Origin of the sequence: Bacillus sp. AFS077874 (assembly GCF_002566505.1) — a bacterium.
Classification (GTDB): Bacteria; Bacillota; Bacilli; order Bacillales; family Bacillaceae_G; genus Gottfriedia.
Genome location: NZ_NUYF01000012.1, coordinates 115343 through 230685 on the forward strand (window position 1 = coordinate 115343; position 115343 = coordinate 230685).

The 115343-nt window shown below is 33.1% G+C and carries 97 protein-coding genes and 3 riboswitches (2 of these 100 running past the window's edge); of the genes, 68 read left to right on the forward strand and 29 right to left on the reverse strand.

Features of this window, described 5'->3' with window-relative positions:
• The 5 genes from COJ46_RS13290 to COJ46_RS13310 form a co-directional block, all read left to right on the forward strand.
• Positions 1 to 56 carry the 3' portion of a TVP38/TMEM64 family protein gene (locus tag COJ46_RS13290; protein ID WP_097975964.1) on the forward strand. It extends 514 nt beyond the left edge of the window, so the window shows 56 of its 570 coding nt (coding positions 515-570); the start codon falls outside the window, past its left edge; it ends in the stop codon at positions 54 to 56.
• A 340-nt stretch (positions 57 to 396) separates the two neighbouring features.
• Positions 397 to 1734, forward strand: a complete 1338-nt coding sequence (locus COJ46_RS13295; RefSeq protein WP_420488145.1) for an NAD(P)-dependent oxidoreductase — start codon at positions 397 to 399, stop codon at positions 1732 to 1734.
• A 16-nt stretch (positions 1735 to 1750) separates the two neighbouring features.
• Positions 1751 to 3058 carry an NAD-dependent dihydropyrimidine dehydrogenase subunit PreA gene (gene preA, locus COJ46_RS13300; RefSeq protein ID WP_097975961.1) on the forward strand — a complete coding sequence of 436 codons (1308 nt, stop codon included), beginning with the start codon at positions 1751 to 1753 and terminating at the stop codon, positions 3056 to 3058.
• Entirely contained in the window at positions 3055 to 4455 is a 1401-nt protein-coding gene (gene hydA / locus COJ46_RS13305) for a dihydropyrimidinase (protein WP_097975959.1), read from the forward strand. The genes preA and hydA overlap by 4 nt, the downstream gene beginning before the upstream one ends.
• A gap of 21 nt (positions 4456 to 4476) precedes the next feature.
• The gene (locus COJ46_RS13310; RefSeq protein ID WP_097975957.1) at positions 4477 to 4698 is read left to right on the forward strand and encodes a hypothetical protein; all 222 of its coding nucleotides are present in this window, start codon (positions 4477 to 4479) and stop codon (positions 4696 to 4698) included.
• Between the two features lie 212 nt (positions 4699 to 4910).
• Here COJ46_RS13310 and COJ46_RS13315 read toward each other — a convergent pair whose 3' ends face one another.
• From COJ46_RS13315 to COJ46_RS13330, 4 genes are all read right to left on the reverse strand, one after another.
• Complete coding sequence (locus COJ46_RS13315) at positions 4911 to 6377, reverse strand: CoA-acylating methylmalonate-semialdehyde dehydrogenase (RefSeq protein ID WP_097975956.1); 1467 nt, start codon at positions 6375 to 6377, stop codon at positions 4911 to 4913.
• An 18-nt stretch (positions 6378 to 6395) separates the two neighbouring features.
• Positions 6396 to 7769, reverse strand: a complete 1374-nt coding sequence (locus tag COJ46_RS13320) for an aspartate aminotransferase family protein (RefSeq protein WP_097975954.1) — start codon at positions 7767 to 7769, stop codon at positions 6396 to 6398.
• A gap of 428 nt (positions 7770 to 8197) precedes the next feature.
• The gene (locus COJ46_RS13325; RefSeq protein ID WP_097975952.1) at positions 8198 to 8620 is read right to left on the reverse strand and encodes a CBS domain-containing protein; all 423 of its coding nucleotides are present in this window, start codon (positions 8618 to 8620) and stop codon (positions 8198 to 8200) included.
• Between the two features lie 42 nt (positions 8621 to 8662).
• Positions 8663 to 9040, reverse strand: a complete 378-nt coding sequence (locus COJ46_RS13330; RefSeq protein WP_097975950.1) for a Na-translocating system protein MpsC family protein — start codon at positions 9038 to 9040, stop codon at positions 8663 to 8665.
• A gap of 116 nt (positions 9041 to 9156) precedes the next feature.
• Positions 9157 to 9302, reverse strand: a riboswitch (cyclic di-AMP (ydaO/yuaA leader).
• 124 nt (positions 9303 to 9426) lie between these two features.
• Positions 9427 to 9568, forward strand: a riboswitch (cyclic di-AMP (ydaO/yuaA leader).
• A 334-nt stretch (positions 9569 to 9902) separates the two neighbouring features.
• Here COJ46_RS13330 and COJ46_RS25015 point away from each other — a divergent pair.
• The 8 genes from COJ46_RS25015 (at position 9903) to COJ46_RS13365 (ending at position 18151) form a co-directional block, all read left to right on the forward strand.
• Positions 9903 to 10031 carry a hypothetical protein gene (locus tag COJ46_RS25015; protein WP_286133538.1) on the forward strand — a complete coding sequence of 43 codons (129 nt, stop codon included), beginning with the start codon at positions 9903 to 9905 and terminating at the stop codon, positions 10029 to 10031.
• 12 nt (positions 10032 to 10043) lie between these two features.
• Positions 10044 to 10121 carry a potassium-transporting ATPase subunit F gene (locus COJ46_RS25245; protein WP_088012318.1) on the forward strand — a complete coding sequence of 26 codons (78 nt, stop codon included), beginning with the start codon at positions 10044 to 10046 and terminating at the stop codon, positions 10119 to 10121.
• 38 nt (positions 10122 to 10159) lie between these two features.
• Positions 10160 to 11833 carry a potassium-transporting ATPase subunit KdpA gene (gene kdpA, locus COJ46_RS13340; protein ID WP_097976194.1) on the forward strand — a complete coding sequence of 558 codons (1674 nt, stop codon included), beginning with the start codon at positions 10160 to 10162 and terminating at the stop codon, positions 11831 to 11833.
• A 32-nt stretch (positions 11834 to 11865) separates the two neighbouring features.
• Positions 11866 to 13905, forward strand: coding sequence for a potassium-transporting ATPase subunit KdpB (gene kdpB, locus COJ46_RS13345; protein ID WP_097975948.1), 2040 nt, complete (start codon positions 11866 to 11868; stop codon positions 13903 to 13905).
• 23 nt (positions 13906 to 13928) lie between these two features.
• The gene (kdpC, locus tag COJ46_RS13350) at positions 13929 to 14489 is read left to right on the forward strand and encodes a potassium-transporting ATPase subunit KdpC (protein WP_097975947.1); all 561 of its coding nucleotides are present in this window, start codon (positions 13929 to 13931) and stop codon (positions 14487 to 14489) included.
• 54 nt (positions 14490 to 14543) lie between these two features.
• Positions 14544 to 16877 carry a universal stress protein gene (locus COJ46_RS13355; RefSeq protein ID WP_097975945.1) on the forward strand — a complete coding sequence of 778 codons (2334 nt, stop codon included), beginning with the start codon at positions 14544 to 14546 and terminating at the stop codon, positions 16875 to 16877.
• A gap of 176 nt (positions 16878 to 17053) precedes the next feature.
• Positions 17054 to 17764, forward strand: coding sequence for an SDR family NAD(P)-dependent oxidoreductase (locus COJ46_RS13360; protein ID WP_098566000.1), 711 nt, complete (start codon positions 17054 to 17056; stop codon positions 17762 to 17764).
• 12 nt (positions 17765 to 17776) lie between these two features.
• Positions 17777 to 18151, forward strand: coding sequence for a MerR family transcriptional regulator (locus COJ46_RS13365; RefSeq protein ID WP_097975943.1), 375 nt, complete (start codon positions 17777 to 17779; stop codon positions 18149 to 18151).
• Between the two features lie 40 nt (positions 18152 to 18191).
• Here COJ46_RS13365 and COJ46_RS13370 read toward each other — a convergent pair whose 3' ends face one another.
• The gene (locus tag COJ46_RS13370) at positions 18192 to 19442 is read right to left on the reverse strand and encodes a cation:proton antiporter (RefSeq protein ID WP_286133536.1); all 1251 of its coding nucleotides are present in this window, start codon (positions 19440 to 19442) and stop codon (positions 18192 to 18194) included.
• A gap of 193 nt (positions 19443 to 19635) precedes the next feature.
• Between COJ46_RS13370 and COJ46_RS13375 the strand changes: the two genes are divergently transcribed.
• From COJ46_RS13375 to COJ46_RS13430, 12 genes are all read left to right on the forward strand, one after another.
• Positions 19636 to 20976: a TrkH family potassium uptake protein gene (locus COJ46_RS13375; RefSeq protein WP_098566001.1), complete on the forward strand. Its 1341-nt coding sequence runs from the start codon at positions 19636 to 19638 to the stop codon at positions 20974 to 20976.
• A gap of 33 nt (positions 20977 to 21009) precedes the next feature.
• Entirely contained in the window at positions 21010 to 21663 is a 654-nt protein-coding gene (locus COJ46_RS13380; RefSeq protein WP_097975939.1) for a potassium channel family protein, read from the forward strand.
• Between the two features lie 375 nt (positions 21664 to 22038).
• Positions 22039 to 22227: a hypothetical protein gene (locus COJ46_RS13385; protein ID WP_097975937.1), complete on the forward strand. Its 189-nt coding sequence runs from the start codon at positions 22039 to 22041 to the stop codon at positions 22225 to 22227.
• A 115-nt stretch (positions 22228 to 22342) separates the two neighbouring features.
• Positions 22343 to 22531 carry a hypothetical protein gene (locus tag COJ46_RS13390; RefSeq protein WP_097975935.1) on the forward strand — a complete coding sequence of 63 codons (189 nt, stop codon included), beginning with the start codon at positions 22343 to 22345 and terminating at the stop codon, positions 22529 to 22531.
• A gap of 109 nt (positions 22532 to 22640) precedes the next feature.
• A complete protein-coding gene (locus COJ46_RS13395; RefSeq protein ID WP_097975933.1) occupies positions 22641 to 22829 on the forward strand; it encodes a hypothetical protein in 189 nt (62 codons plus the stop codon).
• Between the two features lie 130 nt (positions 22830 to 22959).
• A riboswitch (cyclic di-AMP (ydaO/yuaA leader) is annotated at positions 22960 to 23093 on the forward strand.
• Positions 23094 to 23210: 117 nt separating this feature from the next.
• Entirely contained in the window at positions 23211 to 25115 is a 1905-nt protein-coding gene (locus tag COJ46_RS13400; protein WP_098566002.1) for an APC family permease, read from the forward strand.
• Between the two features lie 218 nt (positions 25116 to 25333).
• Positions 25334 to 25759: a MarR family winged helix-turn-helix transcriptional regulator gene (locus COJ46_RS13405; protein ID WP_097975930.1), complete on the forward strand. Its 426-nt coding sequence runs from the start codon at positions 25334 to 25336 to the stop codon at positions 25757 to 25759.
• Positions 25760 to 25978: 219 nt separating this feature from the next.
• Positions 25979 to 26419 (forward strand): ferritin family protein, encoded by a 441-nt coding sequence (locus COJ46_RS13410; RefSeq protein ID WP_176522522.1) that lies wholly within the window; start codon positions 25979 to 25981, stop codon positions 26417 to 26419.
• Positions 26420 to 26522: 103 nt separating this feature from the next.
• The gene (locus COJ46_RS13415) at positions 26523 to 27389 is read left to right on the forward strand and encodes a lipase family protein (RefSeq protein WP_097975926.1); all 867 of its coding nucleotides are present in this window, start codon (positions 26523 to 26525) and stop codon (positions 27387 to 27389) included.
• Between the two features lies 1 nt (position 27390).
• Complete coding sequence (locus tag COJ46_RS13420; protein ID WP_097975925.1) at positions 27391 to 28230, forward strand: lipase family protein; 840 nt, start codon at positions 27391 to 27393, stop codon at positions 28228 to 28230.
• 1001 nt (positions 28231 to 29231) lie between these two features.
• A complete protein-coding gene (locus COJ46_RS13425) occupies positions 29232 to 37709 on the forward strand; it encodes an InlB B-repeat-containing protein (RefSeq protein WP_098566003.1) in 8478 nt (2825 codons plus the stop codon).
• 352 nt (positions 37710 to 38061) lie between these two features.
• A complete protein-coding gene (locus COJ46_RS13430; RefSeq protein ID WP_097975921.1) occupies positions 38062 to 38961 on the forward strand; it encodes a LysR family transcriptional regulator in 900 nt (299 codons plus the stop codon).
• Between the two features lie 49 nt (positions 38962 to 39010).
• On the opposite strand, the gene COJ46_RS13435 is transcribed toward COJ46_RS13430, so the two are convergent.
• The 3 genes from COJ46_RS13435 to COJ46_RS13445 are packed head-to-tail and all read right to left on the reverse strand — an operon-like array spanning position 39011 to position 42590.
• Positions 39011 to 40144: a Ger(x)C family spore germination protein gene (locus tag COJ46_RS13435; RefSeq protein ID WP_097975919.1), complete on the reverse strand. Its 1134-nt coding sequence runs from the start codon at positions 40142 to 40144 to the stop codon at positions 39011 to 39013.
• Positions 40141 to 41211: a GerAB/ArcD/ProY family transporter gene (locus COJ46_RS13440; RefSeq protein WP_097975917.1), complete on the reverse strand. Its 1071-nt coding sequence runs from the start codon at positions 41209 to 41211 to the stop codon at positions 40141 to 40143. The genes COJ46_RS13435 and COJ46_RS13440 overlap by 4 nt, the downstream gene beginning before the upstream one ends.
• Complete coding sequence (locus tag COJ46_RS13445; RefSeq protein WP_097975915.1) at positions 41208 to 42590, reverse strand: spore germination protein; 1383 nt, start codon at positions 42588 to 42590, stop codon at positions 41208 to 41210. Before COJ46_RS13445 ends, COJ46_RS13440 begins: the two co-directional genes overlap by 4 nt.
• A 319-nt stretch (positions 42591 to 42909) precedes the next feature.
• On the opposite strand from COJ46_RS13445, the gene COJ46_RS13450 reads away from it, so the two are divergent.
• The 3 genes from COJ46_RS13450 to COJ46_RS13460 are packed head-to-tail and all read left to right on the forward strand — an operon-like array spanning position 42910 to position 46569.
• A complete protein-coding gene (locus COJ46_RS13450; RefSeq protein WP_097975914.1) occupies positions 42910 to 45228 on the forward strand; it encodes a xanthine dehydrogenase family protein molybdopterin-binding subunit in 2319 nt (772 codons plus the stop codon).
• Between the two features lies 1 nt (position 45229).
• Positions 45230 to 46063: an FAD binding domain-containing protein gene (locus COJ46_RS13455; RefSeq protein WP_097975912.1), complete on the forward strand. Its 834-nt coding sequence runs from the start codon at positions 45230 to 45232 to the stop codon at positions 46061 to 46063.
• Positions 46063 to 46569: a (2Fe-2S)-binding protein gene (locus COJ46_RS13460; protein WP_097975911.1), complete on the forward strand. Its 507-nt coding sequence runs from the start codon at positions 46063 to 46065 to the stop codon at positions 46567 to 46569. The genes COJ46_RS13455 and COJ46_RS13460 overlap by 1 nt, the downstream gene beginning before the upstream one ends.
• 22 nt (positions 46570 to 46591) lie before the next feature.
• On the opposite strand, the gene COJ46_RS25020 is transcribed toward COJ46_RS13460, so the two are convergent.
• Positions 46592 to 46714 carry a hypothetical protein gene (locus tag COJ46_RS25020; protein ID WP_286133535.1) on the reverse strand — a complete coding sequence of 41 codons (123 nt, stop codon included), beginning with the start codon at positions 46712 to 46714 and terminating at the stop codon, positions 46592 to 46594.
• Between the two features lie 13 nt (positions 46715 to 46727).
• Positions 46728 to 47165 carry a hypothetical protein gene (locus COJ46_RS13465; RefSeq protein WP_097975909.1) on the reverse strand — a complete coding sequence of 146 codons (438 nt, stop codon included), beginning with the start codon at positions 47163 to 47165 and terminating at the stop codon, positions 46728 to 46730.
• Positions 47166 to 47512: 347 nt separating this feature from the next.
• Between COJ46_RS13465 and COJ46_RS13470 the strand changes: the two genes are divergently transcribed.
• The 6 genes from COJ46_RS13470 to COJ46_RS13490 all read left to right on the forward strand — a co-directional run bounded on the left by COJ46_RS13470 (position 47513) and on the right by COJ46_RS13490 (position 53756).
• Positions 47513 to 48547 carry an AI-2E family transporter gene (locus COJ46_RS13470; RefSeq protein WP_097975907.1) on the forward strand — a complete coding sequence of 345 codons (1035 nt, stop codon included), beginning with the start codon at positions 47513 to 47515 and terminating at the stop codon, positions 48545 to 48547.
• Positions 48548 to 48702: 155 nt separating this feature from the next.
• Positions 48703 to 48852, forward strand: a complete 150-nt coding sequence (locus tag COJ46_RS24500) for a hypothetical protein (protein ID WP_176522521.1) — start codon at positions 48703 to 48705, stop codon at positions 48850 to 48852.
• A gap of 135 nt (positions 48853 to 48987) precedes the next feature.
• The gene (locus tag COJ46_RS13475) at positions 48988 to 50967 is read left to right on the forward strand and encodes an alkyl/aryl-sulfatase (RefSeq protein ID WP_176527943.1); all 1980 of its coding nucleotides are present in this window, start codon (positions 48988 to 48990) and stop codon (positions 50965 to 50967) included.
• Positions 50968 to 51687: 720 nt separating this feature from the next.
• Positions 51688 to 53175 (forward strand): amino acid permease, encoded by a 1488-nt coding sequence (locus COJ46_RS13480; RefSeq protein ID WP_097975902.1) that lies wholly within the window; start codon positions 51688 to 51690, stop codon positions 53173 to 53175.
• 125 nt (positions 53176 to 53300) lie between these two features.
• Positions 53301 to 53489, forward strand: coding sequence for a hypothetical protein (locus COJ46_RS13485; RefSeq protein ID WP_097975901.1), 189 nt, complete (start codon positions 53301 to 53303; stop codon positions 53487 to 53489).
• Positions 53490 to 53501: 12 nt separating this feature from the next.
• Positions 53502 to 53756 (forward strand): spore coat protein, encoded by a 255-nt coding sequence (locus COJ46_RS13490; protein WP_097975899.1) that lies wholly within the window; start codon positions 53502 to 53504, stop codon positions 53754 to 53756.
• A gap of 40 nt (positions 53757 to 53796) precedes the next feature.
• Here the strand turns inward: COJ46_RS13490 and COJ46_RS13495 are convergent, their stop codons facing one another.
• Both COJ46_RS13495 and speB read right to left on the reverse strand, forming a co-directional pair.
• Positions 53797 to 54378, reverse strand: a complete 582-nt coding sequence (locus COJ46_RS13495; RefSeq protein ID WP_176522519.1) for a TetR/AcrR family transcriptional regulator — start codon at positions 54376 to 54378, stop codon at positions 53797 to 53799.
• 436 nt (positions 54379 to 54814) lie between these two features.
• Positions 54815 to 55759, reverse strand: a complete 945-nt coding sequence (gene speB / locus COJ46_RS13500) for an agmatinase (protein ID WP_097975895.1) — start codon at positions 55757 to 55759, stop codon at positions 54815 to 54817.
• Between the two features lie 271 nt (positions 55760 to 56030).
• On the opposite strand from speB, the gene COJ46_RS24505 reads away from it, so the two are divergent.
• From COJ46_RS24505 to COJ46_RS13510, 3 genes are all read left to right on the forward strand, one after another.
• Positions 56031 to 56180, forward strand: a complete 150-nt coding sequence (locus COJ46_RS24505; RefSeq protein WP_176522518.1) for a hypothetical protein — start codon at positions 56031 to 56033, stop codon at positions 56178 to 56180.
• 812 nt (positions 56181 to 56992) lie between these two features.
• Positions 56993 to 58174: a CaiB/BaiF CoA transferase family protein gene (locus COJ46_RS13505; RefSeq protein WP_097975893.1), complete on the forward strand. Its 1182-nt coding sequence runs from the start codon at positions 56993 to 56995 to the stop codon at positions 58172 to 58174.
• A gap of 30 nt (positions 58175 to 58204) precedes the next feature.
• Positions 58205 to 59737, forward strand: a complete 1533-nt coding sequence (locus COJ46_RS13510; protein WP_097975891.1) for a long-chain-fatty-acid--CoA ligase — start codon at positions 58205 to 58207, stop codon at positions 59735 to 59737.
• Between the two features lie 55 nt (positions 59738 to 59792).
• Here COJ46_RS13510 and COJ46_RS13515 read toward each other — a convergent pair whose 3' ends face one another.
• A complete protein-coding gene (locus tag COJ46_RS13515; RefSeq protein WP_097975889.1) occupies positions 59793 to 60404 on the reverse strand; it encodes a TetR/AcrR family transcriptional regulator in 612 nt (203 codons plus the stop codon).
• A gap of 223 nt (positions 60405 to 60627) precedes the next feature.
• Between COJ46_RS13515 and kynU the strand changes: the two genes are divergently transcribed.
• The 8 genes from kynU (at position 60628) to COJ46_RS13555 (ending at position 70522) form a co-directional block, all read left to right on the forward strand.
• A complete protein-coding gene (kynU, locus tag COJ46_RS13520) occupies positions 60628 to 61914 on the forward strand; it encodes a kynureninase (RefSeq protein ID WP_098566005.1) in 1287 nt (428 codons plus the stop codon).
• A 38-nt stretch (positions 61915 to 61952) separates the two neighbouring features.
• Entirely contained in the window at positions 61953 to 63383 is a 1431-nt protein-coding gene (locus COJ46_RS13525; RefSeq protein WP_097975886.1) for an amino acid permease, read from the forward strand.
• A 200-nt stretch (positions 63384 to 63583) separates the two neighbouring features.
• The gene (locus tag COJ46_RS13530; protein WP_335448535.1) at positions 63584 to 64378 is read left to right on the forward strand and encodes an alpha/beta fold hydrolase; all 795 of its coding nucleotides are present in this window, start codon (positions 63584 to 63586) and stop codon (positions 64376 to 64378) included.
• A 207-nt stretch (positions 64379 to 64585) separates the two neighbouring features.
• Positions 64586 to 65887, forward strand: a complete 1302-nt coding sequence (locus COJ46_RS13535; RefSeq protein WP_097975884.1) for a hypothetical protein — start codon at positions 64586 to 64588, stop codon at positions 65885 to 65887.
• Between the two features lie 170 nt (positions 65888 to 66057).
• Positions 66058 to 67251, forward strand: coding sequence for a M20 family metallopeptidase (locus tag COJ46_RS13540; RefSeq protein WP_098566006.1), 1194 nt, complete (start codon positions 66058 to 66060; stop codon positions 67249 to 67251).
• Positions 67252 to 67269: 18 nt separating this feature from the next.
• Complete coding sequence (locus COJ46_RS13545; protein WP_097975880.1) at positions 67270 to 67470, forward strand: DUF3311 domain-containing protein; 201 nt, start codon at positions 67270 to 67272, stop codon at positions 67468 to 67470.
• Entirely contained in the window at positions 67467 to 68948 is a 1482-nt protein-coding gene (locus tag COJ46_RS13550; RefSeq protein ID WP_097975879.1) for a sodium:solute symporter family protein, read from the forward strand. The genes COJ46_RS13545 and COJ46_RS13550 overlap by 4 nt, the downstream gene beginning before the upstream one ends.
• A gap of 533 nt (positions 68949 to 69481) precedes the next feature.
• Complete coding sequence (locus tag COJ46_RS13555; RefSeq protein WP_176522517.1) at positions 69482 to 70522, forward strand: CotS family spore coat protein; 1041 nt, start codon at positions 69482 to 69484, stop codon at positions 70520 to 70522.
• Between the two features lie 182 nt (positions 70523 to 70704).
• Here COJ46_RS13555 and COJ46_RS13560 read toward each other — a convergent pair whose 3' ends face one another.
• Genes COJ46_RS13560 through COJ46_RS25025 form a run of 4 tightly spaced genes read right to left on the reverse strand, consistent with a single transcriptional unit; the run spans position 70705 to position 74668 of the window.
• The gene (locus tag COJ46_RS13560) at positions 70705 to 71859 is read right to left on the reverse strand and encodes a Ger(x)C family spore germination protein (protein ID WP_097975875.1); all 1155 of its coding nucleotides are present in this window, start codon (positions 71857 to 71859) and stop codon (positions 70705 to 70707) included.
• Complete coding sequence (locus COJ46_RS13565) at positions 71846 to 72949, reverse strand: GerAB/ArcD/ProY family transporter (protein WP_097975874.1); 1104 nt, start codon at positions 72947 to 72949, stop codon at positions 71846 to 71848. Before COJ46_RS13565 ends, COJ46_RS13560 begins: the two co-directional genes overlap by 14 nt.
• A gap of 25 nt (positions 72950 to 72974) precedes the next feature.
• A complete protein-coding gene (locus COJ46_RS13570) occupies positions 72975 to 74537 on the reverse strand; it encodes a spore germination protein (RefSeq protein WP_097975872.1) in 1563 nt (520 codons plus the stop codon).
• 5 nt (positions 74538 to 74542) lie between these two features.
• The gene (locus COJ46_RS25025) at positions 74543 to 74668 is read right to left on the reverse strand and encodes a hypothetical protein (RefSeq protein ID WP_097975869.1); all 126 of its coding nucleotides are present in this window, start codon (positions 74666 to 74668) and stop codon (positions 74543 to 74545) included.
• 302 nt (positions 74669 to 74970) lie between these two features.
• On the opposite strand from COJ46_RS25025, the gene COJ46_RS13580 reads away from it, so the two are divergent.
• A complete protein-coding gene (locus COJ46_RS13580; RefSeq protein ID WP_097975867.1) occupies positions 74971 to 76251 on the forward strand; it encodes a helix-turn-helix domain-containing protein in 1281 nt (426 codons plus the stop codon).
• Positions 76252 to 76347: 96 nt separating this feature from the next.
• On the opposite strand, the gene COJ46_RS13585 is transcribed toward COJ46_RS13580, so the two are convergent.
• Positions 76348 to 77361, reverse strand: a complete 1014-nt coding sequence (locus COJ46_RS13585; RefSeq protein ID WP_286133530.1) for an NAD-dependent epimerase/dehydratase family protein — start codon at positions 77359 to 77361, stop codon at positions 76348 to 76350.
• 251 nt (positions 77362 to 77612) lie between these two features.
• Between COJ46_RS13585 and COJ46_RS13590 the strand changes: the two genes are divergently transcribed.
• The 4 genes from COJ46_RS13590 to COJ46_RS13605 all read left to right on the forward strand — a co-directional run bounded on the left by COJ46_RS13590 (position 77613) and on the right by COJ46_RS13605 (position 83118).
• Positions 77613 to 78710 carry a CotS family spore coat protein gene (locus tag COJ46_RS13590; protein WP_097975864.1) on the forward strand — a complete coding sequence of 366 codons (1098 nt, stop codon included), beginning with the start codon at positions 77613 to 77615 and terminating at the stop codon, positions 78708 to 78710.
• Positions 78707 to 80317, forward strand: a complete 1611-nt coding sequence (locus tag COJ46_RS13595) for a glycosyltransferase family 4 protein (RefSeq protein WP_097975862.1) — start codon at positions 78707 to 78709, stop codon at positions 80315 to 80317. Before COJ46_RS13590 ends, COJ46_RS13595 begins: the two co-directional genes overlap by 4 nt.
• 577 nt (positions 80318 to 80894) lie before the next feature.
• The gene (gene galU / locus COJ46_RS13600) at positions 80895 to 81806 is read left to right on the forward strand and encodes a UTP--glucose-1-phosphate uridylyltransferase GalU (RefSeq protein WP_097975860.1); all 912 of its coding nucleotides are present in this window, start codon (positions 80895 to 80897) and stop codon (positions 81804 to 81806) included.
• A gap of 1 nt (position 81807) precedes the next feature.
• Positions 81808 to 83118, forward strand: coding sequence for a UDP-glucose dehydrogenase family protein (locus COJ46_RS13605; RefSeq protein WP_097975858.1), 1311 nt, complete (start codon positions 81808 to 81810; stop codon positions 83116 to 83118).
• A gap of 47 nt (positions 83119 to 83165) precedes the next feature.
• Here COJ46_RS13605 and COJ46_RS13610 read toward each other — a convergent pair whose 3' ends face one another.
• Positions 83166 to 83948, reverse strand: coding sequence for a HipA family kinase (locus COJ46_RS13610; protein WP_097975857.1), 783 nt, complete (start codon positions 83946 to 83948; stop codon positions 83166 to 83168).
• Positions 83941 to 85050: a glycosyltransferase family 4 protein gene (locus COJ46_RS13615; protein WP_097975855.1), complete on the reverse strand. Its 1110-nt coding sequence runs from the start codon at positions 85048 to 85050 to the stop codon at positions 83941 to 83943. Before COJ46_RS13615 ends, COJ46_RS13610 begins: the two co-directional genes overlap by 8 nt.
• Positions 85051 to 85365: 315 nt before the next feature.
• Between COJ46_RS13615 and COJ46_RS13620 the strand changes: the two genes are divergently transcribed.
• The 4 genes from COJ46_RS13620 to menC are packed head-to-tail and all read left to right on the forward strand — an operon-like array spanning position 85366 to position 89380.
• Positions 85366 to 86220, forward strand: a complete 855-nt coding sequence (locus COJ46_RS13620) for a MurR/RpiR family transcriptional regulator (RefSeq protein ID WP_097975853.1) — start codon at positions 85366 to 85368, stop codon at positions 86218 to 86220.
• 24 nt (positions 86221 to 86244) lie between these two features.
• Complete coding sequence (locus COJ46_RS13625; protein ID WP_097975851.1) at positions 86245 to 87375, forward strand: amidohydrolase; 1131 nt, start codon at positions 86245 to 86247, stop codon at positions 87373 to 87375.
• 19 nt (positions 87376 to 87394) lie between these two features.
• Complete coding sequence (locus COJ46_RS13630) at positions 87395 to 88237, forward strand: GNAT family N-acetyltransferase (protein WP_097975850.1); 843 nt, start codon at positions 87395 to 87397, stop codon at positions 88235 to 88237.
• A gap of 27 nt (positions 88238 to 88264) precedes the next feature.
• On the forward strand, positions 88265 to 89380 hold the full coding sequence (gene menC / locus COJ46_RS13635; protein WP_097975848.1) for an o-succinylbenzoate synthase: 1116 nt from the start codon (positions 88265 to 88267) through the stop codon (positions 89378 to 89380).
• A 431-nt stretch (positions 89381 to 89811) separates the two neighbouring features.
• Here the strand turns inward: menC and COJ46_RS13640 are convergent, their stop codons facing one another.
• Genes COJ46_RS13640 through COJ46_RS13650 form a run of 3 tightly spaced genes read right to left on the reverse strand, consistent with a single transcriptional unit; the run spans position 89812 to position 93167 of the window.
• Positions 89812 to 90999: a hypothetical protein gene (locus tag COJ46_RS13640; RefSeq protein ID WP_097975846.1), complete on the reverse strand. Its 1188-nt coding sequence runs from the start codon at positions 90997 to 90999 to the stop codon at positions 89812 to 89814.
• 17 nt (positions 91000 to 91016) lie between these two features.
• Positions 91017 to 92216: a DUF58 domain-containing protein gene (locus COJ46_RS13645; RefSeq protein ID WP_097975844.1), complete on the reverse strand. Its 1200-nt coding sequence runs from the start codon at positions 92214 to 92216 to the stop codon at positions 91017 to 91019.
• Positions 92217 to 93167 carry an AAA family ATPase gene (locus tag COJ46_RS13650; protein ID WP_097975842.1) on the reverse strand — a complete coding sequence of 317 codons (951 nt, stop codon included), beginning with the start codon at positions 93165 to 93167 and terminating at the stop codon, positions 92217 to 92219.
• A gap of 387 nt (positions 93168 to 93554) precedes the next feature.
• Between COJ46_RS13650 and COJ46_RS13655 the strand changes: the two genes are divergently transcribed.
• The 5 genes from COJ46_RS13655 (at position 93555) to COJ46_RS13675 (ending at position 98128) form a co-directional block, all read left to right on the forward strand.
• Positions 93555 to 94724 (forward strand): CapA family protein, encoded by a 1170-nt coding sequence (locus tag COJ46_RS13655; RefSeq protein ID WP_097975841.1) that lies wholly within the window; start codon positions 93555 to 93557, stop codon positions 94722 to 94724.
• Positions 94725 to 95443: 719 nt separating this feature from the next.
• Positions 95444 to 95992 (forward strand): RNA polymerase sigma factor, encoded by a 549-nt coding sequence (locus tag COJ46_RS13660; protein WP_097975839.1) that lies wholly within the window; start codon positions 95444 to 95446, stop codon positions 95990 to 95992.
• Positions 95989 to 96450 carry a hypothetical protein gene (locus COJ46_RS13665; RefSeq protein ID WP_097975838.1) on the forward strand — a complete coding sequence of 154 codons (462 nt, stop codon included), beginning with the start codon at positions 95989 to 95991 and terminating at the stop codon, positions 96448 to 96450. Before COJ46_RS13660 ends, COJ46_RS13665 begins: the two co-directional genes overlap by 4 nt.
• Positions 96451 to 96464: 14 nt before the next feature.
• Positions 96465 to 96920: a hypothetical protein gene (locus tag COJ46_RS13670; protein ID WP_098566007.1), complete on the forward strand. Its 456-nt coding sequence runs from the start codon at positions 96465 to 96467 to the stop codon at positions 96918 to 96920.
• Positions 96917 to 98128, forward strand: coding sequence for a DUF4097 family beta strand repeat-containing protein (locus COJ46_RS13675; RefSeq protein WP_097975835.1), 1212 nt, complete (start codon positions 96917 to 96919; stop codon positions 98126 to 98128). The genes COJ46_RS13670 and COJ46_RS13675 overlap by 4 nt, the downstream gene beginning before the upstream one ends.
• A gap of 136 nt (positions 98129 to 98264) precedes the next feature.
• Here COJ46_RS13675 and COJ46_RS13680 read toward each other — a convergent pair whose 3' ends face one another.
• From COJ46_RS13680 to COJ46_RS13690, 3 genes are all read right to left on the reverse strand, one after another.
• On the reverse strand, positions 98265 to 98930 hold the full coding sequence (locus COJ46_RS13680) for a DUF2642 domain-containing protein (RefSeq protein ID WP_097975833.1): 666 nt from the start codon (positions 98928 to 98930) through the stop codon (positions 98265 to 98267).
• A 28-nt stretch (positions 98931 to 98958) separates the two neighbouring features.
• Positions 98959 to 100314, reverse strand: a complete 1356-nt coding sequence (locus tag COJ46_RS13685) for an arsenic transporter (RefSeq protein WP_097975831.1) — start codon at positions 100312 to 100314, stop codon at positions 98959 to 98961.
• 247 nt (positions 100315 to 100561) lie between these two features.
• Positions 100562 to 100891 carry a DUF1904 family protein gene (locus tag COJ46_RS13690; protein ID WP_097975830.1) on the reverse strand — a complete coding sequence of 110 codons (330 nt, stop codon included), beginning with the start codon at positions 100889 to 100891 and terminating at the stop codon, positions 100562 to 100564.
• Positions 100892 to 101041: 150 nt separating this feature from the next.
• Here COJ46_RS13690 and COJ46_RS13695 point away from each other — a divergent pair, with 150 nt between their 5' ends.
• The 6 genes from COJ46_RS13695 to katG all read left to right on the forward strand — a co-directional run bounded on the left by COJ46_RS13695 (position 101042) and on the right by katG (position 109058).
• Complete coding sequence (locus COJ46_RS13695) at positions 101042 to 101731, forward strand: alpha/beta hydrolase (protein ID WP_097975829.1); 690 nt, start codon at positions 101042 to 101044, stop codon at positions 101729 to 101731.
• Between the two features lie 668 nt (positions 101732 to 102399).
• Positions 102400 to 103299 (forward strand): cytochrome aa3 quinol oxidase subunit II, encoded by a 900-nt coding sequence (gene qoxA / locus COJ46_RS13700; RefSeq protein WP_097975828.1) that lies wholly within the window; start codon positions 102400 to 102402, stop codon positions 103297 to 103299.
• Positions 103299 to 105263 carry a cytochrome aa3 quinol oxidase subunit I gene (gene qoxB / locus COJ46_RS13705; protein WP_097975826.1) on the forward strand — a complete coding sequence of 655 codons (1965 nt, stop codon included), beginning with the start codon at positions 103299 to 103301 and terminating at the stop codon, positions 105261 to 105263. Before qoxA ends, qoxB begins: the two co-directional genes overlap by 1 nt.
• Positions 105241 to 105831, forward strand: a complete 591-nt coding sequence (locus COJ46_RS13710; protein ID WP_025672298.1) for a cytochrome c oxidase subunit 3 — start codon at positions 105241 to 105243, stop codon at positions 105829 to 105831. Before qoxB ends, COJ46_RS13710 begins: the two co-directional genes overlap by 23 nt.
• Positions 105828 to 106109 (forward strand): cytochrome aa3 quinol oxidase subunit IV, encoded by a 282-nt coding sequence (gene qoxD / locus COJ46_RS13715; RefSeq protein ID WP_097975825.1) that lies wholly within the window; start codon positions 105828 to 105830, stop codon positions 106107 to 106109. The genes COJ46_RS13710 and qoxD overlap by 4 nt, the downstream gene beginning before the upstream one ends.
• A gap of 765 nt (positions 106110 to 106874) precedes the next feature.
• A complete protein-coding gene (katG, locus tag COJ46_RS13720) occupies positions 106875 to 109058 on the forward strand; it encodes a catalase/peroxidase HPI (protein WP_097975823.1) in 2184 nt (727 codons plus the stop codon).
• A 316-nt stretch (positions 109059 to 109374) separates the two neighbouring features.
• Here the strand turns inward: katG and COJ46_RS13725 are convergent, their stop codons facing one another.
• Positions 109375 to 110586 (reverse strand): MFS transporter, encoded by a 1212-nt coding sequence (locus COJ46_RS13725; RefSeq protein WP_097975822.1) that lies wholly within the window; start codon positions 110584 to 110586, stop codon positions 109375 to 109377.
• Positions 110587 to 110778: 192 nt separating this feature from the next.
• On the opposite strand from COJ46_RS13725, the gene COJ46_RS13730 reads away from it, so the two are divergent.
• Both COJ46_RS13730 and COJ46_RS13735 read left to right on the forward strand, forming a co-directional pair.
• Positions 110779 to 111450: a DNA alkylation repair protein gene (locus COJ46_RS13730; RefSeq protein ID WP_097975820.1), complete on the forward strand. Its 672-nt coding sequence runs from the start codon at positions 110779 to 110781 to the stop codon at positions 111448 to 111450.
• Positions 111451 to 111668: 218 nt separating this feature from the next.
• Positions 111669 to 112874: a D-alanyl-D-alanine carboxypeptidase family protein gene (locus COJ46_RS13735; RefSeq protein WP_097975819.1), complete on the forward strand. Its 1206-nt coding sequence runs from the start codon at positions 111669 to 111671 to the stop codon at positions 112872 to 112874.
• 44 nt (positions 112875 to 112918) lie between these two features.
• Here COJ46_RS13735 and COJ46_RS13740 read toward each other — a convergent pair whose 3' ends face one another.
• On the reverse strand, positions 112919 to 113929 hold the full coding sequence (locus COJ46_RS13740; RefSeq protein WP_097975817.1) for an inorganic phosphate transporter: 1011 nt from the start codon (positions 113927 to 113929) through the stop codon (positions 112919 to 112921).
• Between the two features lie 11 nt (positions 113930 to 113940).
• A complete protein-coding gene (locus COJ46_RS13745; RefSeq protein ID WP_097975815.1) occupies positions 113941 to 114561 on the reverse strand; it encodes a DUF47 domain-containing protein in 621 nt (206 codons plus the stop codon).
• A gap of 329 nt (positions 114562 to 114890) precedes the next feature.
• On the opposite strand from COJ46_RS13745, the gene COJ46_RS13750 reads away from it, so the two are divergent.
• Positions 114891 to 115343, forward strand: the beginning of a protein-coding gene (locus tag COJ46_RS13750) for an aldehyde dehydrogenase (protein WP_286133528.1). It continues 936 nt past the right edge of the window; 453 of the gene's 1389 nt are visible here — the first part of the coding sequence; it begins with the start codon at positions 114891 to 114893; the stop codon falls past the right edge of the window.

Below are 115343 nucleotides of genomic sequence, written 5' to 3' on the forward strand. Positions count from 1 at the left end.
TGCTGATCTATTTTTATAGAAAACGATTTAACGTTTTTGTGAAGAATAAAATTTAAGAATAAATTAAAAAGCTCAAACCTAATATAAGGGTTTGAGCTTTTATTTTTTTCAATACAACAACCTAAAAAAGGATTTAATTGAAAAAGTAAATAGCTTTTAATATTCATTAATTAAACACTGACAACCCCTTACATAAACATGTCTAAATTAATTTTTTTAAACATATATTGAAATACCTCAATTTTAGAAAAAGCTTTACCTTTTTAAGAAAGAAATAAGTGATTGTTCTTACATGAAAACGGCTTTACTAATGTAAAAAGGTAGAAGTTATTGAAACAATCGTATAATCAGCTTTCTTAAAAAGTAACTTTGTAGCCTAATAGGAGGGTGTTGTTAGTGAATAGAGTTTCGTTAGAGAATTTATCGAAGAACTTTGAAGAAGTACATCCTGGGTTATCGGAACGAGAAGCATTTGAAGAAGCACATCGATGTCTTTATTGCTATGATGCCCCATGTATTAAGGCATGTCCAACTGGGATTGACATACCAACGTTTATAAAGAAAATAGGTTCGGGAAATTTAAAAGGGTCAGCTAAAACGATTATGTCTTCTAATCCTATTGGAGCAAGCTGTGCTCGTGTTTGTCCTACAGAAGAACTGTGCGAAGGTGCATGTGTACTAAAATCTTCTACAAAACCGATTATGATTGGCAATTTACAACGTTATGCAACTGATTGGGCAATAAAAAATAATCAATCATTATTTAAGGCTGGAAAAAAGAACGGAAAAACAGTTGCGATCGTTGGTAGTGGTCCATCCGGTTTAGCAGCTGCTCGTGAACTTGCCTTATTAGGCTACGAAGTAACGATTTTTGAAGCAGAAAACCATGCTGGAGGATTAAATCGTTATGGAATCGTTTCTTTTAGGTTACCCAAAAGTATATCAAGCTGGGAAGTTCAACAAATTGAAAATTTAGATGTAAAAATTCATACGAATACAAGAGTCGGTTCAGATATTTCTTCAGATGAATTATTAGCAAACTATGACATGGTCGTTCTGGCTATAGGTATGGGTAAGGTTCCAATGCTAGATATAGAGGGAGAGGATTTGGACGGAGTATACGATGCGATTGATTTTGTAAAAGAGACAAAATCAGGAGAGTTATCAAATCGTTTTATCGGTAAAAACATTGCTGTAATAGGTGCGGGTAATACTGCAATTGATGCTGCGACATGTTCTGTTCGTTTAGGCGCAGGTAATGTCAAAATTTTATATCGTAGAACGCAATCAGAAATGAGCGCTTATCAGTTTGAATATGATTTTGCTAAGCAAGACGGGGTGGAATTCAGATGGCTAACATTACCTATACGAATAATTGGTGAAAACGGAAAAGTCATTGCACTTGAGTGTATGCGATTGGAATTAGGTGAAGTTGGAAAAGACGGTCGCCGCAGGCCTGTACTTATTCCCGATTCCAATTTCACGATACCGGTAGATGGGGTCATAAAAGCGATCGGGCAAACTCGCTATACAGAGTTAATTGAACAATTTGATTTAGAACACAAAGATGGCGTTGTAAAAATTAACCAAGAATCATTTCAGACATCTAATCCTAAAGTTTTTGCGTGTGGTGATGTCATTTTTGGAAAAGGGCAAGGAGAAGCAATGGTAGTGACTGCAGCACAACAAGGAAAAGAAGTAGCTTATGCGATTCATAAACAGTTAAACACTTAAAAGGAGGTTTTCTTACATGGCAGATCTACGAATCAATCTTGCGGGCATACAGTCACCTAACCCATTTTGGCTTGCTTCTGCTCCTCCAACAAATTCGGGTTATCAAGTCCAACGTGCGTTTGAAGCTGGTTGGGGTGGGGCTGTTTGGAAAACGTTAGGAGAACCGATTATTAATACCTCCTCACGATTTGCTGCTATTAATTTTAACGGACAAAGAGTTGCAGGATTTAATAATATTGAATTGATATCTGATCGACCTCTTGAAGTAAATTTAAAAGAAATTTATGAAACGAAAAAAAGATTTCCTGACCGAGCGATTATCGCATCACTTATGGTTGAACCGCAACAATATAAATGGCACGAAATTGTGAAAAGGGTAGAGGATGTTGGGGTTGATGGTTTAGAACTGAACTTTGGCTGCCCACATGGTATGGCAGAAAGAGGAATGGGGTCTGCATCTGGTCAAGTTCCTGAATTAGTAGAGCAACAAACTTTTTGGGTAAAAGAAGTTGCGAAAACACCTGTCATTGTAAAACTAACGCCAAACATTACTGATATTACTGTAACGGCGGAAGCGGCAGTTCGTGGTGGAGCTGACGCAGTCAGTATGATTAATACAATTAACAGTTTAATGGGAGTAGATTTAGATTCTTGGAATACGGTTCCCCATGTTGCCGGGAAGGGAGCACATGGTGGATATTGTGGACCTGCAGTAAAACCAATCGCATTAAATATGGTGGCAGATTGTGCACGTAATCCACGTATATCAGTGCCAATTTCCGGGATTGGTGGTGTTTCAAATTGGCAAAATGCAGTAGAGTTTTTATTAATGGGAGCGACTGGCGTTCAAATTTGTACTGCAGCAATGCACCATGGTTTCCGTATTGTTGAAGACATGATTGATGGTTTAAATAATTATTTAGATGAAAAAGGTCTTTCTTCAGTAACGGATCTAGTAGGGAAAGCAGTTCATAAATATTCAGAATGGGGAAATTTAGATTTAAATTATCAAGTGGTTGCTAGGATTGATACTGAGACGTGCATTAACTGTAATAAATGCCATATTGCTTGTGAAGATACATCTCACCAATGTATTGATATGTCAGTAGATGAAAATGGAAAGTCATATTTAAAGGTTCGGGAGGAAGACTGCGTAGGATGTAATTTATGCAAAATCGTCTGTCCGGTGGAAGATGCAATTAACATGGTAGAGATTCCAAGTAAACAGCCTTCGATGACTTGGAATGATCGCCAACAAGCTTTAAAGCTATTAGCACGATCTAACCAATATTCAATTTTAAAGGGGGGAAGGAAAAGAAAATGAAGAAAATCATTCGAAATGGAACGATCGTTACTGCAACCGATACTTACAAGGCTGATATTTTAATAGAGGAAAATAAAATTACTTCAATTGGACTAAATCTAGATTGTACGGACGCTGAAATGATTGATGCAACAAATCATTATATTTTTCCAGGTGGAGTAGATCCGCATACGCATTTAGATATGCCATTTGGTGGGACAGTCACAAAAGATGATTTTGAATCAGGAACGATTGCAGCTGCCTTTGGTGGGACAACAACAATTATTGATTTTTGTTTAACGAATAAAGGAGAGTCACTCCAAAAATCCATTGAAACATGGCATGAAAAATCGAAAAACAAAGCAGTGATTGATTATAGTTTCCATCTTATGATTGGCGAAATAAATGATGAAGTATTACAAGAGTTACCTAGAGTAATAGAAAAAGAGGGAATTACATCATTTAAAGTATTTATGGCTTATAAAAATGTATTTCAAGCTGATGATGCGACATTATACCGTACGTTATTAGCAGCAAAAGAATATGGGGCATTAGTCATGGTGCATGCGGAAAATGGAGATGTTGTAGATTATTTAATTAATCAAGCTTTAGCTGAAGGAAAAGTAGAACCTATTTACCATGCATTGACACGACCTCCAGAAGTAGAGGGTGAAGCGACAGGTAGAGCGGCTACATTAACTGGACTTGCAAATTCACAATTATATGTCGTTCATGTTACTTGTGCGGAGGCTGTTGAAAAAATAACCGAAGCCCGAAATAATGGAATCGATATATGGGGAGAAACATGCCCACAATACTTAGTGCTTGATCAGTCTATGCTAGAAAAGCCTGAATTTGAAGGTGCAAAATACGTTTGGTCTCCACCACTTCGTGAAAAATGGAACCAAGATGTGTTATGGAATGCATTAAAAAATGGAAATCTTCAAACTTTAGGGTCCGATCAATGTTCTTTTGATTTTAAAGGTCAAAAGGATCTAGGCCGAGACGATTTTTCAAAAATTCCAAACGGTGGACCAATGATTGAAGATCGCGTAAGCATCTTGTTCTCTGAAGGCGTTAAAAAAGGCAGAATATCTTTAAATCAATTCGTTGACATTTCTTCTACTAGAAGTGCAAAGCTATTTGGAATATATCCCGGGAAGGGAACAATTGCAGTTGGATCAGATGCGGATTTAGTTATTTTTGATCCGAATAGTAAACGAACAATCTCTTCAGAAACTCACCATATGGCAGTCGACTATAACGCATTCGAAGGGATGGAAGTAACTGGTGAGCCAGTGAGTGTCTTAGTTCGTGGAGAGTTTGTCATAAAAGAGAAGCAATTTGTTGGTAATGCAGGTAGTGGACAGTACTTAAAGAGAAAGAAGTATGGTGAAACTAGTTTAATAGAAGATTAGTAAGAAGGGAATGAGTAGCTAATGTCAACATATAAGGAGTTTTTAATTGAGAGAAATCAAATAGATTCCCTTATAAAAAAAGGCTACAAGATTAAAAATGTTAGAGAAACGCTAGACGGTGCTTATGTTGACTTTGAAAACCAAGATGAAGAGGAGCAGTTTATCACTCTTCATATAATGAATGCTGATACACGGAAGTATTTTGGATCGTTGATTATTCAGCAGTTTGGGATTCATTTGTGAGTGAATCGCAAATAAATTGGTCGGAACGCAATTAAAATTGACGAACGCATCGAGCTAAACAGAACGTCCCGCATTAAATGATTCATAAATCAATAATGAATGAAAAATCGCATCTAATCCGTAACTACTTACGGGATATGCGATTTTTTCTATTTAAAAAGGCTTTCCCATTAGTCCAGTTACCTAAACTAATGGAAAAGCTACAATATTAATTATTCAAATCTACTCGTTATCATTTTTTTCCTTGTATAGAACTCGACACCGTCTGCACCATTTGCATGTAGGTCACCATAGAAAGAGTTTTTCCATCCAGAGAATGGGAAGAAAGCCATTGGTGCTGGCACGCCGATATTTACTCCGAGCATTCCGACTTCAATGTTCTCCCTGAAATATCGAATACTTGATGCACTATCTGTAAAGATACAAGCCCCATTTCCGAAGTCTGATTTGTTAGTGAGTTCAATTGCTTCCTCTAATGATTTAACTCTAACGATCGAAAGCACTGGTGCAAAAATTTCTTCTTTCCAAATTTTCATTGATGGGTTTACATTATCAAAGATTGTTGGTCCAATGAAATAACCTTTTTCTTTTCGAATTAAATCATTTCGACCATCACGCAATAAGGTTGCACCTTCTTGAATTCCACATTCAATATATTTTTCCGTTCGTTCACGATGTTCCTTGCGAATAACTGGACCTAGGAATACATCATCATCTAGTCCATTTCCAATTGTAATGTTATTCGCTTCTGTTTTTAATTTTTCGATTAAGGGATCGGCAATATCGCCAACTGCTACGACTACTGAGCATGCCATACAACGTTCACCAGCTGAACCGTATGCTGCTGTAATGATTTGCTTGACCGATTCATCTAAGTTTGCATCCTGTAAAACGATACTATGATTTTTAGCACCAGCTAATGCTTGAACGCGCTTACCATTTGCAGATGCAGTTTTATAAACATATTCCGCCACAGGCTGAGAGCCTACAAATGAAATGGCAGGAACATCTTTGTTTTGAAGTAATTCGTTTACAATTTCATGTGCTCCATGAACAATATTGAATACACCGTTTGGAAGCCCTGCTTCGGTAAAGATTTCTGCTAAACGATTTGCAAGAAGTGGAGTACGTTCTGAAGGCTTTAAGATAAACGTGTTTCCACATGCAATCGCTAGTGGGAACATCCAACAAGGTACCATCATTGGGAAATTAAAAGGTGTTATGCCTCCAACAACCCCAACAGGGTATCGATACATCGCCGATTCAATATTTGTTGCAATATCAGGTAATTGTTTACCCATCATTAAAGTTGGCGCACCGGCAGCAAATTCTACGCATTCAATTCCACGTTGAACTTCTCCATAAGCCTCATTATAGCTTTTACCATTCTCAATCGTTATTAAATTAGCAAGTTCTTTCCAATGCTTTATTAATAATTGTTGATATGAAAATAGTATTCTTGCTCTTTTTGGAACAGGTGTTTTACTCCATGTTATAAAAGCTTTTTTAGCTGCTTTCACAGCGGTTTCTAAATCTGATTTAGTTGAGAGAGGTACAAATGCTAGTATTTCTTCAGTAGCAGGATTTGGAACTGGAATTGTCTTGGCATTTGATGAAGCTTCGATCCATTCACCATTTATGAAATTCTTTAAAACCTTTATATTAGTTTGTGTAGACATGAATATCACCCCGTATGATTATAGTTTTGAGAATGCATTGTTTAAAGTATCTACGATAAAATCAAGCTCTTCATCAGTTGTTGTAAATGGAGGAGAAAGTGTAAGGATATTATTATAGCCTGGAACCGTATCTCCGTTTCGACCGATTATTAATCCTTGTGCTTTACATTCAGTAATTATTTTTAACACCAACTCTGGACTAGCAGGTTTTTTACTTTTTTTATCTTCAACAAGCTCAATTCCTGCAATAAAACCAAAACTTCGGATGTCTCCAACATTTTTATAAGTTAGTAAACGATCTAATTTTTTACGGAGCTCTTCACCTAAATAAGCAGCACGCTCTATTAAATTTTCTCTTTCAATAATTTCCAAGTTTTTAAGTGCAACTACACATGAAGCTGGATTTCCTCCGAACGTATTAACATGACGAAAATGATTATCTGACCCTGGTTGTTTAAATACTTCATATAAATCGCTACTTACTGCAGTTGCTGAAAGAGGAGAATAAGCGCTTGTCATTCCTTTAGCCATTGTGACGATATCTGGTTTTATACCGAAGTTTTGATGTCCAAACTGTTTTCCAGAGCGGCCAAAACCACATATTACTTCATCAATAATTAACAAAATACCAAATTTATCACAAATTTTTCGAACTTTTGTTAAGTATTCGGCAGGTGGTACAATAACTCCTCCACCTGTAATAACTGGCTCCATTATAATCCCTGCAATCGTTTCAGCACCTTCGTAATTAATAACATCTTCAATTGCAGTTGCACATTGGATACCGCAATCTCCATACGTTTTACCAAAAGGGCATCGATAGCAATAAGGCGGTGCTACATGCTGGAAACCTGAACTAAGAGGTTCATATTTAACTTTTCGGTTGGCTTGACCAGTAGCACTTAAAGCACCCATCGAATTACCATGATATGCGCGATATCTTGAGATAAATTTATAACGCAAAGGTTCACGATTTTGTTGATGGTATTGTCTAGCAATCTTAAAAGCTACTTCATTTGCATCAGATCCAGAGTTAGAATAAAAAATACGATAATCTCCACCTAGCCATTCATTTAACTTTTCAGCCAATAAGATGGAAGGAACATTGCCTTGGGACATTGGAACATAGGGAATTGCTTTAATTTGTTCAGCAGCAGCATTGGCGATTTCTTCGCGACCGTATCCTACATTCACACACCATAAACCAGACATCCCGTCTAAATAATTTTTACCATCAATATCAGTGACTGTACTATTTTTTCCGGATACTAAAACCATTGGATTTGGATTGTGAGGCGACATATGATGCCATACATATTTTTGGTCTAATTCAAGAAGCTCTTCTTTTGAAAGAGAAGTAGAATGAGTTACTTTTACAGTTTTATCATTCACTAATTTGTCACCAACTTTCAATTTTCTAGTATTATTGAAATTTCATTTTTATCTATTTACTAATTAATATTACTAAATAGACCATATTATCCTATTACGATTAGGATCGAAAACAAAAACTGGATATACGCAAATAAAAAAGGAGACTAATCATGTAAAATGCACCTTTAAATTAAATAATGAAAAGCTATTTCTTAATTTTATGTGTAAAATCAATCTAATAATCAATCTTCTACTTTTCATATTGTATTCATCCGGTTGTTGAAAATAATGGATAAATAAGGTCGGTACAATAAAGATGTAAGGTGTATCGTTTATGAAAATGGCAGTTCTCGTCAATCTTGCTTTAATTAACACTAAATATATATTTTGCAAATTAATAGAAAAGAGCAACTACAAAAAAATGTAGTTGCTCTTTTTTTATCGTCTTAGTCTAAAATTTGGCTTTCATTTAACAATTTCTTACTACAATACTCAATAATTTCTCTTCTCTTAACCATACCAATAAAAACTTCATGATCATCAATTACTGGAATGAAGTTCTGATTAATTGCTCTTGTAAATAAATCTTCAATTTGTGCATTGATGGAGACTGGTGCATAAATATTATGCAAGGAAATTTCATTTAGATTTATTTTTCCTGTATTAGAAAAAGATAAACTTTCCGTATTTTTTAATTTCCATAATAAATCACCCTCAGTAAGTGTACCAACATATTTGCCGTTATCATCAACTAAAGGAATTGCTGTAAAACGATGGTGCTCCATTTTTTCAAGAGCTTGACGCATTGTCGAGTTGATATTCATATAAACAAGTTCATTTTTGGGGGTAAAGAAAAACGCGATATTCATTTTTCGTACTCCTTACTTAATTTTAATATTTCTAAATAATAATTAGTTGTATTTAGCATCTAGTAATTTATTAATATTTTGATCCATTATAAAAACTTCAATTCGTTCACCAGTATTTGTACTTGTGTCACTATGACTAGATAGAACCTTACATCCTGTATGTTTTTCAACTATTTCTTCATATTCTTTACTGTACATTTCTCTAAGAACTTGGCGCATTTTTTTTACAAGACTTTTTCCTGTATCATGCGAAACTAAGTGTTTCTCTTCTGTTGTTAAGACGCCTTTAAATCGAAGGATGATCATATCTTCCACTATATATGTTTTAGCTTCTTGCGGACCTCTTCCAATTAGCTCTCTTTGGAATTTTATAAATGCCTCACTTAATTCGATTTCAAGCTTTTTTTTCGATGTTATCATTAATATCTCTCCCATATGGTTAATTAAAACAAAAAAATAGCCACAAGAAGAGCAATCTTCTCGTAGCTATTTACTTCAATGGAAAAATATATTGAAATATTAATAACTCGAATAAGTTTTGCTCTCTTCAAACGCTGGCGAGGTTAGCTGACGGATTCGGGCTTGAAAAGTAGCCCTACCTTTAATGGATTCACCCCGTGTGCAATGCACGAATGGTTCCTGGTTCCCCCGCTCGTAATTTACGATTTAGCGATTACAGCAAATATATTTTATTGATATGATTATCATACAGAGTTAAATAAAATTGTAAAGGGGTAAGATTTTACAAAAGTACTGAAAAAAACTCTTTACATGTAAAAATCATCGCCGTATAATCAAGTCAGCAAAATAAATATCGGCTTAATTACGATTATCGTAAGCGGAGGAACCAATTTTTTGGGGTTAATTTTACATGAATGTAGAAGGGATGAGATACTCTTTCGCCATCCTACCCGACAGCTAACTTCGTAGGCTAAAGCGAGGGAGGTCAATAGACCGCCTAATTTGAGCGGGTTTTTTTATTGCATTTTTTTGCAGTAAAATTACCTGAGCAAATAATAAAGTAGGTCTTTTTATTTTGTTATTAAATGGTAAATTCTGGATATTTTATAGAAAAGATTAGGGAGACAGAACACAAAGAGAGCTTTATGCTAGCTGGGTGTTAGGTAGACCAATGGATACTTTTCTTCCAAATTTCAATTAACTAAAACTTAATTAGGGATAAACATGATTGTTTTTGTTTATAGCCCTTTAAATTTAGTTAATTTGTTGGAGGATTAGTATCCATTGGTCTTTTTTATTGTTCAGAAATAGGCTGGAAAACATGAAACAAATGAAATTAGTAATTGAAGAAAGGGGAATTGCAGTGATGAATGATCTTACAATGGTAGGTTTAATGGTTATCATTTTTGCAATATTTTGGGGATTTACAATTTTTTGCGAAAAAGCATAAGGGGGAAATTAAATGCTTATTCCAGCAATAATAGGGATCGTTCTTATTCTATATTTAGTTTTTGTATTAATTAAACCAGAGAAATTTTAGTATTTAATTTAACATTTGGGAGGAGTTTTTAAATGTCCATGGGGATTTTACAAGTAGTTGTTACACTACTGATTATCGTTTTATTAGTTAAACCAGTAGGTAGCTACCTTGTTAAAGTATATGACAATGAAAAAACAGGGCTAGATCGCTTTTTTGGATCTTTTGAAAGATTAATTTATCGCTTAATAGGTGTACGCGAAGACGAGAAAATGGGTTGGAAAAAATATGTTTTAGCGATGTTGCTAAGCAATTTTGTAATGTTAATCATTTTATACGCAATTTTTAGATTTCAAAAATATTTGCCTTTTAATCCTGATCATATAGGTAATATGCCATCAGCTTTGGCATTCAATACAGCAATTTCTTTTATTACAAATACAAACTGGCAAGCTTATAGTGGTGAAAATTCACTATCATATTTATCGCAAATGATGGCTATTACATTTCCAATGTTTACTTCGGCTGCTACCGGCTTTGCAGTTGCTATTGCATTCATTAGGGGATTAGTAGGACGTAAAGATAATTTAGGGAACTTTTATGTCGATTTAGTTCGTTCAATCACTCGTGTATTTTTACCTTTATCATTTATTGTTGCTTTGTTTTTAGTATTTCAAGGTGTGCCACAAACCTTAAAAGGTGCAGTAGATGCAACAACAATTGAAGGGGTAAAGCAAGTAATCACTAGAGGACCGGTAGCTGCACTTGAATCAATTAAACATGTTGGTACAAATGGTGGAGGATTTTTTGGTACAAATGCGGCTCATCCATTTGAAAACCCAACACCTTTAACAAACTTAGTTCACATAGTATGTATGATGCTTTTACCAACTTCATTAGTTTATGCATTTGGTGTTATGGTTAAAAACAAAAGACAAGGTTGGACAGTATTTGCTGCAATGGGCATTTTGTTTATAGGGCTTCTTACAGCTGTATTTGTTGCAGAGTATAATGGTACTCCAGCATTACAAGCACTTGGTATTCATGGGAATATGGAAGGAAAAGAAGTTCGATTTGGAATTTCTGAATCAGCTTTATTTACAGCCGTTACGACTGCTGCCACTACTGGATCAGTTAACAATATGCATGATTCATTAACGCCTATTGGTGGAATGATACCACTTGCTGAAATGATGTTAAATAATGTGTTCGGTGGTAAAGGTGTAGGATTATTAAATGGCTTATTATATGTAATCTTAACAGTCTTTATATGTGGGTTAATGGTAGGAAGAACACCAGAATTTTTAGGAAAGAAAATTGAAGCAAAAGAGATTAAACTAGCATCCATTGCGATTTTAACACATCCTTTAATTATCTTAGTTCCAACTGCTTTAGCATTGGCTTTAAAAGGACCAGTTTCTTCTATATTAAATCCCGGGTTCCATGGTTTATCTGAAGTGTTATACGCCATTACTTCTGGAGCTGCGAATAATGGATCGGCATTCGGTGGATTAACAGCTAATACTGATTTTTATAATATCGTCATCGGATTAGTTATGTTATTTGGTCGATATATTTCTATTATTGCTATGTTAGCAATTGCTGGATCGTTTTCTACTAAGAAAACTGTTGCAGTAACGTCTGGAACATTCCGAACAGATACACCTTTATTTACTGTTATTTTAATTGCGATTATTTTAATCGTTTGTGCATTAACGTTTTTCCCAGTACTTGCACTAGGACCAATCGCTGAACACTTAGGAATGTTTAAATAGTAGCAATCATAACGAAAGAGGAGATTGATCATATGGCTATAGAAAATAAGCCTATTTCAAAAGAGATAAAAACTCAGGCAATCATCGATTCATTTAAAAAGTTAAATCCACTTGTTATGATAAAAAATCCAGTCATGTTTATAGTTGAAGTGGGTACTTTTATTACTTTAATACTTTCTTTTAAACCGGATATATTTGGAATTAGTACAGTTGGAAGACCATATAATATTGCGGTATTCTTGATTCTATTATTTACTGTCCTTTTCGCAAACTTTGCAGAAGCAATTGCAGAGGGTCGCGGAAAAGCGCAGGCAGATACGTTAAGAAAAACGAAATCAGAAACAAATGCAAAGTTAAAACAAAAAGATGGATCATATATAGAAGTACCGTCAACTTCATTAAGAAAAGGAGATATCGTTCGAGTTGATACAGGCGAAATTATTCCTTCAGATGGAGAAATTATTGAAGGTTTAGCTTCCATCGATGAATCAGCTATTACTGGTGAATCTGCGCCAGTAATTAAAGAAGCAGGTGGAGATTTTTCATCTGTAACTGGTGGTACTCGAGTCGTATCAGATTATATTATTGTTAAAATCTTAACTGATCCTGGTGAATCATTTATTGACCGTATGATTTCATTAGTTGAAGGAGCTGCTCGTCAAAAGACACCGAATGAAGTTGCATTAACTACTCTATTAGCTGTATTAACATTAGTATTTTTAATCGTCATTATGACACTTGTACCAATTGCTAATTATTTAAATGTCTCAATAGATGTAGCAACTTTAATTGCCTTACTCGTTTGTTTGATCCCGACTACAATTGGTGGATTACTTTCTGCAATCGGAATTGCAGGGATGAACCGTGTTACACAATTTAATGTTTTAGCGATGTCTGGTAAAGCTGTTGAAGCTGCTGGAGATATTGATACGATGATTTTAGATAAAACTGGAACAATTACATTTGGTAACCGAATGGCGAGTGAATTCATTCCAGTTGGAAGTATAACAGAAAAAGAGATAACTTTAGCTGCTTTAAAATCTTCTGTAAAAGACGAAACACCAGAAGGACGTTCAGTTGTGGAGCTAGCTCATAAAAATGGGTTAAGCTGGGATGAAAATGAGTATGAGGATGCAGATATTATTGAATTTACAGCTGAAACTAGAATGTCAGGTTTGAATTTAAAAGATGGAACTGAAATTCGAAAAGGTGCAGTAGATTCGGTTAAAAAGTATGTAATTGCTAAAGGGGGCAAAATCCCGAGCGAACTTGAAGAAAAAGCAAATATCGTTGCAAAGGCAGGGGGAACACCACTTGCTGTTGCAATAAATGATAAAATTTACGGTGTTATTTATTTAAAAGATACAGTAAAACCAGGATTAAAAGAGCGATTTGATGAATTAAGAGCAATGGGGATTAAAACAGTTATGTGTACTGGTGATAATCCTTTAACAGCTGCAACAATTTCGAGAGAAGCAGGTGTTGACGAATTTATAGCAGAAGCAAAACCTGAAGATAAAATTGCTGCGATTAAAAAAGAACAAAATGAAGGTAAGCTAGTTGCGATGACCGGTGATGGGACAAATGATGCCCCTGCTCTAGCACAAGCTGATGTTGGTTTAGCGATGAATTCAGGTACGATGGCTGCGAAAGAAGCGGCTAACATGATTGACTTAGACTCAGATCCTACTAAACTTTTATCTGTCATTGCGATCGGTAAGCAGTTATTAATCACTCGTGGTTCATTAACAACATTTTCAATCGCAAACGATATTGCGAAATATTTCGCGATAATTCCAGCTTTATTTATTATGGCAATACCACAATTAGATTATTTAAATATTATGGGATTGAATTCACCAAAGTCTGCAATCCTATCTGCATTAATTTTTAATGCAATCATTATTCCTCTCCTCATTCCTGTTGCAATGAAGGGTGCGAAGTATAAGCCAATGGATGCTAATAAACTACTATCTAAAAACTTATTAATCTACGGACTTGGTGGCGTTATTGCACCGTTCATTGGAATTAAAATTATAGATATGCTTGTATCTACATTGCATTTTGTTTAATTCATTTGGAAGGAGGAGTTAATGTGAAATCAGTTATGATTGCGATTAGAGCATCAATCGTATTATTGTTAATTTGCGGTTTAGGTTATCCTTTAGCTACAACTGGGGTTGCACAAGTTATTTTCCCGAAACAAGCAGATGGTAGTTTAATAGAAACAAATGGGAAGGTCACAGGCTCTAAATTATTAGCTCAAGAATTTAAAGGGCCTGAATGGTTCCATTCCAGATCATCTGCTGCAAACTACAATCCTACTGCTTCAGCTGCAACGAACGCGGCAGTTGCTTCAAAAGAATATGTCAAAGCAACGAAAGATAAAATAAATGAATTAAAAAATGAAAATAGAAATCTGGGTAATAAAATACCTGCAGATTTAGTAACGACATCTGGCTCTGGATTTGACCCAGATTTATCTCCGGAAGCAGTGAAAGCCCAGGTATCTAGGGTAGCTAAGGCAACAGGTATATCAAAGGAGAAATTAGTAGCGTTAATTCATCGTCATACAATTGGTCGTCAATTAGGAATATTTGGGGAGCCACGTGTGAATATATTAGAATTAAACCTAGAATTACAGAAGTTAAGATAAAAGGGGAGGATTGTCTCCCCTTTTTCCTTATGTATAGAGAATGGAGGGAAAATCTTGAGCGACACACAGTTTCGTAGGAAAACACCTGAGGAATTATTAGAATCCATTCAGAAAATCAAAAAAGGCAGATTAAAAATTATTATCGGTGCTGCAAGTGGTGCTGGAAAAACGTATCATATGCTCCAAGAAGGTAATGTTTTAAAAGAACGTGGAATTGATGTTGTAATTGGGCTAATCAGTGAAACAAATCGTCAGAAAACGATTGAACAAATTGGTTCTTTAGAGAAAATTCCTTCAATTACTTGGGAAGAAAGTGGCTCTTTAAAACAAGACATTGATTTAAATTCCATCATAGCTAGAAATCCAGAAGTAGTACTTGTTGATTCTTTAGCTCATCAAAACAGACATGATGCTACGTTTCCTACTCGGTTAGAAGATATTAAATATTTAATATCAAAAAATATAAGCGTCATTACAACAATGAATATTTATGAGATAAAAGAAGTTTATGATGAAGCTGACAAATTGACTGGTGGCAAAGTTAAGGGCAATCTATTTGTTCCGGAAGAAACTTTAGCAATGGCAGATGAAGTAAAGTTATTAGATGTTACACCTGAAGTTATTTTAGAAAGATCAAAAAAGGATTTATATAATGAGGAAGAAAATAAAAATCGTTATCAATTATTACATAAAAGCAATTTAGCAGTTCTTCGTGAACTAGCACTTCGTTTCATAGCTAGCGAAGTGAATGATGAACTTGACGAATACCGGGAAAAACACGGGATAGTTGGTCCTTCTGGAGCTTCAGAGGAAATTTTAGTCACAGTGCAATATCATTGGAATGGTTCTATTTTAGTTAGAAGAGGACAGCAAATTTCAAAAAGATTGGGTGGAGATTTACATGTAGTATGTTTTCAACCACCTAAAAAAAATTTCACTAGAGATGAGTTAACATTTAAACGCTCCATTATAAAGCTTGTTGAAAAAGTAGGAGGGAATTTTGAAGAATTACCACTTATGAGCAATTCAATTGCGAGTGAAATTGTTGAATATTCAATCCGTCATAATATAACGAGTATTGTATTAGGTCAATCAAAGAGGACACGTTGGGAAGAGATTGTAAATGGTTCGATCGTTAATAAAATTTTAAGAAAGACAAAAAACATCGATGTATTTATTGTTGCAGATCGAGCGGAAATACATGGAGAAAGAGTCATTCCTACAATGCAAGTAAATAAAGAAGTAGTAGACCCATACCGTCGTTTAAGTCCGCAAGAGCTTGCCCAGGAAATTCATAAAATAAAACGTGGTACTTTAAAAGTATATATTGGAGCTGCTCCAGGTGTTGGAAAAACATATACGATGTTAAGAGAGGGGAATGAGTTAAAGAAAATAGGTATTGATATTGTAATTGGTTTACTTGAAACTCACGGTAGGGTAGAAACATTGGAAAAAGTAGGAGACTTAGACATTATTCCGAGAAAAGTCATTCCTTACAAAGAAACCACTCTAGAAGAAATGGATACTGAGGCAATTATTCAAAGAAGCCCAGAGGTAGTGTTAATTGATGAATTAGCACATACGAATGTACCTGGTAGTAAATTTAATAAAAGATATATGGATGTTGAAGAAATCTTAGAAGCTGGAATTTCAGTCATTTCTACATTGAATATACAACATGTTGAAACTCTAAATGATAGTGTCGAACAAATAACTGGGGTTAGAGTTAGAGAAACAGTACCAGATAATATTCTTAGAGATGCAAATGAAATTGAATTAATTGATATATCTCCAAAAGCACTAAGGGAAAGAATGCGAGAAGGAAGAATTTACGCTCCAATAAAGATAGAACAATCACTAAACAATTTTTTTAAAACGGGTAATTTAATTGCATTAAGGGAATTAGCACTCAGAGAAGTAGCTGATGATGTAGATGAACGCCTTGAAGCATGGGAAAGAGATTTAACCCTTAGAGGTCCCTGGAGACAAGAGGAAGTCATTTTTGTTTGTATAAATTTAAAACCTAATAGTGAAAGACTTATACGGAGAGGTTTTCGAATTGCATATCGCTTAAAAGCTAAATTATATGTAGCTTATGTTAAAGAACATGGTAAATTTTCTGAAGATGAAGAGCAATCGTTAAAAAAAATAAAAGAGTTAACAAAACGATTAGGTGGTTCATTTGAATTATATGAGACAACTGATCGCCGGCATGTTTTTATCGAATTAGTAAAAAACATCCGTGAAAAAAATACAACTCATGTCATTATGGGACAGTCAGCTCGTACTAGATGGGAAGAAATCAAAACGGGTTCGATTGTTCAAAAACTGTTAAGGGAGTTGCGACATTTAGATGTTTTAGTAGTAGCTGATCAGAGTTTAAAATGATGGTTTTATTATATTTTTAGCATGAAATGATTTAATTTCATGCTTTTTATTTATTTCTTAAAAAGAATGTCACCATTATAATAAAAATATATGATTAAAACCCTTGACCTAAACTAAGGTTTAGGCTGTAATCTCTGATTTGTAAGCAACAAAATAATAAATCGGAGGAAATGAATATGACAAAATTTGCTTTTGTAACAGGTGCCAATAAAGGGATTGGATTAGAAGTAGTTCGTCAGTTGGCGGAAGAAAATTATCATGTATTTTTAGGTGCTCGAAATGAAGAGCTCGGGATTAAAGCAGTGCAGAATTTAGGTTTATCTAATGTTACATTTATTCAGGTTGATGTTTCTAGGACACAATCTATTCAAAATGCTTTAAATAAAATTTCGAAAGTAACTGACCACATAGATCTCTTAATCAATAATGCAGGAATTGCCCCAGATTTTCATATATTGCCAAGTGAAATCAAACTTGAAACTTTACGCCAAGCATTTGAAGTGAATTTCTTTGGAACATTCCAAATGATTCAAACTTTTTTACCACTGGTAAAAAAGTCTGAACGTGGAAAAATTATTAATGTTACGACAGATATGGCATCACAAACATTATTTGATCGTGGAGAAACTGCATCAATCAATATACTTGGTTATAATTCTTCTAAAACTGCTAATAATTCACTAACACTCACATTTGGGAAAGAATTCGGAAGTAATGGACCTGAAATTTTTGGTGTTACACCAGGTTTTACAACGACTGATCTAAATGGAAATACACCTGGAGGAAATACAACTGCAGAAGGTGCTAAAATTATTACAGACTATGCACTAAGTGATTTGAACTACAATGGAAAAATTCTAAATTCAAAAGGAATTATGCCTTGGTAAGGATGAAGGTTTATGGATTATACAATTGGACAAGTAGCAAAGTTGAATAGCTTATCAATTTCTCAATTAAGATACTATGATAGACAAGGTTTGTTACCTTTTCTAAAAAGAACTGATAGTGGAGATAGACTTTTTGATGAGGACGCACTTAAATTTATCGAGATGATTTTATGCTTAAAAAACACAGGTATGCCGATTAAGAAAATAAAGCAATTTGTTGATTGGTCAATGGAAGGGGAAGATACATTACATCAACGTCTAAAATTGATGATGCAACAAGAGAAAAATGTTTTAGATCAAATAATGGAAACGGAAGAAAATTTAAAGAAAATACAAAGGAAAATTGCGAAATATAAACTTGAGATTAATGAAAGTAATAAAAAATAAAAAGACAACGATTTAGTTGTCTTTTTTAATTGGATTATTATTAGCTATTTGCATTTGACTTTTCAACTGTAATGCCTAATTTTTTTGCAACAAAACCTGTTGTACTAGCTTGTATAAGAATGGTCATTAATATTGCTATGAAAGTGACAGTTGTAATTTCGTCTGCATAATTCACTCCCGCAGCAACAATCATCCCGGAAAGTGCTGCAGGAATAACGCCTGTTTCACGTACCCAGAACATAAAAATAATTTCATTCCATTTCCATTTTGCAATACGATCTGGCCATGTACAAATGAGAACAGTAAGTGGTCGTGCAATAAACATGAAAATTAGAACAATCAATATTCCTTGTAACCAAAATTTACTTAAAATATGAAAATTTACTTGGGAACCAAGCAGCATAAAAATAAGTGTTCTCATAATTAATGTCGTTGAATCTGAAAAATGAGCGTCGGTTGATTTCGTTTTATCTGATATTTGAAAATGAAATAATTGAGGATTACCTAATATAAGTCCAGCTGTAAAAGTTGCCATAAATCCACTTGAATGGATGTATCCAGCTAAAAGATATGAACTAATTGCAGCGACAAAACTGACAATTGTACTAAATCTCTTAAGCAATTCCCATCTATGCTCTGAAGTTAGAAATACAGCTAGGAAACCTACAACTACTCCTACTATAATTCCACCACCTGCTTCGCGAACAAAACTCCATATGCTAGATGTAATAGATAATTGTGTTTGTCCTAAAATAACACCGAGAATCGTAAATGCTAATATGGAACCTGTCGCATCATTAAAAGCAGATTCGCTTTCTACTGTTTGTTTAACTTTTTCTCGAATTGTAACTTGTTTAAAGACAGGAATCAAAGTAGCTGGATCTGTTGATGCAATAACTGAGGCAAGCAACAGTGCATATAAAATAGGCAGTTTTAGTAAATAAAATGCAGTAAAGGCTACGACTGCAGCTGTAATGATCACACCAAGAATCGATAAAAGGGAAATCGTAATCCATACTTCTTTTAGAACTGAGAATTGAATACCCCTACCTCCTTCAAACAAAATTAGTACCGATCCAAGGACAATGATAAATTGATAAGCAGGCGATTCATTCGATATTGATATTAAGTTTAGTCCAGGCTGACCCAATATAATACCAAATATCATAAACAAAGCAACATCAGGTATTTTAATTTTTTCAGCTAATTTCATAGCTAACAGTCCAAAAATTAAGACAATAATGATGATATATAAATGATGTTCTACGACATTCATTACCTTTGATTCCAATTAAATTGCCCCTCTCAACACTTTTTAACTACTCATAGATTGACCTTGATGGACTAGAAATATTTATTAGCTTTTTTGTTTATGGATAAAGTAATTATAATTTTTCTTCATTGGGAACTATAATGTTGAAAGTTTGAATGGGGGAAGTAGATTTCCTATTTAAAAATAGGCAAAAAAGAGAGGTAGTACTACTATGAAAAAAAAGTTGGAATCTTCGTTAGATCCTTCTAAAGTTTTAGTGATTGGATTTGCCTTCATTATTTTAATTGGTAGTATTCTTCTAACTCTTCCAATTGCAACAAGGGATGGTGAAGGTCTTAAGTTTTTAGATGCGTTATTTACTTCTACCTCAGCCACTTGTGTAACGGGACTTGTTGTTGTGGATACTGGAACAACATTCACTTTATTCGGGCAATTAGTTATTTTATCACTCATACAAGTTGGTGGATTAGGCTTTATGACTTTTGCAACTTTTTTTGCTGTTATTTTAGGGAAAAGAATTTCCTTAAGAGAACGGTTACTACTGCAAGAGGCTTTAAATAATTTATCGATTGCAGGGATTGTTCGTTTAGTAAAGAGAATCTTAATTTTTACTTTTATTATTGAGTTAGTTGGTGGGATTTTGTTAGCAATTCGTTTTGCTTTTGATATGCCATTACAAAAAGCTATTTATTTTGGAATATTTCATTCTATTTCAAACTTTAATAATGCGGGGTTTGATTTAATGGGTGACTTTAAAAGTCTAACTGGTTATGTAGCTGATCCCCTTGTTACGATTGTTGTCTGTTTATTGATTACACTTGGTGGAATTGGTTTTATTGTAATGAACGAACTGTATGAATTCAAACATACTAAAATGCTCTCTTTACATACAAAAGTTGTTCTTCGTACAAGCATTATTTTATTGGTAGTAGGAACTGTCTTAATATTCTTATTGGAATTGCATAATCCAAAAACATTGCAACCATTATCGTGGTCAGGAAAAATACTTGGTTCTTTATATCAATCCGTGACACCTAGAACAGCAGGGTCAAATACATTGAATATTCCTGATTTAACGCAAACCACTCTTTTCATTACGATTATTCTTATGTTTATTGGAGCATCCCCAGGTTCTACTGGTGGTGGGATTAAAACTACTACATTTGCTATTTTATTGGGAGCGGTTAGGTCTCAGGTTAAAGGGAAAGAAGATGTAGTTTTATTTAATAGAACGGTAATGTACGATACGATCTATAAGGCGCTTACTGTAACAATAAGTGGTCTTCTAATTGTCATGGTTGTTACTTTGATTTTAACGATAACAGAACATGGTAAAGACTTCTTGATGATATTTTTCGAAGCAACGTCCGCATTCGGCACCGTTGGATTATCTATGGGCTTGACACCGGATTTAACGCCGATTGGAAGAATCCTAATTATATTAACAATGTTTGCTGGTAGGGTTGGTCCATTAACGATTGCTTTTGCGGTTACTTTAAAAAGAAAATCGGATCCATTTAAACGTCCGAAAGGAAAAATTATGATAGGGTAAGTAGACCATAATGATTTTATAGGAGCATGTTATATGAAAAAACAATATGCAGTCATTGGACTTGGAAGATTTGGTTCGGGTATTGTAAATACTTTATTGGATCATGGAAATGAAGTTTTGGTTATTGATAATAATGAAGAACGTATAAATGAAATTGCAGATCGAGCGACTCATGCGGTAATAGCAGATTCAACAAATGAGGAGTCATTAAAAGCAATAGGAATCGGTAATTTCGACACAGTCATAGTAGCGATTGGAAATGATATGCAAGCCAGTATTTTGACAACATTAGTGTTAAATGATCTAAGTATTAATAAGATCGTCGTAAAGGCATTAAATAAACAGCATGGTGAAGTATTGAAAAGAGTTGGAGCGGATTGGGTGATTTATCCAGAAAGAAATATGGGAGAACGTGTAGCACACCAGCTTATGTCACCAAATGTTTTAAACTTTATAGAACTTGCTAAAAATTACAGTATAGAAGAAATTAAGTTACCTTCTAATATGGTGGGGAAAAGTTTAAAGGAATTAAATATAAGAGTAGAGTTTAATTTAACGGTAATCGCTATTAAAACCCAAGGAGTCGTTAATATTTCACCCTCTCCTGATGAGGTGATCCATGAGGGAGATGTATTGGTAATGATTGGGGAAAATAGGGATTTACATCGTTTTGCAAACCTTGACTAAATGAAAAGCAGTTTTACTGTGAATTACCTTTTTGTGGGAATTTTGGATAGTATTAAAGTTAATTTTAAAGAATTAGAATCACTACGCTAGTTTACCCGCCATTGATGAAGGTTTTTTTTAATAAGTAGAATAGCCTTAAATCATATAAAAAAACTTCTTTTAAATCTTTATATAAATGTAAACGATTACCAAAAATAAAGCCTTAAAAATCATTTCTTTCAAGTAATCGTTTACATTACTAATTCCAAAAATCACCATTTGACGAGTGGTTTTTATCATGATAAAGTTGGTCTTACGTTTAAAAACGAACGTCAAACCACGGCCATTTGGTCATGGTTTTTTTATATGAAAAAAATAGCGAAAGGAGAAAACAAAATGAAAAAAGTAATCTTATCTTTAGTAGTTGGATGTGGATTTTCTATTTTACTGACAGGGTACGAAACGAATAAGTCAGAAGTTAATAAAGAGATCTCTATGTTTAACCAAACTGAGGTGCAAAACGTGTTAACAAACACTTCAGCAGTTGATAATTCACAAGAGATTGTTTGGAATCAAGCGCGATAATTAGTCGCGAACCTTCCGAAATTGGTCTTACGTTTAAAAACAAACGTCAAACCACGACCTTTGGTCATGGTTTTTTTATATTTTAAAAATAAAAATCAAGAAAGGAGAAAGCAAAATGAAAAAAGCAATTTTATCTTTAGTAGTCGGATGTGGATTCTCTATTTTACTGACAGGGTACGAAACGAATAAGTCAGAAGTTAATAAAAAGATCTCAACGTTTAATCAAACTGAAGTACAAAACGTGTTAACAAACATTGTAACAGTTGATCAATCAAAAGAGATCTTTTGGAATCAAGCACGCTAATTAGTCGTGAAGATTCTAACGAGCTGGTCTTACGTTTAAAAACAAACGTCAAACCACGGCCAAAGGTCATGGTTTTTTTTTATGAAAAAAATCGAGAGGAGAAAACAAAATGAAAAAAGTAATTTTATCTTTAGTAGTTGGATGTGGATTTTCTATTTTGCTGACAGGGTACGAAACGAATATGTCAGATGCTAATAAAAAGATCTCAACGTTTAATCAAATAGAAGTTCAGAACGTATTAACGAACACTTTAGCTACAAATAAGTCTCAACAAATCGTTTGGAATCAAGTGCGCTAATAAATAGAGGAAATGTGTTTACTCTTATTTTGAGATTCAAAAAATTCGATTGTAAAATTTAGTAAAAGTCTATTTACAAATTTATTCTAAAGTTATATATTTACATTTAAATTCTATATTTTTCTATTCAAAACCATAGTTGCTTAATCTTAAAAAGAGCGGGGGAACCATTTCTTTATTGGGGTGAATCCTTTTTGTAAAGGTAGGGGTATTCTTTAATCCCGAATCCGACAGCTAACCTCGTAAGCATTTAAAGAAGGGGGTTTATTTAGTATTGTTTTTTAAACACTAAGTAAAGCTTAGTGTTTTTTTGTATGCAAAAAAGTGGGGAATTGGCTGTAAAACACCAATATTATTTGTTTTCTTAAAGGGGAGAGAATCATGCATCATCCGTCCGAATATATAGAAATTGGACTATTTATTTTAGCGATATTTGGGATTTATTACTCGGTTGCAAATTTTAACAGTGTAAAACGAGTTTTTATTGGTAGACCTATGAGAACTGCAGAAATACATGCCCAGCATAATAAGTTGATTTGGTTTATCGCCTTACCAATTCTTGCAGCTGATTTGTATTCATCTGTATCGTATGGACCAGAGGCGGGAATGACCGAGTTGATCGGTCTAGGGGAAAAAGCACACTGGTATATCATACCGATTACGATCGCAACTGTTCTTTTATTAGGAATTCTTATTCTTTCATATATTATGGGGATTTTAGCTTATCCAAGTGGTGGCGGGGCATATGCGATTGCCAAAGACAATTTCAAACCTCGATGGGTTTCACTCGTAGCATCAAGCTCTCTATTAGTTGATTATATTTTAACAGTTGCGGTTTCAGTTTCTGCTGCACTTGAAGCTGTGTCATCTGCTTACCCAGCCGTTGCACCTTATGAAACAGTATTAGCAATATTTTGTGTATTTTTATTACTAGTTGTCAATCTTCGTGGGGTTGCAGAATCAGCTAAAATATTTGCGTGGCCAACATTTGGCTTTATGATTTGTATGTTACTTTTGATTTTTACCGGATTTTTTGACGAATTCCAAAATGGTTTTGTACAGCACCATACGCCTACATTTGGTACAGTACCACAAGGTTTAAGTATTTTACTTGTTTTAAAAGCATTTAGTTCGGCATGTTCTGCTTTAACAGGTATTGAAACAATTTCAAATGCAGTGCCAGTTTTTAGAGAACCTCGTCAAAAAAATGCGATTAAAACATATATCGCATTAGGCGTAATTACTTCTATTACACTTTTAGGCTTTGCTTATCATTTATATGTAAACGGAATTTCACCTAACCCAAATGATACGATGTTATCACAATTAATAAAGGTGTATTTCGGACACGGAATTTTATATCAAGTTATCATTTGGTTTACATTTATTATTTTAATTTTAGCAGCTAATTCAACATTTACAGGATTTTCTCAGTTAGCAGCAATTGTAGCAGCAGACGGCTTCCTACCTAGAGGATTTACAAACAGAGGCGATCGTTTAGGTTACTCAAATGGTATTATTGCTCTTGCTGCCGCAGCGAGTATTTTAATTATTGCATTCCAAGCTCATACGAATGCACTTATACCACTGTACGCAATAGGTGTATTTTTATCATTTACAATTGCTCAATTAGGGTTAACAAGAAGATGGAAGCGAGTAAAAGGGCCTAAATGGCAAGTTAAATTAGCTATAAATGTAATAGGATTAATTGTGACTTCAGTTGTTACTGTAATCTTTGCCGTTACAAAATTTGTAGATGGTGCTTGGGTGGTTTTAGTCGTAATTCCGACGATTATATTCTTCTCTTTAGCAATCTATAAACATTATCAAAATGTAGCAAGTGAATTACGAATTGATTTAAGTACTTTTAAACCAGAAGCAAATAAAGTTATAACGGTTGTATTAGTTTCAGGGACTCATCGAGTTGTTCATAATACATTGTCATTTGCAAAAGGTATTGCAACCGAACCGATCGCTGTTTATGTAGGCTTTGATGATGAATCAATCGAAAGAATGGAAGAGAAATGGGAAGAATGGGGTAATCCTTGTCGCTTAGTCGTTCTAAAAAGTCCGTATCGTTCAGTACTTGCGCCACTTTCAAGATTCATTAAGTTAATAGAAGGAAATGAACCTGATAGTCATGTTCAAATTGTGATTCCACAATTTATTCCTAAGAGATGGTGGCATAATCTTCTTCACAATCAAACGGCACTTTTACTTCGACTTTGGTTAATAAGTCAAAAGGATGTAGTCGTTACGACGGTTCCTTATCATTTGAGAAAATAATAAAAAAAGCATGAAATGTTTATTTCATGCTTTTTTATTTTGGCTTATAAAGTCCTAGTGAAAAACCTTGAAAGTTAGCTTCTTATATTACAAATCCGAATTTAAGTGGAAATCGCTAAAACGAAATCTGTTAACATTTGTTCTACCAACTTATTGACAAAGCAATGTTTTATTTTATAAGTTGTATATACTAGCAAGATAAATCAGGAGCTGAGCAAATGGAACAATATTTTAGTAATTGTTTATACTTTACTGCCAATCATTTGGCTAGATTAATGAATAAGATGGCAGAAGAGGAATTTGCTCCACTTGGCATTTCCCCTACTTATGCATTTTTATTAATGGCTGTTTATGAACAACCCAATATTACCCAAACAGAATTAAGTAATATTTTGCATATTGCCCCATCAACTACAACAAGATTTGTAGAAAAATTAGAGGTCAAAAAACTAGTTGAGCGGAAAAGTGAGGGTAAATTAACATTAGTGAGTTTAACTGATAAAGGAATTAAAATTCAAGAAGACATTAAAGTATGCTGGAAAAACCTATATAAACGGTATGCTGAAATACTTGGTGATGATGTTGCAAAAAATATAACAAATCAAACTTTTCAAGCTGCGTTTGAGATCGAATCAAAAAAATAATATAAAAAATGTGAAAAGAGTCTATTATAGACTCTTTTTTCCTTTTTTGTTCAATATTTTGTAAGTTTAATATTGCTTGTAAACGTATTTAAACAAGTTTCTTCTTTCATATTAGCATCAATAAATTAATCTTAATATTGATGAAAGGAACATACAATGTATGAGGTATTAAATAAAAAATAACAAGATTTGTATAAAATGAAACTTAGAGGTGAAGTTGTGTATTATCAATACTATGGGAATTTGTATGAGAGGGATCATAAATTAATTAGTGAATTAGAAAAGGCTATTAATGGTGAATATTCAGCTATTAAATGCTATACAAAATTAGCTGGTTTGGCAAAGAATGAGGAAGAACGTAAAACAATTTTAGAAATAAAAGAAGATGAAATAAAGCATTACAACCTTTTCGGATCAATTTATATTAATTTAACAGGGACACAACCACAACCGAAAGTATCAGAAGACTGTCCTAATGCATATGTAGAAGGTCTTGAGTTTGCTTTAAAAGATGAACAAGAAACAGTCGATTTTTATTTAAGTGTTTCAGATGGCACGTCAAACCAATTTATTAAAAATGCCTTTAGTAGAGCGGCAAAAGATGAGCAAAATCATGCAGTATGGTTTCTTTATTTTTATACAAGAAATAAATTAGGCTAGTGATAAGAGAGTATCATAAGAATGGAAAATCAAACTTCAAAAAATCCATCTCCAAAATCAAAATAGTTAAAGCTTACAGGAAAAAAAGAGAGGACGAAAAAATATGAGACTCTCCGAAAAGAGAAATGTTTTGAATAGCAAAGAAGCTATTCTTTTAGCTGCATTCAGCTATCAAACATATGTACTTTTTCGTAAAGGAACGATTACTTTACCAAAAGGCTACGTCCTGAAGTATATTATCCATGCTGATGTAAATATAGAAAATCCTACTAATGAGGTATTTGGTTTTATTGCCGAATCAAAAGAAAATATTATTATCGCATTTAGAGGGTATGCCGCCTATCCAGCAGATCTTATTGCAGCGTATGACATCCTTCAAGTTCCTTATCCCTATGTTGAAAATAGCGGTAAAACTTCCCGAGGCTTTACATGTATTTACCAATCTACAAGAAAAAAATTATTTAAAGAATTAAACAAGTTTCCAAAGAATAAAAAACTATTTATTACTGGGTACAACTATGGTGGAGCATTAGCAACGTTAGCCACTTTAGATATAATAACGAACTCAAAATTTAAACATGCATCCGTTTATACTTATGGGAGTCCACGTGTGGGTGATCCAGACTTTGTTTATCAATTTAATCAAGTCGTGAAAAGTAGTCAAAGGATCGTTAATATTCATGATTCATTTACAACTTTTCCAGAAAAATTTTATCCTCCGCCATTTACTGAGGACGGGATCTATTATCAACATGTAAATACAAAATATCCAATTTCCTTCCAGTTGAATAATACGCCTCGAAATGATGGGATAGGCTGTTATTTTAAAAACTTAAGTAATTTAAATCCAGATTATGCGATCAAATTATGTAATGAAAGCCCTAATTTTTGTCCTAATTCGGAAATGTGTTTTCCATTTCAGCGAACTTGTAACTGTCCAAAACCTTGTATTAAAGCAGGTGAAGGTTAATATGAATTACTATCGAAATGACAATGTATTTAATAGTAATGATGCAATATTACTTGCTGCAATGTGCCATCAATCAAATCAGCTTATAGAAAATGGAAGTCTAATTTTACCGAAAGGATTTGAACTACGCCATTTGATTTATGCTTTTGCCGGAGTTGAAGAGCCAGAAGCTGAAGTTTTTGGATTTATGGCAGAATCAAAAGATGAAATTATTATAGCTTTTAGAGGTACAGATTCATATAAAGATAATGAGTCAGATCAAGACTTGTATCAAATAGAATATCCTTTTGCTGAAAATGTTGGAAAAACACATAGAGGATTTACTTGTATTTATCAATCTGCAAGAAATGAACTATTTACAGAATTGATGAAGTTATCACCTAATAAAAGACTATTGATAACAGGATACAGTTTGGGTGGTGCTTTAGCTGTTTTAGCTGCTTTTGACATTTCAGTGAATTCTGATTTCGACAATCTATCAGTCTATACTTTCGGTAGTCCGCGTGTAGCAGATCCAGAATTTGCTTATCGATACAATCAAATTGTAAAGAGTAGTTTTCGTATTTTTAATATACATGACATTATTCCTACCTTACCTGCAGAAGCTTATCCTCCGCCGTTTACATCTAAAGGCTTATATTATAGGCATGTAAACAATAATTTTCCAGTCTCGTTTCAATTAAATAGCATAGCTCGTAATCATTATATTGGCTGTTATTTTAATTCGGTTAGCAGATTAGATCCTGAATTTACTTCTGCATTATGTACAAAAAATCCTGGGTTTTGTCCATCTATAAAAATATGTGTTCCTTTTAACGGAAACTGTATTGAAAAAAATTAAGAATTAAGTTGAGTTACTTCTCAAATCCATGATATTCAGGGGTTTGATTTTTTATTTTTAGAGCTCAATTAGGTTGGAAATCATAGTAAGTAAGAGGTTTACGCACTAATATATTAATATTCTTTGTGCGTTTTTTATCGGTAATAAAAATGGAATGCAAAAAAGTCTTAGCAAGTAGCAAATAAGGAGTCCCTCTGCGCAAATAAACAGTGTACTGCAAATAAAATCTGAAAATCGCAAATAAAATTCCCACAATCGCAAATAAAAATTGAGAATAGCAAATAAAATTAGCAAACCTGCAATTAAAACACCAAGAATCACAAATAAGATAAAAAATTACCCAAACTGGTTAGGGTATTTTAATCTAATAATTGTACAATGATAGAAACTTTTAATTGGAAAACTAACAATCTTGCTTAATTATTTGTAAAACGAATGAAAAACAGATCAAAATTTGTTAATAATCTATAGATTTAACAATAAAGTCTATTACACATGAAAACAGCCGCCTAGATACTTATAAAGGTGTAACGTTAGATTATGTTTTAACTCAATTAGGTCTAAATTAACTAAATAGATTAATCTTACATTAGAAAGCTATCATTCTTTTTTAATTAAAAGTTTGATAGCTTTTTTTGTTAAAAATAGGAATTTTCTAACTTTTTAATTTTTTTAACAAAAACCTCAAATTCCCCCAAATTCCCCCAAATTCCCCCGATTTTAAAATCGTCAAAAATCTCTTGTTTTACTTGAAGTTTCGATATTTTTAATAGGTTTTTTAACTAAAATTCTACAACTTATGTCATATAATAACAATTTATCGCGTTATTTATGTAAAAAAATGAAGTATAAATCGCTAAATTTCCCCAATACAAGACAAGCGAAACATGGAGTAATATTTAATTAAATTTAAGTGTTTAGAAAAATTTTAATACTTGAATTTTCGGAATTTGGGCAAATAATCGAATTTTTCATTATTTGTTTATACTGGGGGGGAAAACATGAAAGAGAGAAAATCGTCTCACAAAAGTAAGAGGCCAACAAAAAAAATACTTTCGATCTTTGCATTAAGTTCGATGTTTTTAAATGTTGTGATTCCTCATAGTTATGCAAGTGGAAATACTGCTGAAGCAAATCTTAATCAGCAAAATTTATCTAGTAATACCTTTGATGCAAAAGAAGTAAAACGTATTCTTGACGGGCTTACACCAGAACAAAAAGCAAATATTAATAAGCTTACTGGTGCAGATAATACTGAAAAAATCCGTGTAGACAAAAAGGATTTAATCGGTTCAAAAAAGATTAATGTTATTGTTCAATTTAAACAAGATCCAGCTAAAATACAAATCATTAAGCAATCTTTAGCTAAAGGTGGAGCAACTGCAAATAGTCAAGCTTTTGATAGCGAATATTCAGATGCTAAAATAAAAGTTAAAGATTCACATGCAAATTTTAAGAGCTTTTTAAATACTCAACCTAAAACTTCTATTGTTGGCGGGAAAACTGTTAAAACAGAAATTAGTATTACGCGAGAATTTACAGATGCATTTAATGGAGTTGCATTAACGTTACCCGCAAATTTAGTTCAAAAGCTTGCAGAAAGTCCAGATGTTGCGTCTGTTTGGTCTCAAGTAGAATATTCTTTACCTGATGAAGGAAATTCTCAAAAATCAGCGACAGCTACATCAGCTGGCAAGCCAACTTCAGCACTTTCCCATTTAGGGATTGATAAGCTTCAAGCTGAAGGAAATACAGGTATTATTAAAACAGGTCCACGTGCGGGCCAAAAGGTTAAAGTGGGTGTATTGGATACAGGAATCGATTACAACCACCCTGATCTTTATAAAGTAACACATGATGAAAATGGAAAATTATATGGTGGTCATGACTTTGTAAATAATGACGGAATTGATGCAACAGGAAACATTAAGTATGTGGATGACCATGATCCAATGGAAACAACTTATGATGATTGGGTAGCTGATAAGGCGAGTTCAAATCCAGTTTGGGGAACACCACCTTCAGATTATAAGCCATATATTACTTCACACGGAACACACGTTTCTGGTACGATTGCAGCAAATACGACGAATAATAACGATGTTTATTCGGCAAATGGGGTAGCACCTGATGTGGCTCTTTATGGTTATCGTGTATTAGGACCAGGAGGACATGGAACAACGGAATCCGTACTAAGTGGTATCGATCAAGCTGCAAAAGATCATATGGATGTAATTAATCTATCTCTTGGTGCAAATGTTAATGATCCATTTTACCCAACAAGCATTGCAATTAACAATGCTACTTTAGCTGGAGTTGTGTGTGATGTTGCTGCAGGTAATAGTGGACCTGGGCAAGCTACAGTAGGTTCACCAGGAACTTCGGCACTGGCAATTACTGTTGGTGCAAGTACAATCCCTGAAGAAATTGCAACAATGACTGTTAAGAATGGTTCAGTTTCATATAAATCACGTTTATTTGGTAAAAACTTTTCACAAGCAGACGATGTTTATAAAGGTCAAACACTTCCAATCGTTGATGTTGGCTTAGGAAGTGAAGCAGATTATAGTGGAATTGATGTGAAAGGTAAACTTGTTCTAGTAAAGCGTGGCGTAGACTATTTACAAACAAAAATGACAAATGCTAAAAATGCTGGAGCAGCTGGAATGATTATCTGGGATAATACAGCTGATACTGATTCTCAAGGTTATATTCCTAATTTCTTAGGAGTAAGCATGGATAATGTTTATTCTATTTCATTAACTCAAGAACAAGGACAAGCTCTTTCTGATGCGATTAAAAAGGACCCAAAATCAGCTAATATTACGTTCCCTTCTACACTCGATGCACCTATTACTAAGAGCGGGGATGAATTAGCAAGCTTTAGCTCAACAGGCCCAGTTAAAGATTGGACAATTAAGCCAGATGTAGTTGCACCTGGGGTTGATATTTCTTCAACAGCTCCATACGATATTTGGGAGCCAAATGCAGCACATGATTATAAAATTGGTTATCAGATTATGTCTGGTACATCAATGGCAACTCCTCACGTTGCTGGGATCTCAGCTTTAATTTTAGCTGCACATCCAGATTATACACCGGCTGATGTCAAAACAGCATTAATGAATACTGCTAAAGATATTAACACAGATTCAAAGACTTATAGTGTTTATCAAGTAGGAGCAGGACGTGTTGATCCATCACGTGCTATTAAAGAAAATGTAAAAATTCAAGTTGTAGATAAAACAGTTACAATTGATAATCTAGCAGATAGCTCAACAGCACATGAAGTAGATAACATTACAGGTAGCATGTTCTTTGGTTTTAAAGGTAGAGGAGAAGGTGCAACGAACGGTTCTGATGATGTAGTTTCTTCAAAAGATTTTAACGTTTCTAACCAAGGAAGTAGTACTAAAACATTTAATGTAAGTACGGAATTTATTTCCTCAAAATTTGCTGGGTCGAATAAAGTCGGACCAGGAACAGGAAATGATGTTAAAATTGATTTTTCGGTTGATGGAAATAACGTGAAATCGATTAATGTCGGCGGAGGAAGTACAGTCAAAGCTACGGCAAAAATAACAGTTCCGTCAAATTCACTTGAGGGTACTTACGAGGGGTATATTCACTTAATAAATGCAGCGGACTCATCGGAAACTTATCGAATTCCATTTACAATTACAGTTGCGGAAAAAGGAATTAATACGTTCAATGTTGTGCTAAAAGCTGTGGCAGAAGGAAATATTTCAGCTTATAATGTTTCTGTTAACAATGAAATGGAAAACTTATATATTGTTGTGAAGGATAAAGATGGGAAATATATAGGTGTAACAAACACATTATCAAGCGGTAGAAATTTTATCCCAGGTGTCCAATATGGTCCACTATTAACTCTTTTTAATGGATGGTATCTTCCATTTACAAAGACATATGATGGAACATATGACGAATCTGGCATTGCAGATAAGGTTGAAGTACTAAAAGAAGGTAGTTACTCTCTCGAGATGATTGCTACAGGTAAAGATGGAAAACGTTACACAGCGGAAGATACGGTCTATGTTGATGGTACTCCGCCGACTATGACGATGGATTCTGACTCCAAACCGGGAATCTATGAAATCGATACGACAGGGTACCTACCTGGACAAGAAATTAAAGGATTTCATGGTACGGTTTATGACTCGAACGTAGACGTGATGAAAAATAATGGAGAAACATCAGTACCTAGTCCTACGACTGGCAAACCTGTTCCTGTTGATCAAGGATTGAATATGGTCACTGGTTATCAAGACAGTTATTACCCAACAGTTTATTTCAATACAAATGAGAAAGGTCGTTTCCACTTTGGTGTGACGAAAGAGGACGTAGCAAATAAACTAGGTAGTGATTTTATAATTGACCCTACAGATTATTCGGGAGAAAATGATTATGAGATCAATAAACAAACTTATTACTTTATTAAAAAAGGAAATCCTTACGTTACCCTAACTTCATCTAATGGAGTAGATGCAGGACCAGGTACCGAAGATAAAGTAGTTGTCGATCCGAATAAACCATTCAAAACAACAATCGCAACAAAATATGGTGTCGGAATGACTGGCGGTAAATTTTTACTGAATGACCATGGTGTGTACAAATTCTCTAATATCCGACTAACAGATGAGTATAAAAACTATCTGATTAGTAAAGGAATCGATCCAACTACCGTTCTTACTGTAGGTCAACCATACACGCATCAAAATTATCAAATTGGAAAAACAACAGATATCACAATTTCAAATATAGGTTCAGCAGGTGCTCTTGATCATGATATGCCGATTATTGAGGCAGATGTAACTTATACAAACCCTGAACCTGTAGTAGGAGAATTTCCATATAACTTGTTGCAAGTGAATTTAACATTGTCAGGTGCAGATACAAGGGTTGCGTGGTTCCCGGTTGATATACCTTATGTAAGACAGTTCACTTCTTTGATTAGAGGACGTGTAGCAGCGGAATCTTTCTCGAGAAACAACATTAATAACAACTATCCACAATTCACTGTTGATTCAGGTGCGAAGGTAACGGCTACAGATACAAATGGTAAAAAATTTACAACAGATCAACCGACAACAGCTAATAATACAATGGCTTATGCGTTTATCAACCCATATTATGCTTTGACAGCCGATGTAAGTGACAAGCCATATTCTTTGGAAGCAAGTGTACCAGGACATTTTAAAGGATATGCAAAAACACCTGTGATTGGTCAAAACAAATTCGGTTATCAATCAGGTACAGTAAAGGATCTTCCAGGTCTTTTCCCAATCCTTTTAGGTGGAGATGTAAATGGTGACAACGTCATCGACATGAAGGATTTGACGGATGAAATCAATGTGTATTATCAATACAAAAACCTAACTGATCGTGACAATCCAAACAATAAATTAGCGAACAAGACGGAATTCTTAAATACCAATAGAAATGAGGATATTTATTGGATTAAGCCAAGTGGGTTCGGTTATGGAATTGATTATAATGATTTCTATTATATCTTCAAAAACTTTGGTATACAGAATCAAAGTGCAATTGATGCTGGATTAACCGTTCCAACTGCTCAAATGACAGTCGACAAAGACATGACGATTACGAATCAGTATGGTGGTGCAACCATCACGTTAAATGCTGGTGATACGCTACAGCAAGTTATGCAAAAACTTAATTTTGCAGGTCCAGCTCAAGCAGTCTCATCAACACCTAAGTTACAAGACTTGCAAAATGGAGCAACGATTTCACTTTCTCCATCAAGCACAGTGTTCGTTGATGATGTAGTGTGGAGAAAAGCCATTACAAAAGTTATGCTAGGATCAACTGATGTAACTGATAAAGTAACAATGAGTCCGGCTTACACGTATTATGATGCAAATGGTGTAAGTCAAACAATGCCTTCAAAAATTACGTTACCGGGTTCTTTATTCCCGACGGCAACGAATTATACAATTACAGTGAAGGCAACAGGTTACCAAGATGTAACGAAAACGTTAACAGTATCAACGGTGCCAATTCCGACGCCTGCGATTCCAATTATCACAGACCCAACAGTAGCGCATATTGGGAATGATTTAACGTTATCTTTCCAAGAAGATGCGAACTGGCGAAATGGTATCAATAAAGTAATTATGACGACTAATAGCGGTAAAACTGTGGATATCACGAATTTAATCAATCCAGATACAAATCAAAAATATTACGACATTAGCAAACCAGGAAAAATCACGTTTAATGCAAAAACATTTATGACGGATTCTACTCTTGATCCAAATAATACTTCAACATATAATCAAGCGACAATCAATCCTGGTGGTAAAAATTATTTACCTCAGCTTTACAAATTTACAATTGGCTCGACAGGTACAGATGGAACAGTTTATCCAGATACTATAGCAGGTTTTGACCCAATTTACACTGCGCAACAGCCTGTTGGTTATAGTATTACATTTGACAGTCAGGATGGCTCAGCCCCTAAGTCGATGGCAGTAGGATACAGACCGAGCGCAAGTCGTTCGAATGGTCCGAATAGTGATTTAGTAAGTTTTTATAGTCCTGCACCAACAAGACCGGGATATAAATTTCTTGGTTGGTATAATGAACCATCTTTAAAAACAGTATGGGATGCAGGTCCAATAACTGCAGACAAGACTGTTTATGCGAAATGGCAAATGAATACGACTCAAAGCTACTCACCAGTTGATAAAGCGAATCCGGATGGATTAAAATTCGACGGAAGTAACGGAGGGGTTTCTGGCGTTGGTTGGATATTAGGAGAAGGCGATTTAAAAATCAATATTCCTGACTATTTAACAAATGTTTCTTGGTTAACATCTAAGGACAAGATTGCCAATATCGAGGCAACATTCTTTCAAATGAAAAGCGATGGTTCAACGGAAACAACACCAACGGTTTATACGTTAGATCCAAGTACCTATGACTTGACGTCAAATGGTAATAATGGAATCCTTTCCTTTAAAACAGCAACTCATGATCAAGCTGTTCAAGCAGGTCAAACGAAATTAGGTGAGAAATTTGCCTTCAGTGAGATGCCAACGTTATCAAATGCAGGGGCGATTAAAGGATATAATATCAAACTAACGTCATCAACAGGGGAAGTAGTTACGATCCCTAATATTCAACTAGGATACAGACGTCATATTGACTTGAACGGTGGATCCTTAAAGAATGCAAAAGACTTATTCTTTGCCGATACACTTGTCAATGGTTTGGCGACAGCACCGAATATGATCACAGGTCCTTCTCATGTAGTAAATGGAAATCTGACGATTAGTTCAAATCTGTATCTAGATGCAGCTAACTCAATTGATAAGATGTCTGATATTTCAATGGATAACGGTAAATTTATAACGGATAATGTAACTTATTATCTATGTTGGAATAAAGTACCACCAACGGTTAATAAAGATGTTGCTGGAAACATTGTAGGAAGCGACATTACGTTAACATTTAATGATGACGGAACTTGGAAGAATAATATCAAAGCAGTGAACATAGGTGCTAAAACTTTAGAACTAAATAAGGATTACACGATTTCGAATAATAGTATGACCCTTAAGGCTGCTATTTTCACGAATGCACAAAAGTTCAATGTGACGATTGTTTCAGAAGGGTATAAAGATGTAATTGTAGTTGACCAAGTTGTCGGATATACGGTTACGTTTAATTCAAATGGCGGAGATCCAGTTCCAGCTCAAATCGTAGACAGAAGTGCGACGAAACCATTCGATCCATCAAAAGCTGGATACAAGTTCTATGGTTGGTATAGCGATCAAGATTTAACAATACCATATGATTTTGATAATATTGTGACAAAACCAATTACACTTTATGCGAAATATGCTTTAGCAGGATCTTTTGTAACAGCAGATACAACGGATAATGCAATCGGGAACAATATTGTATTAGAGTATATTGATAAAGATTGGGCAAATGCGATTACTGGCATCACACTTAACGGTCTTGCAATAGACGGATCGAAATATACTGTCGATAAAGAGAATCGTACAATTACACTAGATAAGAGTCTATTCTCAAGAGCGAGAGATTATCAGATTTCGATTAAGGCTACTGATTACGCTGATGTATCATTAGTTCAAAAATTAGTAAATGGATATAATGTACATTTCGTAGTACCAGGTGATGCACCAGCTGAAGTAAAAGAAGCAACGAAAGATCAAATTGTAGCACGAAGAATCACAGCACCAACTGTTCATGGTTATGAATTAACTTGGTTTGCAGATCAAGATTGCACAATCCCTTGGGATTTCACAAATTCAATTTACTCAGCAAAAACGCTTTACGGAAAATGGAAACCAGCAAAATACACTGTCATCTATGATACACAAGATGCTGGACTAGTTGTTTCGGCAAAAGCTGAATACAACACATTACTAGACGAAACAAAACCAACAAGAACGGGTTACACATTCCTTGGTTGGTATAAAGATGCAGAAGGTAAAACACCATGGAACTTTGCAACAGACAAAGTATCTGGAGATATGGTTTTATATGCAAAGTGGAGTATTAACTCTTACACAATTCACTTTAACAGCAATGGCGGCAGTCAAGTGGCTGATAAAACTGCAAATTACAATAGCAACATTTCTTTACCAAAACCAACAAGAACAGGTTACACATTTGTTGGATGGTACACTGATGCAGCATTAAAAACGCCAGTAGGCCCAACTGTAACATTAACAAACAACATTACATTGTATGCGAAGTGGAGTATTAACTCTTATTCGATCCATTTCAATAGTAATGGTGGTAGTCAAATTGCAGACAAAACTGCAAATTACAATAGCAAAATCACTTTACCAAAACCAACAAGAACAGGTTATACATTTGTTGGATGGTACAAAGATTCTGCATTAAAAACGTCTGCAGGTTCATCAGTAACATTAACAAGCAATATCACACTTTATGCAAAATGGAACATAAACAAATATACTGTTAAATTTAATTCTGTTGGAGGCACAATTTCGACTAGAACTGTAAATTACAATTCAACGATTAGCCAACCAGCATCACCAACAAGAAAAGGATATACTTTCCTTGGGTGGTATAAAGATGCATCTGGAAAAGTAGCTTGGAACTTCGCGAAGGATAAAGTGACTACAAACACTACGATTTACGCGAAATGGGTAGCTAATCCAGCAAAACCAACAAATGTAAAATTAACAAAATCAGGTTTATCTTCTGTAAAATTTACATGGTCTAGTGTATCGGGTGCTGCGGGTTATGAGATTGTTAAATCAACTTCAAAAACAGGCACATTTGCTCACTTAACAAATGTAACAAAAACAAATTACACGAACAGTGGATTAACAAGAGGTAAAACTTACTATTACAAAGTTCGTTCTTACAAATTGGTTGGATCGAAAAAAATCTACAGCGATTGGACAAGTGTTATAGCGTTCAAACGATAATAAATAGTAGGACAAGGTTTCTCAGGTAAAAACAAGTCAGAACGGGGTGTTTAGGATATTTTAATAATTGAATAAACACCCTTTCGTAAAAAACGATTGATCATCTTTTTTAAAAACAAACTTTCCCTTAAAAATATAAAAGACAAGAATACGTAAAAATCAGTATTCTTGTCTTATTTTTTTAATTCTTAAATCATGATAATAGTTATAGAATACACTTAAATATAAGACTTATCATTACGCATTTTGATGCAAGATATGTTAATAATAAGAATGAATCGATTTTCTGGAATCATTAATATAAAATTACGAACAAATTATAGTTTTAGTTTTCTTAAGGAGTAGTTGAAGTATGAATTTTGATCAAATGGAACATATTGTAACTGCAGCAAAAGAGATGTCAATCACGAAAGCTGCAGAAAAATTATTTATCTCTCCTTCTGGAATGAGTCAATCCATTACTCAATTAGAAAATGAGCTTGGCATAAAAATTTTTAACAGATCGAAACAAGGAGTTACACCAACTTTTGAAGGGAAAATTGTTATATCAAAAGCGATTATTTTATTAAATACGATTAAAGAGCTTAATAAAGAAATAGAGGATATTAAGAATAGAAGTAACAATCATTTAAAAATACTAACTGCGCCTACTTTTTCGGCAATTCTTCAAGAAACGATGATCAAATACAATGAGAAAAATAGTGAAGTTACATTTGAAGTAGTTGAAGAAAATCCTGCTTATATGATTCAGAATTTCAGTAAACAAGATTATGATATTGCACTGATTCCTAGCACAATCGAAGAATTGAAGAAAGAAAAATTTATTGGTTTTGAACATTTAACAAAGGGGCATATTTGCATTGCGGTCGGTAAGAAATCTCCGTTTTATTCTTATGAATCTGTCACACCAAACGAACTAACGAATGAAAAAATTGTTATGTATAAAAACTCTGACTATAAGACATTGCAAAAAATCTCTAAACTGAATCCCAAAAATGTAGTCCTTCAAACAAATAGAAGTAGCTTGCTTTATGAACTTGTGAAAGAAAGCCAAGCCATTTTATATTTACATAATTTTTCAATAAGAAATCGCCCGATCGTTCTAAATGGTGACATTAAAATTATTCCATTAAAGGAAGAAACGTTTTTCGATTTAGATTTTTGGTTGATATACTTACAATCAAAAGGATTATCAACACTTGCGAAAGATTTTATGGATGAATTTAAATTGCAGTTTAAAAATAGTATTTAAAAAAGATAGTGAAGCCAGCATAACAACTGACTGCACTATCTTTTTTAAATTATTCTTCAAGTTGAGACTCTGTTCCAATTGCTCCTGTACTTAATATGGTAACGGTCACTTTCGGTTTGATTTCAATAGTAGGATATTCCTTTTGCCAATTTAGTTTTCGCCATTCTTCTGGCTGATGTTCTTTTAAATATCTTCCAATACCAAGCACATCACTATTTGCAACCTGAATTTCTTTGATTACTTCTTGAGCTCTTTTATTTAAATCTTTCTTAATAATGGAACACATTTCTTTTTCTTTTAACATTTTAATTGATGTAATTCCGTCTATTCTAACAAATGCATCAACTTTTAAATTTACTTTTATTTTATCTTTAGAAGTCGTAATAGAGAAATTATTTCTAGGTCTAATGATTTCATAAGATATTGTATTGTATGGTGCTTCATATTTTTTAGGAAGCTTTGTAATAAAATGGCCGGTATTTCCATATTTCCCCATCAGCATTAAAAGAACAGGAGATTGTTCAGAAGTTATGAAATGACCAGTATAGCTAGCATTATGCATTAGTCCTGCACCAACAACTTCTACTCGTTTATCTGATACATCTACAACTGGGATTGTGAAATCAATTCCATCTTCAGAACTATAAGTAAAAATATTAAATAACTCCATTTTTTGAGCGATGGAGGTTGACTCGGCATTTTCAATTGTATCCCTTAATATAAATGACAATGGTTTTGAACCAACGGTTTTTAATGCCAAAACGTTTTTTGCAGGTTGCTTATTTGTAATAGCGACAGATACATTTAGATTTGAAAATGTTCTACGCCGAAAGGTACTTAAAAGATGAATAAATTTAGTTTTCGAGAAATCTTCACCTAATAATATAACCCTCGTTTTTGATGTCGTTATATCTCCGGGTAAAAATGATTGTATTTCCATCCCAGCATGAGATACTGAATTCTGTATAGATTTAACAGATTCATTTTGGAAATCGAAGACGCCAGCTCCTCTTCCGATAATATCAAGTATTAGTGCATTCACCTCAATTTTTTTATCTTGATCGATATCAATACTAATCCCATTTACTAAGGTTTTTTCTGTAATGGTTCTTGAATCCCAGCAACCAGTAGCTACTAAAAGAAATAAAAATAAACAAATAATGATTATTGACTTGCGAATCAATTGATTAGCCCCCTAACTTTATTAATTAGGAACAATAGGCATGGAATAATAATAATAAATAATGGGTCTAAATAACTACCGAAATTTACAATTGTTTCTCTTCTGATTAGATGGAAGGAAACTAACGGATAAAAAGCAAATACTACTATAATGATGAAAAGTAATATGCTTTTCCTATTTTTTACAATTAATGAAAGTCGTTTATGTACATCTTCACTAACGATATAAATATAGCTAACTACTGTAGCACAAATGACAATTGTCCATAAGCTTAAAAATATCGTATCTAAACTTTCAATCATTTTCGAGTGATAGGTTTTAAAAATATATAGAATGGGGTCTATGATATAACTATTTTCTTTGTTACTTAATCGAATATAGGAAGTAATAATAATAAAGGTATAAAAAATTGTCGTAAAGAAATTTGCAAAAGATAAAGTAAATAATTTCTTTTTTGTATCTTGAAAGTTTGGCGCTATAAATAAAAAGATTTCAAAACCTAACATTTCAATAAAGGACGAATAAGCACCGGAGCCAATCTTTTTTATTGGATATTGGCCAATAGGTAATATTCTGCCAATATGAACATTATCATAAGCAGATAGTAAAAATAAGATAAAGATTAGAAAGATAAAAGTACAAAGTACATATGTTCTAGCAATTGTTAGAATGTCATTTTTCGCAACAATATACGCTGTTAATAAAAATAAAATGAGTATAAGCCAAGATGGGCTTTTAGGAAAAATCCATATCGTAATAATATCTGAAAATCTCATCGATACTACAAGCACAACATACAAAAAATAGACGTAATAACAAATATTTATACATGTTCCAATGAATGGATTCGTTATTATTTTTGTATAGTCAGTAAAGCTTTTGTCTGGAAATTTTTTATATAAACTATAATAAAGAAGTATTAAAATTTGAACAATCATGCCACCTACTAGAGTTGAAATCCATCCGTCATGGCCAGCAACTTTATACATATTATTAGGAAAGCTAGTTATAGCAACACCGAATTGCGTAAATATAATTAAATAGAATAGGTGTTTATTATTAATCATGACGATTTCCCCTTTCTATTTTTAAAAAGAACAAACTCAGAGAAACCTGGATTTTCAACATATCGAAAACTAAAGGCTTTAATTTTTGATAGGTGAGCAAAAATCATAAAGACGCCTAAGCTAATTCCGATAAATCCAAAAATTGATGCAAGGATTAAGAGTGGTATCCCCATGATTCGTGCTGCAATCGACATTTCCCTTGATGGAAGTGAAAATGATGCAATGGCAGTGACTGCAATCACAACAACCATAGAATTTGAGATTAAATTCGTTTGTACAATAGCCGTCCCAATAACAATTGCTCCGACAGTACCAATTGTTGATCCGATTGGATTTGGGAGTCTTAAAGGTGCTTCCTTCAAAAGCTCTAAAATAATAATCATTGTTAAAGCTTCGATCAATGGTGGAAGAGGGACATTTTCAATTGATAGTTTTAAAGTATAAAAAATAGAAACAGGTAAAATATTCGAATGATAAGTGGTAACTGCGATATAAATTGAAGGTATTAATACTGCGATCCAAAATGCGAAAATTCTTAAAGAATAAAAAAATACTCCAAAAAGCCATCTGAAATTAAAATCTTCTGTACTCCGAAAATAACCATAAATATCATAGGGAAATAATAAAGCGTTAGGGTCATTATCAATTATAATAGCAGGCTTTCCCGTTACTAAATGACGAATTGTACGATCCGGCCTTTCAGTGTACATCACTTGTGGAAATATAGAAGTCGGATACTCTTCTATACTATTTTGAATATGAACAGCCTCAATCATTTTTTTAGGTTCAACTTGTCCACGTAACTCAAGCTTTTTAATTTTTTGCTCAATTGTTTTAATCATTGATTGAGGAGTGATATCGTTCAAATAAATAATGGAAAGCGATATAGGATATTTTTTACCAACTGTTATATTTTTTATGATTAGCTCCTTTGTACGTAGTCTTTTTCGAATTAAAGTTGAATTAATTTTAAGACTCTCAACAAAACTGTCATGAGGACCTAGTGAAACTGTTTCAGTACTTGATTCTGTGATAGAACGATCGCTATTATTACTAGGTGCAGAATAGGATTTGGCTTTATTTTTATTGTTATCATTAAAAACAATGACATTTCCCGAAAGAATGGCTTGTATACATTCATCAAGAGTATATGCATCATCAGAATCTAATATAGTCGTGATGATTCGACCTGAATGATCTTTTGAAACTAATCGTTCTAATATATGTGTTTGAATAACCTCTGAATCGATCATTGTATCTAGATAACATAAATGAAGAGTTACTTCACCAATTGAATATTTTTTATATTTAAAATCTGAACTTGAATGAAATTCGTTTTGTACTTCCTCAAGCATGGAGGTTTTTTCATTTACTTCCATTTAAACCAACTCCTTAAAAACTCCGCAATGAATATAAGTATTATTCCCTTTTGTAAATTGGATATGTATGGAAATTGATCTTGTAATTACTAAAGTCTTTAAATATGAATATTTAAGATCATAATTAGGTTGTAAATTAATTAAACCCTATATTTCATAGTTATGATTAAGATGCCTGATTCTCCTATCTGGGCATTTTTTTAGTATTCAAAACATAAATTTTTAAAGTATCTCATATAAAAGAAAGCTTAAATTAACTATTGCTAAAGTATAAAATACATTGTGAAATGTTTTTTACGAAAGGGGTTGAGAACACATCATGCATATAATTGGTAAAGGAATACCCCGAAAAGAGTCTTTCGAAAAAGTTACTGGCTATGCAAAATATACGGACGATTTTGAGGCAAATGATATGCTTCATGCTCAATTAGTAACAAGTCCATACGCGCATGCGATCATTAAAAATATTGATGCAACTGAAGCTCTAAACGTGCCAGGTGTCAGAAAAATAATATTTGGTGAAAATCTACCTTTAGTTGGAGAAGGAATACTTGATCGTCATCCAATTGCATTTGACCGAGTTCGGTTTTTTGGAGAAGTAGTAGCAATCGTTGTAGCAGATACAAAGTATCAAGCAAATCAGGCTGCTAGTTTAGTGAAAGTACAATATGAATTACTGACTGTTGTAAATTCTCCGTCGGAAGCACTTAAACAAAATGCTCCTCTTTTACATCCTAACCTAGGAGAATATGAAAAAACAGAAGGGGTTTACCCAGAGCCAGGAACTAATATAGCTACAAGAATTAAAATTCGAAAAGGCGATTTTAACAAAGGTTGGAGAGAAAGTGAAGTAATGGTTGATGAGAGTTTTGCTTTTAGACCATCAGATCATGCTGCAATGGAGACAAGATGTTCATTTGCGCAAATACATCATGATGGCACTATTGAGATTACTACTTCTTCACAAAGCCCTTTTATGGTAAAGGATTTGATTGGTGATTATTTTGGAATAAAACCTGGAAAAATCATTGTAAACACGCCTTTTGTTGGTGGGGGATATGGTGGAAAAGGGGCAGTCCAGTTAGAAATTTTAGCTTTTATTGCTTCACGAGCTGTAAATGGCAGATTAGTAAAAATATTAAATAGTCGTGAACATGATATGCTTTCCTCGCCAGTGCATATTGGCCTTGAAGCGAATGTAAAACTAGGATGTACAAAAGAGGGAATGCTCAAGGTTGCAGAGATTCAATTTTTATGGGATGGCGGAGCGTATGCTGATAAATCAATTGATTTAACTCGGGCAGGAGCAGTTGATTGTACAGGACCTTATAATATCGAAAATATTTGGTGTGATTCTTTTTGTATGTATACAAATCATCCGTATCCAGCACCTTTTAGAGGTTTTAGTCATTCAGAAGTACATTTTGCATTCGAAAGAGCGATGGATATTCTTGCTAGGAAATTAAATATGGACCCGATTGAACTAAGAGAAAAAAACGCAATTAAACCAGGTGATCAAACGCCTACTCAAGTTGTATTAAATTCAAGTACAGTTGGAAATCTACCAAAATGTATTGAAAAAATGAAAGAATTAATCAATTGGGAAGAAGGTCAGGTCATTGACTTAGGAAATCATAAAGTAAGGGCAAAAGGAATTAGTTGTTCTTGGAAAACTTCTACAATTACACCAAATGCTAGTTCAGGTGTCATATTAATCTATAATGCTGACGGTAGCATTAATTTACTTTCGGGTGTAGTAGAGCTGGGTCAAGGTACAAAAACAATTCTTGCTCAAATGTTAGCAGAGATTCTAAAAATGGACGTAGACGATATTCATGTTCAAATGAAGATTAACACATTAAATACACCTGAGCATTGGAAAACTGTTGCAAGTAGAGGGACATTCATGGCAGGAAGAGCTTTGCTAGCAGCTGCAGAAGATTTAATTAGACAATTAAAAGATCTAGCTTCATTTGTATTACGTGCTCCTGTTGAGGATTTAGAAGTCGGTTATGGAAAAGTATTTATAAGGAGTGAACCTACTAAAAATATACCAATTAAAGAGATTGCTTATGGATACACATTTCCAAATGGGAATTCGATTGGTGGACAAATAATAGGAAGGGGACATTATATTTTAACTGGACTAACACGTATAAATCGGGAAACCGGTGCTGGAAAACCAGGACCAGAATGGACGGTTTGTGCACATGGTGTAGAAGTAGAAGTTAATCTGAAAACATATGAATATAGGATTCTTAAAGCTGTTACAGCTGTTGATATTGGCAATGTACTAAATAGTAAGACGGCAACTGGTCAAGTTAAAGGTGCAATGAGTATGGGACTATCCTTTGCCGGTAGAGAAACTTTTAAATTTGATTCGCAAGGGAAAGTCCTAAATCCGCAATTACGAACATATCGACCAATACGATTTGGAGAGAATCCTAAATATGAAGTTGCGTTTATTGAAACTCCACAAGTCGATGCTGTATTTGGTGCACGAGGGGTAGGGGAACATGGATTACTAGGAATGCCAGCTGCTCTTGGAAATTGTCTTTCTACTGCAATTTCGGCTGAAATTTACAATTTACCAATTATCCCAGAACTATTATGGAAAGTAAAAGAAGGTGGGAACTAGCTTGTTATCTTCTAATATAGATTACTATAAACCAACGACGATTAAAGAAGCATTGGAGACTTTTTATTTTTTAAAAGCGAAAAACAAGAGGCCAATCTATTATGCAGGTGGTACAGAAATCATAACGCTTGGTCGATTAAATTTGGTTGAAACAGATGCTCTTATTGATATTAAGGAACTAAAAGAGTGTCAATTATTTGAGTTTAATGAGGACTATTTAATCTCTGGAGCCGTCATTTCACTTACTGATATTGAAGAAAAAAACTTATTTCCATTACTTTCTAAAGCGTCTATGGAAATAGCTGACCGGACTGCTAGGAATAAAATAACTTTAGGTGGAAATTTATGCGGCCAAATTTTTTATCGTGAAGCGATTTTACCATTCCTACTATGTGATAGCCAGGTGGTTATTGCAGGGTACAATGGAATAGAGGCTTTTCCAATCGAACAAATCTTCAATCAAAACTTACAACTCCAAGACGGACAACTTTTAATCCAACTTTTAACGGAAAAGAAATATATCAATCTACCATATATGAGCATAAAAAAACGTCAGCAATGGGATACGGGTTATCCATTACTGACGATTGCATCTATTAAATTGGATAATCAATTGCGTTTTGCTTTTAGTGGGCTATGTCCTTTTCCATTTCGTTCAAAGCAAATGGAAGCTGAGCTCAATAATACGAACTCGAGTGTGGAAGAAAGAATACAAAAAGCAATTCAATTTATTCCTGGTGAAGTACTGGACGATGTAGAAGGTTCAAAAGAGTACCGACTATTTGTACTAAAAAACACAATAGAAGAGATCCTGATCGAAATGGAGGGAAGGTAATGGACCAGTCTCCAAGCAAAAAATTAAGTGTTGCTTTAAGTATTAATGATGAAATTCGACAAGTGGAGATTCGTCCAGTTGATACTCTCCTGTATGTGTTACGAACTAAATTAGGTCTAACTGGAGCAAAGCCAGGTTGCTTAAATGGAGATTGTGGGGCTTGTTCAGTTGTAGTAAATGATACAGTATATAAATCGTGTATAATGCTTGCCATCGAGGCAGTTGGGCAAAAAATAACAACAATTGAAGGGCTAAAAGATTCACCTATACAAAAAGCATTTGTTGAAAATTTTGCGTTTCAATGTGGTTATTGTACGCCTGGATTTATTATGAATTGTCATTCTCTTTTATTAAAACAACCACATCCAACTTATAAAACGATGAAGGAGTGGCTATCTTCCAATATTTGTAGATGCACATGCTATGAAGAGATTGAAGAAGCAGTTTCATCAGTTATCGAAAATAGAGAAAAACCAATAAATAATGAGTTCGAAAAAGACGAATAGTGATCTTTTAACTCATCGGTGTTTACGATGTTGAGTCACTAGGTTTTCTTTGTGTAAAGAAGAAAATAAACGAAATGACGGAAATTGCCATAAGAAAAACTTGGGTATCAGTAGGTCTTACTGTAGGGATATCTGTTAAAGCCATAATCACCATTCCTTTATTTACTAAAGATTCGCGGATCAATATCAAAATGTTTTGAAACAATTTTTTTACAAAAGTAATATGTTTTTTTTAGAAAAGGAAGTGTCGGTTCGCTAACTGGCGCACCAAAAATGGGCCCACTGACATTGAGTGAGAATCTACCAGGTCCTATAACAGAGCTTACAACACGAACTTCATCAATTAATAATAAAATAGCAATGATTATATCGATTACATCAATGAGAGAATTTGTAAATTGATCTCCATATTTACTTTCTACACGTTCTCTACCTAATAAGGGTCCACTTAGAGAAAGACTAAATTCTCCAGACGTTACAAATACACCTATTATCGTAATTTGGCCAGTTAATAATAAGGCTGCAGCGGCGACATTTAAATCTCTTTGAAGAGTAGCGATAATACGAAGATCTTCTTTAATTTTATAGTCATTCATTGGATCACACCCTCATGCCTATTGTATTCAGCAAGTGCCCAAGTGTGAATGAAAAGGGAAGTGGAACAAATATTGACACAAAAAGTTCAATTAAAAGCTGCGGCTAGACTTAAATTGTCTGCTGCAGCTTTATTTTTGGTATTAGAATTGGTAAAATATAAAGTGGCGCTTTTCAACATTAAGAATTTGTTAAATGAAATTCATAATTGAAGATTTTATTAAATAAAAATGAAAAGAGAAGCAACTGTATGAACCACTTCCTTTGGGATGTGGTTATGTTTTTATTATAAAAATTAAGATTTCCATACTACTCAGGCAAAATAATATCTAGGTAAGGGGGTTGTGGAATGGAGGTCAAAAAATTTTTTCAAAGTAGTACGTTTAGACGACTAGCCATGATGGCTTGTATCATTCTTGTACTAATCTTAACTCGCAAAATAATAAATTTAATTTTACTAATTTTCATTTTTACTTATTTAATGGATCGAGTACATAAATTTATTATTAATAGAGTAAACAAGATTTTACCGGTTAATCGGTTAGTAGTTGTCTATTCTTTGTATATAGTTATTGTGGCAGCTTTAGTCATAGGGATTTATAATTATTTACCTGTTATTACAACTCAAGTTGTCCAACTAATCGTACAAATAAAGACGTTTTATATGAATCCACCAGATGAGAAAATCATCAATTATATTGTTACCGCAATTAAAAAGGTTGAAATATCAGGTTATACTGAGCAAGGATTAGATTTTTTATATAAGTATGCCTCTAATATTAGCCAATGGGGGATTGAAGTATTAATTGCTTTAGTTCTGAGTTTCTTTTTTCTACTTGAAAAACCTAGGATTATTGCATTTACCAAAAAGTTTGAAAATAGTAAAATATCACTTTTTTATTATGAGATGGCTTATTTTGGAGAAAGATTTTCACGTTCTTTTGGTAAAGTGATTGAAGCTCAGTTTTTAATTGCATTGGTGAATTGTATTTTATCGGTGATCGCATTAAGATTTATGGGATTTCCACAGCTAATCGGTTTAGGCTTCTTGATATTCTTGCTTGGACTAATCCCGGTTGCTGGTATGTTTATCTCGTTAATTCCACTTTGTACGATAGCTTATACAATTGGTGGCATGGCGCATATCATGTATGTCATTTTGATGATTTTTGTTTTACATGCACTTGAAACCTATTTTTTAAATCCAAAGCTAATATCAGCTAAGACGAACTTACCAGTTTTTTATACTTTTCTAATTCTTGTTTTTTCTGAACGATTTTTTGGCGTTTGGGGACTTATTATTGGTATACCAGTTTTCATCTTTTTATTAGATGTATTGGGTGTTACAGATCATGAAAATAAAGAGATAGAAACAACGAAATAAAAATGAAAAGATGATATCGTGTAGACGATATCATCTTTTTTTCTATTTAACCTACATATTGATTTCTGAATTGAATTTCCAGTATTGCACTAATCTTGACATAAACTGGTATTTGCTGGACAAACTAAACAAAAATATGTTTAAGGAGTTTATTAGTGAATAATACGGAACAATCTACTTTAGTAGTAAGTTTAGAAAAGAATATTCAATACTTAAAAGAAAAATTTAATCACTCTACTGATTTGAAAATTATTAGCACCATTTATACCATTTCATCCGAAAGAAATGAAAGATGCTCTATTTAGAGGCGATTTAAGGAAGCTTATTAATAGTAAACATACATATCCTCATAAAAAATAAATTGGATCAAGAACTAACTTACTGAAGTACTTATGTTGCTTTTGTTCCAATGCTATCTGTTAATTAGAAGGAGTAAAATCATGTTTAAAGCAAAAGGATTAACATTTTTACTAATAATAACATGTTTGTTTAGTACCACCTTTTCACAAAACGTTTTTTCCCAAGCCATGCCTCCTACTAAATATACAATTAAGTCAAATGCAAAAATTTATAGCGAATTAAATTTCAATGATAAGCAAGATTTTAATGATGCTCATAAAGGATTCATAGCACCATTAATTCATAATCAAATTAAAAATAAAAAAGGTGAAATTATTTGGGATCGTAATCAATATTCAATTATTAATGATGGGCCTGCTCCTTTAACTGTCAATCCATCTTTATGGAGGCAAGCACAATTATTAAATACGCCAGGGCTTTACAAGGTAGTTGATGGGGTATATCAAATTCGTGGACAAGATGTGTCAGTGATGACAATTGTAGAAGGTAAAACGGGTTTAATCATATTAGATACATTATCAACGATTGAAACGGCTAAAGCAGCAATGGAAGTTTATTATGCGAATCGCCCTAAAAAACCAGTTAGTGCAGTAGTTATTAGTCATAGTCATGCTGATCATTTTGGAGGGGTGAAAGGGGTTGTACAGTACGCCACAAATCCAGAAAATGTACCAATTATTGCTCCATTAAACTTTTCGAAGGAAGTAGTAAGTGAAAATATCCTATTAGGTAACATCATGTCACGTAGGGCAGGGTATATGTTCGGATATCTTTTACCCGTAAATAAAAAAGGATACGTAACAAATGGGATAGGTCCTAGAATTAGTACAGGTACAATCAGCTTTTTTCTACCGACAATTGAAATTAAAGATAAAGTACAAACGATGGAAATAGATGGAATTAAATTCAAGTTTTTATTAACGTTAAATACTGAAGCACCTTCAGAAATGCATTATTACATAAATGATTACAAAACGGTAGTAGTGGCTGAAAATACAGGTCATACAATGCATAATTTTTACACTTTAAGAGGAGCAAAAACACGAGATGCGTCAGAGTGGGTAAAAGCTTTGGATCATACAATTAAGTTATTTGGTAATGAAGAAATCGATGCATTAGTTACAGCTCATAGCTGGCCGTTATGGGGGAAAGCTCGTGTAATAGAGCAACTTACAAAGCAACGAGATTTGTATAAATACATTCATGATCAAACAGTTCGTCTAGCGAACCAAGGGTACACTGCAGATGAAATAGCCGAACAAATAAAATTACCTGCTAGCCTTGATAAATATTGGGCGAATCGAGGATATTATGGTAATTTGAAGCAAAATGCTAAAGCAATTTACAATTATTATTTAGGTTATTTTAGTGGGAACCCATCTGATTTAGATCGACTTCCACAAATAGAGACTGGAACTAAATACGTTCAATACATGGGTGGAGAAAAGAAGGTTCTGAAGCTTGCAAAAATGGATTATGACAAAGGTCAATATCGATGGGTAGCACAAGTTTTGAAAAATGTCGTTATGGCAAATCCGAATAACAAAGAGGCAAAGATGTTACTAGCTAAATCTTACGAGCAGTTAGGATACAGTGCCGAATCTGCAGCTTGGAGAAATGTTTATTTGACGGGTGCACAGGAATTGAGAAAAGGTATTAGGAAGACAGATGATTCACAAACATTAAGTACTGTAGACCAACAAGCCATCTTAAATATGAAAGTTAATGACTTTTTTGATTTTATTTCGATTACCCTAAATGGTCCAAAAGCGGAGAATAAGCGTTTTACATTCAATGTGAATTTTACTGATTTGAAAACAAATTATACAATTGATATAAAAGACGCCGTTTTTAATTATAATGATGGAACAACTTCAAATCCTGATGCAACACTTCTTGTAGATAAAGTAACTTTTTATTTAATGATGTATGGGAAACTGGATATAAATCAAGCAATTGCAAATGGAAAGTTAAGCATTACAGGGAATATAGAGAAATTTAAAGAGATGGTTACTTTATTTGATCACTTTAATCTTTGGGTTAATATCGTTACCCCATAATAAAATGATATAATCATTCTTCGAGAGTTATGGAGAATGATTTTTTTTTGTATTTTTCGTTCTAAAAATTTCAGAAATTAATAAACGAGTTTTATTCATTTTTTTGTATATAGTTGATATCAATAAAGAAAAAAATCAGGACATTTTTACTAAAAATAGAGTGAGGATTTTCATATAGACAGATTCTTTATATTAGTATTTCTATCAAGATTAGAGCTGTAATAAATAAGGGAATTCAGTTTTACATGATAACGAAGCGCTTTCATTATATAATATTTTCCAATCTGTAAATTAATAGTTGAACTATCTTGAACTAGGACTTAATATATATTTATTGTTTCAAATAAATATACGGTTTTTGAAAATTTAGCTATTCTTAAATAACTCTAAATTATCTAAACAATGAAAAAACTCCTTCTATTTTTCGTCATATTATGATAATTTTAATTAAGTACATTTCAATGATGAAAGCAAAAAAAATGAAAACGCTATCATCATTGAAGGGACAAGCTTTATTTCTTTGTTAAATTTAGAAGGTAGGATTTTCATCTTTACATCGCTCTCGTTCCAGGATTAGTATTAAAATAGGTAATACGGAATGTGTTTTGTAATTTCTTGGCGAAAGACAAATTGTCAAAGAATAGATTGGAATGCGAGCTTTTAAAGATTTAAACAAACCTTCTTTGGAGAAATTTCATTTTAAAATAAAGAGGTGTATTCATGCAAAATACAAATCGTAAAACTGATTTCACTGTTCAAAGTAACGCGCCTAAAAAAGAGCAATTAGAAAGAAAACTAAAAACAAGACATTTAACAATGATCGCTATGGGTGGTACGATTGGTACTGGTTTATTTTTAGCGAGTGGAGCAACGATCCATGATGCAGGACCAGGTGGAGCTCTGGTTGCTTATTTAATTGCTGGTATCATGGTTTACTTCCTGATGACTAGCTTAGCCGAAATGGCAACTTTAATTCCAATTTCGGGTTCTTTTAGCACATATACTTCAAGATTTGTCGATCCAGCGCTTGGTTTTGCAGTTGGTTGGAATTATTGGTATAACAATGCGATTATCCTTGCTTTAGAATTATCAGCTTCGGCTTTAATTATGAAATATTGGTTCCCGCATACTCCAGGGATCGTATGGAGTTCTATATTCCTTGTTTTAATTTTTGGATTAAATGTATTATCTGTAAAAGGATATGGGGAATCTGAGTTTTGGTTTTCAATTATTAAAGTAGCTACAATTATTATTTTTATTGTAATTGGATTATTAATGATTTTCGGTATTATGAGTGGTCATACAGGTGGATTTGATAACTTCACAAAAGGAGAAGCACCATTCAAAGGTGGTCTCTTATCAATCTTTAGTGTATTTATGATTGTAGGTTTTGCTTTCCAAGGAACTGAAATGGTCGGAGTAACGGCCGGGGAAAGTGAAAATCCTGAAAAGAATATTCCAAAAGCGATCAAGCAAATCTTCTGGCGTATTTTATTATTCTACGTATTAGCGATTTTCGTTATTGGCTGTTTAATCAGCTACACAGATCCAAACTTATTAGGTGGAGACGTTGATAGTATTGCGATCAGTCCATTTACTTTAGTATTTAAACATGCAGGACTTGCTTTTGCAGCTGCTGCAATGAATACAGTTATCTTAACTTCAGTTTTATCAGCTGGGAATTCAAGCTTATACGTTGGTTCTCGTGTACTTTGGGTATTAGCTGAAGAAGGAAAAGCACCAAAGTTCTTAAGAAAAGTAAACAAAGGTGGAGTTCCAGTTAGTGCATTAATTGCGACAACTTTAATTGGTGCGGTTTGCTTCTTAACTTCATTATTTGGTGATGGTACAGTATACTCTTGGTTATTAAATGCAGCAGGCTTAGCTGGTTATATTTCTTGGTTAGGTATCTCAATTACGCATTACCGCTTCCGTAAAGCGTATATTGCTCAAGGAAGAAAATTAAAGGATCTACCTTATTTAGCAAAATGGTTCCCACTAGGTCCAATTTTAGCGACAGTTTTATGTTTAGTTGCAATGCTTGGAACGAACTATGGAGCATTTACTGGAGACAAAATTGACTGGTATGGTATTGCAGTTTCTTATATTGGACTACCATTATTTATTCTTGGATATCTTGGCTATAAAGTAGTGATGAAAACGAAAAAGGTTAAATTAGAAGATGCTGACTTCAGCAGTGAGAGTTAATTAAATTTGACAAACAGTTTAAAGCTCAATCTATTAATTGGATAGATTGAGCTTTTTTTACGTATTTTTTTTTAGAATTTAGGAAAATTAATAAAGTAATTTTATGTTCGAAAGGAGATTTTAATATGGACAATTCATTAACAGAACTTGAATTAGAAAACCTGCGTCATATTATCGGAGGGCATAGTACAATCGCAAATAAATTAGAGGCTTATGCTCAAAATTGCTCTGATCCAGAATTAAAAGCATTACTACAAAGAGATGCTCAATCAGCACAGCAATCAAGACAAGAACTTTTAAATTTTTTAGGATAAGGAGATGGTAAGATGTTTCAAGACAAAGATATGGTAAATGATTATTTAGCAGGGCTTAACGCTAGTTTAGCGGCTTACGCTGGATATATTAATGAATCGAATAATTCAGAATTAAGACAAACTTTAATTCAATTACGTAATCAAGATGAAGCGCGTCAACGCACATTGTACAATTATGCATTACAAAAAGGATTTTACAAACCAGCAGCACCTGCGGATGACAATTTAGTTCAGCAGTTTAAATCAGAATTAACAGCTAATCAGTAATATGAGAAAAAAGCATTCGTTTAATCGAATGCTTTTTTTGCTATTCATTTTGAAAACCGTACCAAAAATTCCTCCATATATTCGATATTCTTGGTTTCATCTTTTCTGCTCCATAATAGGATAGTTCGATAAAGATTCCATCGATCAAACAATAATAAGACATAACGAAATCTTCTACATTTCCTGTTCGAATTTCACCATTTTTAATCCCTTTATCAATCACTGATCTTAAAATAGCTGACATTGCTTCCTCTGATTCCATGAACTGTGTATGTAATTGCTCCTTTAAAGGTTCAGGAGAAAAAAAGACAGCGCGATTCACGAATGTAGATTGCTCCTCGAATTCAATATAATATTCAAATGTTACGTTTAGAATTTGGTAAAGCTGTTCCTTCGCTGAAAGTTCGCTTATTTCACCCATCAGCTCGTCTACTTTTTTCACATGAAGCCATAAAATATTCTCATAAATAGTAAGAAAGATTTCCTCCTTACTTTTAAAATGGTTATATATTGACGGCTTCTGAATGCCAACTGCTTTAGCGATTTCAGTTAAACTAGTACCCTCATAACCATTTTTGGAAAACAGGGAAAGTGCTGCTGCAATAATCTTATCCTTTGTCATCTTCATCCTCCGAAACTAACTCTTGTTAGCTAGATTATAAACTGGAATCTTTGTGAAGTCTAAAAATTGTTTATTTTTATTGTAAAAAAGGTTTATTTGGCGGAGATAGAGCATTGTATTGGTTATGCTGTTTAGAACCTTGGAGTAGTGCATAAGGGTGTCATGAGGAAGTAAAAAGTGAAAAACCTGATTGATATTTCCTCATAAAGGTGTCATGAGGAAGTAAAAAGTGAAAAACCTGAATCATACTTCCTCATAAAGTGTTCATGAGGAAGTAGAAAGTGAAAAACCTGAATCATACTTCCTCATAAAGTGTTTATGAGGAAGTAAAAAGTGAAAAACCTGAACTATACTACCTCATATAGGGGGTATGAGTAAGTAAAAAAGCAAAATACTGAAAATGAGTTACTCGTAAATAGTAACAGAGCTTTCTAAATTACTTTGAGCTTTCTTTTTTAATTTGCAATGTAGCTAAACTAGCAAATTCATGAACTAGCGTTGCAGCTAATAGTGATGTGATTTGAGTTGGGTCATAGGATGGGAGTACTTCAACGACATCAAAACCAATAAAATTGAAATCGGTTAATGAGCGAATCATTTTTAATGTTTCCATACTATTGTATCCACCTACTTCAAGAGTCCCAGTTCCTGGTGCACAAGAAGGGTCGACGAAATCGATATCAAAAGTTAAGAAACATGGTGTATCTCCAATTACTTCTTTCATTTCTTTTAGTATACTTTCAAAACTACGTTCATACATTTCCGGTGTTGTAATTACATTGTAACCAAGTTCATGGCTAGCATCTATATCTCCAGGATGATTCAAAGTGCCTCGAATACCTAGTTGGAATACTTTGTTTGGAATAAGAAGACCTTCTTCGTGAGCTCGGATAAATGGTGAACCATGCCAATATTTTTCATCGTAATATGTATCCCAAGTGTCAGTATGGGAATCAAAGTGAATCATCGCAACAGGGCCATGTTTTTTTGCCGCAGCGCGTAGGTTTGCTAAAGTAATCGAGTGGTCACCACCTAAACCGATAGGGATAATATTAAGATCCATTAATTCAAACATTGCGTCTTCCATTAGTTTATAGCTTCGATGAATATTATGAGGAATAACTGATACATCTCCAATATCGATGGCATTGCTTTCGTCAAATGGATATACCTTATGAATCGGATGATATGGGAATAAAGTCATAGAAGCTTGTCGGATTGCTTGAGGAGCAAATCGTGCACCAACACGAAATGAGGCTGCAGTATCAAAAGGCATGCCAACGATTGCTAATTTCGCGTTTTCTCTTGCAGATGGTAATCTCATAAATGTTCCAGTTGTACAAAACTCAGGTTTTACATCAGGTGAAAGTGGATATTTCACAAAAATCATCTCCTAATTTTTTATTCCGGTTATTAACTACCGGTAGTTAGTTTAATTAGATTATAGTTTGTTAAATCTGAATAGTCAAACTATTAATTTGGAAAAAGATGCTTATTTTGGAATCAAAAAAAGTGATTGCTTATTTAGACAGCCTTTTTAAGCCATTAACGATTGCTCATTCTTTATTTGAAGTTAGTCAATTCCGTGGGATATGAGAAGGGTTTTTGTAAATAATATAATTGTTTAAAACAATTATATTAGGAGGGATTTTATGCCACAGAATCAGCAAGGAAAAGGGAATATGGGTACAAATATGAAATCAGGAACTAATCCTCAAAAAGTAAAACAACAAATTCAAAGTGATGTTAGCCATGGACAAGGAGCAATGACTTCTCGTGAGGCAGGGGCAATGCGTGATTAAAAAATCATTTTTTAGTGGTTTTTTAAGCAATTTATTTCAAAATTGAATAAAGAAAACTAGTAAAAAAAATGCACCGACCATTTAGTGGTCGGTGCATTTTTTTACCTTCAATATGAAATAGTAATCGCATTATCTTTTAATGATTAAACTAATTACTGTATTCTGTTCATCATCGTTTTTTTGGAGGTTTCGTATCCAAAATATCGTTCGGATAGGTGTTTGTGTAGATCATATCGTTAAATCGTTTGTTAAACCATTCTTGTGTGGGGTACATGTTGTGTCTCCTTCAGTAGAACGAAATATATAAGTGCGAATTATATTAAATTTTTTATGAATATTTAATTATGTATATTTATTATAAGCTTTATATAAATATTCAAATAGTGTAATTTTCTCCAATACATGTTGCAAATTTTCGCCTAATACTATTAAGGGGAAATTAACCACAACTAAAACTAATCGTGCAATAAGACTACCAAATGTCATTCAAGGTCTATTGCTTCCTTTACAGAAGATCTAAATTCACAGGTTCATGAGTTAGTAAAAATGCAAAAATATGAAAATACCATACTTATAACAGGTTCATAACACTGGATTCTTAATTGACAAACTCTTTTTTCAACAGTCTGAAAAAACCATTCTTAAAATGAATGGCTTTTTACTTAGAAAAATGAAACCTAAAATGATTAAAAACAGGGTAGAAAAGAAATTAATCTAAAAAAGGAAAGATACAAAGTAATCTAGAATAATTAATGTACACGAGAAACGATAGAGATGGAGGGAGAAATGATATTGAATAGTAGGTTTATTATATGTTAAATAAATTGAAAATTCTGGATTTTACACGTCTTTTACCGGGTCCCTATGCAACTATGATACTTGCGGATTTAGGTGCAGAAGTATTACGAATCGAATCTCCATATCATCCCGACTTATTACAAACTTCACCTCCATTTGATGGAGACCAATCTGCCTCACATCAAGCGATTAATCGTTCTAAGAAATCTATTACCCTTGATTTAAAAAGCGAAGAAGGTACTGAAATAATCTATAAGTTAGTGAAGGAATACGATATTGTCATTGAGCAATTTCGACCAGGAGTGTTGGAAAAGCTTGGCTTAAGCTATGAGCAATTAAAGAAAATAAATTCGAAACTAATTTACTGTTCAATTACAGGTTATGGTCAAACAGGTCCGTATCGAAATCGAGCAGGGCATGATAATAACTATCTTTCATTAACTGGTGTTTTGAGTTATTCAACAAGAAAGAATGAGCGTCCAGTTCCGATGGGAATCCAGATTGCAGACCAAGTAGGTGGATCGTTACACGCGATTATTGGTATTTTAGCGGCTGTCATTCATCGTGAGCAAACTGGTGAAGGACAGTGGGTTGATATTAGCATGACAGATTGTACTTTTGCGTTGCAATCTTTAATGGGTTCTGGTTGGTTAACTCAAAAAATTAATCCAAAGTCTGAAGAACATCTTTTAAATGGAGGCGTGTTTTATGACTATTACGAAACAGCAGATGGGCGATTCTTTTCAGTTGGCAGTCTCGAACCTTCTTTTCGAAAACAGCTTTGTGAGGCATTAGAAATCATGCCATTTCTTCCTTATTCTTTTAGTGAGGAGAAGGATGAGATCGATTTATTTAAAAATGAAGTAAAGCGTGCATTTAGTCAGAAAACGTTTAATGAGCTAAAAGAAATTTTTAGTAAATTTGATGCCTGTGTTGAGCCAGTTTTAACTTTTGAAGAAGCATGTGATCATCCTCAAGTAAAAGAAAGGGGGCTTTTAGTAAACGTCCAAAGGAATGATGGTACAAATCAATTGCAAATTGGAACACCTTTTAAATATTCAGTATTTAAACCTACCTATCAGCATGTTGGAGTAAAACCAGGGACGAATTCAAAAGAGGTTTTATTAAATTTAGGATATGATGATCAAACAATTAATCGATTCATTGAAAAGGGAGTTATTAGGTCAGTTGATTAAATCTAAATTATTTAATACGGGGGTAAGCAAATGAGTTTTGGAAATGTATTATCGTTAAACGCACAAAGGCACCCAGATAAATTAGCATTAGTCTATCAAGACCGTACATACACATACATGGAATTCAATAAAGTGGTTAATCGTTTTGCATGGGGATTACAGAAACTAGGTTTAAAAAAAGGTGAAAAAATTGCTCTGATGATGGCAAACTCTGACTTGTTTGTGATTAGTTATTGTGCTGCTGTAAAAGTAGGTGCTGTTGTCGTTCCAATTAACTTCCGTCTTGTTTCTCGAGAAGTTGAATATATTCTAGAGCAGTCGGATAGCGTGATGGTTGTTTGTGATTCAGAACTAGAAAAAGTCGTTTTAGATGCATCAAAGTCCTCATCGAAAGTAAGAAATATCATAACTGCTCCTCTAGCTTCATCGCCGAATTGTTTAAGCTTCTTTGATGTGTTGTCATCTATTGACGAAGATCCCCAAGTAGAGATTTCAGGAGACGATGATTTTCATTTACTTTATACTTCGGGTACGACTGGACAACCAAAGGGTGCGCTTTTCGACTATAAACGAATTGAAAAGCTCATAAATGGATTGTGTGCGGTAATGGGACAAAGCTGTCAGGATCGGCTTTTACATGTTGCTCCATTATTCCATTGTGCGCAGCTAGTAATCTTTCTATTACCAGGTTTATATTTAGGAATGACAAATATTATTCATCGAGAATTTAATCCGGTAAATGTTTTAAAGGATATCGAAAAATATAACATTACTTTATTTTTTGGTGTTCCTACAATGTATAACTATTTACAACAAGTTCCAAATGCTGATCAATATGACCTTTCTTCAATAAATAGATGTGCATACGGTGCAGCTCCTATGCCTCCTGAAATCTTAATGAAAAGTATGAAATTATTTAATACAAATCAATTTTTCAGCTTATGTGGTTTAACAGAAGGGGGACCTACAGGGGTTTATCTTTCTCCAGAAGATCATGAACACCATTTAGGAAAAACAGGAAAAACACCTTTACTCTATACAGTTATTAAAGTAGTTAATAGACAAAATGAAGAAGTTTTACCTGGTGAAGTTGGTGAATTAATTCTAAAAGGTGAAACAATCATGAAGGAATATTATAAAAAGCCAAAAGAAACAGTAGATACGATAAAAGATGGTTGGTTATATACAGGAGATTTAGCCGTAGTAGATGAGGAAGGATATATCACGTTAGTTGATCGTAGTAAGGATATGTTAATTTCTGGCGGCGAAAATATTTATTCAATTGAAATTGAAAATGTTTTATATGAGCATCCTTCTATTTTGGAAGCAGCAGTGATTGGTACGCCTGATGCTAAATGGGGAGAGGTTGTAACAGCAATTGTCGTATTAAAACCAGGGCGTCGTCTATCTTTTGAGGAGATTGGATCTTTTTGCCGTGAAAGAATGGCAGGTTATAAGATTCCTAGAGTTGTTGAATTTATTGATCAGCTTCCTCGAAATGCATCTGGGAAAGTACAGAAGTTTATATTGCGTGAAATGTATAGTCGTGCTAATTCAAAATAGAATTCAAAAAGAGCTCAAACTTAGAAGTTAAAGTTTGAGCTTTTAAATTTGGTTCTTAATAAAGACCAGTTGTATAAAGTGATGTGATTGTGTTTGCAATTTCTTCAATTGTATAATGCTGTTCATCTCGAACGATTTCCCATAAGTACATCTCATTTGTATAAAACCAAGCACGCGCGACTAGTTCATGATTTAATTCTTTTCTTGCTAATCCAGTTTCTTGTGCATATGAAACATCGAGTGATATGCGATCAATAAACTTTTCACGAATTGATTTCCATTTGTCTGAGATGATTTCAGATACTCCAATAGCTTGTTCAAAAATTTGCATCATGTTTCGCTCATCTTCTGCCATTTTTAGAAAAGAAGTAGCTTGTTTATAAATAATCGATTCAGCGGATTCTTTCGTTACAGGAAAAAAGGAAGTTTCGGCAATTTCATAAAACCTTTCCATTACATTTTCCATTAACACAATTAAAAGCTCTTCTTTCCCTTTAAAGTGTACATAAGCTGTTCCATAACCAATATCGGCTTTTTTTATCATTTGTGTAATAGTCGCCTTTTGAAATCCTTCTTCAAGAAATACTTCTTTAGCAGCTTCTAGTAGTTTTTGTCTTGTCATTAATGAACGTAATTGACGCTTAGATTCTACTTTGTCATTACTCATACTGCGATCCTCCAACATATGTTACTTCTAGCATATAGGTAAATTTATAAAAATGGAAGAAATGACAGAAAAACTATGTAGAATTAACATAAAACCAGCTCTTTATAAGTAAAATTTTTTATTATCAGATTATTTGACATGATGTCATTGACATGGTGTCAGTTATTTTGATATGATTTTTTCACAATAGATTTAAATAGTAGATTGATAGAGGAGGAACAGTATGAATACGAAAGTTACAGAAGCAACATTAGAGTACGCCAAAAAAATGGACAGTCTTGATTCACTTAGGAAGTATAGAGATGAGTTTTACTTAAATCCTGAATCAATCTATATGGATGGTAATTCGTTAGGTCTACTTTCTAAAAGAGCTGAACGTACTTTACTAGAATCATTGGAAGATTGGAAGAACTATGGAATAGATGGATGGACAAATGGAAATTATCCTTGGTTTTTCATGGCTGAAAAATTAGGAGAAAAATTAGCTCCTTTAGTTGGTGCTTCACCTGAGGAAGTAATTGTAACCGGTTCCACGACGGTTAATTTACATCAGTTAGTAGCTACTTTTTTCCAACCGAATGGGAATAGAAAAAAGATATTAGCTGATGAACTTACATTCCCATCAGATATTTATGCCCTTCAAAGTCAACTACGTATTCACGGATTAGATCCTGAGCAAGATCTAATTTGCGTAAAAAGTAAAGATGGACGTTATTTAGATGAGGACGACATTATTAATGCAATGACGGAAGAAATTGCTTTGATTATTTTACCGACAGTTTTATACCGTAGTGGTCAAATTTTAGATATGAAGCGTTTAACTGAAGAAGCTCATAAACGAGGAATTTTAATCGGTTTTGATGGTTGCCATTCAGTTGGATCAATACCACATTCTTTTAGTGAGTGGGATGTTGACTTTGCTTATTGGTGTAATTATAAGCACTTAAATGGTGGACCAGGTGGTGTAGGTGGATTATTTGTTAATCGCAAACATTTTGGTGCAATGCCAGGACTTGCAGGCTGGTTTAGTTCAAGAAAAGATAAGCAATTTGATATGGAGCACACACTAACTCCTGCTGAAACTGCTGGAGCGTATCAAATCGGTACTCCACACGTATTAAGCTGTGCACCATTGATTGGATCTTTGGAGATTTTTACAGAAGCTGGAATTGATGCGATTCGAGAAAAATCACTTCGAATAAATCAATTTTTAATGGATTGTATTGAACAAGAATTAGCAGACATGGGATTTTTCATTGGATCTCCTAGAGAGGATGCACGACGAGGAGGCCATGTAAGTCTAGAGCATGAAGAAGCAGCGCGTATTTGTAAGTCTTTGAAAGAAAACGGTATTATTCCTGACTTTAGGGCACCAAATATTATTCGTCTGGCACCAGTGGCACTTTACACTTCTTACGAGGAAGTTTGGGAAGTTGTCCAAACACTTAAGAAAATAATGACTGAAAAGCAATATGAAAAATTTAAAAATGAACGTGAAGTTGTGGCGTAAGTTTAGTTGGCTATCTAAGGGGACAAGGGGATGAGGTTATGAAGAAATCCACCACTAATTATAAAATTGAAAACGAGCAAGAAAAAGGCTTAAAAAGAGAATTGAAAACTAGTCAACTAACGATGATTGCAATGGGTTGTGCGATTGGAACGGGGTTATTCCTAGGAAGCGGATTAGCAATAAAAACTGCTGGTCCAAGCGTATTACTCAGTTATGCAGTTGGTGCATTTATCGTTTTACTGCTCATGGGGTGTTTAGCTGAGATGACCGTAGCACATCCTACTAGTGGTTCGTTTGGAACAATTGCCGAAAAATATATTCATCCTATGGCGGGATATCTAGTTCGTTATTCATATTGGGTAGCACAAGTTCTTGCTGTTGGAGTAGAGGTAAGTGCAATTGCAGTCTATATGAAATATTGGTTTCCAACTGTACCTGGAATCGTTTGGATCACCTTTTTTGCAGCTGTATTAATCTATATAAATGCTACTAGTGTTAATACATTTGCAACATTTGAGTATTGGTTTTCAATGATTAAAGTAAGTGCAATTGTTGGGTTTATCCTACTTGGCTCATATGTCTTGTTTGGTTCATTTCACCATGCAAATATTGGTGTAGAGAACTTAACAAATGATGGAGGATTTATGCCATTTGGCTGGTGGGGCATGTGGGTAGCCGTCTTTATATCATTATTTAGTTTTCTAGGAACAGAAATGATAGCGGTTACAGCAGGTGAAGCAAAAGAGCCTGATATTGCTGTTCCAAAAGCTCTTAAAGCAACAGTTTTTCGTTTATCAATTTTTTATGTATTAACAATTGCAATCATGCTCATCATCGTACCGTGGAAATCAGCAGGGGTTGATGAAAGTCCGTTCGTAAAGGTAATGGAAATATTAAATATACCTTTTGCATCAGGCCTTATGAACTTTATTATTTTAACGGCAGCCTTGTCAGCGATGAATAGCCAATTATATGCGTCAACTCGTATGGTTTATTCACTCTCAAAAACGAATCATGCGCCAAAAATTTTAGGAAAAGTAGGAAAAAAAGGTGTTCCGGTAAATGCTCTTGCAGTTTCAACCATTGGTATTGTAGTTGCCGGGATCGTAAATGCAGTACTACCAGATTCCTCATATGCATTTATGATGGGAATCTCAATGTTTGGTGCAATGTTTACTTGGATGACAATTTTTATTTCACATTTATTTTTTAGAAGGAAATGGGAGCAGTCAGGTGGGCGAAATTTACCAGTAAAAATGATTGGTTTCCCTTATTTCACAATACTAGGAGCAATTTTATTGTTAGGATTAACAATTACTTCTTGGTTTACTGGCTTTAAAATTATGCTTCAATTCGGAATACCGTGGTTAATTGTATTATCTGTGGCCTACTTATTTATAAATAAAAATAAGGGTCAGAAAATTCAACGTAACAATGCAGTTTTTAAGCAGAAAGTAGATAAATTTTAAGTTCTTTATAGAAATTAGGAGTGTCTTTCATTTTTTAGACACTCCTTTTCTATTTGAAGATTATTTAGAGAAAAGAGAGGAGAAAATAGTTAAGTGCAGAATTTTGTTCATAAGATTCTTTTATGTTAGTTTTTTAATAAAGGTATTTTCTATTTAGTAAATGAAAATAGATTGATATTAATATTCTCGAATGGAGTTGAATGATTATTAATAGTAAAGTAGAACTTGAAAATTTATCAATTGCTTATAAGGATCAAGGAAAAGGAAAGCCAATCGTTTTAATTCATGGCTTTATGGGAAGTCATGAATATTGGGAAAAAGTAGTCCAAAAGCTATCTGAGGATTATCGTGTGATCGCAATTGATTTACCAGGACATGGAGACTCTACAGCTATAAAAGAAGAGCATTCAATTGAAGATTTTGCAGATGTTTTGAAAGATTTCTTAGATCAACTAAACATTAAGCAAATAACGTTATTTGGCCACTCGTTAGGAGGCTATATTACACTTGCATTCGCGGAAAGATATTCTAATTACTTAAATGGATTTTCTTTAATCCACTCTACGGCTTATCCGGATAGTGAAGAAGCAAAAAAAGGTAGGATAGCAACTAGTGATAAAGTGAAAAATGAAGGCGTGAAAAACGTAGTCGATGGGTTAATCCCTAAACTTTTCTCTCCAAAAAATATCCAAACTAATAGTGCAGAAATAGAATTAGCAAAGCAAATCGGGTATAAAACTTCAGTAGATGGCACGGTTAATGCTTTAATTAGCATGAAAAATAGACCCGACCGAAATCATGTACTTAACGATACAAACTTACCTGTACTTTTACTGGCAGGTAAAGACGATCAGATTATACCGCCTGAAAAGACTTTTTCGGTCGATAAAGAAAATATTAAAACTGCTACTTTAAACAGTGCAGGGCATATGAGTATGTATGAGTCACCTGAAGAGTTAATAAATGAAATGAAGGAATTTTTAAGTTCTTTTTAATGACAGTAAATTAGATATAGAGAATACAAAAGATTTAAAAAGGCTTTGATTCAAGAAAAAGATCTTGATGAAAAAGTCTTTTTTTGTTCAATCAAATTTTAATAAACGTGGTAAATTAAGGTGAAGTACTGTTAAGATTAATTATATAAAGTACATAATGAAATAGTAAATAAAACATAATCCGCGCGAGTATTTGGAGGTGTATTGATGTATCGTATTGGACTGGTCGGCCCAGAGTGGTCTTTAGAACGAATTTTAAGTTTTTCTAAAGAATATGAAAAGGAATTTGAATTTTTCCCATTTGCATATGATGAGCCTGTGGAAACAAAAGAGATTGTAAAGAAACATGAACGAGATGTTGATGTCTGGCTTTTTTCAGGGCAATTACCATATAATATTGCAAAAAATATTCTACATTCTAGTGAAAAATTATTGTATATTCCTCATACAGAATCTACAGTTTATAAAAGTCTGCTAAATATTATGTATCTTACTGATAAATTAATTACGCAATTCAGCGTTGATATGCCCATTTATTCTAATCTATTAGAGGATGCTTTAGTGCAGTTGAATAAGCCATTTGATAATATTTATCTAAAAAAGTTTGATGAAGAAGATATTAATTTAGAGGAAATATTACAATATCACCTTGAATTATGGGACGCAAATAAAACTGAAGGTGTTTTGACTAATTTTCCATCTATTTTTCTGGAATTAAAAAAACGTGAAGTTCCAGTCGAATGGATATCAACTAGTCGAGTTGAAATTCAGCAAACATTAAAGCTATTAACGGAGAAAGTAAAAGGCCTTTATTTTAAAGATTCTCAAATAGGAGTAGAGTTGGTTGAAATAGAAAATTTCGAGGGTATTATAAAGAAAGCTAAATCGCCTTATCATTTACAGCATATCGAACTTCGTATTAAGGATGTACTCCTAACACTTTGTGAACAATTAAATGGTTCTTTAATTGAAAAGGGATATGGGAAATATTTAATTTATAGTTCTAGAGGTGCAATTGAACGAGAGATTAATATGTTAGAGAATACGATGGAGCAGTTATCGCTAGAAGCAGATTCTAAGGTTTCTGTTGGTATTGGATATGGTGAGACTGTTTTTTCTGCAGAGAAAAATGCGATTGAATCAATTCAACAGTCAAAAGAGACGAATAATCGTAAAATAATAATTGTCCAAGAGAATGGCGAAATTATCGAATCGGTTGGAAGTAAAGAAGAAATCACATATGCCTATAGAACAGATGACCAAGAACTGTTGCAAAAGCTAAAATTAGGAAATATTAGCGTAAAGACATTTCATAAAATTGAAAACCTTATTAAGAGAATGGATTGGAATGATTTTACAACAAAGAATTTAGCTGAGCAGCTTAATATGACAGAACGAAATGCTAGACGTATTGTAGCAGATTTATGTGAAGTAGAATTATTAGAATGCATTGGTGAGGAATCTTTATCGTTTCGTGGGAGACCTAGTAAAATATATCGTTTCAAATAAACATTTCAAATTGAAGTGTTTATTTTTTTGTGGATTAAACATTATAAATATTTTGAATTTTTAATAAAAAAGTATTGTAGAAACCGCTTTCAAGTAATAAAATCAATATATAAGGAAAATGACCGTAAATATTCCTTAAATATATTTTGATGATTCGTGGAGGTGCGTCAATGAAGTATGATCTTTTATCTGAATTAAACTTAGATGCATTAGTTTGTTCGATTAACAATGAAGTAATTGGATGGAGAAGGTATTTACATGAAAATCCGGAATTGTCCTTCCAAGAAGACAATACTGCTCAATTTGTGTATGACAAACTACAAACATTTGGAGGCTTAGAAATCTCTAGACCAACTAAGACTAGTATTGTTGCTAGATTAATAGGAAATCATCCAGGAAAAGTCCTTGCAATTCGAGCAGATATGGATGCACTTCCAATTCAGGAAGAAACTAAAATTGAATTTAGTTCTAAAAAGGATGGCATAATGCATGCATGTGGTCACGATGGGCACACTGCAATGCTTTTAGGAGCAGCGAAACTTCTTTGTAGTTTTAAAAATCAAATTGAAGGTGAGATCCGATTTATTTTCCAACATGCAGAAGAATTGCCTCCTGGTGGCGCAATTGAGATGGTGAATGCAGGAGTACTTGATGGAGTTGATCTGATTATCGGAGCACATTTAACGAGTAATTTGGAAACCGGAAAAATTGGTTTAAATTATGGACCTATTATGGCTGGTGCAGATATGTTTAAAATTACGATCATTGGTGAAGGTGGTCACGCTTCTCAGCCGAATCAAACAATTGATCCAATTCTAATCGGTACTCAAGTTGTAACGAACTTACAGCATATAGTCTCAAGAAAAATTGATCCAATCGATACTGCCGTCATATCAGTTACACAATTTAATGGAGGTACAGCAGTAAACGTCATTCCAAATTATGTTACAATCGGTGGTTCAGTTCGGAGCTTTAAACCTGAAGTTCGAAATAATATACCTAAGTTGATAGAACAAATTGTAAAAGGTATTACCGATGCTCATGGTTCAAAATATGAGTTTGAATACCATTACGGATACTCACCAGTCATTAATGACAATGAAACAACTAATTTAATTGATAAAACTGTCTGTGAGATATTTGGAGAAGAAAATCGTGTATTCATTAATCCAATAATGGGAAGTGAAGATTTTTCAGCATTTCTTAATGAAGTTCCGGGAGCTTATTTTTTTGTTGGTTCAAGAAATGAGACAGAGGGAATAGTGTATCCACACCACCATCCGAAATTTAATATTGATGAGAGGGCTTTAAAGGATGGAGTAAAGATCTTTGTTAAAGGAGCTTTTACCATATTAAATAACTAAAATTAAGGAGAGTAGAGTATGAAAAAAATCTATTTATTTGGTTTTTTACCGATTATTGGTTTTGTAATAGGTGCTTTGTTTTCAAATAAAGTTACTCCTTATGTACTTGGAATGCCTTTTTTCCATTTCTCAATTGTACTGTGGTCTTTTCTTACTACTGCGATTTTAGGTTTAATCTATTTATTTGATCCTGCTAATAAAGAGGAGGAAATAAAATGAACACTGGCACACTATTTATTTTCTTATTTTTCGTAGTTTCAATCGTGATTGGTATATGGTCAAAAAAAGGTAAAGAAATGGACTTAGAACAATGGTCTGTCGGTGGCCGTGGAATGGGTACACTTTTCATCTTTTTATTATCAGCTGGAGAAATGTATACCACTTTTACTTTTTTAGGTGCAAGTGGTTCGGCATATGGTGAAGGGGGTTCGATTTTTAGTATTGTTTCTTATGGCTGTATCGCATCCATCATATCTTATTGGGCTTTTCCTGAAATTTGGAAATACTCCAAAAAACATAAACTAATTTCACAGTCAGATTTTATGGCGAAGAAATATGAAAGTCCGATTCTAGGAGTACTTGTTGCTATAGTTGGAATCGTCGCTTTATTTTGCTACTTAGTACTCCAATTTAAAGGTTTAGGCTATATTGTCGAAATTACTTCTTATGGTGTTATTTCTTCAAAAATGGCTATTTTATTTGGAGCAATCGGTGTTACTTTATTCGTTATGCTATCTGGAATTCATGGTTCTGCTTGGACTTCTGTTTTAAAGGATATTTTAATTCTTGCCATTATTTTATTTTTAGGTATCTATTTCCCTATTCATTTTTATGGCGGTATTAAGCCGATGTATCAAGCTATTGAACAAGCAAAGCCAAACTTTACGATTCTACCAGAACATGGTATGAATTTAACATGGTATATTTCTACTATTATATTAAGTGGAATTGGGATGTATATGTGGCCACACTCATTCCCACCTATTTTTGCAGCGAAAAATGCAAAGGTTCTAAGAAAAAACGCAATCGTAATGCCACTGTATCAATTAATATTATTATTTGCTTTTTTCGTAGGCTTTGCTGCAATCTTACAAATTAAAGGTTTACAAGGTAGTGAAAGTGACAAAATTTTACTACTTCTTTCAAAGAAGACCTTTGATCCATGGTTTGTAGGACTAATAGGGGGCACTGGAGTATTAGCAGCTTTAGTACCAGCTTCATTGATTCTTATGGTAATATCTACATTATTTGTTAAAAATATTTATCAAGTACTTGTACCTACTAGATCAGAAAGTCAGATTGCAAAACTAATAAAATTCGTAGTGCCGTTTATTACTCTAATTGGGGTATATTTTACATTTAAAGGTGGAAATTCTTTATTTAGTATTGCAATAGTTGCTTATAATTTTATCACACAGCTTGCTCCACCATTTTTCTTAAGCTTAATGAAGAAAAAGTTTGTAACGAAATACGGTGCTATTTCTGGAATCATAATTGGTGGGGGAATCGTTTCAATATTTGATTTAGGTGAAAAAACATTCGCTCAAACTTTTCCCCATCTACCTCAATTAATAAAGGACTTAAACGTAGGGAGTATTGCACTAGTTATTAATGCGCTTGTTATGATTAGCGTTAGTTTTATTTCTAAAAATAGTGTGTCATCTAATAAGAGAATTGATATAGTAGTTGAACAATAAATAACCTAGAAAACGTCGGAACTAAAATAATCCGACGTTTTTTACTATACTTATTGAATGTTTAAGCCTCTCAAAATATGGTGTTAAATATTTCTTTTGAACAAAACTCATATCCTTTGCGTCAACGATTCCATCAATGTGGAACTCGGATGCACGCTTGTTAGTGACTCAATATGTTTTAGCATTCTTATACATTTTGATTATCGTTATATACATCGCCGCCTATAATTGGTGCATATAGATTTTTTGCTTGTACACGTCTTGTAAGTTCAGAAAATCATCAATTTCTTTTTCAAAAAGTGCTTATACACTAAAGAATATAATGGGAATATTGTTGTATTTTATTGATAAATTTAAAGTAAACTGTAATAGAATAGAAACTAATTCGAACATCTTGAAGATAAAACCGGTAATTACGGTAATAAATGTAAGAAATTATTTACTTCCTAATTTATTTAGTAGATTAGCCGTCTCTAAACATGTACATATTCATAGATTAACAGTGGATAAGTATTATTTGGGAGGTATTTTATTTGGACGCTTTTTTTAGTGATTTAGTAAAAAAAGTAATTGCAAATTACCCTTTAGAAGTAAAACATAAATCTTTAGAATACAATGATGAAAAAAAAGCTGAATGGCCCATTGATACAACTATCGGTGAAGTACTATTGAAGAAAGTTTTAATTGATGAAAGATATATTGAATTCATGATTTATGCAATTGACTATCTTAGAGATAATGGCGTATTTACACCAGAAGTATTAACAACCAAATTAGGTGACGGTTTTGTAAGAATAAAAGATGAATATTTTATGTTATTTGAAGCTGTTAATGGGAGGAGACCAAATTTTGATAGTGAAGAAGATCTTATTCTGTTGATGAATGGGATTGCTTCTTTTCATAAAGCTTCAATAGGCATAGAATTAACAATTGAGCAAGTTTCATCCATTCAATCAAATTGGAAAAATGATTTGCAAAATAAATTATTAAAATTAACAAAATGGAAAGAAGAACGAGCTAAGTTAAAGTATCAAAATGAAATCGATAAGCTGTATTTAAAAAATATAAATACGGTTTTAATGCAATGTGAAAAAGCTTTAGCAATAATCAATAAAAATATTGCCGAAGTGATAGAAGAGACATCGAAAACGAAAACATTATGTAATCAGAATTTTGATGTAAACGATCTTATAATTGGAGAAGACGGGAATTTATATTTCTTAAATATGAGTTCGTTAAAAATGGAATTGCCGATTCATGATATGAGAAGAATTTTAAATATTGTAATGAAAAAAGAAAAAAATTGGAATCCAAAGTTAATGAAGAAAATAATCATCGCATATCAGGAGATTAATCCGTTAGCATGTTTGCAGTACCAGTTTCTAAAAGCTGATTTGTTATTTCCTCATTTATTTTATGATGTATTTTCGGCACATTACGAAAATACGGAAATAATAGGATCTGATCCTAGTCTAGTTTCAAAAATGAAAAAAATAATTACATTGGAACTAAGTAAAGAAAGAGTAATTTCAACCGTCTTCTTACAAACAAATGAAGCACCATATAGTCGATAACCTAAAAAATAAAGCTTAAATGCCTTTAATTTATGGATTTAAGCTTTATTTTTTACACTTTAAGAAATTATAAATTGGCATCGGAGAAGAAAAATCGACGTAGTTGCCAATTTTAGGAATTAAGTATAAGTGCAACTACGCTTCTGTCTTCGCCTTAAGGCTCGCCAATCAGCGAGTTTTCTCTATTTATTTTTTTTCCTTCCGATCATACCATAGTCTCTGATTGTAATATGAACATCGTAGTTTATTTTAGCTTTACTAAATAGATCATCCCAATTTTTACTCATTTTTTTCCACTTTTTTGGGTATTGAATCCTTACTTCGTTTCCAAATCCGGCAATATCTGTTTTATATTCATTTTGAAGCTTGTTTGTTACATTTTCTACTAATTTTGTAACTTCCTCTTCAGTTGCTTTTTCAATATTTTTAAGGTTTTTTTCTTCAAATAATGGCCTTAATTTAGGATTCCAATATTCTGCAACTCTACCTTCAGACTCAATTTTTACATCAAAAGAAATTTTGTCACCTTTTATATGCGGTGTAACTTTACTTTTCATTGATTCAATTTGAAACCAAGTTGGTCCATTTGATTTTTTCGTGTATGCCTTTACTGAACCACCTTTTCCTTGAGCAGTGATCCAATTAATTCCTTCTACTTCCTGAGTATTAAGTGTACCAATCATTTTATTTTTCTTACCGTTAAAAATTGCTCCACCAGAAAATTTCGGTCCATTATCAGTCGGTTCTAATAATTGGAGGAGGAAGCTAGAACCAGAGTTCATTAATCCACCTATTTTAATTAAAGGTGTTTTGCTGACAATTAACGAAGTTAAAGATTCATTAGCAATTTCAACAATTCGTAATGAAGGGATGATATTTTTTTCTTTTGTTTCTAATGCTTGGTTGGCTTTGCCTTTTGCTATAAAAATTAACGTACTACCACGAATATCAATATCGCGAAAATATAAATCAGTAAGCTCACGTAATTTAACTTCTCTAGCGAGTTCCTCACTAATGACAACGCATTTTTGGTGCGCACCAAAAATATAACCTTCCCTACTTAAAGTTGTTTCCCACCCAGAAGGTTCTAACGAAATGCCTTCCCCGATTACATTTATATATGGTTTTTCGGGATTAACGCCACCTGATTTTGTAGTCATTGCCTCAGGGACTGCATATTGTAGTGTGGATTTTATTTTTCCGTCAGCATCCTTATCTAAACTAGAACCTAATATAATATTTAAGTCCTCGATGGGTTTACTACTCCAGCATCCCGATAATAAAAATAGAAGACTAAAATTGAAAATTGTAATGATAAAAATTCTACATTTTCTCATTTAATTTTTTCCTCACAATAGAAATCATTAGTAGGAGAAGAGGGACAATACCAAATAAATAAAATACACTATTTCCGATTGTATCAGCCATTATTAAAGTTTGATTTATATCTTTCGGAATCATTGCAACAATGTAAATAAGTGGTAATGTACCAAAAAGAAATGGATTCAAACTTTTTTTATTAAAAATTTGTGCCATTCCAAGAGAACAAATATAATATGCAATGATAAATGTAGCAAAAATTTGCATTATCCAAATAACTAGAAGTAATGAGTCAAATCTTTCTACAAAAAGACCTTGTATATCATAGCTGCGAATATAAGTAAGTACGGGCCAAGTTTGCAATAAAACACCGTCTACTGAGAAAGCACCGACTACAGCAACAACCGTAATCGTATAAAACACATATGGAATACCTATTCCAAACATAATTGTTTTTGATATTTTCGTTTTATCTTTCATGAACACAAAAATAAATAAAATAACTTCAAAACCTGAAAAAGAAAGGGAAGTTGTTTTGAGTCCATTCAGTACAGGTTTAATTCCATTTCCTAGTACAGGACGAAGATTATCAATTTCAATAATTCCTATTCCTAAAAAAATAACTAATAGAAAGAATAACACTGTGATTGGAAAAATAATTTCTAATATTCTAGCGATGGGGTTAATTCCACCAAGTACTAAATATAAACCAATCCACAAGAACGGAATTAGAATAGCCCAAGTAGGAGTACCTTGTAGTAAGAATAACCTGGTCGTTTCTGCCATCACTCGAACTTCTAAAGCTGAAAGGCATACATAATAAACGATTATAATGATACTTAATGAAATTCCTAACCATTTTCCAATAATTTTTTGAGTAAATTGAAAATATGTTTCGTTCGGATATTGTTTACACAGCATAACGAGTAAAAAGGTTAAGAGGGTTATAATTAAACCGGATATGATAACGGTAATCCAACCATCTGGTGTTTTTACTTTGTCAGTAACACTTCTTGGTAAAATTAAAATGCCTGCACCAAAAATAAAATTTACGATTAACATGACAGTTTGATTCGTTGATATTTGATCAATAGGCTTTGAAACCATAATCTAGTACTCCTCCTTTCTATTGCTATTTCATCCTTCTAGTTCTTTTAGCTTGAATGCTTTTTGGACGATTTTTCATCATAAATAGTGGCGCTCTTACGATGAAATCCTTCCAATCACTAAATCGAATTGGAGCTGCGGGACTTAAGTAAGGAACTCCAAAGCTTTTGAGTTTAACTAAATGACTACATACTAATAAGAAAAATAAAATGACACCATATAAACCAAATACACTTGCAAAAAGCATTGATAAAAAACGAAGCATACGAAGGGCAATTCCGACATTATATTGTGGTAATGTAAATGAGGAAATTGCCGTTACTGCAACGACAATAACCATGATTGTACTTACAATACCCGCTTCTACTGCGGCCTGACCAATAATTAATCCACCAACAATACCTAACGATTGCCCAATCGGTTTAGGTAAACGAAGTCCTGCCTCCCTTAATACTTCGATCGAGATTTCCATTATAAGTGCTTCAATTAACGGAGGAAATGGTACACCACCTCTAGTTGATGCAATATGAAATACTAGCTTTGTCGGAATTAAGCCTTGATGAAACGAAATAAATGCAATGTATAAAGATGGAGCAAATAAAGCAATAAAACATGCAAGATATCGTAATAATCGAACTAAAGTAGCTGCCAACCATCTTTCGTAATAGTCCTCAGGAGATTGTATTAACATCTGAAAAGTTACAGGAGCAATAAGTGCAAATGGTGAACCATCTAATATAATCGCTACCCGACCTTCCATTAAAGCACTCATAACTCGATCAGGACGTTCAGTACTTTGAATCTGAGGAAAAGGACTTAAATAATCATCTTCGATTAATTGTTCAATATAACCAGAGTCTGGAACGCTATCAATTTCAATTCTTTTTATTCGTTTTTTTACTTCTTCAATAAGCTGTGAATCCGCAATAGTTGAGATATATGCTATCACTAATTGTTTTTTTGAAACTTCTCCAACTTCATATCCGATCATTGTTAAATCTGGATTTTTTCCGGAACGTCTTAACATAGCAGTGTTATCAGCTAAATTTTCAACAAAGCCAAGTCTTGGTCCACGAACAAGTGCCTCAGAATCAGGTTCTTTTACATCTCTAGTTTTTGTTAATGCTTCTCCTATCAAAAAACATTCAGAAATACCATCTACTAACAAAGCAATTGAGCCAAATAGAACATCTGATTTTACTTTTTTATAAGTACTGACTTCTTCAATTGAACAAACAGTGAGTGATTTCTCTGTAATACATTTTTTAATGTCTTTTAGATTTAAAGATTGTCCATTATTTTTTTGATTAGTGGCTATGTCAGTAAGTCCCGTCATTAATTCGCCCATAATATGCTGTTGAATTAAGTCTGCATTCGATAAGCCGTCAATAAAAATGATTGCTAGTTGAATATCTGTTTGACCTAATAGAAATTCTCTAAATTTAACATCAGAATTATGTCCAATTTCATTAAAAATCCAATCCAAATTTACTTGGATATCACTGGATAAGATTTCATTACTATTTTGAGATTCATCATTTAGAGATGCCACATTTTCTGAGATTTTATTGGATCTCGAACGCTTCATTTAAATCACTCTTTCTCCATAAAATGAACCCATTTGAAAAATTTTGATAAACCTACAGGAACGATAAAGGTAACAAAAGCTTGAATGAAAACAGGATACTCAGGTATAAATGAAATAATCTTTTTTATCAATAAATCATCCCCAGTAAATAATTAATATAAAGGTATTATTTCCCATTATAGGAAAAGAATGCAGAAACGTAGGAAAAGTAATATTGTATTGAAGTAAAAACATTTGAAAATGAAACAGTATTTAAATAATTAATTAACTTTAATTAATAATTGAATATTTCCTATTTTAAAAAAAGACAAAATAGTATAATAAACCTAATAGAGTATGTGTGATATTACCTAATTTTCCACTTTTTATCTAGATAAAAGGTTGGGAATGTTGAATTAAAAAAGATTATTAACAAGTATGGAGAGGAAAGCTTATGAATCAGATACTTCTATATGATTTTCTTACATTAATGAATGACAAAAAATGGAATAAAGCTGATTTGGCTAAATATTCTGGAATCCATATTAGTGATATTAGTAGAGTATTTAATAATAAAAAGCCATTATCTTTGCATTATTTAGATGCAATTACAGAAGCATTCGGTTTGGAAGAAGGACATTTTTACTCTGACTATACACAATTATGCTTTAATCAGAATCGATATTTAGATAAACGAAGAAGTGTAGCGTTTATTTATAAATGTGCAATAAATGGGTTTAAAAAAGAGTTAAACTTTATCATTTCTGAAATGTTAGAGGAAAAATCTAAGACAATCCGCTCTAAAAATTTACAAAATATATTTGAGATTGCTGAAAAGTTATTTGCTGAAGGGAAAGAGAAAGAGGCTTTACCTTTATATGAAATCATTATTCATCACATGCCAGATCAAACTGCAGAAGAAGTCGCTATTAGTTATTTTAGAAAGTACTATTTAAATAGATTAACAGAAGAAGGACCAGCTACTCTTGTCCATGTACTAGAATATGTGAGCTATATGCCAGATGATTTTCAGGAACTAACAATTTTATATATTACAGCTACTTACTATATGTTAAAACAATGGGACAAAGTCCTTCATTATGCGAAGCGATTAGAAAAAATGGCAAAAAGTGAAAAACATTTTGGCTACGCATTAGTATACCAAGGATTCGCTTTAAATAGGTTAAGTAACTCAATCGATGAAGTGCTTGAAATAATAATGAAATATAGTAAGATTAATGATTTTTTTGCAGAGGCTGCAATCGGTAATCGGTATGTCACATTCCTTGATTTTGGTGAATTACATTATGTTGATGAATACTACGATTGGATTAAAGATCGAGATGATTTATATGTAGGCATTCCGAGAATTATTGAATCCTATGTAAAATTAGGTAGATTAGAAGATGCTTTAGCTTTAATCAATCAGCATGAAAAAGTAATTAATGAGATGGCCAATAGTTCAAATTTGTATAAACAACAATTGTACTTAGATTTCTGTTATGCACAATCACTTTTAAAATGTGAAAATAAGCAATATATTGAAGGGTTAAATGAATTAATAAAGGTAGCTAGAAAAGTTAAAAATGTAGGTATAATTGAAAAATTTAAACAATGCTTATTATCAATTTGGCACTATCGAGATCATTTAACAGAACAATTAAATGAGGATTATATTCAAATGTTAAGTGAGGATCGGAACCAGGCGAATAATTTATATGCAGTGAGCCCTTAAACTGGGTTTCTTTTTTTGTTAATCAACAGCAATAGCTGAAAATTTCTACATTAGACAAATAAACCACAAGGAAGTTTAAAATCCTTGTGGCTAGTTTCATTTCTTTTTATAATCCTTAAACCATTCAACGAATTTTGCAATACCGTCTTCAATTGAAGTAGTTGGACTATATTGAATATCATTTACGAGTTGATCAATATCGGCATATGTTTCAAGTACTTCTCCTGAAATCATCGGCAATAATCGAATAGTTGCTTTTATACCAAGTTGCTTTTCTAACACTTCGATAAAATAATTTAAATTCACTGGGCTATTGTTACCAATATTATAAAGTTTATAATACGAAGCGGATTCATTTGGTGGCCCATTTTTAATGATTCTTACAATTGATTCAACTACATCATCAATATAAGTAAAATCTCGTTTCATATTTCCATAATTATAAACATCTATTGGTTGTCCATTAGTGATTGAATTAGCAAATTTATATAGCGCCATATCTGGTCTACCCCATGGCCCATAGACTGTAAAAAAACGCAATCCAGTAGTAGGAAGATTAAACGTATGACTATATGAATATGCCATTAATTCATTTGATTTTTTTGTTGCTGCATATAAGCTAATTGGTTCGTCAACTCGATCATTAATTGAAGAGGGAGTTTTTTTATTATTACCATAAACAGAACTAGAAGAGGCGTATATGAGGTGTTTAATTTGATGATTTTTACAACACTCTAATATATTGGCAAATCCTACAAGGTTTGATTGAATATATGACCCTGGATTTTCTAAACTATATCTCACCCCAGCCTGTGCTGCTAGATTAATGACTAGATCGAAATTATATTGTTCAAAGAGCTCTTCTAATAGTTCCATTTCATGTATTGAGCCATTTATGAAACTGAAATTTTCATATATCTTTAAAAGCTCCAATCTATCAAATTTTAGACTTCTGTCATAATAATCATTTAGATTATCAATCCCAATGATCTGAAAACCTTGTTCTAATAGGCGCCGACTTAGATGAAATCCAATAAATCCTGCACATCCAGTAATTAAGATGCGCTTAGTATCAGCTTTTTTAATGTTAAAAACCTCCTTATCTAACAAGAGTTGGAATATCATATGATGGATAAAACGACAAAGTTCGAATTCAAATAGAAATATGTATATAACTAGATTAGGAGAAAATACTTTTTAAATAGAATACACATATACCCTCACAATACTTGGACAAATTCATATTATTACATTAGGTCTAAACACTCTTAGAGCAATAAAAGTAATGTAACCATTTTATTACATTTCATTAAAAAGAAATGTGAATTTTTTTATGGGCTCTAAAAAGTAGGAGGGAGAAATTGAATAATATAATAATTGAGCCATGGATTGTCGATGAACTTATTCATGATGAATTCTATGTGCCTGAATATATTGAAAAAATTGGACTTGAAGTACTTAAGTTTTATGACCTTCAAGTAAATAGCATGCAAGTAATAACAACGAAAGCTGACAAAGGCGGAGCGATTTGGAAAATTGAAACAAACGATGGTCCAAAAAGTTTTAAGCTTTTACACAGAAGACCAACTAGAAGTATGTTTAGTTTAGGAGCTCAGAAGTATTTAGTTGAGGTTCAACAGGCTAGAGTTCCAAGCATTGTACGAACTAGAGATGGCGAGGAATATGTAGAAGCTGGTGGAAAACTATGGTTCGTTGCAGAATGGATTGAAGAGTTGGCACCAGTTTCTAAAGATTTAGAAGGTGCTAAGCAGTTATGTTTTGCACTTGGTGAGTTTCATCGTTTAAGTAAAGGCTATGTACCACCGATTCAAGCAGAAATTGCATCAAGATTGCACAAATGGCCAAAAAGCTATGAAAAAGTATATAACAAAATGAACTGGTTCAGAACAATTGCTTTGGCCTATGATGAAATGCCTGCTAGTCAGGATTTATTAAATGTAGTAGATACATTTCAAGAACAAGCAAGAAAGAGTATGGAAGACCTAAATAATTCGGGTTACTTTAATATGGTGAATGAAGGAAATGCGAGTTGGGGCTTAGTTCACCAAGATTACGGATGGTCAAATGGTCAAATGGGTCCAAATGGAATGTGGATCATTGATTTAGATGGAGTTGCATATGATTTGCCAATTCGTGATCTTAGAAAACTGATATCTGGTACAATGTCTGATTTATTCGCTTGGGATGCTACATGGGTAAGAGAAATGATTAACGCATATCATGAAGCAAATCCAATTTCTAAAGAATTATATGAAGTATTAATGATTGATTTTTCAATGCCAAATGAATTTTATAAAAACATTAAAGAAGTACTTTATGAACCAGAATTATTTTTAGGCGAATCTACTAAACAATTAATTCAATCAATCGTTGACTTAGAGCAGTCAAAGTGGGCAACATTGAATGAAGTTCGCAACGACTGGAGTGGAAAAGAATGAAAATATTAATGGTATGTACTGAAAACCTACCAGTACCTCCAGTTTTAGGTGGTGCGATTCAGACTTATATAGCAGGTAGTTTACCTTATTTAAGTAAAGTACACGATATAACAGTATTAGGTGTTAATGATCCATCATTACCAGATGAAGAAACAATCGACGGTGTACATTATGTACGTGTGCCAGGGAAAGTATTAGAACTATATCGTGAAGGTGTAGTTGAATACATTAAAGGAAATCAATTTGATTTAATCCACATTTTTAACAGACCACGACTTGTCCTTCCGATTAGAAAAGTAGCTCCAAAATCAAAAATCACATTGAGCATGCATAATGACATGTTTAATATTGGGAAAATTGCTGTTGATGAAGCGAATTTAGTATTAGAAGAAGTTTCAAGTATCGTTACGGTAAGTGATTATGTAGGAAATGTAATTCGTGAACTTTATCCTCAAAGTGCAAATAAAATCAGAACGATCTACTCAGGGGTTGATTCTGACCGTTTCTTACCTGGCAATGATTCAAAAATGATAAGTACGAGAAACACACTTAGAAAAGAGTTTGGTTTAGAAAATAAAACGGTTATTTTATTTGCTGGAAGACTTTCAGAAAACAAAGGCGTAGACCGTCTAATAAGAGCATTGCCAACACTTTCAAAAAAGTTCAAAGATTTAGCTTTAGTCATCGTAGGAAGCAATTGGTTTAGTCAAAATAATGTTACGGACTATGTTGCTTATATTCGTGCTATCGCAAAAAAACAAGATGTACCAATTATTACAACAGGGTTTGTATCACCTTTTGAAATACACAACTGGTTTGCAGTAGCCGATATATTTGTATGTACTTCATTATGGCAAGAGCCTCTTGCAAGGGTCCACTATGAAGCCATGGCAGCTGGACTTCCAATTGTAACAACTGCTCGAGGAGGGAATCCTGAAGTCATTATTCCAGGTGAGAATGGATTAATCGTAGAAAATCCAGTTGATCCAGATGAATTCGCTACCAAAATCACAGAAATATTATCAAACAAAACGCTAATGAAGAATATGGGAAAAAAAGGTAGAGAACTTGCAGTTACTAAGTATTTATGGAGTCGTGTAGCAAATGAAATACTATCTACATGGAGCCAAACTGAATATGCTTCATCTATTTCACTAGAACAATTAGAACAATATGAACCTCAAACATTATTTAAAACTGCAGTACAAAATACACAGTTGATCGAAACGAATAACAATGTAGCTGAAGTAAAAGAACCAACTGTTGAATCACAAGTAGAAGAATCAGAACCACTAACTCAGTCTGAAACAAAAGCAATGGAAGAAGTCCTAGTGGAGAAATCTAAATCAACTACAAGAGATAGAGTAGTAGTAAAAGTTGAAGAATATCCAGCTAATAGTAATCCTAGAGTATTAAGACGAATTAGAAGAGTAACTGATCAGGGTGTAAATAATGTAAACTCAAGTTCAAACCCAAGCCCATATACGAATGAAGTAAGAAGACTAGAAAATAGAACTAACAATCTATCTAATAAAGTAAATTCCGAACCTTTTGAATTAAAGAGATTTCCTAGCGTCATTGAATTATATAGAAACAGAAATCGTTAAAAATAATATTTTGAGGAAAATGTCTAAATAGCAAGGGGCTGTCTCTTAAGTTTAAAGACTTTTGAGATAGCCTTTTTTAGTTTGAAAATTATTTATTGATGATGGGTTTGGACGAGAGCAACTTATGCAACGAACATTTTGTTAACTACCCTTAATTAATGCTCAAACCGGCTTAATTTACGCTCAGACTGGCGTAATGAATTACAATACCGTGAATGAAAAACTTGTCTTAAATGATGCTTAAAATTGCTCTATAATGCTAATACTGACGCAGTTAAAACTCAAGGCAGGCTAATGAATGTAAGACCGAAGCAATTAATACAAAACATAGGTCCAATAGAACAAAACTAGTTCAAATAACACGAAAAGTCTCTCAAACATTTTATATTGGTCCATGAATTCCTACAAATATTTCCTTGTAATAGAATATTCTTGTGTTCTTACCGAAATAAACTGCAGGTCAAAAAAAGCTAGTTTTTAAGTCATAAACTTTCTAAACATAATAGGTATATATGGTGACAAGACCTCCTTCATTTACATATAAAGTAGAATGAACAAATGTTTGGAGGCAAGTCAAATGAAAATCCGCAAGGCTATTATTCCCGCTGCTGGTCTCGGGACTCGTTTTTTGCCAGCAACAAAAGCGTTGCCAAAAGAAATGTTACCTATAGTTGATAAACCAACTATTCAATATATCGTTGAAGAGGCTGTAGCTTCTGGAATTGAAGAAATCATTATTATTAGTGGTAGAGGCAAACGAGCAATCGAGGATCATTTTGATAAATCATATGAATTAGAAGAATCTTTATCTCGAAAAAACAAGCTAACTGTTTTGGAAGAAATGCAGAAAATATCCAATATGGTGAAAATCTTTTACGTGCGTCAAAAGGAACCAAAAGGATTAGGGGATGCAATATTATGTGCTAAGAGTTTTATAGGAGATGAACCATTTGCTGTTTTGTTAGGGGATGACATCGTTATGTCTACAACACCTTGCTTACAGCAAATTATTAATGTTTACGAGAAATATAATGCCCCGGTTATTGCTGTGCAGAATGTTCCTGATGAAGAAGTAAGTAAATATGGCATTATTAAACAAAAAGAAAGTACTTATGATACAAATACAAATCTATTTCAAGTTGAGTGTCTAGTGGAAAAACCAAAATTGAAAGATGCCCCATCAAATTATGCAATTATGGGACGATACATTCTTACTCCAGAGATTTTTGATATTTTATCGACAATTTCTGTGGGACAAGGCCGTGAATTACAATTAACAGATGCGATTAATGAATTTAATAAAAATCAATTTGTCTTAGCATATAATTTCGAAGGTAAACGATATGATATCGGAAATAAAATCGGATTTATAATGGCTACAATTGATTTTGCGATTAATAGAGAAGATATAAAAGATGAGGTAATTGCTTTTTTAAATGAGGTCATATCTGATCATGCTCTAAATATGAAGAATCAGGAAGTGGATTGACTTGAAAATTTCTATATTAGGTACGGGCTATGTCGGTTTAACAACAGGAGTCTGTTTAGCAGAGATTGGTCACTCAGTAACTTGTATCGATATAAATGAACTTAAAATAAAAAATTTGCGTGCAGGTATTTCTCCAATATATGAACCAGGAATTGAAGAGTTAATAACTAATAATATTAAGTTAGGAAGATTATCATTCACAACCTCGTATGATAAGGGGTTAGAAGATGCGAGGGTTATTATCGTTGCAGTAGGTACCCCTCAAGGAGAAGATGGGGCCGCAAATTTATCCTATCTTGAGGGTGCAGCGATTGATATCGCAAAAAATATTAAACAAGACGTAATTATTGCTATAAAAAGTACTGTTCCAGTTGGAACGAATGAAGTAGTAAAGGAAATTATTCAACAAAATTGCAGTAAAGATATCGTAGTTGACGTTGTTTCAAATCCAGAGTTCCTGAGACAAGGCTCCGCAATTAAAGATACGATGGAAGCAGATCGAATAATTATCGGTAGCAATAATCAAGAGTCTGCTAGAATTGTTGAAGAAATGTATAAACCATTAAATGTACCAATCTTAATAACTAGTATTCGAAGTGCAGAAATGATTAAATATGCATCCAATGCATTTTTAGCTAGCAAAATAAGTTATATAAATGAAATTGCAAATCTTTGTGAAGTACTCGGTGCAAATGTAGAAGATGTGGCAAAGGGAATGGGGAAAGATAAACGAATCGGTGAAGCATTTCTATATGCTGGAATAGGTTATGGCGGCTCTTGTTTCCCAAAGGATGTTAAAGCATTATTGCATACAGCCGAGTTAAATGGAGTTGAATTTGGTTTTCTAAAGGAAACTATTTCAATCAATAATTTTCAACGTAAATTACTTGTAAAGAAAGCGATTGAACGATTTGGTATATTAAAAGGGAAAAAGATTGCATGTCTAGGATTATCGTTTAAACCCGATACAGACGATATGAGAGAAGCACCTTCTATTAATATCATAAATTCTTTAACAGAACTAGGAGCAGAAGTCATTGCATATGACCCTGTTGCAATTGAAAACGCAAAAAAAATACTAGGTAACAATTTAACGTTCGCTAGTTCAATAAATGAATGTGTAACGGATACAGATGCAATTTTTATTGTTACTGAGTGGAGAGAATTTAGAGAACTTGACTTACCTAGCATACTAAAGAAAATGAAGAATCCAATCATTTTTGACGGAAGAAACTGTCTGATGGAAGAAAGAGTTAGAGATTGTGAGAAAATAGAATATTACCCAGTTGGTAAACCGTCCATAATTCAATAAAAATGAAAAAACGACTTTCAAACTAATTTGAAGTCGTTTTTATTATACTATTCATTTTGTTCATGTAATGGACGGTAGATCGTTTTGACGAATTTATGTTTAAGATAAGGGAGAATTTTTTTTCTACGATTTACTAATCTGCCTACAATTGCCTTTTTGTCTTCCTTTGATAACAACCAATCATCAGGGATCAATTCTATAATTTCTTCTAAAAGCAATACCGGGAATCTTTGGATGATCTCCAGTTGTTCATTAAATTCTTCTTCACTATTTATATATCTGGACATGAACTGATGAGTTGAACTTTTCATAATTTTTTGAGGCAAAGTTTCTAACTCAGAAACTAACCAACTGTAAGATCCAAATGATTCCGCATGATCAATGATCCATAGTTTAAAATGATCTAAACTTTCTTCACGCAATAAAATATTTTTTCGGGTACGATCTCCATTACACAGCCAATAATCAAATAAAATGATGCCTGCAAGCTGATTGTTATTTATAATACTAGGAACCGATCCAACTTGATGACCATTTAACGTTTCAGGTACATATAAAGAAGCAAACTGAAACTTTGAATGTTGAATTTCTTCCATAACTAGATCCGGTATGGTTTTTGAAAATTCTTCAGGAATAGAAACGATTTGAGCATAAGGAACTGGTAAATCTAAAAATCTAGCAATACAATAGGCAACCCATTCGTTTGGTAATGTTTTCTCAAATCCAGACCGAAAATATTTCACAACATAATCTCTACCATCACTAAATGTAATTAAGTGAGCGTTGGATTTTCCTTCTAGTTTTTTAATATAGGAAACTGGTTCAATCATTTTGAATCACATCACTATTTTTGCTTTCATCAAATTTTAAAAGATATTCTCGATAAATATCAGCTACTTTCTGAATAGCAAAATTCTGTTCAACATGGTCGATTGCATTTTGTGAAAGCTTTTGATGTAGTTTACTATTATCAACTATTGAATAGATTTTTTTAACAGCATCTTGAACATCATGTCCTCGAAAAAGCATACCTGTCTCACCTTGAAGAACGATTTCCGAAATAGGCATAATATTAGAAGCCACAACAGGGACCCCACATGCCATAGACTCAATAAAAGTATTGCCAAATGACTCCACTTTTGTTGTTGCGATCGTACATCCCCCAGATTGAAGCACTTTTGCGTATACATGCGGCATTTGTTGATATGGAATTACCGGAAACCATTTGATAAGATCAGTTAGACCTTCTTCCTTCCAAGTCAATGCAAAATCTTCTCGCTGCACACTTTGAGCTCCTCCGATTAACCATATTTCAATATCCGACCGTGCACTTTTTATCAATTTTGCAACTTCGATTAACATCTGCCAGTTTTTTCGTTTATCCACTCTACCAATCCAGCAAACTATTTTTTTATTTTTTGGGAGGATTGGATTATTTTCGTACGCAATTTCATCTTGAGCTAATGGATGAAAAAATGAAGTGTCAACACCATTGTAGATTACTTTAATGGGGATGTTATCTGTTAAGATGGAGACTAACCTTTTTTGATAATTCGATGGAACAATGATAGAAACAGGTTCAACGGATCTGAATTTCTTTAAATGAGGTTGTAGTTTTATAAGCTCGGGCGTACGTGCTTCTACAATAACTGGACCTTTATATTTAGCTTTTTGTAACCACTTATACGCTGATCCAGTATCTACTACAATGATTGCGTCATATGCATTGTTTTTTATAATATCAATAATTTCGTTTTCGTCCTTCGTTAAATAGACAGGTGCAATATCTTCCATTATGTGTAATCCACCATGGTCTGTTGTGTATAAAAACTCAGTATCAATGCCAAACTTTTTAAAATAAATTGAACGATTCCTCCAGCCAGCATTTACTCCACCAACTGTTAAGAGACGCCAGATTATTAAGACTTTCAAATTTTCCCCTCCTTAGTTTTAGGGTATACAAATAACGTTTAAACCGATTTGAAAACTAATTGTATACACGATTACGGCTTTTGACCGGATTCAAATTTTGAATAGTAGTCCTATTTTAGTTAATTCAAATTGAGGTAAATTGTAAGGGCAATTAACTACTAACTACAAATATTTATTAGGTTAAAAGCAGAAAAACTTAACTTTTTTTCCTTGCTCCTAGTTTAGGGATATGATAGTGTAAAAGGAAAAGAAGTATTGACTGCAACTTTTAAAATTAATGAAGGATAAACTTCAACACTGGAAGGATTAAAAATAATGGAGCGACCTAATTTTAAATTGTTAGTTAAGGAAAAATTTTCACAATTATCACCAGGGCAAAAAAAAGTAGCGACTTATATGATTGAAAATCTTGAGGAGTGTGCTTTTAAAACTGCTTATCAAATTGGAAAAAAAGCTGAAGTAAGTGAAACAACGGTCATTCGTCTTTCATATGCGCTTGAATTTGAAGGCTTCAGTGATATGCAGTTATGTGTTCAAAATGAGTTTCTTCATTTAAATAAAGCCGATTATATAAAAGAAAAAGAAGAGTTGAAAAATGCAGAAGGACAAAATACTTTTACCAAAATTATCGAAAATGAAGTAAATATTTTAAGAAACTTATTACAACCTTCGAATATTAAGGAAATTTCAAAAGCAGTTGAAGCAATTACCTGTGCTGATCAAGTGTTAATAGTTGGTCATCGAGTATCCCATATAGCAGCGTACTGGTTTTCGAATACGTTAAGCTCAATTAGAGGTAACGTATTGTATTGTTCTCCAGCAGGTGATTTTTATGAAAAGTTTTGTAATTTAACAGAAAAATCAGTTGTTATTGCATTTTCTTTTCCAAGGTATGCAAAGGAAACACTAACAATTGCAGAATGTACGAAAGAAAATGGAGTCAGTTTAATTTCTATTACTGATCGATTATTATCACCAATTGGTCGAATTGCAGATATTGTTCTAACTACAGAAGAAAATGTGGAAAGTGGTTCTAACTCAATCGCATCAGTTATAAGTCTACTAAATTTAGTGATTGCCGGATTATATGAAAAAGACCAAAAAAGAATTCAAATGTATCAACAGAAATTGGAAAAAATTTATTCTACCTATGAAGTATTTATAGAATAGAAAAAACAGTTAGGAGAAAATCTTATGAATCCACAATCTTTTCTAGATCATAATAAAGAAACTATTATACAAACTTACCAGGATTTACATAAGCTAGCTGAGCCGAGTTGGCAAGAAGAAAAAACAGCAAAGTATTTAAGAGAACGACTAAATGATGCAGAATTTGAGATTAAAACGTATAAAAATCATTTTGGATTTATTGCTGAAATTAAGGGTCAAAATGATACAGTTGTGGCGCTAAGAGCTGATATGGATGCACTAGTTCAAGAAGTTGATGGTGTTGTAATGGCTAATCACTCATGTGGTCATGATGCTCATAGTACGATGGTTTTATATGCAGCGTTGGCGATTTCGGCAAGTGGTATAAAGCCAAAACATACGATTCGATTTATCTTCCAGCCAGCCGAAGAAAAGGGTGAGGGAGCCCTTCAAATGATGGAAGATGGTGCATTAGACAATGTCATTTCATTGTTTGGCGTACACTTAAGACCAGAAAGAGAAGTACCTTTTCAAAAGGCATCTCCAGTGATCATACATGGGTCTGCTGAAACGATTAAAGGTACAATTCGAGGAATTCAAGCTCACGCATCTAGGCCACAAGATGGTATTAATGCGATTGAAGTAGCTTCTGAAATAGTCAATAAATTAAAGCAAATAAATTTAAATACGGATATCCCTCATTCAGTTAAAATGACCCAAATTCAAACTGAAAATGAAGCATCAAATACGATACCAGAAACAGTAAAGTTTTCGCTTGATGTTAGAGCGCAAACAAATGACATTATGAATCAATTAAACGCACGTACAGTTGAGGTTTTTGAGGAAACGATGATTGAAACAAAAGCTAAGATTTCGTGGTCTATGGAAGAATTTGTTCCAGCGGCCGTACAAAATGAGCAAGCAATAAAAATTACCGAGAAGGCCATTTTAGAAATAATCGGACATGAAAACATAGTGACTGAATGCATTTCAAATGGTGGGGAGGACTTCCATTTCTATACAAATAAATATCCTCAAATTGCGGCTACAATGGTCGGTTTAGGATGTGGATTAACTCCAGGGTTACATCATCCTCATATGAGTTTTAATTTAGAAGCCCTTCATTATGGAGCGAAAATTTTAACTCAAACAGTTTTATTAGCATCAGAACAATAACAATTAAGAGGTGAGGCAAATGCTAAACAAACTGAATCAATCTGAAGTTAATTCAGGAATTAAGATCCGTGCTCTACATTCGATCGAAGAAATGGGGCAAGTACGAGAATTAGAATCTAAAATTTGGGGTTTTGAGGATTCAATTCCTACGCATCAAACAATTACAGCTGCAAAAAATGGCGGATTAGTTTTAGGTGCATATTTTGACGATAAACTAATTGGATTTCAATATAGTTTTCCTGGTTATGATGGACAAAATGTTTATCTTTGTTCTCATATGCTTGGAATTGATCAAGAGTTTCGTAATAAAGGGATTGGAAAACTGCTTAAAATCGCCCAGCGAGAAGAAGCTCTTAAACTCGGCTACAAACTGATTACTTGGACTTATGATCCATTAGAAACAGCAAATGGCTATTTAAATATTTCTAAGTTAGGTGGAGTTTGTAATACGTATATTGAAAACTGCTATGGAGAAATGGAAGACTTATTAAATAGTGGAATTCCATCTGACCGTTTTTTAGTTGAATGGTATACTGCAGAAGTGGAAGAGGAAAAGGAGAAGTTGAGACCTTTTGAATTAGATGAAGCAGTTAGCAATTCACTTATTAAATGGGAAGAAAACAACGACGGAATACCAATGCCGATTCAAAACGATATAGATGTGTTTAACGATCTAGCCTTTGTTGCGGTACCAAAAGATTTCCGAACAATTAGAGAAACGAATAGTAAAATTGCAAGCCAGTGGCGAATGCTTACTAGAGAGTCCTTTAAAAAATTATTTCAAAGCGGATGGAAAGTTACTGGATTTTATAAGAATTCAGACTCGGAAATGCCAGTTCATTTTTATGTACTGAACAAATAGAAAAGTAATATAAAGGAGAGTTCGGAAATGAAAATTAAAAAAATAATATTACGTCATATGAAGCTAGATTTATTACATCCATTTACAACCAGCTTTGGTACTGAATATGACCGTGAATTTATTCTATTAGAAGCGATAAGCGAAGACGGTATATCAGGTTGGGCTGAATCTGTTGCTATGCTTGATCCATTATATAATGAAGAAACGTTAAAAACAAACTGGCATATTCTAGAAGATTATTTAATTCCAATCGTTTTAAATAATGATATTAACCATCCAGACGAAATTTCCGAAAAGTATTTCTCACATATTCGTGGGAACTATATGGCCAAAGCTGCAATAGAAGGCGCAATTTGGGATCTTTATGCTAAGCAAGAAAATATCTCACTTTCAACTGCGTTAGGTGGAACGAAAAAGGAAATCGAAGTAGGAGTAAGTATTGGGATTCAAGATTCAATCGATTCAACAATTAATATTATCGAAAACCGACTTGCAGAAGGCTATAAAAGATTTAAATTAAAAATTAAACCAGGCTGGGATCTTGAACTGATCGATAAAGTACGAAAAGTATATCCAACTATTCCTTTAATGGCGGATGCAAACTCAGCATACACATTATCTGATATGGATCAACTAATTGCATTAGATGATTATAATTTAATGATGATTGAACAACCACTTGCATACAACGATATAATCGATCACGCAGACCTTCAAGAAAGAATGAAAACGCCAATCTGCTTAGACGAGAGTATTCACTCACTAGAAGATGCTAGAAAAGCAATAAAACTAGGAAGCTGTAAAATTATTAATATTAAAATTGGTCGAGTTGGAGGACTAACTCAATCAAGAAAAATACATGATCTATGCCAGGAAAATGGAATTCCATTATGGTGCGGTGGAATGCTAGAATCAGGAATCGGAAGAGCCCATAATATTGCAATCACTTCATTACCTAACTTCATACTACCTGGGGACACAGCAGCATCTGCATTATACTGGGCAGAAGATATTATCGAACCAGAAGTAACCGTAGAAAATGGTATGATCACCGTACCAACCAAACCAGGCATCGGATACGATCCACACATGCAAACTATCGAAAAATATACAATCAGTACGAAAGTTTACAATAAGAATTAAATACAAGGGTAAGGAGAAATTTGGAACATCATTATGCTTTTTAAATAATCATAATGGTGTTCCTTGTTGATCTATCGTTGAAATTGATATAAAGTTCGGACCAACCTTACTTTTGCAGAATAATGTTTAGTTTTGAATGATTCTTACTCGATTTATTGATATTTCATCTATTTATTTGAATCTGATAAACTATTTCCTTGTGATGCCAAGCCTTATTTGCAGTTTTCATAGAGTTAATTGCAGATTTATTTTTTGAATTGCAGAATTGCCAAATTTAATTGCAGTTAGGGCTATTTTAATTGCACTTGAACAGATTTAATTGCAGAAATACCAAGTTTAATTGCACCTTCACTGGATTATTCGTAGCCTCAACTTTTTCAAAAGCGTGAAAACCCAAACCTAAGTAAAAGGTTTGGGTTTTTTCTTTGTTCTTAATCTTCTTCCTTATTCTTGCTTTTAATCCTACCCTTGATTCTTTTCACTTGTTCCTCAAATTTTTCAATATCCTTTATTTCACCTTTACCATAGCGCACAGAGTTATATGCATTAATTAGTTCATCCTCATGCGGTATTTGTATTCGCTCTAACCACTCTTTTAGTGTTTCATTTTGGTGTCGACCCATCTTGTATTTAGATGCATATTTTTGAAGTTGGAAGATTAGTTTTCTGATTTGCTCTGTTGGGGCAGAGTGTTTGAAAAAGCGTCTTTTTTTCCTCTTATGTTCTGGTATTGCATTATATTCGATGCTGATTTCTTGTTTGGCGGTAAGTTTTTCATTACGGATATAAGTAAGCTTTCTTATGACTAGCCAAATTACGATTAATACGATAATCAATAATAATAACCATACCCAAGTAGGAGTCGACTCTAAAATATAATGGTGATTACGTATATTTTGTGGAAGTTTATCTTCAGCACTTGAATTTTGGCCTAGCTTAAGTTTTTTCTCTTTAATAGTGATGTGATCTACATAGTTAAAGAAAGGAGTTCCTAAAAAACCAACTGCACTAAATAAGCCGTCCAGTAATTTGAAAATCGCCCACTTTAAGACCGGTAATATTAACGATATGGTACTAGTAAGCAAGGCTGCTATACTAATTGATCCTATAATTCCTCGATAGTTTTTAATGGTTTGTGTAGTGACTGCTTGCTGAAAGTATCTGCCTAAACTAAATAAAATTGTAAAAATGATTATTATCCATAATATCAAGTTCATATGAGAATAATGTGAAGTCCAACCAAAAAAGAGGACGACCAAACTCGTTAAATAAAAAATGATTTGTAATTTATTTCGTTCTTCGATCCATAACGAAGTGTCTTTAAGAAAAGCTTCAAGTCGAAAATAGATAAAGCTAGCACATATAATAGATGTAACAGAATTTAGGCCAAGAGTATAGCCGATTCCTCCAGAAATTATGCCTGCTATAAACGGAATAACACGTGATACTTGAGATTTTCGTAATGAGTAAAGTAAAAATAGATTTCCAATCATAAAAATACAAATGATTGCCAAAGTAGGTGGCAGTTGATTTTTTGATTCGTATATAAATATTACGATTAAATAGAGTAATAGATATTCTAATGAAAAAAAGTATGTAGAAAGTAAACGTAAAATCATTTCATTATCCTTTCGACTTAATGTTGTCCAAATGGAACAAGCGATGGACTTTCTAAATCATCTTGTAGATAATAGATGCTTTGGCCACGTTTTCGCATTTGAGCGAAATATCGATCTCCATGCTTACCGAACGGGCCACATAAAATAACAACAGGAGATTTTCGTTGTTGCTTTTCTACGTAATGAAGTAATCGATCAATTGGCTGAGTCATTCTTGCGCCATTAATTCGGGCAAGGATATCATAAGTTTTACCTAGTTGAGATTTACCTCCACCAATTGGTAAATGAAAAACAGGAACTCCACTTTCCATGTTCAAATTTAGAAATATTTCATAATTAATATTTTTTATTGCAGCGTATTGGACGATATAGGCAATATTACTAGCAATTGATTCGATGTTTTCAATTATACTTAATCTAAAATTATCATGATGAGTATCTCGTAAATTTATAATAAATGTAATTGAATAGTCAGCAGTTCGTTCATAAATTTTCGTTTGAAGTACTTGAGTTTTAGCACTAGCTTTCCAGTGAATTCGATGAAAGGAGTCCGAATAGACGTAATCTCTTGTTCCAATCGGGGCTAGAAAATCTTCAAACATACTAGTATTTGTTACAAAACTACCATATGAGTTAGTTGAAATGATTTGTTCAATTTGAGGTACAGGAATTAATGTAGGATAAATAATAATTTCTTTATGTAAAAATGGTTTATAGGTTAAATATAGATAACCTAAACTAAAAAAGTTTGAAATTTTTAGCTCTACTTGTTTAATTCTAGTAACTCCACGTTTAGTAGCTGAAAGCGGTAATGTAATCTGAATCGTTTCATTACCTTTTAGTTGAATTGGGATAATTAGTTCCAAATTTGAATCACTACTAACTGCTTTAAAATTTATACTATCTACAATAGGTTCTAATTTTATGCGAACTGTTGCATTAATAATAGGTAACCAATGATTCTGGGCAATCTTAATAGGTAAATTAAATTGTTCTCCGACGGAAACTCGAATGGGCTCCTTGTCGTTTTCGATGATCAGGTAATCAGCAATATGTTTTAAATAGTATCGACTCATCAAACTAATGATGATTAAAAATCCTCCTAAAAACATTAATAAATAGGAAGATTGATAGACATTGATGATTAGAAATATAATCCCAAAAATAGTTAGGATATCAAGTGAATTTTTACCATGTATTTCTTTATTCCAAGTCATTTATTGACCAGCTCCAGCTTCTACAGGAACTTCAACTTGATTTAACACGGATTCAATAACTTGTATAGCATTTTTCTTTAAGGATGCCTCAAGGCTCAAGACTAATCTGTGTGAAAGGAGATAAATCGCAACATCCTTCACATCTTGTGGAGTGACAAATGTTCTATTGTTTATATATGCTTTACCTTGTGAAGCTCGCATTAGTGCCAATGTACCACGTGGACTTATGCCGAGTTGAATATCCTCATGATTTCTCGTTGAATGAATTATATTTAAAATATAATCCTCTACTTCTTCTGAAATTGTAACAGTTTTCACCTGTTCTTTCATTTCATCAATTTCTTCTAAAGTTAGTACATTTTTTAAATTCAAAAATGGAGTATTTGAACGATATGACTTCATAATGCTTTTTTCTTCGTCAAATGTAGGGTATTCTAAACTAATTTGCATAAAAAATCGATCCATTTGTGCTTCAGGTAATGGAAACGTACCTTGTTGTGATTCAATTGGATTTTGCGTTGCAATAACGATAAACGGATTTGGTAGGGGAATAGTTTCTCCATCGATTGTTACCTGGCGTTCTTCCATTACTTCTAATAAACTAGCTTGGGTTCTAGGTGTAGCACGATTAATCTCATCTGCTAATAAAATATTTGTCATAACAGGACCGATTCGAAGCTGAAAGTCTTGTTCTTTTGGATGAAAAAATTGAATACCTGTTACATCACTAGGTAATAGATCCGGAGTAAATTGAATTCTTTTAAACGATCCGTTAATCGTTTTGGCAAAGCTTTTAGCTAATTGTGTCTTTCCAGTACCAGGGACACTTTCTAGTAGAATATGTCCATTATTAATAAGAGCGATGAATATCATTTCAACGACATCCTCTTTACCAATTATCACATGACTAATCTCTTTCTTTAATTGTAATAACTTTTCTGATCTATTCATTGTTCTCTCCTTATCTATTAAAACGTTTTAAGCATTATTAAATCTGTTTAAAAATCAAAAAAATGTTGAACATGTTATTATTTTAATAGTTAAACAATAGTAAAGTCCAATAATTCTCAATTTTTAAAATCTATGAAAGTAAATGATTAATAATAGTTGATTATTTAAAATAAACACTGTAAAATATAGTGCTTGTTTGTTAAAAAATGGAAATAACTTAAAATAAGGAATGTCTTAAAGACCAATGGCAGACTAGTATTATTAAGGAACATAATGAGTATTAAGTGATGATAAGGATAAAAATATGAATACATAAGGGTTCTGGATTGTTTTGTCTGTTCCTATACCATACATTCCATTGAATCTCGCTTTACAGGAGAGAAAAAGATGAAAAAAATAATTGTAGTATTAACCTGTTTTTTTGCTTTACTTTGCGGGTGTACAAAAAATAATCAAGAGGAACACAAAGTAAAAGAAAATAAACGAAAAACAGAACAGGTTAAAGAACAGAATGAACCTATAAAGAAACTAAATCAGGTTGTTACAAAGGTGACTGTTGGTGCAGTGGGTGACCTTTTAATTCATAATGAGGTTTATGAAGATGCTAGGCTTCCAAATGGAGTATATAACTTTAATAAAATGTTTGATGAAGTTAGAAAAACGATGGAAAAGCCAGATATTTTAGTAGCGAATCAAGAAACGATGATTGGTGGAAAGCAATTCGGATTATCTACATATCCAGCATTTAATAGCCCATATGAAGTTGGAGATGCACTTAAAGGGGCTGGGGTTGATTTTGTAACACTGGCCAATAATCATTCACTTGATCGAGGTGAAAAAATTATACATAGTGCAATTTCGCATTGGGACGCTATTCATATGCCATATACAGGTGCTTTTAAATCACAAGCAGATCATGACCAAATTAGAGTGATAAATAAAAATAATATTCGATTTTCATTTCTTGCTTACACATTTGGTACAAATGGGATTCCTGTTCCTAAAGGAAAAGATTATTTAGTAAATTTGATCGACCTTGCCAAAATACGTAGTGATGTTGAAAAAGCAAAGAAAGTATCGGATGTAGTAGTAGTTGCCATGCATTGGGGGATTGAATATGAAAGAATGCCGAACAATACCCAGAAGAAACTTGCAAAACAATTGGCTGATATGGGTGTTCAAATTATTATTGGTAATCATCCACACGTCCTACAACCGCCGGCTTGGATCACTGGAAAAACGGGGAATAAAACAATCGTCTTTTACTCATTAGGAAATTTCTTATCAGCTCAAGATGAAATCTATGAGTTAATTGGTGGCATGGGTACAATTGATGTAGTTAAAACTCAATCTGACCAAAATATAAAAATTGAATTGGCAAATCCAAGTTTTTTTCCTACTTATAATTACTATCGTGATAATCGTAATTTTAAAATTATGTCTTTGGAAAATATTAATGATGTTAATCTAAAAAATGGCAAAATAAGATACAACGAAATAATGAACCATATGCGAACAAATATTAAGGATTTAAAAGGTATTTCGGAGGTTCAATAGAATTTAAAATGTTGGTTAGATACATGTTTTTACAAGCTTTAAATATGTTGAGAAACAATCTTGTCAATTAAATAATCAAATTTTCGTAAAAGGAGTAGAGTGATGTTGATTTCCACTACAGGATGCTCGCTTTCCATGGGGCNNCCGCTTATCCCATAGGAGTCGAGCACCCTTTCGTTCCAATCAACTTATTCATAAAAAAATGATTACACTAAAAAACTAATTTACTATCCTTTACTTAAAGTAGCGTAACAGATTGTTAATCAGTTTACAGTTCAAGTATGATTAAAACGTATTATAAAAATGATTTGTACTTGTTTTCTAAAAATTAGCACTTAAATATTTTTTAATTCTCAAGAATAAACAATTACTAGAGTTAGTGCTATTATAAAACTGCTCAAAACATATGACATTTAAAATCATTATTTGAACTTTAAAAAATGAATTATATTATCAATAAGATTCACTTAATATCAGCTTAACCATTTTATATTTCAACATTCTAAAAGCTTGTTTTTACAAGCTTTTTTTATTGTTTATTAATTAAATAAGAGTATTACTCACAAACTATTTTTTAACAAAGTGGAAAAATCAACTATACTTCATTTATTTAAGTAAGAAAGATTGTTAAAAAAAATTTTTAAAAAAACTTATTTTTTTTGCAGGGTTTTTAAATTTGTCTTCGTCTAAAGTTATGGAAGAGGAAAAGAGGTGATGCAATGGAGTCGGATGAACAATTAGTAAGGAATATAGTAGAGGGGAATCATCAACTATTTAAGGAATTAATAGTAAGATACCAATCAAAAGTATTTGCAGTAGCATTGAAAGTTTCAAATAATCAAAAGGATGCTGAAGATATTTCGCAAGAAGTCTTTCTCCAATTGTATCGTTCTCTCGAAAACTTTAACGGGGAATCTAGTTTGGCCACATGGATTTATCGAATTACAATGAATAAAGCAATTGATTTTAAAAGAAAACAAGTAAAACAACAGGAAAATGAAACTAGTGATTTACTCTCTACTTTACCAGAGGAGAATTTATTATCACCTGAAGAAGCTTTAATAAAAACGATTGATAAAGAACTTATTCATTCAGATTTAATAGAATTGCCACAGGCATATAGCGATGTATTGAAATTATATTATTTTGAAGAACTTACCTATGGGGAAATAGCTTTGAAATTAAATGTAGCCGTTAAAACTGTAGAATCACGTTTGTATCGAGCCAAACGATTAATTAAAGACAAGCATAAAGGAGGGATCATTTGAAACATTTAACTTCTGACCAACTATTATCGTATCAACAAAAGAAGCTTTCAAATAAAGAATCTCTTTTGCTTGAACAGCACTTAAATGAATGTATCTCATGTCAGGCGGAACTTGAACTTTTAAATGAATTAGACATGGAATGGATGAATCCACCTGATTTTAATTTTTCAGATGAGCTAGTGAACGAAATAATGAAACAAACTGAATCAATACAGATTACGGAAAAAACGAATGAAAAGAAATCTAAAACGAATTCAAAAAAAGTTCGCTTAATCCATTTAGTATTGGCTGCTGCAGCAACATTTTTATTCTTCCAATTTCAATTAACTGAACGGATTACCAATTCGAATCGTCATGTTGTACAAACGATTGATCAGACTTCTTCGTTAATTGAAAAAAGTGAAGATATTAAATTATCAATTCCAATTCCAAAAATTTTGAAAGGAAATAAAAAATAATGGAGGTACAAACTTTGAAAAAACGTAAAAAATTAGTTTATATATTATCAATCCTACCTGGTCTTGGCCATTTTTATTTAGGATTAATGAGTCGAGGATTGCAGTTTATGCTGTTATTTTTCGGTACAGTATTTTTAACACATTTAATTTCAAGCTTTGGATTTTTTATACCAGTCATCGTATTTTATAGCTACTTTGATGCGCTTCAATATCATAGTAAATATCGTGAAGACATTGAATTAGTAGATGAGCCAGTCCTAAATCATCAATTTAAATTTAATAAGTCTTTAATTGGTTGGGTATTAATTGGTTTTGGTTGCTTATCATTACTAGAGAACGCTTCTGATTATATTTCTAGACATTACAATATCTATATTGACTATAATTTAGTACAAAATTTACTAATCAGTATTGTTTTTGTTGGACTTGGTATTAAATTATTAACTGGAAAGTCGAAAAAAGAAGTATGAGGAATTGGAAGGTCGGCACTATAACAGCGGGAATTATATTAATCGCAATTGGTTTGCTATGGTTTCTACAAAATTTTATTTCAATTCCTTATTCGAAGCTTCTAATTAATGCATGGCCAGTTGCTTGTATTTTATTAGGAATTGAAATATTACTATTCAATATAGTAAGAAAAGAAGACACACTTCGTTTTCATGGATTTAGTATTTTTTTACTTATATTAATGATGGGTGTTTCGTTACTATTTAGTATTGGTCACCTGTTTATCAAAGAAATAGGTTATACATTCAAATCAAAAAATATTGAAATAAATGATTCGAAAACGATAACTTCATCAATTAATGAAGTTATTATTAAAGCTAATAATAGTGAAATTAGTGTAAATGGAACTGATTCTAGTGCGGTAAACGTAAATGGTAATATAAGAGTTTCAGATCGTAATAAAAAAGACAGTGAAAAAGTATCTGATTATTATTCAGTAAAAACACTTGGTGATAAAATGATTATCGAGATTCGTAATGATGACAATCAGATTTTCCACTTTGATCATAACAGATCCCAACTAAATATTGATTTACCTAAAAGTATTTTAACTTATATAAACGTAAAAAATGGCTCTGTAAATTTAACTAATAAGGAAAATAAAACAGTAATAAATTCAAATGACGGTCAAATCAATATTGAGAATGTAACTGGAAACTTAGTTGCAAAAACTAGAAATGGTTCAATCAGCTTAACGAATGCAAATTTAAATAGTGATAGTGAAATTGCAACGAATGATGGTGAAATTACAATCAAAAATATTTCTGGATATTTAAATTCCACTACAAGAGATGGTAGCATTTCGATTGAACATGCAAACATAGACGGAACAAGTGAAATAACGACTTATGATGGTGAAATTAACTTAAGTGATTATAAAGGAAAAATTAACGCAAAAACAAATAATGGTGCAATTAATGTTGAGGAAGCATTATTAAATGGTAATAGTAAAATTTCTTCTGATGATGGTGAAATTCAAATCGACCTACTAAAGGATAACAATCTCACAATCAATGCGGAAACAAATGATGGTAGTTTTAGTGGTAATATTGGATGGGAAATGAAAAATAAAGATGAAAATCATACAAATAAGGCGATGGTTGGAAATGGTGAAAATCAACTTAATGTTAAAACGAGAAATGGTTCTATTTACGTAAATAAAGATTAGAAGATTAAGAGCCCCAAGCATAGCATGGGGCTTTTTTTTACTTAAAACTCATTATATTTTTAAGGTAAAGCAATGAATCGCTGCTTTTTCAAAAAAAAAACCTTTAAATACATTTTGTATCAAAGGTTGTATCCAGCTAAGGTAAGTGTACAGATTTTATATGTCCCAGTTTTAGATAAACATTTTGTCCACTCGCAACGGAAAGTTCTATTTGATTATTATCTACTTTATTTAAAAGCCCAATCTTCATTGGATCTGTTCCACCATCAAAAATAATAAGTTTTCCAATTTCTTTTTTAAGCTGAATTTCTAAAGACCTGTGTAAAGGAATAGTAGGTGGATGTACTGCTAGTATCTCATTTGTTAAATTATATGGCACCACTCTATGGTTATATGGTGTGATCCATTTTAAATGTGATAATGAAATATACATTGTATGAAATACAGGTGAGTAAAATACAAGATAATCATTTAATACGTTCATAATATAACCATGAAAAGTTATATTACCAGTTACATAGATTTCTGAAAATATTCCTTTAGCATTTAGTAAAATTTTACGATATGAAATTGTCTCCATTTCCTGTGTAATGGATGGTTCATTAGGGTTATTTATTTTTTCTTTTAAATCATTATTTTGATATACCATATGGATATGCATCCAAGGGATATAATAATATTTTATGCCGTTAAAAAGCACTAAAATATCTTGTCCTAAATCAGTAAGAATTCCTTCGAATATGACATCTCCAGATAATCTTACTGAGACTTGTTCACCAAGCAATGTAGATACATCACTCATGTAGATCTCCTCCTAAAGGGTAATTAAATTAAGAAAAAAATAATTGTATCCAATAAAATAATAGTATTAAAGAAATAATTGTTGTTAATGGGATCACAATTATAGTGACGCTTAAATAATCTTTCCATTTTACTTTAATTTTATTTTCCTTTAAAATATGCATCCAAATTAATGATGCTAATGTTCCAATAGGTAACAATAGCGAGCCTATATCACTACCAACTATATTAGCAAGATAGATTGCTTTTAGTGTCACTGGATCTAGTCCCATTTCAGTTAGGCTGATTGTGCCAATCATAAGGGCAGGGTGATTGTTAAAAAGATTTGACAATACACTTACTAATCCACCCATTGCCAAAGTGGCATTAAAAAGACCTTGATTAACGATTGGTTCAATTTCTTTTACAATAAAATCAGTTAGACCAGCATTGTGAAGTCCGTAAATAATTACATACATTGAGAATGCAAATAAAAGAATTTGCCAAGGTGTCTTTTTTAAGATATCTACAGGATTTGTTCTTAAATGGTACCATCTCCATATAAGCAAAATGAGAGAACCAAGTACAGCAACAATTTCAATTGGAATTGAAATAAACGAAGCAACAAACAGTAAACATCTCATAACAAATACAAAAGTTAATATTTTAAGCATAAACTTTGTTCTTTTTCTTTTTGTTTCAACAGAGATTTTACTTTTTAAAGGATGAAAATTTTTAATAAAAAAGGATTCTTCAATATCATTTGTTGAAGCAGGTAACACTTCTGGAAATTTACTTTTTAGTACGAAATACATCATAAGCGACATAAATAATAAGCCTAACATTGTAGGTACAAACATCATTAAAGGTTGCATATAAAGTGGCATGTGTACGATTTTTAAACCTATTAAATTTACGATATTACTTACGCCTATTGGAGCACTTGAAGCAGTGGCAATTAAAGCACCAGATAATAGATAGGGTATTTGTTGATGTGGTTTTAAACGTAGATTTTTTAAAAGAATTATTAGTATAGGTGTTGTAATTAGGATACTACCATCATTATTAAAAAGTAATGTCATTAAAAAACATAGTAATTGAATGTACCAATATAATCGATAACTAGAACCTTTGGCCAATGTAACTAATCGAGCTGCTGACCAATGAAAGAACCCGAAGCTTTCTAAAATAACAGCCATAACAATTGTTGCAATAATTGTAATTGAGGCTCCACCGATTTTCGTAATAATATCATATAAATCGTGTCGAGTAACAATTCCAGTTACTAGAATGATTATAGCTCCAACTGAAGCAGGCCATGCTTCATGAATTCCTTTTGGTCTCCAGAATATGACAGCCATTGTCATAATGAAAACAAATGCTGTCATTGCAATTTCAAAATTCATTCTTATTCACCTTTCCCTAATCGGTAGTATTTTTTTGTGTCCTACTTGTCCGATTAATATACTAATATTCAATTTTACTAATCATGTACTTAGTCAGTTGACCATTTTTTTTAGTTTGTATATTTGTCCACATAGTTGAAATGTCCCGAAATGACATTGTCCTATAGGTACACATGCCCCAGAAATATGGATTTTCCAAAAAAAAAAGGTCAGCTGCTAAGCTGACCTAAATTATATCGAAATATCATTATGAAAATTTCTTCCCATTTATATAATAACAATCTTCTTGATATGTAATAAAAGCAATTTCAAATTCAGGTATAGTCAAAGTGTTAATATGTTTTTCGATTGTAGCCGCGAAACGATCTCTAGTTTCACCGCCACGTTCAAACCACCTTACTTCAATGAATGGAAAGCTTTCTACAATTTCACCATTAAAAATTGAAGTTGAATGGATACAATCAATTGTAAAATTATCAGTTCCACATTCACAAACCACTGCGAGTTCTTCGATTAAAGACTTACTAATTTTGCAAATATCATCAGTTGAAATCCCTTTAATTAATAATTGAGGCATAAATGTCTCACCTTTTTTTCTCTCATTATAACTTAAAAATTAAATAAGTTTAATTTTTTCTAAATAGGGTTTTACTAAGTTTACATTGAATATATTTATTTGGCTTTGTGTAAAAAACAAAGATCAAAAAAATGTGAAAAGGTGAAATGGATGAAAACAATCGTTATCTGTCACGGAATGAGCTCAGGGGGCTGGGCATGGAAAGAGGTAAAAATAATATTAGAAAAAGAGGGTCATACAGTATATACACCTACAATGACTGGTTGTGGGGAAAGGTTTCATTTAGCGAATAAAGAAATAGATTTAAACACTGCAATAAATGACATTGTTAATGTGATTCATTATGAAAATTTACATAATATTGTTCTAATTGGTCATAGCTATGGTGGTGCAGTAGCTTCAGGTGTAGTTGATCGAATTCCAGAATTAATTGATGAAGTTATCTATTTAGATGCGATGTTATTAAATGATGGTGAGGCAGTTGTTAATTTGTTTCCAAATGAAATAGTACATTTCCTTCAAGGTTTGATTGATACAAAAGGTGAGGGTTGGAAAGTTCCAGTAGTAGATGAAGATCGATATGATCATCGTCTAACTGATCATCCTCACAAATGTTTTAAAACACCGCTTAACCTTAAAAATAAGGAGTTAGACAATATTAGAACTTCCTATATTAATTGTACAGAAAAAGAACAAAATCCATTATATTATGGAATTTTTCGATCTGTAGAGCGTGCAAAGGAAAGAGGGATGACAATACATAATTTGAAAGCTGGACATATTCCTAATATTGAAAATCCAACTTTGATTGCACAGTTCTTAATGAACATATTATCTTGAACAATTGCTATTTAGATTATTTCTATGGATGAAAAAACCAATAATTGGTATTGATAATCATTTTCATTTATGGTAATCTAAGATTAATAAAAGAAGTTTAAGAAATAAGCTATTGTTTTTCTTAGTTCTTCGTTTGTATGCACATTAAAATGTGGAATGCGACCCTAGAACCCCCAAAAACCCTAAAGAAGAGAAGAACGCGCTAGGACAGTAGTTTTTCTCTTCACCAAATTAATAACCCTGTTTTTTGACGCAGATCATTCTGCGTTATTTTTTTGTGTGAAAATACAGATTATTTCGTGAAATTCCATAAAAAATATTATACTAATTTACTAATGTGAAAGTTTCGAAATGTGTACTAAAAGTTAATCAAAATCTAATATTTGTCTAAAATGTGAACGTTGTGAAGAAATGAGCAATCGTGTTAAACCATTGATATAAATAGGTTTTAAAGAAAAGACCATATTTTCAAATATGTCTAAAATGTGAACACTCTTTTTTTCCTTTCAAAATGGAAATTAATTGTTTGTTTTTTTAATTAAAGTATCTTACTATAACTGTGGACATTGTTTGTCATTTTGGTGACAATTTATAAAAATACTTATCTAAGAAATAATTCAAAAAAACTATTTTGAACTTTTACTTACGTTATAGGAAGGAAGAGCGAAATGAAAAAATTTCTAATGGGCATGATGATCATGCTGGTTGCATTAGTAATGGGTGCTTGTGATAAGATTGCAGTTCTTAATCCAAAGGGTCCTGTTGCTAAAACGCAAGCGGATACGATTATCTTCTCGATGTTGATGATGTTAGGAGTTTTACTAGTAGTTTACATTCTTTATATTGTTATTCTATATAAATATCGTGCTAGTAAACTTCCAAAAGATTACGAACCGCCTCATGAAGAGGGAAGTAAAACACTTGAAATAATTTGGACTGTCATCCCAATCATTATTGTTGCGGTTTTATCAGTAGTAACTGTTAAAACAACAAATGCGGTTGAGAGTGTACCAAAAGGTCATGAAAATGATAAACCACTTGTTATTTATGCAAGTTCTTCAAACTGGAAATGGCATTTCTCTTATCCTGAACAAGGAATTGAAACTGTTAACTATGTAAATATTCCAACGAATAGAAATGTAGAATTCAGACTTTATTCATTCGGTCCTATTACAAGTTTTTGGATTCCACAATTAGGTGGACAAAAATATGCAATGAGTGACATGGTAACTAAATTAAATTTTGTTGCTTCCAATGAAGGTTCTTATATTGGTAAGAACAGTAACTTCAATGGTAAAGGCTTTGCTGGAATGGAATTTGAAGTACTAGCAATGAATAATAAGGATTTTAACGGCTGGGTAAAGGACGTTAAAGAAACAGCTCCTGCTTTAACAGAAACAGAGTTTAATAAATTACTAAAAATTGAGCATTTAGGTAGAAAGACATATACTTCGACTCATTTAGGATTTAGACCAGCTCCAGAAGGAAAAAATGCAGGACATCAACATGGTTCTATGAAGGATTCATCTGATCACCATGACATGGATAATATGGAGGGGATGAAATAATGGGTTTTAAATGGGATCACTTTTTTGTAACAGGTGAACCAATGATTTATGGCGCAATGGTGAGTATCGTTGTTGTATCTCTTGCTATTGTAATTGGTTTAACCAAATTTAAAAAATGGGGTTATTTATGGAAAGAATGGTTAACAACAGTTGACCATAAACGTATCGGTGTAATGTATATTCTGTGTGCATTATTAATGCTATTCCGTGGTGGAGTAGACGCATTACTAATGAGAGCACAGTTAGCAGGACCAGATTTAAAAATATTAGATGCACAACATTATAATGAAATTTTTACAACTCACGGCTTGATTATGATTCTGTTCATGGCGATGCCTTTCATTATTGGATTAATGAATATCGTTATTCCTTTACAAATCGGAGCTCGTGACGTAGCTTTCCCTTACTTAAATGCAGTAAGTTTCTGGTTATTCTTTGCAGGTGCAATGCTTTTAAACTTAAGCTTTGTTATCGGTGGATCACCTGATGCTGGTTGGACAGCTTATTTCCCACTAGCTAGTAAGGAATTCAGCCCAGGCGTTGGGAATAACTATTACGCTATTTCGCTTCAAATCGCTGGTCTCGGTACTTTAATGACTGGTATTAACTTTATCGTAACAATTTTAAAAATGCGTGCTCCAGGCTTGAAATTAATGAAATTGCCTATGTTTACTTGGAGTATTTTAATTACAAACGTTATTATCGTATTCGCATTCCCAGTATTAACTGTAGCTTTAGCATTAATGATGTTTGATCGTGAGTTTGGTACTCAATTCTTTACGATGGCACATGGTAATGATATGCTTTGGGCGAACTTATTCTGGATTTGGGGACATCCTGAAGTTTACATCGTTATTCTTCCAGCATTCGGTATATACAGTGAAATTATAGCTACTTTCTCAAGAAAGAATTTATACGGATATAAGAGCATGGTTGTTAGTATGATCGCCATTTCTGCTCTAAGTTTCCTTGTGTGGGTTCACCATTTCTATACGATGGGTCAAGGTTCTGTTGTAAATGGCTTCTTTAGTATTACAACAATGGCAATTAGTATACCAACCGGTGTTAAAATCTTTAACTGGTTGTTTACATTAAGAAAAGGTAAGATCGAATTTACCGTTCCAATGCTGTACTCACTAGCATTTATTCCAATCTTTACAATCGGTGGGGTTACAGGTGTAATGCTAGCTATGGCAAGTGCTGACTACCAATATCATAATACGATGTTCTTAGTTGCTCACTTCCATTATGTATTAATTCCAGGTACTGTTTTTGCGGTAATCGCAGGATTCTACTATTGGTTCCCTAAAGTATTTGGTTTCAAATTAGATGAAAAAATTGGTAAGATTACGTTCTGGACAATTATCGTTAGCTTTAACGTAACATTCTTCCCATTATTCTTATTAGGATTAAAAGGTATGACTCGTCGTACTTATACTTATAGTGCAGAGTCAGGTTTCGGTCCATTAAATATGATTGCTACAATTGGAGCTGTAGGGTTAGCAATCGGATTCTGTTTACTTGTTTACAATATTTATTACAGTGTACGTTACGCACCAAGAGAAACAACTGGTGATCCATGGAATGCAAGAACATTAGAGTGGGCTACAAGCAGTCCAATTGCTCCTTATAATTTCGCAGTTATTCCAAAAGTTGATTCTTTAGATCCATTCTGGAAAGCTAAAAAAGAAGGTAAATCATTACTTGAAGGTGAGATTACAGATATTCATATGCCAAGTAATAGTGGTATACCATTCATTTTAGGGGCAGCATTTATGGCATTTGGTTTCTTCTTAATATTTGAATGGTGGGTTCCAATGATTGTATTTGCAGTTCCTATCGCACTTTGCTTAATTGCACGTTCTTTCCAACGCGATCATGGCTTCCATATTCATAAAGAAGAAATTATTGAAACAGAGAAAAAATTACGAGGTGATCACTATGAGCAGCAGGCCTCTGTATAGTCTAGGTGAAGAAAGTTCTAATAAGATTCTAGGCTTCTGGATATTTTTAGGAGCTGAGATTGCTTTATTCGGAACATTGTTCGCAGTTTACTTCACTTTAGCAAATAACACTGGTTCAGCACCTACTCAAAAAGAATTATTTGAGATGAAAGGTGTAATGATAGAAACATTTGCCCTATTAACAAGTAGTTTTACGATTGGTTTAGTCGTAAACGCAATAAAATTAAATCACAAAAAAGCTTTTATAAGCTTCCTTGTATTAACACTAGCTTTAGGGGCAGTCTTCCTAGGAGTAGAGATTACAGAGTTCTTTACTTATGTTCATGAAGGCGCAACAATCCAAAGTAGTGGAGCATTATCAGCATTATTCGTATTATTAGGTACTCACGGTGCCCACGTATCATTCGGTATGTTATGGGGTATTGCAATCTTAATTCAAGTTTCTCGTGAGGGAATTACAGAAACTACAGCAAACAAAACATTTATTTATTCATTATACTGGCACTTCTTAGACGTAGTATGGATCTTTATCTTTAGTTTTGTTTACGTGAAAGGACTGATTGGATGAGCGCATTATTCCCTAAGCATCAAGTGGTTGGCTTCATCCAATCACTTGTTCTAACAATCATAGCTTTAAGTGTTTATTATTTACATTTACCGTTTAATGTATCATTTATTATTTTAATTTTAACTGCATTATTACAAGGCGGTCTTCAGTTAATTGTTTTCATGCATATGAATGAAAATGAAAATAAAGGAGTATTATATATCAATTTAGGTTACGCAGTATTTATTGCAGTAGCAATTGTTTTCGGTACTCTTTGGACATTAATTTGGGGTATGTAATAGTTAAAAGCTCTTCGACATTCGAAGAGCTTTTTAATATGTTGAAAAAAAGTCTTGTCAATTAATTATCAAATTTTCGTAAAGGAGTAGAGTGATGTTGATTTCCATTACAGGATGCTCGCTTTCCATGGGGCNNCAACTTATTCATCAAAAAAAAATTTACGATATAAACCTAATTTAAAATCCTTTACTTAGTGTAATCTAAATGAATATTAATCAGTTTGTAAGTCAATTGAAATTGAACATCAATAATATTACACTAAATTTCCTATAGGCCGTTTTGTATTTCAACATTCTGAAAAGCTCTTCAACATTCGAAGAGCTTTTTTCGTATTTTTTAAAGGAAGATATTGATTTACTTACCTGCAAATCATTTAATTAAGAAAAATAAAAAAGTGGTAAATCAATTAGATAGCAGGTCGATTTGTATTAAATGTAGAAGTAAGTAATTGAAAATATTCGAGGTTATGCTTATGAACGATTACATAAAAACAATGAGGGATAATGTTTGAAATGAAATTGTATTAACAATTAGTTGTTGTCACTATTCGAACTTTAGTTGGACAAAGTATTCCGCAATAAAAGTTAATGTCATGAATTGTTCACATTGTTCTGAATAAAATCATATTTGCGATAGTTATTTCTATTATTATATGTAATAGTTTAATATAATGATTGCATAATAATTAATCATATCTTGTTTGAAAAGTAATACAAGATACATAATTATTTGGGTATTTATTTACTTTTAAGGAGGAAAAAAGTATGGAAATGAATGACAATTCTAACATTGCAAAGTGCCCGTTTAATCATGGTAGCACTACTACTCCGAAATCAGCTGGTACAGTAAATAAAGACTGGTGGCCAAACCAGTTAAATTTGAACATTCTACATCAGAATGACAGAAAATCTAACCCTATGGATGAAGAATTTAATTATGCAGAAGCATTTAAAAAGTTAGACTATCAAGCGCTTAAACAGGATCTTCACAATCTAATGACAAACAGTCAAGATTGGTGGCCTGCTGATTATGGACATTATGGTCCATTCTTTATACGTATGGCTTGGCACTCAGCAGGTACATATCGTACAGGGGATGGCCGTGGCGGTGGAGGAACTGGTACACAACGTTTTGCTCCACTAAATAGTTGGCCTGATAATGGAAATCTAGATAAAGCCCGTCGTCTGCTATGGCCGATTAAGCAAAAGTATGGTAATAAAATTTCTTGGGCTGATTTATTTATACTTACAGGTAATGTTGCTATTGAATCAATGGGCGGTAAAACATTTGGTTTTGGAGGAGGACGTGAAGACGTTTGGCATCCAGAAGAAGACGTCTACTGGGGTAATGAAACGGAATGGCTAGGGGATAAGCGTTACACTGGTGATCGTGACCTTGAGAATCCATTGGCTGCAGTTCAAATGGGTCTTATCTATGTTAACCCAGAAGGACCAAATGGTAATCCAGATCCTGTAGCAAGTGGTCGTGACATACGCGAAACCTTTGCTCGTATGGGAATGAATGATGAAGAAACAGTTGCACTAATCGCTGGAGGACATACCTTTGGTAAAGCTCACGGCGCAGGAGATGCTGCTCATGTTGGTCCAGAACCAGAAGCAGCTCCGGTTCATTCCCAAGGATTAGGCTGGCTAAGCACACATGGCACTGGTAAAGGTCGTGACACAATTACTAGTGGTATTGAAGGTGCGTGGACTGCGAACCCAACAAAATGGGACAATGGTTACTTTGACTTATTGTTTAAATATCAATGGTGGCTTACTAAGAGTCCAGCAGGTGCGTTTCAGTGGCTTGCTGTAAATCCTGAAGAAAATGATCTTGCTCCAGATGCAGAAGATCCAACTGTTCGTGTTCCTACCATGATGACTACTGCTGATATGGCATTGCGTTTTGATCCAGAATACGAAAAGATATCTCGTCGTTTCCATGAAAATCCAGAAGATTTTGCTGATGCATTTGCACGTGCGTGGTTTAAACTAACGCACAGAGATATGGGGCCTCGTTCAAGATATATTGGTCCAGAAGTCCCTGAAGAAGTTCTAATTTGGCAAGATCCTATACCTGCCTCAGAATATGAAATAACTGATGCAGAAGTTGAAAAAATCAAATTAATGATCCTAGATACAGAACTTACTATTAGCGAGTTAGTAAATACTGCTTGGGCTTCAGCAAGTACTTTCCGTGGCTCAGACATGCGTGGCGGTGCTAATGGAGCTCGAATTCGACTAAATCCACAGAAGGATTGGGAAGTAAATCAGCCTGACCAACTTGCAAAGGTACTGAATGCATTAGAGAGCGTACAAAACCATCTGCACAAGAAAGTCAGCATGGCCGACTTGATTGTACTTGGTGGTAGTGCCGCAGTAGAAAAAGCTGCACAAGATGCAGGTTTTGATGTAAAAGTTCCTTTTACTCCAGGACGTGGCGATGCGATACAAAAGCAAACAGATATAGAAAGCTTTGCAGTGCTAGAGCCTATAGCTGATGGTTTCCGTAACTATCAAAAGAAACAGTATAGTGTAAATTCAGCAGAGCTATTAGTAGATAAGGCACAATTGTTAGGCCTAACTGCCCCAGAAATGACTGCACTTATAGGCGGTATGCGCGTACTCGGTACAAACTATAATGGCACACAACACGGAGTATTTACTGATCGAGTTGGTACACTTACTAATGACTTCTTTGTAAACTTGCTAGACATGGGAATTGCGTGGACACCTGTAGACGGAGACGTATTTGAAGGCCGTGATCGCAAGTCCGGTGAGAAAGTACGAACAGCAACTAGTGTTGACCTAGTGTTTGGTTCAAATTCAGTGCTACGTGCAATAGTAGAAGTGTATGCACAAGATGATAACAAAGAGAAGTTTGTGCGTGACTTTATAGCTGCATGGGTTAAGGTCATGAATGCAGATCGCTTCGACCTTAGATGAAGAAAGATACAATAGAAGTTAAATAATATGAGGTAAATAAAATCCTTCCTGATTAAAAAGGGAGGATTTTTCTCGTTATGCATAGCAGATTTAATGGAGCAATCCCAAGTTAAGTCGAGAGTATCCATAGTGGTGGCATTGGACCTAAATGAAATAAAATGTAAATGTTGTATAAAAAAAGAATGAAATTATTACTTGTTTATCATTTTGAAAACTTAAGTTTTTGTATATTGTCTACAAACAAAAGGCCGTCATATTGACAGCCTTTTTGTGTTGTAAATTTAATTTAATAGAGCTTTTTGAAAATACATTCTACTTATGGTGATTTTTTTCGATCATTTGGCAGCATAAAAGTTACTAAACCTAATAGCGGTAGGAAGCTACATAAATTCATTACGAAATTAAGGCTAGTTGCATCGGCAATTACACCTAACAATACTGCTCCTAAAGCACCCATTCCAAATGCTAAACCAACTATTAATCCACTTACTAAACCAACTTTTCCAGGAACGAGTTCTTGAGCGTAAACAACAATTACACTAAAGGAACTTGAACTAATGATCCCAATTAAAAACAATATTGGTATAACCGCTAGCAAAGAGATATGAGGTAATAATAAGGCTAATGGAAACGTACCAACTAATGAGAATAAAATCATATTCCGTTTTCCGAAACGATCAGCTAGCGTTCCACCTATGAAAGTACCAATTACGCCTGCAATCATAAAGATAAATAAATATAACTGTGTGCTTTTAATCGATAAACCATAACTTTTAATTAAGTAAAACTGATAATAATTACCGATGCCTGCTGAGTACCAGGAACGTGCAAATGTAATAAATACTAGCAGTATAATAGCAAATTTTACAGCTGATGTAATTTTGATAGGTTCACCTGAAGGCTGGCCTTTACTTTTTAATTTAAACGGATTTTCTTTCAGTTTATTTCGATACCATGTGGATACGTAAATTAATACACAAATTCCTATAGCAGCTAAGATTGTAAACCATGCAGCACCTTTTTGTCCTAGTGGTACGAAAATTAGCGCCGTAAAGATTGGTGCAAGTGAGTTCCCTGTATTTCCGCCTACCTGGTAGATAGCTTGTGAGAGTCCTCTTTTTGATCCAGACGCTAAAAAGGCTACTTTTGAGCCTTCTGGGTGGAAGATGGCAGAACCTATACCAATTAATAGAACCGATAATAATACAATAAATAAATTAGGTGCAAATGCTAAGCAAAGCATTCCTAATAAACTGGATGCCATTCCAATTGGTAGGAGAAATGGTGAAGGCTTTCGATCGGAAAATATTCCAAAAACGGGTTGCATTACAGAGGAAGTCATATTTAGCGCAAAGGCTATGAATCCAATTTCTGTATAAGTTAAATTCATTGTCTTTTCTAAAATTGGAAATATGGCTGGTACAACTGCTTGCATAGAATCATTTAATAAATGGCCTAAACTGATTGCAAATAAAATTTGATACATTGTTGACTGATTAATAACCTTTGTATTAACTGCTGGTTGCATAATATCCTCCTTTCTTATTGACTTATCTATCATAAACCAATCTTCGGAAAATTTACACAATTTTGCTTTATACACTTTTCATTAAACTTTATGCTCATTTATAATAGAAGAAAAGATTTATATTGCATTTAATAAATTGCTATGCTGTTAAATTTTTAAAGATGATATTTAATAATCAGTAGGGAGTGTAGAATGGACAACTATTCAACAGAGTTAATGAGATTTTTTAAAGAACATATAAATAATGAAAATCGGCCAGCAATGGAAGCTTATATGAAAAATAGATTTACATTTTTAGGAATTAAAGCACCAGAACGAAATGCACTGTTTAGACAGTTTCGAATGAGTAATGGTGAACCACCAAATTTAGAATCAATCATCGATATTTGGAGCTTAGAAGAAAGAGAATTTCAATATATTGCATTAGCATGTTTAGATCGCCAGTATAAAAAAGCAGAGCTCGGACGGATTAAATTATATGAACAACTAGTAGTCGAAAAGTCTTGGTGGGATACCGTTGATACGCTTGCTGGACGATTAATTAGTTATCATTTTTTAATCTATCCAGAACTGATTGATGAGTACGCTAATAGGTGGATTTCTTCCGATAATATGTGGCTGAATAGAGTAGCGATATTATTTCAAATGAAGTTTAAGGAGAAAACGGATCAGGAACGTTTATTTCATTATTGCCGTCTACTCAAAGAAAGCAAAGAATTTTTCATTCAAAAAGCAATAGGTTGGGCATTGAGAGAGTATTCGTATATCAATCCTAATGAGGTTGAATTATTTATTAAACAAACTAATTTATCACCTTTAAGCAAAAGGGAGGGATTAAAATATATTGATAAATTAAAGGATTAGATATGTCGATTTTCCGGGAAATAACCGATATATTCTATTTTATGTGAAAAATACTACTAATTTAAGTAAGTTGAGACATTAGTATGAAAAGGTTATAATAGGTGCATTATTGTTTTTTCAAACCACACCTTTTATACCAAGTCATGTTATTTAAATTTGAGTTATGTAACCTGTACGAAATAACTAAATGAAAAAAGTTCAAAGGAGATTTAGTGTTCATGAAATCTACTTTTAATAATATTATGAAATTATGTCTTAGTATAAGCTTAATTAGTAGCTTCTTTATTCAAAAAACTGTACACGCAGACGAAATAAACCTATTTAGTGATAAAGCAATTTCAATATTGGCTGATAGTGGGGAAGTTATTTATAGTAAGAACGCAAATAAAGTTGATTTCCCAGCTAGCACAACTAAAATAATGACCGCAATGGTTATGATGGATCATTTAAAAGAGAATGATAAAATTCAAATGACAAAAAGAAGTATCCAAGAAGAAAAAAGTAATTCCCAAATTCTTTTTACTGAAGGAGAGGTTTTGGATCGAAATACAGCATTAAAAACAATGATGATTTTAAGTGCCAATGATTTAGCATATGCTATTGGTGAACGAGTTGGTGGAAATATGGACAACTTTGTAAGAATGATGAATGAAAAAGCTAAAAAGATTGGCGCAAATCACACAAATTTTATGAATCCAAATGGTCTTCACAATGTAAATCATTATACAACCGCACATGATTTAGCTTTAATTACAAAAGAAGCTTTAAAATACCCATTAATTATTAAAGCAATGGGGACAAAGGATGCACGTATTAGTACATCTAAGCAAAAGAACGTATATATTTTTAATCGTGGAAAAATGTTTAAAAATCCTTACTTTTATGCAGGGAAAACTGGATATACTGATTCTGCTAGAAATACTTTAATTGAAATAGATAAAAAAGACGGGCAAATGATTATTAATATTTTATTGCGCTCATCAAAACCGCAATATCTACAAGATATTAAGTTATTAGATTCCTATGCATTTTCAAGAATCCATAAAAAAACGCTTATAAAACAAGGTGATTGGCAGAGAGAATTAAAAATTAGAAATAATCTAATTCAAACAAAAATACCAAACGATTTATCCTTTTTGACTGCACTAGGCTCGAATGTAAATTACGATATTAAAATAAAACCTTTAAATGTAATAGATAAGTCATACAAGGAAAATGGAATTTCTAAAAATCAAAAACTTGGTACAGTTGAAGTATGGACGAATAACGAAGAACTTTTCAGTACTGCGTTATTAGCTGCTAAATCATATGACCGACCGACCATCGTTTCTATGAATACATTTATTATTGCAGGCTCGGTAATTTTACTGTTGGTGTTAATCTATTTTATTACAAAGCCAAAAAGGAAAAGAGAATATATGTAAATTAAAAAGGCGAATCGTAATTTTTACGTTTCGCCTTTTTTTCATTAAAGTAAGATTAGTTTTAAAATTTGATAGAAAATTGCAGCCACTGTTGCTGAAATTGGAATTGTAATAATCCATGTTATTACCATACGTTTTGCAGTACCCCAGTTTACATCTTTAACACGTTGAGCAGAACCTACCCCCATAATAGAAGAAGAAATTACGTGAGTTGTACTTACTGGTAAATGTAAAGCAGTAAATGTGAAAATAATAGCTGCTGATGATAAGTCTGCTGCTGCACCATTAATCGGGCGGATTTTCATGATTTTTCCACCAACAGTTTTAATAATTTTCCATCCACCAACTGATGTACCAATTGCCATTGCCATAGCACAACCGATACGTACCCATAAAGGAACATCTGCACCTGCTGGTTCAATTTTAGCGGCAATTAAAGCGATCATGATAATTCCCATTGCTTTTTGTGCATCATTTGTACCGTGAGTAAATGACTGTAAAGAAGCAGTGAAAATTTGGACTAATCTAAAGCCTTTATTAGTTTTAGATAGGTTAGAACGACGGAAAATAGCTGCTAAAATTGTCATAACAATAAAACCAAGCGTAATTGCAATAACAGGAGAAATTAATAAAGCTTCGATAATTTTAATAAAACCGTCTGCCTCTAAAACGTCAATTCCTTTTGCAGAGACAGCTGCACCAGCTATTGCACCAATGATTGCATGAGAAGAACTACTTGGGATTCCAAAATACCAAGTTAATAAGTTCCAAAATATACCGCCTAATAAAGCTGCAATAACAACAACTAGTCCATTTGAACCTTCAATCGTAATCGGATCAACGATACCAGTTGTAATCGTTTTTGCAACACCTGTAAATGTAATCGCACCAATGAAATTCATTATTGCGGCTAATAAAATAGCTGTACGTGGTTTCAATGCTTTTGTTGAAACTGACGTTGCAATTGCATTTGCAGTATCATGGAATCCATTAATAAAATCAAACAAAAATGCAAAAATCACGATTAAAATCGTAAGTAAAAATAAATGCTCCATTTTATGACTCCTTACGCATTTCGCATGATAATTTGCTCAAGTGTGTTTGCTACATCCTGCGCACTATCAGCTACAGATTCTAGATTTTCGTAGATTTCTTTATACTGAATAATTTTAATTGGATCTTTTTCATTCATAAACAATTGTTTAATTGATGTACGTAATAGTTCATCACACTGAGACTCGTAATCCTTAATTTTAATTGCATGAACACGGATTTCTAATAATTTTTTATTTGAAAGTAATTTAACTGCAAGTAAAATTTCTTCAACAGCTTTTTGAAGAATATCAACGAATTTAACCATATATTCATCAGCAGAAGTGATTGAATACATTTCAAATCGTGCTGAACAATGTTCAAATCCATCTAATACATCATCCATTTTCATTGCAAGTTGTAAAATATCTTCTCTCTCAATTGGAGTAATAAAAGTTTTGTTTAATTCAACGATTAAAGAGTGAATAAACTTATCACCTTTTGTTTCATATTCTTTCATTTCTTCTTGAAACTTCTTTAAGTCGCTTGCATTTTTTATTTTAAAATCAACATAATACTTTGATGATACGTGCAAGTTCTCAGCAATACCTAAAAGCTTTTCAAAGAATACATCCTTTTTTTGTCCAAAAAACATTATGATTCCTCCAACTAAAACATATAATTTATTATCACCTTCACATTTGTCAGTTAATTTTAAAATGTCAGAAACTATGTAAAAATGTCGAAAAAAGTAAAGGCCACGTTAATAATAATAATTGGTTTTTGAAATTAATCAATTAAAAACGTTTAATTAATTTACAAATTTACAATATCTTTACATTCTCTTAACAAAGTTAATATTTCGATTCCTACACTAGTTAATATTAATAATAGTATTCACAGAAATATTGACTTTATGTGAGATTTTAAATTAGCATTAGATTATACGTTTAAACTATTGGACTTAAAAAGGATGTGATAATTTTGGAAAGTACATATAAAGCATCTGAAATAACACAATTAGTAACTAGGCAAAAAGCATTTTTTCAGACTGGTTCAACTAAAACTTCAAATTTTCGAATTGAACAATTAGAAAAATTATATAAATCAATAGTTGAGAACGAGGAAGAAATAAAAATTGCCTTAAAAAAGGATTTAAATAAGTCAGATTTTGAAGCCTATATGACTGAAATTGGATTTGCATTAAAAGAAATATCGGAAGCAATCAAACATATTAAAAGATGGATGAAGCCTAAAAAAGTAAAAACTCCGATAACGCATATTGGTACAAAAGGATATATATACAGAGAACCGTATGGAGTAACATTAATTATTTCGCCTTGGAATTATCCTTTTCAATTAACGATGGCTCCATTAATTGGTGCAATAATTGGTGGAAATACTGCTATTATTAAACCATCAGAATTAACGCCAAAT

Coding starts and splice junctions, on each gene's coding strand:
- preA (WP_097975961.1), top strand. CDS start 1,751: ATGGCAGATCTACGAATCAATCTTGCGGGCATACAGTCACCTAACCCA.
- hydA (WP_097975959.1), top strand. CDS start 3,055: ATGAAGAAAATCATTCGAAATGGAACGATCGTTACTGCAACCGATACT.
- COJ46_RS13310 (WP_097975957.1), top strand. CDS start 4,477: ATGTCAACATATAAGGAGTTTTTAATTGAGAGAAATCAAATAGATTCC.
- COJ46_RS13315 (WP_097975956.1), bottom strand. CDS start 6,377: ATGTCTACACAAACTAATATAAAGGTTTTAAAGAATTTCATAAATGGT.
- COJ46_RS13325 (WP_097975952.1), bottom strand. CDS start 8,620: ATGAATATCGCGTTTTTCTTTACCCCCAAAAATGAACTTGTTTATATG.
- COJ46_RS13330 (WP_097975950.1), bottom strand. CDS start 9,040: ATGATAACATCGAAAAAAAAGCTTGAAATCGAATTAAGTGAGGCATTT.
- COJ46_RS25015 (WP_286133538.1), top strand. CDS start 9,903: ATGAAACAAATGAAATTAGTAATTGAAGAAAGGGGAATTGCAGTGATG.
- COJ46_RS25245 (WP_088012318.1), top strand. CDS start 10,044: ATGCTTATTCCAGCAATAATAGGGATCGTTCTTATTCTATATTTAGTT.
- kdpA (WP_097976194.1), top strand. CDS start 10,160: ATGGGGATTTTACAAGTAGTTGTTACACTACTGATTATCGTTTTATTA.
- kdpB (WP_097975948.1), top strand. CDS start 11,866: ATGGCTATAGAAAATAAGCCTATTTCAAAAGAGATAAAAACTCAGGCA.
- COJ46_RS13360 (WP_098566000.1), top strand. CDS start 17,054: ATGACAAAATTTGCTTTTGTAACAGGTGCCAATAAAGGGATTGGATTA.
- COJ46_RS13365 (WP_097975943.1), top strand. CDS start 17,777: ATGGATTATACAATTGGACAAGTAGCAAAGTTGAATAGCTTATCAATT.
- COJ46_RS13375 (WP_098566001.1), top strand. CDS start 19,636: ATGAAAAAAAAGTTGGAATCTTCGTTAGATCCTTCTAAAGTTTTAGTG.
- COJ46_RS13380 (WP_097975939.1), top strand. CDS start 21,010: ATGAAAAAACAATATGCAGTCATTGGACTTGGAAGATTTGGTTCGGGT.
- COJ46_RS13385 (WP_097975937.1), top strand. CDS start 22,039: ATGAAAAAAGTAATCTTATCTTTAGTAGTTGGATGTGGATTTTCTATT.
- COJ46_RS13390 (WP_097975935.1), top strand. CDS start 22,343: ATGAAAAAAGCAATTTTATCTTTAGTAGTCGGATGTGGATTCTCTATT.
- COJ46_RS13395 (WP_097975933.1), top strand. CDS start 22,641: ATGAAAAAAGTAATTTTATCTTTAGTAGTTGGATGTGGATTTTCTATT.
- COJ46_RS13400 (WP_098566002.1), top strand. CDS start 23,211: ATGCATCATCCGTCCGAATATATAGAAATTGGACTATTTATTTTAGCG.
- COJ46_RS13405 (WP_097975930.1), top strand. CDS start 25,334: ATGGAACAATATTTTAGTAATTGTTTATACTTTACTGCCAATCATTTG.
- COJ46_RS13415 (WP_097975926.1), top strand. CDS start 26,523: ATGAGACTCTCCGAAAAGAGAAATGTTTTGAATAGCAAAGAAGCTATT.
- COJ46_RS13420 (WP_097975925.1), top strand. CDS start 27,391: ATGAATTACTATCGAAATGACAATGTATTTAATAGTAATGATGCAATA.
- COJ46_RS13425 (WP_098566003.1), top strand. CDS start 29,232: ATGAAAGAGAGAAAATCGTCTCACAAAAGTAAGAGGCCAACAAAAAAA.
- COJ46_RS13430 (WP_097975921.1), top strand. CDS start 38,062: ATGAATTTTGATCAAATGGAACATATTGTAACTGCAGCAAAAGAGATG.
- COJ46_RS13440 (WP_097975917.1), bottom strand. CDS start 41,211: ATGATTAATAATAAACACCTATTCTATTTAATTATATTTACGCAATTC.
- COJ46_RS13445 (WP_097975915.1), bottom strand. CDS start 42,590: ATGGAAGTAAATGAAAAAACCTCCATGCTTGAGGAAGTACAAAACGAA.
- COJ46_RS13450 (WP_097975914.1), top strand. CDS start 42,910: ATGCATATAATTGGTAAAGGAATACCCCGAAAAGAGTCTTTCGAAAAA.
- COJ46_RS13460 (WP_097975911.1), top strand. CDS start 46,063: ATGGACCAGTCTCCAAGCAAAAAATTAAGTGTTGCTTTAAGTATTAAT.
- COJ46_RS25020 (WP_286133535.1), bottom strand. CDS start 46,714: ATGGCTTTAACAGATATCCCTACAGTAAGACCTACTGATACCCAAGTT.
- COJ46_RS13465 (WP_097975909.1), bottom strand. CDS start 47,165: ATGAATGACTATAAAATTAAAGAAGATCTTCGTATTATCGCTACTCTT.
- COJ46_RS13470 (WP_097975907.1), top strand. CDS start 47,513: ATGGAGGTCAAAAAATTTTTTCAAAGTAGTACGTTTAGACGACTAGCC.
- COJ46_RS13475 (WP_176527943.1), top strand. CDS start 48,988: ATGTTTAAAGCAAAAGGATTAACATTTTTACTAATAATAACATGTTTG.
- COJ46_RS13480 (WP_097975902.1), top strand. CDS start 51,688: ATGCAAAATACAAATCGTAAAACTGATTTCACTGTTCAAAGTAACGCG.
- COJ46_RS13485 (WP_097975901.1), top strand. CDS start 53,301: ATGGACAATTCATTAACAGAACTTGAATTAGAAAACCTGCGTCATATT.
- COJ46_RS13490 (WP_097975899.1), top strand. CDS start 53,502: ATGTTTCAAGACAAAGATATGGTAAATGATTATTTAGCAGGGCTTAAC.
- COJ46_RS13495 (WP_176522519.1), bottom strand. CDS start 54,378: ATGACAAAGGATAAGATTATTGCAGCAGCACTTTCCCTGTTTTCCAAA.
- COJ46_RS24505 (WP_176522518.1), top strand. CDS start 56,031: ATGCCACAGAATCAGCAAGGAAAAGGGAATATGGGTACAAATATGAAA.
- COJ46_RS13505 (WP_097975893.1), top strand. CDS start 56,993: ATGTTAAATAAATTGAAAATTCTGGATTTTACACGTCTTTTACCGGGT.
- COJ46_RS13510 (WP_097975891.1), top strand. CDS start 58,205: ATGAGTTTTGGAAATGTATTATCGTTAAACGCACAAAGGCACCCAGAT.
- COJ46_RS13515 (WP_097975889.1), bottom strand. CDS start 60,404: ATGAGTAATGACAAAGTAGAATCTAAGCGTCAATTACGTTCATTAATG.
- kynU (WP_098566005.1), top strand. CDS start 60,628: ATGAATACGAAAGTTACAGAAGCAACATTAGAGTACGCCAAAAAAATG.
- COJ46_RS13525 (WP_097975886.1), top strand. CDS start 61,953: ATGAAGAAATCCACCACTAATTATAAAATTGAAAACGAGCAAGAAAAA.
- COJ46_RS13530 (WP_335448535.1), top strand. CDS start 63,584: ATGATTATTAATAGTAAAGTAGAACTTGAAAATTTATCAATTGCTTAT.
- COJ46_RS13535 (WP_097975884.1), top strand. CDS start 64,586: ATGTATCGTATTGGACTGGTCGGCCCAGAGTGGTCTTTAGAACGAATT.
- COJ46_RS13540 (WP_098566006.1), top strand. CDS start 66,058: ATGAAGTATGATCTTTTATCTGAATTAAACTTAGATGCATTAGTTTGT.
- COJ46_RS13545 (WP_097975880.1), top strand. CDS start 67,270: ATGAAAAAAATCTATTTATTTGGTTTTTTACCGATTATTGGTTTTGTA.
- COJ46_RS13550 (WP_097975879.1), top strand. CDS start 67,467: ATGAACACTGGCACACTATTTATTTTCTTATTTTTCGTAGTTTCAATC.
- COJ46_RS13560 (WP_097975875.1), bottom strand. CDS start 71,859: ATGAGAAAATGTAGAATTTTTATCATTACAATTTTCAATTTTAGTCTT.
- COJ46_RS13565 (WP_097975874.1), bottom strand. CDS start 72,949: ATGGTTTCAAAGCCTATTGATCAAATATCAACGAATCAAACTGTCATG.
- COJ46_RS13570 (WP_097975872.1), bottom strand. CDS start 74,537: ATGAAGCGTTCGAGATCCAATAAAATCTCAGAAAATGTGGCATCTCTA.
- COJ46_RS13580 (WP_097975867.1), top strand. CDS start 74,971: ATGAATCAGATACTTCTATATGATTTTCTTACATTAATGAATGACAAA.
- COJ46_RS13595 (WP_097975862.1), top strand. CDS start 78,707: ATGAAAATATTAATGGTATGTACTGAAAACCTACCAGTACCTCCAGTT.
- galU (WP_097975860.1), top strand. CDS start 80,895: ATGAAAATCCGCAAGGCTATTATTCCCGCTGCTGGTCTCGGGACTCGT.
- COJ46_RS13610 (WP_097975857.1), bottom strand. CDS start 83,948: ATGATTGAACCAGTTTCCTATATTAAAAAACTAGAAGGAAAATCCAAC.
- COJ46_RS13620 (WP_097975853.1), top strand. CDS start 85,366: ATGGAGCGACCTAATTTTAAATTGTTAGTTAAGGAAAAATTTTCACAA.
- COJ46_RS13625 (WP_097975851.1), top strand. CDS start 86,245: ATGAATCCACAATCTTTTCTAGATCATAATAAAGAAACTATTATACAA.
- COJ46_RS13630 (WP_097975850.1), top strand. CDS start 87,395: ATGCTAAACAAACTGAATCAATCTGAAGTTAATTCAGGAATTAAGATC.
- menC (WP_097975848.1), top strand. CDS start 88,265: ATGAAAATTAAAAAAATAATATTACGTCATATGAAGCTAGATTTATTA.
- COJ46_RS13640 (WP_097975846.1), bottom strand. CDS start 90,999: ATGATTTTACGTTTACTTTCTACATACTTTTTTTCATTAGAATATCTA.
- COJ46_RS13645 (WP_097975844.1), bottom strand. CDS start 92,216: ATGACTTGGAATAAAGAAATACATGGTAAAAATTCACTTGATATCCTA.
- COJ46_RS13650 (WP_097975842.1), bottom strand. CDS start 93,167: ATGAATAGATCAGAAAAGTTATTACAATTAAAGAAAGAGATTAGTCAT.
- COJ46_RS13655 (WP_097975841.1), top strand. CDS start 93,555: ATGAAAAAAATAATTGTAGTATTAACCTGTTTTTTTGCTTTACTTTGC.
- COJ46_RS13660 (WP_097975839.1), top strand. CDS start 95,444: ATGGAGTCGGATGAACAATTAGTAAGGAATATAGTAGAGGGGAATCAT.
- COJ46_RS13675 (WP_097975835.1), top strand. CDS start 96,917: ATGAGGAATTGGAAGGTCGGCACTATAACAGCGGGAATTATATTAATC.
- COJ46_RS13680 (WP_097975833.1), bottom strand. CDS start 98,930: ATGAGTGATGTATCTACATTGCTTGGTGAACAAGTCTCAGTAAGATTA.
- COJ46_RS13685 (WP_097975831.1), bottom strand. CDS start 100,314: ATGAATTTTGAAATTGCAATGACAGCATTTGTTTTCATTATGACAATG.
- COJ46_RS13690 (WP_097975830.1), bottom strand. CDS start 100,891: ATGCCTCAATTATTAATTAAAGGGATTTCAACTGATGATATTTGCAAA.
- COJ46_RS13695 (WP_097975829.1), top strand. CDS start 101,042: ATGAAAACAATCGTTATCTGTCACGGAATGAGCTCAGGGGGCTGGGCA.
- qoxA (WP_097975828.1), top strand. CDS start 102,400: ATGAAAAAATTTCTAATGGGCATGATGATCATGCTGGTTGCATTAGTA.
- qoxB (WP_097975826.1), top strand. CDS start 103,299: ATGGGTTTTAAATGGGATCACTTTTTTGTAACAGGTGAACCAATGATT.
- COJ46_RS13710 (WP_025672298.1), top strand. CDS start 105,241: ATGAGCAGCAGGCCTCTGTATAGTCTAGGTGAAGAAAGTTCTAATAAG.
- qoxD (WP_097975825.1), top strand. CDS start 105,828: ATGAGCGCATTATTCCCTAAGCATCAAGTGGTTGGCTTCATCCAATCA.
- katG (WP_097975823.1), top strand. CDS start 106,875: ATGGAAATGAATGACAATTCTAACATTGCAAAGTGCCCGTTTAATCAT.
- COJ46_RS13725 (WP_097975822.1), bottom strand. CDS start 110,586: ATGCAACCAGCAGTTAATACAAAGGTTATTAATCAGTCAACAATGTAT.
- COJ46_RS13730 (WP_097975820.1), top strand. CDS start 110,779: ATGGACAACTATTCAACAGAGTTAATGAGATTTTTTAAAGAACATATA.
- COJ46_RS13735 (WP_097975819.1), top strand. CDS start 111,669: ATGAAATCTACTTTTAATAATATTATGAAATTATGTCTTAGTATAAGC.
- COJ46_RS13740 (WP_097975817.1), bottom strand. CDS start 113,929: ATGGAGCATTTATTTTTACTTACGATTTTAATCGTGATTTTTGCATTT.
- COJ46_RS13745 (WP_097975815.1), bottom strand. CDS start 114,561: ATGTTTTTTGGACAAAAAAAGGATGTATTCTTTGAAAAGCTTTTAGGT.